This is a genomic window from Rouxiella aceris, assembly GCF_012933545.1.
Classification (GTDB): Bacteria; Pseudomonadota; Gammaproteobacteria; order Enterobacterales; family Enterobacteriaceae; genus Rouxiella; species Rouxiella aceris.
In genome coordinates, this window is the sequence record NZ_JAADJU010000017.1 from 1 (window position 1) to 91,208 (window position 91,208).

The window sequence follows — 91,208 nt, forward strand, 5'->3', positions numbered from 1 at the left end:
GTTCCAACAACATTCTGACAGCGCGCTCACGCAGTTCAGGGGGATAGCGTTTGGCGTATTGTGATTTCATTTGGGATCTCCTGTTACTGAAAGTTTAGTCTCCAAGAAACCCGGGGCGGTTCACTTGAACCTGTCGCGTTGCTGCACCGGCCAGATGCTGCCCCGTCAGGTGAACTGAGCGAGGGGATGAACATGGCCGCCTATAACGTTCCGCTCAAAGAAAATATCGTGAAAAATTTATGGCTTGCCGGACTCACTGATGAGCAGCTCGCAGAAGTGATTGGGTGCCAGAATGCACATCCTGCACAGTCTGTAGCGGACGACGCTGTCATTTCACTCGATATGTCCATGGGACATGCCGGAGCCGCAGCCCCCTGGCTGGCCATCGCTGCCGCCACTGAAATTGCCCGACAAACACAGTCACCACAGATGATTATCTGCGGTGATACCACGCAGAATGTGCTGTGGAGCACGCTCATTACCCCGATTGCTTCCCGACAGGAGATGGATCCGTGAAGCTACCCTTAGTACCGAAGACTACGGAAGGCCGCTATCTTGCTGTCGCATCGATTGTATTTTTACTGTTAGCCGTGACGACGTTCATGGTCTGGAAGCATCCGGATCTTGCCGGGCTTGAGGCCGGTAGTCAGCAGCAAATTTATTGGCTTATTGCTAGCGGCTGTATGACGGTTTGTACATTTATCGTATCGGTTGTGCTTCTGGCGGCGGTAAGCGGTGCCGGCAAACAGGAGTTTAATGCTCTCGTCGACGGGACCAGCGGTGATGACGAGAAGAAGAAAAGGGAAAATGAAAACACCCCTGTCTCTCCGGCTATTGTGATCTGTGGAAAGATACGTGCTCACCTGCGTTCGCGTATGGGTCTTTACTGGCGTGGCAAAGTCCGCCTGTTGTTGATTACGGGCGACGAAGCCGCGATTGATCAACTTCTTCCTGGCCTGCAACAACAGCAGTGGCTCGAAGGTAACCGTACTGTTCTGATTTACGGCGGGAGTCTGACCACTGAGCCGGATAAGGACAAATACACCGAGCTGCGCAAGCTACGTCGTGGACGCCCACTGGACGGTATTGTACGTGTCATGCCTCAGTCGCTTAACCTGACACCACAAATCAGTGACAACGATTTACGCGGGCTGGAAAAAATCAGCGAACTGCTGCGTTATTCTGCCCCCGTCTGGCTGTGGCAACTGTGCGACAGCCAGTGGTCGCAAGCGAAGCGCCCTGAGCAGGCGGTAGGGGCAAGCTTTCCTCTGCGCGCAAAAGAAGACGATATTATCCGTCAGCTTGAGTTGATACTGCCGACCCTGAGGACGCAGGGTGTGAACCAGGTTGCGGAGAACAACAGTCACGACTTCCTGCTGCGCCTGGGGCAGCGCCTTAAAGACGGCGGTATCGCCCGTTGGGCTCAGCAACTGTTGCCATGGCTCTCAGTTTCCCAACAACGTATTCCGCTGCGTGGCCTGATGTTCAGCTTGCCGGAGAATAAAGCCGCTGACACGTCAGAGGGAACTGTCGGTGCTGCATCTGACGACGCTAAGAAATATGTTCCGGAATCACAACGCCATGCACTGACCCTGCCGTTGACCTGGCAGGGGATCATTGACGACTGCACCCGCGTACGTGGCCACCGTGTCGGTATGGCCTGGGAGCAGACGCTGGCCTGGACGCTGATGACCATTATTGGTGTCTGGGGGGCGGGAATGCTGCTGTCGTTTATGTTTAACCGGTCACAGATCGTCTCCGTCGCCGACCAGGCGCATGCCCTGGTGGGACATCCTTCCGTCTCGGATTACCAACTGACGGCACTGCATACTCTACGCAATGATGCCGGCCGGCTGCAGCACCGTACTCAGGAAGGTGCCCCCTGGTACCAGCGCTTCGGTCTGGACCATAATCAGCAACTGCTCGATGCGATGCTGCCCTGGTATGGCGTGGCGAACAACCGCCTGATACGTGACCCGGCAAATGCCGCCCTGACGCAGAAGCTCAGCGCGCTGGCCAACTCAACCCCCAACAGCGACCAGCGTGCACAACTGGCGAAACCAGGGTATGACCAGCTGAAAGCCTGGCTGATGATGGCCCATCCGGATAAAGCCGACGGCGCGTATTACGCGCAGACCCTGAAAGCCGTACAGCCGACACGAATGGACATCTCAACCGGCCTGTGGCAAAGCCTGTCGCCGGATTTGTGGGCCTTCTACATCTCCGAACTACCAAAGCAGCCACAGTGGAAAATCACGCTGGACGCGCAGCTGGTCAGCCAGAGTCGCCAGGTGCTGTTGCAGCAGATTGGACGGCGCAATGCCGAAAGCACGCTGTATGAGAACATGCTCAAATCTGTGCGACGTAACTTTGCCGATGTGTCTCTGGAAGACATGACCAGTGGTACCGATGCGCGGCGGCTGTTTACCACCGAGGAGGTGGTGCCAGGCATGTTTACCCGCCAGGCCTGGGAAGGGGGCATTCAGCAGGCTATCGAAAAGGCCGCAAGTTCCCGCCGGGATGAAATCGACTGGGTGCTGAGCGACAGCCGTAAGGCGGTGTCTGCTGACCTGTCACCGGAAGCGCTGAAAGCCCGTCTGATCCAGCGTTATTTCACCGATTTTGCCGGCAGTTGGCTGAGCTTCCTCAACAGCCTGCGCCTTAATCCGGCCAACAATATTGCCGATGTGACGGACCAGCTGACCCTGATGAGCGACGTGCGCCAGTCACCCCTGATTGCCCTGATGAATACCCTCGCCTGGCAGGGGCAGACAGGACAGCAAAGCGAAGGCCTTTCCGATTCTATAATCAAATCAGCTAAGGACCTGGTCGGCGGAAAAAATAAATCGGTGATTGACCAGTCCGTGTCAGGCCCACAGGGGCCGCTGGATGAAACCTTTGGTCCGCTGCTTCAGCTTCTGGGGAAAAACAAAGGCAACAGCGTCATGTCGGCTGACAACTCCCTGAGCCTGCAGACCTATCTGACCCGTATCACCCGCGTACGTCTGCGCCTGCAACAGGTGGCCAGTGCCTCCGACCCGCAGGAGATGATGCAGACCCTGGCGCAGACCGTATTCCAGGGCAAAAGCGTGGACCTGACCGACACTCAACAGTACGGCAGTCTGATTTCGGCAAGCCTTGGCGAAGAGTGGAGCGGTTTTGGCAGCACGATGTTTGTTCAGCCCCTGACCCAGGCCTGGGAGACCGTGCTTCAGCCCTCGGCGGCGAGCCTGAATGACAAATGGAGTCGCTCCGTGGTGGCTAACTGGCACACCGCGTTCGACGGACGTTTTCCGTTTACCGTCAGCAAAAGTGATGCATCTTTGCCGATGCTGGCTGAATTTGTGCGCAAGGACAGCGGACGTATTGAGCGTTTCCTGACCAAAGAGCTCAGCGGAGTGTTGCACAAAGAGGGTAGCCAGTGGGTGGCGGATAAGGTCAACAGCCAGGGGCTGAGCTTTAACCCGGCCTTCCTGCAGGCGATTAACCAACTTAGCCAACTGTCGGATATTCTGTTTACCGACGGCAGTCAGGGCATCAGCTTTGAGCTGCAGGCGCGTCCTGTACCGCAAGTGGTGGAAACCCAACTGACCATTGACGGGCAGAAGCTGCACTATTTCAATCAGATGACCGACTGGCAGTCTTTCCGCTGGCCGGGAGAGACGTATAAGCCGGGAACCCTGCTGACCTGGACCACGATTAACGCCGGAGCGCGTCTGTTCGGGGACTACAGCGGGACCTGGGGCTTTATTCGCTGGCTGGATGATGGCAAGCGGCAGCAGCTTGACCGCAGTCAGTGGATGATGAGCTTCACCGCACCGGACGGTCGCACCCTGCGGTGGGTACTGCGCTCACAACTGGGCAGCGGTCCCCTGGCGTTACTGGCACTGCGCGGCTTCACGCTGCCGGACCAGATATTCAGCGTCGACAGCGCGGCCACCGCTCAGGCGCTGACGGGCAACACGGGAAACAGTGACATGGACGGAGTCGAATAATGAGCACTCTGCAGAATCTGGTTACCGCCTTTCAGGCGGACAAATAAGGCGCTCGTGAATTTGATGCATCTGAGGTTACACGACGAATAAACCCAGGTCGTGGTGGTTTTTAACAGTTAGATGGCCAGCTTTTATTCATGCTTGGCATGCAATAAATGATGAGACAAATCCGCCTGAAGACTACAGGCCAATAATGTATACTAAATATTTTGTTTTAATCATCCTTTTTATTTGTAATTTCACCATTGCAGACATTATTCCTAAAACAAACGTACCTACTAGTTTCAATAGTGATAACTATATAGTAATCGAAATTAATGAAAATTCGTCTATCGCTTACAATACGGTTGAATCCAGCGGTTGCAGTGATATAAGATTTAAAGAGCATGCGCCCACTCTTAACAATATTGGCGGAGAGGGTAGTATTTCCATTGGCAAATTCCCTGTCAACAGTTGGGTCTGTTTATCATCCGATAGTGTTTACAGTGACGGATATAACAGAAATATGAAGGAGCGGGTTATTTATTCGATAAGTAAATCCCTATGGGTCAAAGTTAATAATAAAATGGCTGACATAGTTCCTTCAGATCAAGATGGGCCTTACAAACCATTAGAGTTATACAATATTAAAGCAAAGAATGCTAAAGGATATGCTGTTTTTGATAAGAATCTGACTAAAGATGATAAGGGTACTTATAAAAATGCAGGGGAACTGATTAACTTTTGCTTAGTTCAAGATTCTACCTATAGCGCTCTTTGTGGTTATGGGAGTCTTGCCACAGATAGCGGTCAAATCCCTTATGTGCTAAAGGCTCTTGAAAGTATGGAAATAGGTCTGAATAATAAAGTGAATGATAAGTTACTAAATAACTCTGACAGGTCTACGTCTAAATGAATGCATTGATAATAGTTTTTATTAGTGCTAGCCCTTTCGCTATAGCCTCTGCTCAAGTGGCTAAAGCTGAGGATGCTTCAGTAATTAGAGCGCTGTCCTCAGACTCTAACGCAGAGATTTCTTCGTCATCAAGTTTTGATGCGTGTAATGTGCATTTTAGTGATTATAAGTTCCCTGAATTGTGCGAGGCTGAGTACTTCGAAAAAAAAACACCAATAGCAGAATGGAGTTGCTTATATTCTGGGGAAGCCTTTGAAGCGGGATATGATGCACAGCAAGTTAACAATGAAGGTATTAGTGTTAGTGGTGCTGATAATAAAATAATTTACGATTACAAGAATAAAGTATGGAAATCAGTCCCAGATGCAACGTATGTAAATGGTGGAAAAAATAATCATCTGTCACTAGTCCAGCTTAAAAGTAAAAATGCATCTGGTTTTATGGCGATTAATAGAATGACAGAACTTAAGGATGGAAGTGTAGGTGAGAGCGTTTATTTCTGTTTGATACATGATAACAATGCTCTATGTGGTTCTGGGGTTAATTCTTCGGGTGTTGAGGGTGAAGATCTACCTAAAGATGCATTGAAACTGCTTGAGAGCATTTCATTTGATGATAACTAACGAAATTAAAAAATCATCACCATTATTTACATTGCAAATGACTCTGTGCTGCAGTTGAAAACACTTACAATTGCAGGCATGAAGGATGGTAAGCCGAACGATGAGGTCATCTATTTAAGTAAGGGGAATAAGACAACTATTAAAAAATAAACATGGATTATCATAGTTACATTGAATTCACTCGTTAGCCCCTGCAGTGGAAAATCATTGCAAGTATTTTTTTGTACAAATAAAACAGCATTTTTGCTTAAAAATGCGTGAGCTATTGATCGTAAAAACTGCTTTGTGTGTTTACTTAAATTGGAGTTGGTATGAATAAAATTAGTAAAGTCGTTTGGGTTGGGCTGCTTGTCAATATTGCCTGGTTCGGCGTGGTGTGGTACGGCATGGTATCAGTACAAGATGTATATGACGAATTAAGTTATTCAGACAGGAAGTTTTTCGATATTTTTTCGTATCTGAAGATCCCATTTTGTATCAGTATTGCTATGCAGATAATCAGTCTTCCAGTGTTATTTAAATTGCCAAAAGTGAGCAAGGCACTTGCCTTTATTGGTTCATTACTTATGCTGCCTGTTAGCTTGATATTTATCATCGGTTATTTGATCAGCGCTGAAAAACATTGCAATAATGGCCTGGCGGTTTACGTTGCAGGCGAAAGTAACAAGCCCGACAGTGAACTGAATTTCGCCACCTCAAAGTTTGCGATGCAGGGAATTCTGTTCATTGTTATTGGCACAGTTTTGGTGTTTGTGGGCGTTAGCACAGGCTGGTTAGTGGCCTGCGCGGGCGTGGTGGCACTGTCAAACTCAATTCGTTTAAAAAAACACATTATGGTCGGTTTATTACAGGACAAACTTATTATTACTCCTGGAATATATTCCGATACCTGTCTGGTTCCTCTAAGCGATATCATCCTCATTAAGGAAGACAAAAAAGTCTTCAAACTGCACATTCGATCGGCTGGTGTCGACAGGAAATGCACATTCCGCAAAAATATGATTGAAGAAGAAAATTATCAGCCAGCGCTGGAAGATATCATCTCAAAACTTGCCCGGCAGAATAGCAGTGAATCAGTAAAGGAATAGCATCGCTGCTATTCATCTTCTGTGCCGGAAGACAAGGCATATGCACTTTTCTAGCAGGCCGGGTATCAGTCAGGTATTTCACAACCCGTTTTCTCTTGACCGGGAGTGGGGCACAGGTTATTGATCATTGGCTCGACCATCACATTTGCAGCGAGGCTGTATTGCTTGTGGTGTCCTGGCAGTATGCGCCCGGTAGTACACCACTGTCTGCTGAAGCGGTAAGTGGCGTGCTGCTGGGCAACAGGCTGACGCAGAATATTCTCCCACCGCTGGCTTTCCTCCATCGCCCGGAGGCAGGACAGGGAACATCACTGGGTTCCTTAGCGGCTGAGAAGGCGAAAGATCTTTGGTTGAGCTGTGTTGAGGCAGAGACCGACGAATACGTTGCGCTGATGAAAGCCATTGATGGGACGGGTCTGGACAGTGTCGACCGACGTTCAGGTTTCCACAATTTCAATGATTTTTTGGGGGATCCCAGCAATGCCGCACTCTGGGTTGAATTCCTGATTGGCGGCAGTGCGTTTTCGGTTCCGGGTATGACTCTGCATTACGCGCAGCGGAGCATCCAATTTACGTCTATTTGAAAATATGCCATTCTTTTTGCAGTAATCAATCGCATGTTTCCAGTCAAGTAGTAGCAATGGAAGAAGTGTTGGAAACTAACGAAAGAAACGAGAAGGAGGTCAGAAATTCTAACTATTGATTTATCTACGTGTGAAAGTGATAGATGAAGTAAAGGACCTTGGTAATCAATTTAACATAATATACATTATGCGCACCAATATAGAATCAGGCAGAATCCGGCGTTTTGTGGGCATCGTTGGCCTGGTCGTTAATGGCTTCATTGGTTTTCCAGGCATCACGTTGGCGGCGTGCTCGCTCCAGGTCGTACTCAATAGAGGCTAAGTACGTTGTAATGTGCGCTTTGGGCTAAGTTAAGATATCCGCCACAGAGTGTCATTTCATAGGGATTCATCGCATGGCGGCAACCGCAGCGGAGTTTTTCACGTTGGACGAAGTTAACCGACATAAAATTATTTAGAACATTATGGATCGCCACCTGGCTGACTAGACTACGCAGATGGCCAGTTGAAACGGCTACAGCATAACTGTTATCGGGATTTACAGGATAAGTTCAAGATAAAACCCCTTGCGGGACTATTTAACCTTGCAAGCCCCATTGCTCATAGAAGGATTAACCGTGTGAACGGCCGTGAGATGAGCACGACGGCGTGGGATTTCCTCTACGGGGCCACCTGATGACACAACACTAGTTCTTCCTTCATCAATGGCACGGTTTATCGCTTCGATGCGCTCAGCCTGGCGAGCACGATATTGCTCAAGCCTACTCATAGAATTTTGGCGTTCGTAAGACATTTGCCCTTCCCTCTGGTTCAAGTCCAACCTCTATGGTTGAACCTTTGTGTTTCTTCATCATGACAAATCGGCAGTAAACGCTTGATAGTTTCAGATCTGCTGGGGCAAAAGTATAAAGCCCGACATTAAAGGTAGTATAGTGGTCAATAATTATGCTTTCAACGCATTTGAGGACTCTGGTACCAGCACCAGCTGGAAGTTCTTCGACTCGTCTAAACGGCGTTCTACACAGGCGGTTCGCTTTCGTGTCAAACGTAACGTCAAAGTGCTTGGCGTATTCTGGAAGCCTGAAACCTTCAGGAAATTCGACCGCCGAATCCCACGGGTTTTCGTCAGTTATCTGAGTGAAATACACTTCATAATCAACCCCTGCCACCACAAATCTCGCGGCCTGCTGACGCGGATGGCCGTATGGAGCAAACTCATCGAAATTAGTCATGATTCAGAATGTTCAGTCCTTTTGACTTACTTCTCTGATGACATTTAAGCATGGGTCAGAAGCTGGGAAAAGACGGCCCGGCAGGAACTGCGATTTCCGTCCAGATGCGAGTATTAATGTTGCAAAACAGACAGATACTTTGCGATAGATACCCGAGTTTTTGACCAGCAAGTCAATAAAAAAGACAGGTATAATAGTGGAAGCTATACCTGTCCTGATAATTTAAAGACCTACATTTAGAGGCAGTGACTATAACTACAACGCAAGATCAACCACAATACGGCCTTCAATTTTACCGGCATGCATACGAGCAAAAATATCGTTGATATTGCTCAGCGGTTCAACGGCAATATTGGCGGCGACTTTATGCCGTCCGGCAAAATCGAGTGCTTCTTGCAGATCTTTGCGGGTACCGACAATCGAGCCGCGCACGGTAATACCATCGAGCACCATATTAAAGATCGACAGATCAAACTTGCCCGGCGGCAGACCGTTTAGCACCATGGTGCCGCCGCGCCGCAGGGTACCAATTGCCTGTTCGAAGGCTTTCGGCGATACGGCGGTGACCAATACGCCATGAGCACCGGCAAAACTTTCATGAAACACTTTTGCCGGATCGACATTTCTGGCATTGGCCACCACGCTGGCGCCCAGCCGTTTGGCAAAAGCCAGCTTGTCATCATCAATATCGACGGCCGCCACATTAAGACCCATAGCCACCGCATACTGAATGGCCAAATGTCCCAGCCCCCCTATACCAGAAACCACCACCCAGTCGCCCGGTTTGGTCTCGGTCATTTTCAGACCTTTATAAACCGTGACCCCTGCGCAGAGTATTGGCGCGATTTCATGATAACCAACGTTTTCCGGCAGAATGCCCACATAATTGGCATCAGCAAGGCAGTATTCTGCAAAAGTGCCATTAACCGAGTAACCGGCATTTTGCTGCGAATGGCATAAGGTTTCCCATTTGTCGAGACAGTGTTCGCAATGGCCACAGGCGGAGTATAACCAGGGAACGCCCACGCGATCCCCCTCCTTGATATGCTTTACGCCCTCGCCTACTGCTACCACATATCCCACTCCTTCATGACCGGGAATAAACGGCGGTTGTGGTTTTACCGGCCAGTCGCCCTCAGCCGCATGTAAATCGGTGTGGCAAATACCGGTGGCAACAATCTTTACCAACAGCTGTCCGGGTCCGACCTCGGGAATGGGTACCTGCTCAATGACCAAAGGTTTGCCAAAGGCTTTTACTACCGCGGCTTTCATCGTTTTCATCTTATCGCTCCTTAACAGATAACAGGCTTAGAACAGCCCTAACGGTGCAGTGTCGTAACTCACCAACAGGTTTTTGGTTTGCTGATACTGGTTTAACGCCATTTTATGGGTTTCACGGCCGACGCCCGACTGCTTGTAGCCGCCAAAGGCCGCATGTGCCGGGTAGATATGGTAGCAGTTGGTCCAGACGCGACCGGCTTTAATGCCGCGCCCCATGCGATAAGCCAGATTGCTGTCGCAAGTCCAGACACCGGCACCGAGGCCAAACTGTGTCTGATTGGCAATCGCCAGTGCTTCTGCCTCATTTTTAAAGGTGGTTATGCCAATCACCGGCCCAAAAATTTCTTCCTGGAAGCAGCGCATCTGGTTGTCACCCTTAATCAGCGTTGGCTGAATGTAGTAGCCAGTATCCAGTTCCGGGGTAATAACCGCACGCTCGCCACCGGTCAGGATCTGTCCCCCTTCCAGACGAGCGATATCAATATAAGAGAGGATTTTGTCAAACTGTTGACGCGAAGCCTGCGCACCGATCATGGTGTCGGTATCCAGCGGATCGCCACGGCGAATGGTGGCAACCTTGGCCATCACTCGTTCCATAAATGGCCCGTAAATAGATTCCTGGATCAGCGCTCGTGATGGACAGGTACAGACTTCGCCCTGGTTAAAGAAGCCCAGCACCAGGCCTTCAACTGCTTTCTCGATAAAATCCGACTCGGCATTCATCACATCAGCAAAATAGATATTCGGTGACTTGCCGCCCAGCTCGACGGTGCAAGGAATAATGTTCTCGGCGGCACAGGCCATAATATGGCGTCCCACCGGCGTTGAGCCGGTAAAGGCGATTTTGGCGATACGTTTGCTGGTTGCCAGCGCCTCGCCTGCTTCACGGCCAAAGCCCTGCACCACATTAAGCACGCCTGCCGGGAAGATATCGCCAATTATTTCCATTAATAAGGTGATACCCAGCGGTGTTTGCTCTGCCGGTTTCAGCACTACACAGTTACCGGCAGCCAATGCTGGTGCCAGTTTCCATGCGGCCATCAGCAGCGGGAAGTTCCAGGGAATAATTTGCCCGACAACACCCAATGGTTCGTGGAAATGATAAGCCACGGTTTTTTCATCGATCTCGGCGGCGCTGCCTTCCTGTGCCCGCAGGCAACCAGCAAAATAACGGAAGTGATCCACCGCCAGCGGCAGGTCGGCATTGAGGGTTTCGCGGATAGGTTTACCGTTATCCCAACTTTCTGCCACGGCAAGATATTCCAGGTTGGCCTCGATACGATCGGCCACCTGCAGCAGCAAGTTGGAACGATGTTGTACGCTGGTTCTTCCCCAGGCATCGGCGGCACGATGAGCCGCATCCAGGGCTGCGTCAATATCCCGGGCATCAGATCGTGGAAACTGGGCAATATCACTGCCATTGACCGGCGAAGTGTTCATAAAATATTGACCGCTTAGCGGTTCAATAAATTTACCATCAATAAAGTTACCGTAGGCGGCTTTAAAAGAGACTAAAGCGTCGGTGGTTCCGGGATGTGCGTATCGCATGGCAAACTCCTTATGTAGGGTACCGCTATCAGATGACTGACAACCGCCACAGCACCTCGTCTTGGGGGTTTTACGGTTGCAATATTGTTAATGCAGCGGTCGTGCCAAATTTTCCATTTTGATACCTATGTTTTAATAGTCATATTTATCAAATAAATAGCCAGTGGCTAATATTTTGTATCGCATTAAGCAATAGAGAATTCGCCATTTGTGTTGCAAATCGCAACATATACAAAATGTCATGGCTACAATGTTGCAACACTTCAACTATCGCCATGAGGTTACCTATGCAGGGAAATTCGTCAGCGACCAGCACATCTCCAATCACGCCTAATCCGCTACTGAGTGACTCCTGGTTTCGCAGCCAGCTCTACGGTTTAGACCGTATGGCCGACGATTTTCCACGTATTCGACAAGGTGAACTGGCCGATCTGTTGGCAAATAATGCCGCCTTACAGCAATTCGCCCAGCCAGTGGTCAAACGGCTGGCGGAGAAAATTGTCGATAAACAGTCGGTAGTGGTGCTGTCGGAGGCCAGCGGCTTGTTATTAAATACCGTCGGCGAGATGCAGGCCCTGCAAAAAGCCCAGCGCCATGCTCTGATCCCCGGTAATTTATGGAGTGAATGCGGACGCGGCACCAATGCCATAGGTACAGCATTGGCAATTGATGATGGCTGTGAGATCTACGGACAGCAACACTATCTCACCAGCAATCAGGGGCTTTACTGCGCCGCCATGCCGTTACAAGCACCGAATGGCCAGATTGCCGGCGTGCTGGATATTTCCGGACCGGCACATCACGCCCATCCTTTTACCCTGGCCTGGGTAAAAGAAGCGGCAAAACAAATCGAATATCTGTGGGTAAAGCAGAGTTTGCATGCGGATCAGTGGCTAATGAGTCTGCATCAACAAGTGCAGGGTCTCGATCACCTCGATGAGTTGCTGCTGATTTTTTCCGATAATATTTTGACGGCTGCTAACCGACAGGCAATGCGCGAGCTGGATCTCACTGCCAATCAATTGGGTACACTGACTTTCCAACAACTGTTTCCACAGAGTACGCAACAAGCCAACCGGGTGCCGCAACCTCTGGTTACCCGCGATCAACAGCGCTATTTTTTTCAATTACATGCACCCGCAAGAAGTCACTTTTCGTCAGCGACAACCAAGCACACGGCCGATCTCTCGTTTTCACTGCGCGGTGACGCAGATAAAATGGTGCGCTTGCTCGATGCCGGTGTCTCGCTGTGTATTCATGGTGAAACCGGCAGCGGTAAAGAGTATGTCAGTCGCGCGCTGCATCAACGCAGTCAGTGGCAAGCTGGCAAATTTGTGGCTATCAACTGCGCGGCTATTCCCGAATCGCTGATTGAGTCCGAGCTTTTTGGCTATCAGCCGGGCGCCTTTACCGGGGCCAGTAAAACTGGCTATATCGGTAAAATTCGCGAGGCCGATGGTGGCGTGCTGTTTCTGGATGAAATTGGCGATATGCCGTTGCCGTTGCAAACCCGTTTGCTGCGCGTGTTGCAAGAAAAAGAGGTCGCTCCGCTCGGTTCCAGCCGAAGCTGGCCGGTGAATTTTGCCGTGATTTGCGCCACCCACCGCGATCTTGCTCAGTTGGTGGCTGCCGGGCAATTCCGTGAAGATCTTCTCTATCGTTTGCAGGAGTTTTCGCTAACCATTCCGCCATTGCGTGAATGGCCTGCTCTGCCCAGTTTTATTATCCGTCTATGGCAGGAACTTGGCGGGGAACGGCGGGGGATCCAACTGGCACCCGGGCTACAGGACGCGTTAGCCAGGCATTCATGGCCAGGAAATGTGCGGCAACTGCGTAGTTTACTGAAAGTTCTGCTGGCGCTGGCAGATGATAATGAAATTCTCGACCGCGAGAAATTACCCTATCCGCTAGAAGATAGCCAACCACGCCCGGCTTTGCAGCAGCATGACCATCGGCTGATTGCCGAAACGCTGCAACATTTTAACGGTAATATCAGTAAGACCGCGCAGTCTCTGGGTGTTGCGCGCAGTACGCTTTACCGGCGTGCCGCGCGCGAAAAACGTTAATGGCTATTAACGGATAAGACGACCTTCCACCGGATAGCCGGGATCGGTGTAACCTGCTGTCGAGGCATGACCGGGGGCAACCAGTGAGTTGATAAAATCTTCGTCTTCACGAGTAAGTGTAAAGTCCAGACTCTGCATATAACTATCCCAATGGGCTTCGGTCCGCGGTCCGACAATGGCCGAGGAGATATACTGGTTGTTGAGCACCCAGGCAATGGCAAAAGCGATGGAGTTTGTGCCGCGATCGGCTGCATAGTCAGCAATCTTCTGCGCAATTGCAATAGATTCCTGGCGCCATTCGGTTTGCTGGATACGAAGGTCGCCACGCCCTGCCCGACTATCTGCCGGTGGCGGAGTTTCAGCGCGATATTTACCGGTAAGTACACCGCGAGCCAGTGGGCTATAAGGCACAATCCCCAGACCGTAATGGGCCGCTGACGGGATCTGTTCGACCTCTGATTTACGGTCGACAATATTGTATAACGGCTCGCTGACCACCGGGCGTTCAATACCCAGTTGATCGGCAATACGGCACATTTCGGCGATGCGCCAACCCGAGAAATTTGACACACCGTAGTAGCGAATTTTCCCCTGGTTAATCAGTTCTCCCATCGCGCGCACCCCCTCTTCCAGCGGTAAATCCAGCAACGCCCGGTGAAAATAGAGGATATCAATATAGTCTGTATCCAGCCTTTTGAGACTGGCTTCTACCGATTGGCGGATCCATTTTCTCGACTGGCCAAACTGATTGGGACCGCTGGCAAACGGGAAACCGAACTTAGTGGCAATCACCCAATCGTCACGATTAGCGGCCACGGCCTTGCCGACCACCTCTTCTGATTTACCGCCATAATAAACATCTGCGGTATCAATAAAATTGATACCCTGTTCCCCGGCCTTGGCAATAATGCGTTTTGAGGTTTGCAGATCGGTTTCACCGCCAAACATCATGGCACCGAGGCACAGCGGAGAGACTTTTAAGCCGCTGCGGCCCAGATTCTTGTAGTTCATATTGACTCCCATCAAAGGTTTTTTATCAGCCAGCAGGGTTGCCCCGCTTAGCGTGAATGCATCGGCATAGAGTGCAGGCCTTAGATACTCTCATTCAGGGATCAATTGATAAATAGCTAATAATGCATGCATATATGAATATAATTCACCAATAATGGTTATCTCATTGAATAACATAAATAAATGGGTTCAATACTATTAATGAGAAAACTGCATAAATTATTGCTATATTTATGTTTTTATTTGATAAATAATCATCACTAAGGGCATAGCGTTAAGACGCACTGAACAGCTAACAAAACAGGGATAAAAGAAACACAATCAGCATGGCAATGAGGATAAATCCAATTACCGACCCAATTGCCGCCAAGGCTACGCCATAAAAATAAGTAGCGATAACGATGCCCAATATTAACGCCATAACCATTGGGATATAGATCAGGAAAATATATTTAGCCTGGGTTTTTAAGCATTTTTTTATAAAATTAACCATGGTTATTGCCTCCCATTGTTAATGATATTTGCCAGCTCATTAAACCGAGGGATCCTTATCTGCTGGTATTGCCTGTTCATATTAAATCCTTTTAAATTCCTATGGTTAATTGCTTTCCCATAGTAGCAAAAACCGCTCCTAACTCAAATTAATTGCATCATATTTAGCCAGCCAGATCGTCTGTAAACCACATTCCGGATCTTCGACCTGCATATCAATGACGCTAAAACCATGCTGATGTAATAGCTGCCGGTACTCCTCCGGGGCCAGGCTGGCGTGGTAAAGCGGCTGATTTTCAAACGTGCCAATCGCTTCGCCGTCTGCCGGTCCACTGGTAAACATCAGGATGGCATTGACCCTGGCATGGCATTGAAAAATATCAAACATCCGACGCTGATCGTCGCGCTTAAGGTGGAAGAAACTGTTCCAGGCCAGCAGCCCGTCAAACTTGTCTGGCAGCGCAAGCTGTCGCATATCGGCCACTTGCCAATGGTGGTGTGGAAAGCGTTGGCGGCAAAGGTTAATCATCGATGGCGAAGCGTCAATGCCGCAGAAATCATGGTTCTGCGCAATCAGATATTCGGCGACCGGTTTACCGGCGCCACAGCCAATATCAAGAATTTTTCCGTGTGGGATCATGGCGTGACGAAATTTATCCAGCCACTTCTGCTCATAGAAATGGTGCTGCCTGACGTTATCCCAGGCAGCGGCGTGGTGTTCATAGAGATCAATAATGTTCTCGGCACTGGGATGATCCATCGGGAATTCCTGTTGAGAATAAGTGACGGTGTAACATCTATGGCAACCAGCCAGGGATCACCGTCTTCAAGGCAAACGGTTATTATTAGCCGCAAATAGATTCTTGATGCAATAAAAAACGGAGCATACCCTGCTCCGTTTTTATTAGATTCATCGACGCTAATTGACGATCAGTTCGTCTGTTTTTCTACATATTCCAGCGCGGCAGCTAAACTTTCGGCATTGGGGTGGTCAGGCAATAGATGAATTGATTCCCCGGCTTTTAGCGTGCGCTCAATCAGCCGCGAGACATGCTGCCGATCGTGAATATCCACCTGCAATTGTGCCAGAGTGACCGGCAGATCCAGGCGCTGGTACAGCGCAATAAGCTGGCTGACCACGTCAAACTGCTTAAGTAAGGCGCTTTGCACCAAAATGCCATAGGCCACTTTGGTACCGTGCAAAAACACATCCGTCTGAGGCAAGGCGGTAAGACCATTATGTACCGAGTGCGCGGCAGCAATACGGGTATAACGCTCGCCAAGGCCGCCAACCAGACCACCGCCAGCAATAATGGCGTCGATCACATTGATCAATGGTTTGCTCAATTGCCCTTCACTCTGCGCCTGCAGCGCGGCTTCGCTTTCATTGAGTAATATGTCACGAATAGTCCGTGCAGTATTCAAGCCGAGTTGTGCGGTCAGTGGCAGACTTTGCGGCTGCGGGCAGAGCACCACGGCTTCATACCATTTTGCCAGCGTGTCACCAATACCGGCTAACAGGTATTCTTTCGGTGCTTGCAAAATTATCTGCGGTTCCACCAGAACCAGGTGATTGGCATCATTAAATATTTCATAATTCAACGCGACGCCTTCATCGTTATACCAAACGGATAACGGCGTCCAGGCGGCACAGGTCGCCGCAATGGTCGGGATGGCGACCACCGGCAGGCCCAGCTTACGGGCCACGACTTTGGCGGTATCCAATACCGCGCCGCCGCCAATACCGATCACGACCTGACGATCGTCACCGGCAAGCCCGGAAATACGCTGCACTTCACTCTCACTACAGTGGGCTTTAAACAGCACGCGTGTCGCCTGCGGATCGGAAAAATCCTTGGGCAGGAACGCTTGGGCTGCATTCAGGGCGCGTTCGCCATAAATCCACAGGGCATGTTGCAGTTGTTGCGGAGAATAAAAATCCGCCAGGCGCTCAATGGCACCGGGGAAAGAAAAGTAGTTTGCGGGGCCGGTGACCACGCGAATATCGGTATCGCTCATTCAGAACCTTTAATTTTGGCGTATAAAGACAATGACCTTATCCTACATCTGGCCTTCCGGATGGCTAATATCTTTTGGGTCTAAGTTATACTATTTAATGCACTTAAGAGTTAAAAAAATCACTTAATACATTTTTAACCGCTTCAGGCTGCTCTTCCTGCAGGAAATGACCGCTATGGGGGATGGTAACCCCAGTAACCTGTTGAGCAAAAGGTCGCAGTGGTGCAGCCATATCGGCAATGGATCCCTGCCCGGCGCTGATGGCCAGCAGCGGCATAGTTAATTTTCCCTGTGATTGCAGTTGCCTGTTTTGCGCAATCGACAATTCAATGGCGCGATAATAGGCCAGTCCGGCGCGCAGTCCGCCGTTTTGGCTAAAAATTCGTAGGTATTCCGCCATATCCTCGTCAGTAAATACCTGTGGGTTGGCTGTTTTTCTTTTAAGAAACCACTGCAAATACACCGCTTCCCGCCCGCTAATAAGCGCCTCCGGCAGATCGGCAATGGCGTGGAAGGCAAAATGCCAGGTGCGCCAGGCTTTATCCGCCGCCAGGGGAAGAGTCTCAGGTAAGGTTACTCCGGGGATGCCAGCATCCAACAACGCCAGTTTTATTATCTCCTGGCCAAACAGCGCGGCATAAGTCCAGGCCACCCAGGCACCAATATCATGGCCAGCTAAATAGTAACGTTCAACGCCCAGTTGTTGTAAAACACCATGCATCCTGGTTGCCAGCGACTGAGTGTCATAGCCATCGTTGGGCAGATCCGAGTCACCCTGGCCTGGAAGATCGGCGGCAATAACCCGGTATTTCTCCCCCAGGGCAGGCATGATTTTTCGCCAGGCGTACCAGCTTTGCGGGAAACCCGCTAACAGCAGCAACACTTCTCCGTCAATTTTTCCGCCAATAACATAATGTATTCTCACTCCGTCGACGGTGGCATAGCGATGAGTAAAACCGGGCAAAGCAGTATCAGTCAATGCCAGGGGCTGTACCTGGGTCATCGCCGCTTGGCTCGTGCTCGTTATCGGCTGCATAGATCCTCTCTGGTTAGATTTATTTAGGTAATGATCGCTTCCTAAATGGATAAATTTTTACTGCAATATTTTCAAGGCCATAGCAATAGTACGTTGATGATCACCCGGGTTTGCCACTTTACCGGCCACCCGCAGGCCGTACAGCAGGCTTTGCAGCAGCGAGGTTGCTGTTTCACCATCAATCTCGGACGAGATGGAACCATCTGCCTGCCCCTCGGCAATCAAGGCCGCAAGATAACCTTGTTGGCTAGAAACCGCCTGCTCTACCTGCGCGACCAGCATTGGCGCGAAAATCTGCAACTGGACAGTACTGCCCACCACCAGGCAACCACGTCGCCCCTCAACTTCCTGTGCAGAGTCGAGATAGAAGTCAATTAACGCAGCTATTTTCTCCAGGCCGTTAGTTTTGCCTGCAATGCGATCTTTTAGCGCGGCGTGGCGCTGGGCAAGATAACGCGCAAATACTGCTGCAAACAGCCGGTTTTTGTCGCCAAAGGCTTTATAGATACTGCCCACGGTCAGACCCATCACCTGCCCCAACTCACTGATGGCTGCCGCCTGAAAGCCTTTTTCGCGAAATAGCACCATGGCTTTATCCAGAGCGCTATCCATATCAAACTCTCGCGGACGACCGCGTTCTGCGCTGTGAAGATGTTGAGTCATAGTGGCCTTGTATTGTTTGGGAAACGATCGCTTCCTAATTTAGCAGCGGATCGCTGTAAAAGCCAGAGGTCATAAGGTTGCAACCTTAGAATGTTTTAATATTCTTAATCTAAGGATTTCTCAGTTTGCCTTTGCGCCTGGTTGTTATCCTATTGTTCTTTTTTTAGATTGGGTAGAGGACGTAATATGGCAACAAGCTTGAGGTTTATGATCACCCGCTGGCGGGCACCTTTGGTATGGGGGGTAATCTGTTTTTATCTGCTCAATCATAAAATCTTCTCATCGGTCCATGCGCTGTCCACGGTTTACCAGCAGAATAAGCAGCAAGGTTTTAGCGTTGCCAGCTATTTCTTTAATGCCTTTGTGATCCCACCGATACCGGGACTGGTAGTGTTTCTTGCCTTTATCATTATTTGCTACTTTATTTTTCGCCAGGGTATGCCGCGCCCTTCCGCACAGATACTGCTCTATCTCGGTCTGATTGCGCTGAATACTCTCACCATTTTGGCTATAGGTTATCTCTCTTATACTATTAGTTTGGCGTTAAGCAACCAGCCTTCTTATGCCGTTACGCCGGAACTGATGCCGTGGATCCACGTTGTGCTACAGGGTACGACAGAGCGGGCATTGATGATTGGGGTATGCTTTTATGCACTGCTGCGCGAATTGCGTTTTTCAGCGGCACTATCGTCCTCCACGGATAAAGATTGAAAGCCACTGGCTGTTTTTTTGAGCAGTCGTTGCACCTTTCTGACAAATGGCATAGAGTAAACTATGTCATTTGACTAATCATAATCCCGGAGGGAGGTGATCTATGAGAACATTTATTCCTTCACAGAGTAGCAAACCTGACGATCTATGGCGGTTTATCGGCTTTCCGGCCAGCCGCGGCGCACACTTGACCTCAACCCTGCGTCAGGGCATTGCCATTGGCGTGGTAGATTCCATTCAGCAGTGGTCCTCGCTGCCGAAAGCGGAGATTTTGCGCATTGCCGGTATCTCACAGCGCAATTATGCCCGCCGCCGCTCCGGTGACGGCATGTTTACCGCCGATGAGAGTGAATGTATTGCCCGTTTTGTGCGGGTAATGGATGCCGCGGTGCAGCTTTTTGAAGGCCATCGCGATAAAGCCGCGCAATGGATGACCCATCCGGTTCGTGGTCTGGGAGACGTGGCACCGGTAACCCTGTTAGATACCGAAAGCGGTGCGCTGGATGTACTCGATCTGATTGGTCGTCTTGAACACGGCGTTCCCTCTTGATCTTGTATCGGCTAAGTAAATCGCATTTTGCCGATAGCGCCTGGACGGGCTATGGTGCCCAGCAGTTTGGCGGCCGCTGGAATCATAAGGGCATTGCCGCTGTCTATCTGGCCACCAGTGTTTCTCTGGCGTTACTGGAGATCCTGGTACATCTTAATGATGACGATATCCTCGCTGCCTATTCGCTGTTTAGTATTGAAGTGGACGAAAAGGAGATCCAACGCCTGGAAGCGGTGTCCTTGCCAGAAAACTGGCGGGATGTGATAACACCAACCAGCACCATGGATATTGGCAGTGAATGGTTAACGTCTCACTCATCTCTGGGGTTGATGGTACCCTCGACGCTGGTGCCGACTGAATATAACGTAATGCTAAATCCGAAACATGCGCTCTATGCCGGCAGTTTGGCCAGCGTCAAACGGCTGGATTTTGCCTTTGACCCGCGACTTAATTAGATTTTCTTTAATAACCCCCCAATTCAGCCTGATGCAGCCCGCACGGAGAGCATGCGATGAAAAATATCACCTTCTACCAGCGTTTTGAGGCCGACATTCTTGCCGGACGCAAGACCATTACCTTGCGTGATAAAAGTGACGCCGACTATGCCGCCGGGGATAAAGTCAGCGTGGCGCGTTATGAAGATAACCTGTTCTTTTGTCATATCGAGGTAAAATCCGTTACCCCTATCCGCTATGACCAGCTCACCGAGCTCCAGGCCCGCCAGGAAAATATGACCCTGGACGAATTGAAAAAGGTGATCGGCGAGATTTACCCGGGGATCACCGAGTTATATATGATTGAATTCAGCCTTTGTAAGGGTGATTAAGCCGGCCACTGCGAACCACGAATAATCGAGCAGAAATTACCGCGGACAAATGCAGGTTCTTTATCGGCGATCACATCCGCTTTGACATTGCCAAAGGTGGTCTGCGGCCGGTCTTTTATCCCCTGATAAAAGGTATTGATAATATCTTCTTTAAACTGCGGCGAACGTGGATGGACAGCAACCACGGCGTCACGCTTATCCGCGTCATAACCGTCATAGTTAATACCCAATACATCCATCTCTACGCCAGCCGTGACCAAGGCAATCACCGGATCCATAAATTCCGGAATGCCTGGTGTGGTATGTAATGCAATCGCAGTCCAGACTTTTGTGATATCCGCCTGGTCAATATGATGCTGCTGTAAAAAGTCACGTGCGGCATTGGCACCATCCACTTCAAAGCGTTTATCACAACTGCAATGATGCGCCGTCAACCCCATATCGTGAAACATACAGCCGATATACAGCAGTTCATGATCAACCTGCAACTTACGTTGTTGCCCGGCCAACGCGGCCCAGTAGTACACCCGGCTTGAGTGATGAAATAACAGATCGGATTCGCAATCGCGAACCAGTTCGGTGGCCTGGCGCGTCATCAGACTATCGGGGATGCGGATGCCATTGATATTCAGTGTCATGATTTATTCCTGTCGGTTACGAGGTAAGCTGTGATTTATAGCCTAAAGTAGCGGCATAATGTCTTCAATCGTATTAATATGACGATAAGAGACATTGTGACGCGTACAGACACAGGAGCAGGCGAATGATCAAAAAGGTGCAGATCCTGGCTATCCCCGGGGTGCAGTTACTGGATGTTTCCGGCCCGCTTGATGTCTTTGCCGAAGTCAATCAACAGCTGGGCCGCAGTATCTATCAGCTTGAGGTACTGGCCTGGCAGGATATGACGATTGTCACCTCCTCCGGCGTTGGTCTGCTGGCGACTGCACTAATGACCGATCGCCCCGATCAGCCGGTGGATACCTTTTTGGTGGCAGGTGCCCCGGATATTGCCCGTTTTACCCCGCCATCCTTGCTAGTAGACTTGATCAAACAACGTGCCTTACAGAGTCAGCGTTTTGGCTCGGTATGTACCGGGGCATTGCTGCTGGCGGCAACCGGATTGCTTGACGGTCATCGTGTTACCACCCACTGGGCAATTGCCGATACCTTATGCAAAGGGTATCCCGGCGTTCAAGTCGATGCCGACGCCATTTATATCGCTGAAGGCCCACTGCGCACTGCCGCCGGGGTCACCTCGGGTCTGGATCTGGCATTGATGATGGTTGAGGAAGATATGGGGCGCGAGGTGGCAATGAGTGTTGCGGCGCAACTGGTGATGTTCTTTAAACGGCCTGGTGGCCAGATGCAATTTAGCCGACTGGGTCGAACCTCGCTCAGTGGCCGCTCGGCGTTGCAGGATCTGCAGCGCTGGGTGACCGGGAATTTGCCCCAGGTGTTTAGCGTGCAGCTAATGGCCGAACATATGGGTATCAGTTCCCGTCATCTGTCGCGTCTGTTTACGCAGGAACTGGGCATTAGCCCGGGGGAATGGCTCGAACAGGAAAAAATCAGCCACGCGCGCTTTATGCTGGAGTCCTCCACGCTCACTCCCAAGCAAATAGCCGCGCAGTGCGGTTATTCCAGTATTGATATACTAAGACGCGCGTTTTACCGCCAGCTTAATACCAGCCCGGCGCAATATCGTAAATATTTTCAGGGTAAAACCGCCCCGCATCAGGCTGAATAGCCAGTATAGACACTGACCTTTATCCTACAGACCGTCGAAAGCAGTCCGGATGATGGCTATTAATCAGCCCCGTTGCTTCCATCCAGGCATAAACAATCACCGGGCCGACAAAACTAAAACCGCGTTGTTTTAACTCTTTGGAGATTTGTGTAGAAAGTGGGCTGGAGGTCGGGATCGGCCCGAGATGCTGGATCGGTTTGCCGCCAATTCGAGACCAAATCCATGACGAGAAATCTTCCCCCGCCGCCTGCATACGTAAAAAGGCGCGGGCATTGTTGACCACTGCGGTGATTTTGCTGCGCGAACGAATAATCTCGGGATTGACGACCAGCCGCTCAATATCTTCGGCGGTAAAAGCCGCCACTAAAGTGGGTTCAAAACCGCAAAATGCCTGGCGCAGCGCTTCACGTTTTTTAAGGATAATGCGCCAGGATAACCCCGCCTGGAAGCCGTCCAGCATCAGCTTTTCCCATAACGCCCGGCTGTCAGTCAACGGCACGCCCCATTCGCGATCATGATACTGCTGCATCAGCACATCATCCCGTGCCCAGGAGCAGCGATTAATTTCTTCCATTTCAGTCTGTTACCTCACGTCCCGGGCGATAGTCGTCAAGTTCACTGGCCGGTGTGCCGAGGATTTCCTGCGTCACCAGGCGGGCAAGCAATGGTGACAGTGTCACGCCGCTATGAGTCACCACGGTGTAATAGCCGTTAATCCCCGCAGTCGGTCCAACCAGCGGGTAACCGTCAACGGGTAAAGCACGAATACCCATGCGCGCCTGATACTGTTCTGGTTTGAGTTCACTGAGTTTGGGCCATACCTGGCTTGCATGGCGCAGAATATCCTCGGCCAGACGATTAACTTCAGCGGCAGAAGTGGTTTCATCAATGTCATAGACCCCTTCGTTGGGGCAAAGCAAGGTGACACCGTCACCATCCGGACGACAGTGAAATAGCGGCGTGGCCATAATATGGCTGACCGGAACACAGTCGGCAGGAACACGAATAAGAATACCGGTGGTAGGTGCCAGTCTCGTTGCCAGCGCCCCATGGTAAGGCGGTTTGTCTGACCAGCGTCCGCTGGCATTGATGGTGAGATCGGCAGCATGAAAGACACCATCGGCAGTGCGCACACCCGTGACAGTGTCACCTGATTGCACTATCTCCATCACCTTACTGCCGGTGACTATTTTGGCACCCGAGGCCGCACTGGCCTGCAGTAATTGCTGGATATACTGCTGAGTATCCAGCCAGCCTTCTGACGGAAACCAGCCTATCACTCCTTCGTCACCCGTCAGCCGTAGTTGCGGCTCGTACTGCTGTAATTGCTGCGCGTTGATCCGCTCTGCGGGATAGGCTAATTGTTTAAGTTGATGGAGATTATCCTCCATGGCCTGCTGCTGGTCTGCCGATCGCCATTCCAGACAACCGCACAAATTAAGCCAGGGGGCCTGACCAAAACGTCGGGCCAGCTCGCGATGCGCCTGCATCCCCGCGGCATTTAAGCGATGGTAGGCGGCTGGCGGTTTACTGTGCGAATTGACCCAGGCAAAAGAGTTGGCACTGGTGCCCTTACCCGCTTCACCTGCATCCATCACGGTGACCGCCAGTCCGGCCTGCGTCAGTTCCCAGGTCAACGACGCGCCGATCATCCCGGCGCCTATCACGATAATTTTCATCAGATCTCCAGCAAGTTACAGGTGAGTACCATCCTTAGAACCGGGTCATGGCAGCAAGTCGATTGGTAATAGCCTGCTTAATCAATAAAGTAGCCAAGCAAGCTGCAGGGTGCAACCTTTATCCAGCCAACTCGCCCATCAAGGCAACGTCATATGGGCGTCATAAACCCCCTTTAGGCTGACGGCTACATTATAAATCCCAAAGAGGATAGTTCCCATGACGCACCCAATCACTTGGTCGCTGGCGCTTGTCTGCCTGATGACACCCGCACGCGGTCCCCGGCAACAGGCGACCAGCCCATGCCACTGACTCCTCCGGCAACAGCCATTCGCGTGGAAAACGTCTGTCACCGCTTTGGTAGCAATACGGTATTAAATAACCTTAGCCTGACGGTGCCGCAAGGAACCATTATTGCCCTGCTGGGTCCTTCCGGCTGCGGTAAAAGCACTTTGCTCAAATTACTGGCGGGATTACTGCATCCCGATGCCGGTCAGGTATTTTTTGGTACGCAGAAAGTGGTGGATGGTCGTTTTAGTCTGCCGCCGGAAAAGCGCGACCTGGGCATGGTGTTTCAGGATTATGCCTTATGGCCCCATATGACAGTGGCGCAAAACGTCGCATTTCCATTGCAGATGCGCGGCATCGCCCGTCCGTTACGGCAACAGCGGGTACTGGCGGCGTTGGATCGGGTGGGCCTGGCCGACTTTGAACAGCGCCGTCCATACGAGCTCTCCGGCGGTCAGCAGCAGCGTGTAGCGTTGGCGCGTGCCATTGTCGCCGAGCCACAGATTCTGTTATTCGATGAACCCCTGTCCAATCTGGATCGTGACCTGCGCGAAACCCTGTGTACAGAGATGGCAGTGTTATTGCGCCAGCTGGGTACCACGGCAGTGTATGTCACCCACGATCAGCAGGAGGCCGAGGCACTGGCTCATGCCATTGCCCGTATGAAGCAAGGTGTTATCGAGCGCATTGATTATCTGCAAAAACCCGCTGTTTCTCCTTTTGTTGCCTAACTTTTGGTGGAATTCACATGAACATATTGCCTGCCTTTCGTCACTCTTCACTATTCAAAACAGGATCACTAACTGCTATGACGCTCTCTGTTGTTCTCGCCAGCTGCAGTGCTCAGGCACTGACGGTATATACTGCCGGACCAGGTTCGTTGGCCAAAAAACTGGCCGCCGGTTATGAAAAGCAAACCGGCGTCAAAGTGGATGTTTTTCAGGCTACTACCGGCAAAGTAATGGCCCGCCTCGATGCGGAACAGGCTAATCCCCAGGCGGATGTACTGATTTCGGCCTCCTGGGATACCGCCACCAGTCTGGAAAAACGTGGCTGGCTGCTGGCCTACCAAAGCCCGAATGCCGCCCAGGTGCCAGCCGCCTTTAAATCGCCTTACTACGTGGCACAGGGGATTTCGGCACTGGGGATTGTCTGGAATAGCAAAAGTGCCACGCCGGAACCGAAAGACTGGCGCGATCTGGCACAACCGGCATTTAAAAACCTGGTTACCACCCCCGACCCGTCCCTCTCCGGTGCCTCACTGGATTTGCTGATCGGTCTGCATAATGCCTACGGCCAACAGGCATGGCAGCTGTTTACCGACTTAAAAACCAACGGCATGATTATGGCCGGTCCCAATGCCCAGGCATTAACGCCGGTACTGCAAGGGGCAAAAGCCGCAGTGTTTGGCGCAGTAGATTATGTCGCCTATAACAGCGTTCAGGAAGGTGAAACCATCAAAGTCATTTTCCCGTCCAGTGGCACGGTGATCGCCCCGCGTCCGATGATGATCCTTAAAAGCAGCAAGCAGCCGGAACAGGCTAAAGCCTTTGTCGACTATGTATTGTCGGTTGAAGGCCAAAAGTTGGTAGCCGATGCCTGGTTAATGCCGGCGCGCGACGATGTCAATGCGCAACGTCCGCTGTTTAAATCGCTGAAACTGTTACCTCAGGAAAGCGTCGACAGCAGCGATCGCACTCAGATCCTTGCGCAATTTGCTGCGCTGTTTACCAGCAAGTAATAGCTGTCTCGCCCGGAGCCTGAAATGAACAAAAATATGCTGCTGCTGTTTACCGGCGCAGCCCTACTGTTATTGGTGGCCATGCCGATAAGCTTTGTACTGTTGCAGGCGGTATTCCCGCAGCTTAACAGCGGCAGCTTTGCGGCGCCCTTTAGCGCCTTTGCCAGACTGTTTGCCGATGCACGCTTTCCCGGGTTATTAACGGGCACGCTGCAACTGGGAACCGGTGTCGCGCTGGGCAGTGCGCTGCTCGGCATTCCGCTGGGTGCATTACGTGGCTTGTTTGCGTTGCCTTTTGCTGCCCTGTGGGATGCGTTATTTTTGATCCCCTTTCTATTCCCTCCTTATCTGGCCGCCCTTTCCTGGATGCTGGCGCTGCAGTCTCGCGGTTATGTCGAGCAACTCTCGGCCATCGATCTGAACAACTTGCTGTTTTCCCTGCCGGGCATGGTGGCAGTGATGACGCTGAATGTCTTTCCGGTAGTCTATTTTGCCGTTTCACGCAGCATGGCTGCCAGCGGCAGTAGACTGGCGGACGTCGCTCGGGTACACGGTGCTGGCCCCTGGCGTGCTTTTTGGCGTGTTAGCTTACCGCTGGCCCTGCCAGCGATAGCCTCCAGCCTGTTGCTGGCCTTTACGCTGGCAATTGAAGAGTATGGCGTCCCCGCCGCGCTGGGTACGCGCAGCGGCATTGCCGTGCTGACCACCGGCATCGAACAAAGGCTGGCGGACTGGCCGATTGATATGCCCGGTGCTGCCGGGCTTTCGGTAGTCCTGGTGGCCATTGCCTGTGTAGCCTATGCCCTGCAAGGACGTCTGACCGTCGGCAGTAACGTCGAAACCACTTCCGGCAAGCCGGTACCCGTGGTGCCAAGACCATTGGGCGCGGCCCGCTATCCGGTAATGCTATTGTTTACGCTGGTAGCGCTGCTGGCGGTAGCAATGCCTCTGGCCTCAATGCTGGTCACCGCCCTGACCCGCACGCTGTCTGGCGGGTTACAGTGGCACAATTTGTCCTTCAGCCATTTTAGCGCGCTGTTTGATCGACAGGGCGATGCGCTGGCGGCACTGGGTACCAGTCTTGGTCTGGCGCTGGCCACGGCGCTGATTGTCGGCGCGGTCGGCCTGCTGGCCGCATGGTTGGTGGTGGCACAGCGAGTGCGTTTTGCCCGGGCTATTGACGCGCTGTCATTGTTTCCCGCTGCACTACCGGGGATCGTCGTCGGGGTTGGATTGATACTCGCCTGGGATCGCCGTTTCTGGCCGCTGACGCCTTATAACACCTGGGGTATATTATTGCTGGCCTACTGTTGCCTGTTGTTGCCCTATCCCGTGCGCTACGTTAGCGCTGCGATAAAACAGATTGGCAGCAATCTCGAGGCAGCAGCGCGGGTTCACGGGGCCAGTGCGGCCCAAGGCTTGCGGCTGATCCTGCTGCCGCTGGTGTGGCCCAGTCTGCTGGCGGCAATGATGATGGTTTTTGCGGTCGCTTCGCGCGAGTTGGTCACCTCACTATTACTGGCACCTGCCGGGGTAGAAACCGTGTCGGTTTTTGTCTGGCGTCAGTTCGAGCAAGGTTCGGTGGGCGACGGTATGGCGATGGCCAGCCTGGCGGTAATATTGACGCTGGCGGTAATGTTGACGGCTATCAAGCTGCAAAACCGCCCTGCGCGGTAAATATCAGGTTATTTTTGACACCGCCAGACGTGCTGGTGCGGCGGTAGAAAGCAACTCGCGAACCACGGTTTTGTCATACTCGGTGGCCGGATTGTAGACCACCATACTCAAATGGGGGCTGCCATCGACGGCAAAGGAGGAGTAATCCAGATGAATAATGCCCCGGGTAGCATGATAGATCGCCTTACGTCCTTCGCCATGGTTGCTGACGTCCTGATCGAGCCACAGCTCACGAAACTGCGGGCTTAGCGCACTTAATTCGTCGACCAAGGCCTGGATTGAACTGCTCATGCCCGCTCGGGCGGTTTCGGTGCGGAAAGTGGCAACCACAAAACGTGCCACCTTATCCCAGTCCGGCATACTGGCCTGTTTGCGCGGATTGCTAAACAGCATGCGTAAAATATTGCGCTGCGCCACCGGCATGCTGGCATAGTCTGCCATCACCAATGCTGCCGCACGATTCCATGCCACCACCGTCCAGTCCGGCGTTTTGATAAAAGCCGGGATAGTCTCCATGGCGTCCAGCAAGCGCTGTAACTGCGGGGAGACGGTCATTTCCGGCTGATTCTGCAGTTGCGGCAGACGGTTTTGCGCCAGCAAAAACAGATAATCGCGCTCAACCTCGCTTAATACCAACGCCTGTGCCAGCCGCTCCAGCACCTCGCTTGACGGCGCGCCTTCGCGACCCTGTTCAAGCCAGGTATACCAGGTAGTGCTGACATTAGCGCGCAGCGCCACCTCTTCACGACGCAGGCCCGGCGTACGGCGGCGCGTCATGGAGTAGCCGAGACTGGCGGCATCGAGCTTGCTGCGGCGATCTTTAAGATAGTTTCCCAGCAGATTCTGATCTGACATTGTTAACCTGTTTACCCTATTAGTCATTATACCCGTATAACGTCACGTCTTTTCCGGGGGACAAACTCGTCTATAACATAGCTAACTCACCCAACCCAAGAGGATATTTCTTATGCGCGTATTTGTCACCGGAGCAACAGGTTTTATTGGTTCAGCGGTGGTACAAGAGCTGATTGGTGCCGGGCATCAGGTGGTGGGGCTTGCGCGCTCGGCCACCGCTGTTGCCGCCTTGCAAGCAGCGGGGGCCGAAGCCCTTAGCGGCAGTCTCGATGATCTGGCCAGCCTGCAGCAAGGAGCCAGAGAGGCCGATGGTGTGATCCATACGGCTTTCGTTCACGATTTTACGCAATTTGCAGCGAGCTGTCAGACGGATATTCAGGCCATTACCGCTATGGGTGATGCGCTGGCAGGCAGCAATAAGCCCCTGCTGATCACTTCCGGTATTGGTCTATTGCGACAGGGGCGTCTCGGTACAGAGCGCGATGCAGTGGATATGCAGTCAGCGGGCCAATTGCGTGCGCCATCTGAACCGCTGACTCTGGCACTGGCGGCGCGTGGCGTACGCGCGTCAATTATTCGCTTGCCGCCATCGGTCCACGGCGATGGCGATCACGGCTTTGTCCCTGCGCTGATCGCCATTGCCAGACAGCAAGGCGTGTCGGGTTATATTGGCGATGGCAACAACCATTGGCCAGCGGTACACCGGCTCGACGCAGCAAAATTGTATCGTCTGGCCCTGGAACAGGCCCCCGCCGGGTCAGTGTTCCACGGTGTGGCGGAGCAAGGTATCGCCACCCGCGAGATTGCACAAGTTATCGGTCAACAGCTTAATTTACCGGTGACTTCGGTGGCAGCCGAACGTGCTGCTGAGCATTTCACCTGGTTGGCACATTTTTTTGCCATGGACGTTCCCGCTTCCAGTTCGCTGACTCGCTCGCGCCTTGGCTGGGAAACAGCGCAGCCCACGCTATTGCAAGATCTGCAACAGGGGCATTATTTCGATTAATTCCGGCGATCCCCCCATCACAACACCGCCCCGATACGGGCGGTGCTCACCAATAAACCGACAAAATGCTGCCCGGTAATCTGTTGATAAATGACCCCGCCACGCCAATAGATAAATAATATTAAACTATTTGATTTTAATGTTATTTCCCGGTTTTTATTCGCATTGCGATTGCCGATTTTTTACCCTATCTTGGTGATTCTACAGGGTTCAGAAACTTCAGCAGCCGGAGAAGTTTTATACCGGGCATCAGGTGGGAGCGATCTTATTGCAAGCAGAATATTTTGTCGGCATCGATGCCGGAAGTTACCAGTGCCGGGTACGACTGACAGACCGTCAGGGTAATGAACTGGCCAATAGCTGCGTCAAAACAACCCCGCTGGCGCTCGATTCTTCTGCAGCCATAACAGCGGCATTAACCGCCGTGGAGCAGGCCTTTACTCATGCCGGCTTATCGCTGGATGCCCAATGTCAGGCTTCGGCAGCCTTTGGCTTTGCTGGCTGCCATATTGGCCGCATTCGCCAACAGGCACAGGCCTGGCCGATGCCTTTTATGCAACATCGCGTAGTCTCTGACCTCGAGGTAGCCTGTCTGGGCGCGCACACTGGTCAATGTGGCGGTGTGCTTATTGTCGGCACCGGCAGTCAGGGCACCGCCTTTGACGGCCAACAATTTCATTCGCTGGGTGGCTGGGGATTTGCCCTTGCCGACCAAGGGTCCGGCGCGCAACTGGGACGCACTGCATTACGACTGGCCCTCTCTTGCCATCAGGGCCTCACCACGCATACGCCGCTGACCCAGGCATTAATGGCGCAGTTTGAACAGGATGCCGAACGTATGCAGCTGTGGGCAAGTACCGCGACGCCCAGCCAATGGGCAAGCTTCTCGCCGCTAATCTTTGACTATGCCGCCAGGCAGGATAACCTTGCCCTGCAATTGATTGATCAGCTTGCCGCCGATATCGACGACCTGCTGGCTTTTTTAATCAATCGCAGCCAGCAAGGCAAAGTCAGCCTGCTCGGTGGCATTGCCAATCCTATTACGCCTTATCTGTCCCCCAATTCGCGGCGGCGACTGAGAAAACCGCTGGGGGATGTGCTGCAAGGTGCCTTGCTGCTGGCCAGGCGCGACTAATTTACAACGGATTAGGGTCTGATCCATAAGCAGCGATAAACTCACCGGCTATCGCCACGGCGATTTCGGCTGGCAGTTTACCTTTCACATCAGGCAGTCCCACCGGGCAACGCATTTTATCCAGAGTTCCTTGTGGAATACCCTTGCCCGCCAGGCGATATTCAAAGCGTTTACGCTTGGTCAGCGAGCCGATCAGGCCAAAGTAGCTGAAATCATTACGCCGTAAAATCTTTTCACTTAACAGCAGGTCCAACTGATGGTCGTGCGTTAACACCATAAAATAGCTGCCTGCGGGCATTTGCTGTACGGTGGCGGCAGGATCTTCATCGCTAATGCAACTGATCTGCGGATCAACCTGTGGAGGAAAGGCGCTGGCGCGAGAGTCAACCCAATATATGCGACAAGGCAAGGTAGCCAAAATGGCGATCAACGCCCGCCCGACATGGCCCGCGCCGTAGACAACCACCACTGGCTGTTGCTGGCACAGCGGCTCCAAAAGCACCGTGGCTACCCCACCACAGCATTGGCCGAGACGTGCGCCAAGATTAAAACGCTCAAGGCGACTTTGCTGTGCCTGCGCTTGCAGCATTTCCCGCGCAATAGCGATCGCCTGATACTCAAGATTACCGCCACCGAGCGTAAAATATTGTTGGTCGGCGGTCACCACCATTTTGCAGCCGCTGTTGCGCGGCGTCGAACCCTGATGTTCAACCAGAGTCAGCAGCACACAGGAGGTTCTTTGCTGGTGCAACTGAGCAAGTTGGCTAATCCATTCATCGTTGCGCATATGACCTCCGGCGTTAGCTCAGACTAAGGGACGTGGTGTGAGTGACAGTGTCACTCATCGCCAACCGTTGTTGCTGAATCTGCATCACGCCGCGTAGCACCCGTTCCGGGGTGGCCGGGGCATCAAGTTGTGGCTGTAGCTGATAATCCCCCAGGCTGGCAATGGCGTCTTTCAATGCGCACCAGACGGAAATCCCCAGCATAAATGGCGGTTCACCGACGGCTTTGGAGTGAAAGACGGTCTCTTCCGGGTTCTTGCGGTTTTCAACCAGCTTAACGCGCAAATCTTGCGGTACATCGCCGATAGCCGGAATTTTATAGCCAGCCGGACCACTGGTTTGTAACTTGCCATCCTCCCCCCACACCAACTCTTCCGTGGTTAACCAGCCCATACCCTGCACAAAACCGCCCTCCACCTGACCAATATCAATAGCAGGATTCAGTGAGTCTCCGACATCATGCAGAATATCGGCGCGCAGGAGTTTGTACTCTCCGGTCAGGGTATCGATCAGCACCTCGGCGCAGGCCGCACCGTAGGAAAAATAGTAAAAAGGATGGCCTGCTGCCTTGCTGCGATCGTAAAAAATTTTTGGCGTGCGATAAAAACCGGTACTCGAAAGCGGCACCTGATTTAACCAGGCCTCCTGTACCACCTGCTGAAAACTGAAATACTGTTGTTTTACCCGTACCTGACCGTTACTAAAGGCGATATCCGCCGCCTGCGCCTGATAATTGTGCATCAGCATGGCGACCAGTCGCGCTTTAATGATTTCTGCGGCGTTTTGCGCCGCCTTGCCATTAAGGTCGGCACCGGATGACGCCGCCGTGGGTGAGGTATTGGGCACTTTGCCGGTATCGGTGGCGGTGATTTGGATCTGTGACAAGGGCACCTGAAATACCTCTGCCACCACCTGCGCTACTTTGGTATTTAGTCCCTGGCCCATTTCTGTGCCGCCGTGGTTTAACTGGATACTGCCGTCGGTATAGACCAGCACCAGCGCCCCGGCCTGATTAAGAAAACTGGCCGTAAAGGAGATGCCAAATTTCACCGGCGTCAATGCCAGTCCCTTTTTCAGATAGGGGCTGAGCTGATTAAATTGCCGGATCGCCGCCCGGCGCGCCTGGTAATCGGCGCTGCGTTCAAGATCGTCGGTCATTTCATGCAGCAGATTTTGTTCAACGGTTTGATAGTAATGGGTGATATTGCGCCCCTCACCGCCGTAATAGTTTTCTTTGCGCACCGTCAGGGGATCAAGACCCAGTTGCCGGGCAATATGATCGATAATATGCTCAATGGCCACCATGCCCTGTGGGCCACCGAAACCGCGATAGGCGGTATTGGAAGCAATATGGGTTTTACAGCGATAACCGGTAATGGTCGCGTCACCGAGATAATAGGCGTTATCCGCATGAAACATGGCGCGGTCGACAATGGAACCCGAGAGATCGAGAGAATAACCGCAGTTGGCCGCCAGGGTGATCTCAATGCCCTGTAATCTGCCGCGCGCGTTATAACCCACGTCGTAGCTGACATAAAAAGGGTGGCGTTTGCCGGTGATCATCATGTCATCCTGACGCGAGAGCCGCATTTTTGCCGGTCTACCGGTAATATGCGCCGCCAGTGCTGCCAGACAGGCGGTGCCTGCCGCCTGCGTCTCTTTACCACCGAAACCGCCGCCCATGCGGCGCATATCAACCACCACTTTGTGCATCGGTAAAGCCAGTACCGAAGCCACCAGTTTTTGCACCTCGGTGGGATGCTGGGTAGAGCTATAAATCAATACCGCGCCATCCTCGCCCGGCATCGCCGAGGCGATCTGCGTTTCCAGATAAAAATGCTCCTGGCCGCCAATCTCCAACTCCCCTTGCAGACGATAAGGGGCTTGTGCCAACGCGGCGGCGGAGTCACCACGCTTATGCTGATGCGGTGCCTCGACCCAATACTGTTCGGCCAACGCCTGTTTAACGCTTAATACGGCCGCCAGCGGACGATAGCTAATCACCGCCGCCGCTGCCGCCAGTCGCGCCGCCTCCGGCGTGGTGGCGGCCACCACCAACAACACCTGGCCGTAATACTCGATGGTGTCCTGCGCCAGCAAAGGGTCGCCGCTCGTTAACGGAGCAATATCGCCATCGCCCGGCACATCGGCGGCGGTGATCACTTTCACTACCCCAGGAATGGCGTAGCAAGGAGTGATATCTATTTGTAACTGGTCGGCATGGGCAACATCACTTAAGCGCGGCACCAGATGCAGTTGATTGGGAAACTCCAGCCGATCGTCGATATACAGCGCTTCTCCGCTGACATGTTTGTCTGCGCTTTCGTGGCGCATACTTTTGCCGACGCCACTGGTTAAACCGGCGCGAAAACGCTCGGCCATCTCTTGCTGTGAGGCGATTATCTGAGATTTAGACATATTGTGTCACCCGCATTAAGGTTTCCGGGCTGGTTGTTTCAATCAGGCAACGGCGCAACAGATTGATGGCCACCTGCATACGGTAGGAATCGCTGGCGCGAAAGTCGCTGATGGGTTGATAGTCCTGCAACAATGCCTGACCGGCGCGTTCAACGCTGGATACCTGCCAGGGCTGCCCTAGCAGCAGCTGTTCACAATGTTCGGCACGCCTGGCAACTGCCGCCATGCCGCCAAAGGCAATGCGTGCATAAGTCACGTGACCGTCCTGCACTTCAATATGAAATGCGCCGCACACCGCCGAAATATCATCATCCAGGCGTTTGGAGACTTTATAGACTTTTAACACCCGCGCCGACTCGGCAGGTACGCGAGGGATGATAATCCGTTCAATAAACTCACCGGGTTGCAGGGCGGTATGTCGGTAACCGAGATAAAACTGATCAAGGGGTAACAGACGCTGCTGGTCACCGCAGCGCAAAAGTAGCGACGCGCCAAGGGCCAGCAGTACCGGTCCACTGTCACCAATGGGGGATGCGTTGGCGATATTGCCGCCAAAAGTGCCCTGATTGCGGATCTGCTGCGAGGCAAAACGCGTTAGCAGGGCTGCAAAATCGGGATACTCAGCGGCCAACGGCGACAGACAAGCACTTAGCGTCGCCGCTGCACCGATAGCAATATGTTCAGGATGCAACTCGACGGTTTTCATTTCTGCAATCTGGCTAAGGGCAATCAGCTTCGTCAGTCGATGATGACGCTGGGTCACTTCCAGCGCCAGATCTGTCCCACCGGCCAACAGTCTGGCCTGCGGATTAGCCTGATAAACCTCGGCAAGCTCGGCAATACTGGCCGGAAACAGCAGCGGATCTTCTGCCGGGGCCAGCGCTTGTAGCTGTTGTAGGGTAAAAGCCGCGCGCTGGTCAAACTGATCGTTGCCTGGCTGCTGGCAGGCTTGCAAGGCAGCATCGACAATGGGTCGGTAGCCGGTACAGCGACAAAGATTGCCTGAAAGCGCATGCAGAATATCGTCGCGTTCTGGCGCGCGAGCAGCAGCCTGCTGCTGTTTCTGCAATGCAAATACCGACATCACAAAACCAGGGGTGCAAAATCCGCATTGTGAAGCATGATTATCCACCATCGCTTGCTGCACGCTGTGCAACTGGCCCTGATGTTTCAGGTCCTCCACGGTGATGAGTTGTTTACCCTGCAGAGCGGAAATAAAGGTCAGACAGGCATTGATAGCGGTGTAACGCAGGCTCTCACCCTGCACTTCAGCCACCACTACGGTACAAGCGCCACAATCCCCGGAGGCACAGCCTTCTTTGCTACCGCAGCGTCCGGCATCGCGGCGCAAAAACTGCAATACGGTGGTATCTGCTGGAAGTGCACTTTCCCGATGTATGCGGTCATTTAATAAAAATTGGATCATAGACATACCCTGCTTAGATTTTACTGCCGTTGCCGATTGCCGACAGGCTACCTGTAGATGAATCGGTTTGCCGATACATCTCGACCAATCGATTTGTACAACTGGTCAAATTATAGTTAAAAAATAAGCAATATTGATGCCAATGATGTTTATGGAATGTTAATTGATTTAAGTGAGGCTTTGCCGGAACCTTGATCTGATACTGCGGATCAGACAACACAACCGCGCAGGATCAGGGTGGTTACTTCGGCAATGATATGTTGTTGCCTGTCCGCGTTGCTGATATCGCCGTACATCTGGTTAACCTGTACAGCAAAATCGGCATAGTATTGGGTCACCGCCCAGATATGCATGATAAATAAGCGGGCATCCAATGGACGAATTAACCCTTGCGCAACCCACTGTTTAATAAGATTTTCTTTATTTATGATTTTTTCAATGGCACCAGGCCAATACTTTTGCAAATAATGGCCGCCGCTCAGTACCTCGCTGGTGAAAATGCGCGATAACGCCGGCTGGCTAAAGGAAAAATCCAGCTTGTTACGAATATAGCGGCTCAGCACCGCCTGCGGTCCAATCAAACTATTGTCAAACTGGATAATATCCGCCCAGACCTGCAACACCTTTTGCAATAGCTCCTCATACAACTCCTCTTTACCGTTAATATAGTAATGCAGTTGCGTTTTTTTCATGCCGGCACGCTGCGCAATCGCTTGCGTCGTTGCCCCTTGAAACCCCTTCTCGCTAAATTCGGCGATGGCGGCAGCATGAATATTTTCCATGGTGCGTTCACGGGCAATACGCCCGCGGCTGCTGCTGATTTCACTGTTCATATTGGTGCACAGATTCCTTGTTTTGCCTTATTTTGGCCCCGTCCCCCTCATGTCGGCTAACGGGCCTTATTTACTATTGATTAATTATCACGCTGGTAGACCACGTTGCCATCAACCAGTGTGCGGTAAATATTGCGGTCGTCACCGAGGGTCATTAATACAAAGAGTTTCTCTGCCAGGGTTTTGCTATTAGCCGCGCGTAATTGCTGCAAGGCAGTTGCCCCGGGATCGAGCACCACAAGATCAGCTTCTTTCCCCGCATCAAAATTGCCAATTTTATCATCCAGATGCAGTGCACGGGCGCCGCCAAGGGTCGCATGATAGAAGGCCTCAAAGGCAGACAGGCGATAGTGCTGCAACTGCCCGACTTTATAGGCTTCTGCCAGGGTTTGCAGCATATTGAAGGTAGTACCTGCCCCGACATCGGTACCCATTCCGAGGCGAATTTTCTTTTGCCAGGCAGCCTTAAGATCAAAAAGACCACTGCCGAGAAATAAATTGGAGGTAGGGCAAAAAGCGATACTCGAATCGGTATCACTCAGACAGTCCCACTCTTCCTGCTCCAGGTGCAGGCAGTGAGCAAACACGCAACGTGAACCGGTTAGCTCATGGTGATGATAAACATCCAGATAACGCTCATGCTGTGGATACAGTGATTTTACCCAGGAGATCTCCTCGCGGTTTTCACTCAAATGAGTTTGCAGATAAATGTCCGGATAGTCCTGCTTGATAAGCCGTACTTTCTCCAGCAGCTCCGGGGACGAAGTGGGCACAAAACGCGGTGTCAGTGCATAACTCAAGCGCTGATGATTATGCCAGCGGGCAATCAGCGCACGGGTATCGCGGTCGCTTTGTTCTGGCGTCTCCAGCAGCGCCGCTGGCGCGTGTTTGTCCATCATGACCTTACCGGCAATCAAGCGCATATTCAGGGCGGCGGCTACGGTAAACAAGGCATCCACCGATTGCGGATGAACGGTGCCAAACACCAATGCCGTGGTAGTACCATTGGTTAGCAATTGCTGAATAAAAAACTGCGACATTTTCTGTGCATACTCAATGTCGTGATACTGCGCCTCGGTAGGAAAAGTATAATTATCCAGCCATTCCAGCAGCTGTTCACCAAAGGCGGCGATCATTTCGGTTTGCGGATAGTGAATATGGGTGTCAATAAAACCGGGAATAATCAATTTTTCGCTATAATCATCCAGCGGGATCGTACAATCGTTATCGGCAAGAATACGTTCCCCTTCTTCGCGATTGCCAAGCCAGACGATCGTGCCGCCGTTTAATAACATCATGCCATTTTCGATATAACGCGCCTTGCCCTCAATATCGGCCGCTTGTTCAGCAATACCGCAAATATCAAAGAAATTACCACAGAGAGCACGTGTTACAATTAGTGTCATAATGTTACCTATATTTATCGGGTACGATTGATCTGGTTTGGTATTTTTACAAAGTAAGATTTGCTATAGTCCCGTCCCTTCAAGCAAGGCCTATGCCAGCAGTTTGACCACTTGGTTGATTCATTTGGTCTGATTGTTTTATCTTGCTGAACATTAAGATTTTATTTATTTGCTCTCGTCGAGAGAAAAACAGAACTACACTTTAAAAATCATCAAGATATAGCTCAACATAAGATGATTGAATTTTTCTTTAAGAAAATGATTAATTGAGGTGCAGCGCTGCACTATTAAAGCGCAGCGCGTTGTTTACTCTAATGGGGAAAGAATGGGCGCACATAATAAACAGTCGCTTGCAGTAGTTACCCTCAGCGCGATTGGCGTTGTCTATGGGGATATTGGTACCAGTCCACTGTATACCTTGCGCGAATGTCTGGCAGGTGATTGGGGGATTGGTGTCAGCCAAGCGTCAGTTTTTGGTTTTTTATCGCTGATTTTTTGGTTGTTGACTACTGTCGTTTCAATAAAGTATTTAATCTTTGTGTTGCGCGCTGATGATGCCGGTGAAGGTGGCATATTGACCTTGATGTCATTGGCGGGACGTAACCTTGATTCGCGCTTTATGACGCTAGTAGTGTTAATGGGCCTGATTGGCGGCAGTTTCTTTTATGGTGATGGCGTCATTACCCCTGCCATCTCAGTGATGTCGGCGATTGAGGGGCTGGAGATTGTCGCACCATCCCTTGATACCTATATAGTTCCGCTCTCTATTGCCATTTTGACCCTGCTGTTTGTTATCCAAAGAAAGGGGACTGGCAGTATTGGTAAACTGTTCGCGCCGGTGATGATGATCTGGTTCCTGACCCTGGCGGTATTGGGTGCGCGCAGTATTATTGACTACCCGCAAGTGTTGCAGGCACTGAACCCTTACTGGGCATTTAACTTCTTTGTGAAATATAAACTTATTTCATTCTTTGCCTTGGGTGCTGCGGTGCTGTCCGTTACGGGGGCTGAAGCTCTGTATGCGGATATGGGCCATTTTAGTTGCAAAGCGATCCGTATTGCCTGGTTTGTGGTGGTGTTACCCTCTTTGTTGCTGAACTATTTTGGTCAGGGTGCTCTGTTGTTGCAACATCCCGAAACCATTAAAAACCCCTTCTTTCTGTTAGCACCTGAATGGGCGCTGATCCCGCTGTTACTGCTGTCTGCCTTTGCTACGGTCATTGCCTCCCAGGCGGTAATTTCCGGGGTGTTCTCACTGACTCGTCACGCAGTGCGACTGGGCTATTTGCCGCCGATGCGTATTATTTATACTTCAGACATGGAATCGGGCCAGATTTACATTCCGGCAATTAACTGGATGCTCTATTTCGCCGTTCTGGTGGTGATTGCCAGCTTTAAAAGTTCGAGTAATCTGGCCGCGGCCTACGGTATTGTCGTCACCGGTACCATGGCGCTAACCTCGGTATTGTTCTGTATTGTGGCGGCCAAAAACTGGCACTGGAATCGCTGGGCGGTGTCGCTGTTACTGGCGTTGTTGCTGCTTATTGATATTCCACTGTTTAGCGCCAATCTGATTAAAATCTTTGCCGGCGGCTGGCTCCCTATCTGTATTGGCGCAGCCTTCCTGATTGTGATGACCACCTGGCGCAGCGAGCGCTTTAACGTCATCCGCCGTCTCTCCGAACACGGTAACTCCTTGCAGGCAATGATCGCCTCGCTGGAAAAAAATCCGCCAGTGCGGGTACCGGGAACCGCTGTCTACTTATCGCGCGTAGTAAACGTCATCCCTACCGCGTTGTTACATAATATGAAGCATAACAAGGTGTTGCATGAACGTGTGGTATTGCTGACCATTCGCACCGAGGATGTGCCTTATGTTGCCAACGTGCAGCGTGTCACTATCGAACAGCTGTCGCCGTCTTTCTGGCAAGTGGTAGCACGCTATGGCTGGCGGGAAACACCGAATATGGAAGGTATTTTCCATCGCTGTGCCGTCGAAGGGCTAAACTGCCGCATGATGGAAACCTCATTCTTTATGTCACATGAGGCATTGATTGTCGGTCCACGTCCGTGGCTGCTACGCCTGCGCGGCAAACTGTTTTTGGCGCTGGCGCGCAACGCATTACGCTCTCCCGATTTGTTCGAGGTTCCACCTAACCGCGTGATCGAACTGGGAACACAGATGGATATCTAAGCCGTCAAAACTGGTTTAAGCCCCTGAGAATGGGGGCTTAAACCTTCTTTGCGGTTAATGTTTTGCCATACTTTTCCCTGTTCGACGTTAATAACCGCAGCCCCACTCTCAGACAGATATTCTTCTGCAATACCCACGAATAGATCAGAATGATGTCCGAATGCGCTTGATATCGCGATTCGGCGGCGCACCAAATAACCGGCTATATTCGCGACTAAACTGAGTTGCGCTTTCATACCCTACACGCAATGCCGCGCTGCCCGCATCGAGGTTCTCGTTAAGCATCAGTTGCCGGGCATCCTGCAACCGCAGATTTTTCAAATACTGTAAGGGGCTCATGCCCGTTACCACGTGAAAATGCTGGCGAAACGTGGAAGGACTCATATGAGCTTTAGCAGCAAGCTCATCCATCGGCACATCATCCGTATAATGTTGTTTCAGCAAGGTAAGCACTCTGGCAATCTGCTGACTCGGGGAGCCAACTGCAACCAGACGGCGCAGGTTAGGGCCATGTACCCCGTTCAACAGCCTGATGACGATCTCTTGTTGGATCAAGGGAGCCAAAACCGGAATGAGCTGCGGTTCAGCCAAAAGCCGTATTAATCGGGCAAGGGCATCCGTTAAGGCTTTATCCAGCGTTACGACCGACATCGCTCGCATCGTGGCAACCTGCAAGGGTGTTGAAAACTCCATCTCGGTAGCCAACTGTGCAATAACGCGAGCGTCCAGCTCTAGCCTCATACCCAGATAGGGTTCGCTGGAGCTGGCACAAGTGACATAAGACACTACCGGCAGATCCACGCTAGTGATAAGGGATTGACCCGCAGCATAGTCAAAGATCTCATCATTCAGGGTAACCCGTTTGCTGCCTTGCACCGCCAGCCCAAGACTCAGACCATAAATGCAGGGCATTGGTGCGGTCGCGCTACTGCGACGATACAGTGTCAATGAGGGAATTTGCGTGCCGTAGTCGCCATCGGTTTGTGCAATATGGTCAACCAGGCAAGCAAGTTCGCCAACGTTCTGCTGCGTTTGCAACACGAGTTTATCCTCTCCAAAAAGCGTTAGATTTCTTCCGCGACTTCAAGACTAAAGTTTAGCATCACCGGATGATGATGATCTCTGGATTGATTACGAAACGTCAGATCAGGCAAGAATAGAGGCAAATTTGGCAAACGATTTCTTCCTTCTCTGCGCCACACTTCCCTGCAGTGCAATAAGGACGATCCACAGAGGAATAAGATGAAACACCTACTGCTAATTAACGCCCACCAGTTTTATGAAAAGATTTCGACAGGCAAGTTGAACCATACCATGGCTGACATTATCAGCGAGGAGATGGCGAAGCGCGGCTACGAAGTGCGGCAAACCGATATCGAGTCAGGCTATGATATTGACAGCGAAGTACAGAATCACGTTTGGGCCGACTTAATCATCCTGCAGTCGCCAGTGTTCTGGTTCGGGGCACCCTGGATTTATAAAAAATATATTGATGAGGTTTTTACGGCGGGTATGTTCCAGGGAAGCTTTTTGACCGGCGATGGCCGGACGCGGGAAGACCCAAGTAAACAATATGGTTCTGGCGGGCTGATGCAGGGCAAGAAATATATGTTATCCCTGACGTGGAATGCCCCAAGAGAGGCATTTGGCGACAGGGATCAGGACTTGTTTGCCGGCAAGACAGTTGAAGATGTGTTCGTCGCCAATACCGCAAACTATAAATTCTGCGGTGCGGAAATCTTGCCATCATTCTGTTGCTTCAATGTCATGAAAGCACCTGAAATCGAAGAGGATATGGCAAGGCTTCGTGCGCATCTTATTGCGCTATAAGGTTATTTCAGTAGCACCTCATACTGCGGATTAAACTCATCAAAAATTGGCAGCGCGGCGGCACCCAGCGCCGGGGTATCAATTCCGGTCATCCCCATACGGACACGCATCGTATTGGGATAACGGCTGCGCACCGAGCGGTATAATGGCGTCAGTTTTTTAATCAGTTTTTCAACCAGCGGTTGCGGCATCATGCCGCCAATAATCACGGTTTGTGCATCAAAAACGCACTCCATGATATTGATTGCCTGGCAGGCTGGTTGAATCGCGCTGTCCAGCCATTGATCAAATAGTGCCTCGTCCACGTCGAGCAAATCTTCCGGCATGGCGGCATAGGGATCGAGACCGCAACCTTCGTAAGCCGCCTGCAGCGAGAGATAACGCTCCAGACAGCCATGATTGCCGCAATAACAGACGCGACCACCCGGTTGCACCACCATATGCCCTATTTCGCCCGCATTGTGTGCATGCCCGGTGTAAATTCGGCCATCGGTAAAAATTCCAGCGCCCAGGCCGGTACCGATATAGAGATAAACAAAAGAATTTAGTTGCTTGGCAACCCCGTGAAATCGCTCGCCAATGGCCGCCACCGTGGCGTCATTTTCCAGCCGAACCGGCCAACCGGTAGCCGCACTCAGACGGGCTTCGACATCAATATTATCCCAGCCATGCAAGGTCGTTGGTCCCAGGGAAGAGATCCCTTCGACGCCGAACGGACCCGGCATGACAATGCCAATCCCCAGCATCTTGTGCCAGTCGATTTTTATATCCTGGCGCATTTCTTGCAAGATTTGCAAAATCGCCTGCAGGGTTGGTTCTGGTTGTGGTTTTTGCACCAACAGCAGACGACGAAAGCGCACATTGCCGGTGAGATCAACCAACACCACCAACAGCGATTGATGGTCAAGGTGGATACCGATGGAATAGGCGCTGTCGGGGTTAAGGGTTAAGGGCGTGGCGGGTTGCCCTCTTCCACCCACGCGGCGCGGCAGGTGCGAGGAGAGAATCCCCGCCAGCTCCAGCTCGCTGGCAATATTGGAAACCGTTTGCGGTGTCAATGAAGTTAAACGGGCAAGCTCGGCGCGGGTTAACTCGCCGTTAAGACGAATCGCTTCAATAACCACGCGACGATTGTGAGCTCGAGCATGTTCGAGGTTAGTACCAGAAGTTGTCATCACTGCCTATGCACTATGGGAAGCCTGAAGTCAGTATGCTGCCAGCGATTAAGGCAATCAAATTGATTTTATTAATGCCAACGGCATCACAACGCGCAGTGTTAATAACATGTTAATTATGGAGTCGCAGTCTGTTGTCGTGACGAGAAGGTAAACGTCAGCCAGGAAGGCGTTGCAGTAAAGGGTTAAGATTTTGCCGACCATTAAAGCAATCAAATTGATTTAATAGCAAATCACTACCAAACATAAACCGGAGAGAGATGATGATCAAAAGATTACGCCCTGCCACCACCCTGTGCGTGCTGTCGGCCCTCGCCTTTGGCTATTCGGCCCATGCACTGGCAGAGACCACTCTGAGCGCGCTGTTTATGACCCAGGCCGCCTACAGCGAAAGCGATATCCGCGCCATGACCGCCGATTTCACCAAGGCCCATCCGGATATCAAGGTCAATCTGGAGTTTGTGCCCTACGAAGCTTTGCATGACAAGATCGTCGCCGCTCGCGGTGCCGGTGACAAAGGCTATGACGTGGTGCTGTTTGACGCCATTTGGCCCGCCGAGTTTACCAAGTTCGGTTTGCTGCAAGATGTTACCTCTCGCATCAGCAAAGAGCAGTCCGCGAAAATTTTTGACGGTGCTATTTCAACCGTGACTTATAAAGATAAGCGCTGGGGCATGCCGTGGATCCTCGATACCAAATATCTCTACTATAACAAAGCCATGCTGGCCAAGGCCGGGATCACCGCGCCGCCAACCACCTGGCAAGAGCTGGAAAAACAGGCAGAAATCCTCAAGCAGAAAGATATTGTCAAATATCCGCTGGTGTGGAGCTGGTCGCAATCCGAGGCGCTGATCTGCGATTACACCACCCTGGTTTCTGCCTTTAAAGGCGATTTCTATCAAAATGGCCAACTCAACTTCACCAATCCGGGCGCGATGAAGGCCATCAGCTATATGAAAGATACCCTGGATAAAGGTCTGACCAATCCCAACTCCCGCGAATATCTGGAAGAAGATGTGCGGAAATCCTTCTCCAACGGCGATGCCGCCTTTGCCCTTAACTGGACCTATATGTACAACATGGCCAACGATCCCAAGCAAAGTAAAGTGGCCGGTGATGTGGGTGTCGTCCCTGCCCCTGGTGAAGTGGCCGGTCAGGCGTCAGGCGTGAATGGTTCCATGGGACTTGGCATTGCCAAGGCCAGTACTCATGGCGATCAGGCCTGGGAATATATCTCCTATATGACCTCGCAGCCGGTGCAGAACAAATACGCCAAACTGAGCTTGCCGATCTGGAAGTCCTCTTACGACGATCCGGCGGTACAACAAGACCAGCAAGCGCTGATCGCGGCGGCGAAAACCTCACTCAATGTGATGCTGTCGCGTCCGGTCACCCCTGGCTACTCTCAGCTGTCGACCATTTTGCAGCAAAACCTGCAAAGCGTATTGCAAGGCAAGGTGGCAGCGCAGGATGCAATGGCAGAAGCCACCAAAAGTGCAGACCGTATACGCTAAGGAATGACTATGCTCAGTTTGCCACAACGTGAGCGTCGTCAGGCATGGGTGCTGTTGGCACCCATGCTGGTGATGATGTTTCTGCTGACCGCCTGGCCGCTGGCCCGCACGCTCTGGCTCAGTTTTACCGATGCCGGACTGATTGGTGACGGCTCCGCTCCGGCCTGGGTGGGCAGCGACAATTTTATCTATGCCTTAAGCGATGCGGATTTCCGCGCGGCGCTGTGGCGTACGCTCTATTTCACTTTTGTCTCGGTATTTATTGAAGGCGTGATTGGGGTACTGGTGGCATTGTTGCTCAATCAGCCCTTTTGGGGTCGCAGCGCATTGCGGGTCCTGGTGATCTTGCCCTGGGCACTGCCGACGATTGTTAATGCCACCATGTGGCGTCTTAACTTTAATCCCGATTATGGCAGTATCAACGCCCTGCTGACTCAGCTTGGGGTGATCGATCACTATCGCAGTTGGCTGGGTTCGCCGGACTCGGCGATCAATGCTGTAATGTTTGCCGATATCTGGAAAAACTACCCGCTGATCACCCTGTTGACACTGGCCGCCTTGCAAACCATTCCGGAAGATCTCTTTGAAGCTGCCCGCCTTGACGGTGCCTCGGCCTGGCGGCGCTTTCGGGTTATCACTTTCCCGGCCATTGCCGCACCGCTGGCGGTGGCGCTGATCCTGCGTACCATTGATGCCTTTAAGGTGTTTGACATTATTTATGTTATGACCCGTGGCGGTCCGCTCGACAGTACCAAAACCGTCAGTTTCTTTGTCTACCAGGAGTCCTTTAGCTATTTGCGTGCCGGCAGCGGTGCCGCCTACGCCATTTTAATGACCCTGATCTGCACGCTGCTGATCGCAATTTATATGCTGTTGCTGCTGCGCCAGCGCAAACAGGGAGCCAGTGAATGAAAAAGCAATCGCGTATTGTGCTGCGCTATCTCGCCGCGCTGGTATTGGCGGTAACCATCTTGGCGCCGATGCTGTGGCTGTTTTTAATGAGCGTCAGCAGTAGCAGCGATCTGGCCCGCGTACCGCTAAAATGGATCCCAGATCGTTGGGATTTCAGTCGTTACCTCAGTCTGTTAACCCTTGAAGCCGGGCAGCCCGGCGCGCTGTTTCTGCACGCACTGGGCAACAGTCTGCTGGTCGCCTGTGGCGCGACCCTGATCTCGCTGTTACTGGCGATCCCGGCAGCGTTTAGTTTTTCCCGCTACCCCGGGCGCGAGGGCTGGCTGTATGGCAGTCTGGCCATTTATATGGTGCCACCGGTTGCCTTTGTATTGCCGCTCTATTTTATCCTTGAACAAATCAGCCTGCTTAATACGCATCTCGGGCTGATCCTGGTCTATTGCTCAATGATCCTGCCGTTTCTCACCTGGATGTTGAAAAACCAGTTCGACGCCCTGCCGCTGGATATCGAACAAGCTGCGCGTCTGGACGGACTGCGCTACTGGCAGGTGTTGCTGCGCATCACCCTGCCGCTGGCCAAACCGGCGTTGGGTGCCTCGGCGATGTTTGGCTGGCTGCTGGCCTGGGATGAATTTTTCTATGCCTTGCTGTTTACCAACAATATCGATGCCCAGACGCTGCCGGTAACCATTGCCGGTTTTACCGCCGGACGGGCAACGGATGATGGCCTGATTGCCGCCGTGGGGATCCTCGCCGCCGTACCACCGTTATTTATTGCTTTATGGCTACAGAAAACCCTGGTCAGCGGCCTGACCAGCGGTGGTAGCAAAGGCTGATATCCCTCATGCAGAGAAATGAGAATTGTATGAATAAACCTGAAACTCAGGCCACGCTCTATGTCGTCGGTAATCTGAACGTTGATTTAATTATGAGTACGCTGCAGCAGTGGCCGCAGAAAGGGACCGAAGCCATGCTGGAAAGCAGCTCACTGCGCCCCGGCGGCTCGGCAGGTAACTGCGCGTTGGCGCTGGCCGCCCTTGGCACCCCGCATCGTCTGGTGGCCAATCAGGGAAAGGATCAGTTTACCCCCTGGCTGGCAGAACTGTTTGCCGCAAGCGCCGAACACTGGCCGCAATATGCCTGTGAGACCTCGCTGACCTTTGGCGTGACTCACCCCGACCATGAGCGAACTTTTTTCAGTAATCAGGGGCATATTGTGCGTCTGACCCGACAGGATGTGCTGCAACAATTACCCTTGACTGCCAGGCAAGACGACTGGGTCTTGCTGTGCGGCACCTTTTTATGTACGGCGTTATTTAGCGACTACCCGCTGTTACTGGCTGAACTGAAACAGCGCGGCTATCAGGTCGCCGTTGACAGTGGCTGGCCTCCGCAGGGTTGGAGCGACTCACTGCGTCAGCAGATTTACCCCTGGCTAAGGTATTGCGATGCGCTGCTGCTTAACGAAGTAGAAACCTGTGGGGTCGGCGATAGCGATAGTCTGCCCACCGCCGCTGCCCGACTGCTGGCCATGATGCCGGTCAATGCCCGCTGTGTGGTCAAATGTGGTGCTGACGGCGCGCACTGCTGGTCTGGCGAGCAGCACCTGCATCAGGCAGCCGAAACCCTGCAGGTTGTCGATACCATTGGCGCAGGCGACAGCTTTAACGCGGGCTATCTGTCGGCACTAATCTACGGACAGGACGCGGCCACCGCGCTGCAATGGGGCATTCGAGTCGCCAGCGCAGCCATCAGCAGCTCTCCGCGTCACTATGCGGACTGGCAAACACTGTTTGGCTGCGCGCAGCAGGCCGACAATCAGGAGACAAAATAAATGGCGAGTGTTGAACTGGTTCGCGTGGCCAAAAATTACGGCAAACATCAGGTATTGAAGCCCCTCGATCTGACCATCAGCGACGGCAGTTTCACTGTCCTGGTCGGCCCCTCCGGCTGTGGCAAGTCTACCTTGCTGCGCCTGCTGGCAGGGTTGGAGTCGGTTTCAGATGGCGATATCTTGCTGGATAAGCAGCAGATTAACGATCTCGATCCGGCCGATCGGGATATTGCCATGGTATTCCAAAGCTATGCGCTCTACCCCCATCTGACGGTGGAAGAAAATATGGCCTTTCATATGCAGGTCAAGCGAGTACCCAAAGCGCAGCAACAGGCCAAGGTATTGCAGGCGGCGAAAGTGCTGGCCATTGATCATCTGCTAAAACGCCTGCCGAAAGATCTCTCCGGTGGACAGCGCCAGCGCGTCGCCATGGGTCGGGCGTTAGTGCGCAGTCCAAAGGTGTTCCTGTTTGATGAGCCATTGTCCAATCTCGATGCCCAGTTGCGTATGGAACTGCGGGCGGAGATTAAATCGGTACATCAACAGTTTCGTACCACAACCGTCTATGTCACTCATGATCAAATCGAGGCCATGACGCTGGCGGACCGTATTGTGGTGATGAAAGACGGTTATATCGTGCAACAAGGGGAACCGCTGGAGATTTACGATCGGCCGGTGAATACCTTTGTTGCCCGCTTTATCGGCTCGCCACCAATGAATCTGTTTGACGGCACCTTTGGCGAACAGGATGGCGAAATTGGTGTGCAATGCGGGGATCTGTGGTTTGCCCTGCCTAAAAAATGGCAGCAGAGCGCACAACAGGCGCAGGGCAAGGCGGTCACCTTGGGCTTGCGTCCGCACGATATTTATCTGCACGAGCATAGCAAGCAACCCCCGGCCAGGCTGCGTCTGCTGGAGGTTACCGGTGAAAGCAGCCTGATGCATATCGACTGGTGTGGTTTTCCTTTGCATGTGCAGTGCGCCGGTCGGGCGCGAGTTCAACTGGAGACGCCTCTATTGTTGGCAGCACGCAGTGAAGGGATCCATCTTTTTGACGCGGCAAGCGGGGAACGTTTGCAAGAAAGTTAAGCTCACCGCCTGTGCCAGGATCACACATTCTGTCACAGGCTGGTGGTTGACCCCTCTCCCCGATGCGCTATGCTCAAAAGCTGACTTCACTTGCCGGGTAATGCCTCTGCCCGGCAAGTTTTGGCTTCTATTCAGGGAGTTATTAATAGTGATTTGCCGAGTTTCCCTTTCTGTTGCGACAGCCTGCCCATGAAAACACTTAGCCTGCCAGCGGGTTCTGCGCTGCCTTTATTGGTGGCTGGCGCATTTTTTATGGAGAACCTGGATGCTACGGTAATTGTCACCGCCTTGCCCGCTATGGCACGAGCCTTTGGTGAGCATCCGGTTGATTTGAATATTGGTGTTTCGGCCTATATTTTAACGTTGACGGTGTTTATTCCGGCCAGCGGCTGGATTGCAAATCGTTTTGGCACCCGTCAGGTTTTTTCGCTGGCGATTATTCTATTCACCCTGGCTTCAGTGCTCTGTTCCATGTGTGGCAATTTACCGACTTTCACTGCCGCACGTATGTTGCAAGGTTTTGCCGGCGCGCTGATGGTGCCGGTTGGTCGGCTGGTGGTGCTGCGTAATACCGCCAAGTCGGATCTGATCCGTGCTATCGCTACCATTACCTGGCCGGGACTGGTAGCACCGATCCTTGGGCCACCATTAGGCGGTTTTATTACTACCTATGCCTCCTGGCATTGGATTTTTATCCTCAATGTTCCTCTCGGTATTATCGCCCTGCTGTTTAGCCTTAAGCTGATCCCCGCCGAGTCAGGAGAAAAAGGGGTGCCTTTCGATCTGTTGGGCTTTTTGCTGACCGGCGCGACCTGTTTTGGGCTGATATTTGGTCTGGATCTGTTTAATAAAGGCAGCGCGACGCTATGGTTACCGTTGAGCTGGGTAGTTACCAGTCTGCTGCTTGGCGGTCTGGCCATCAGGCACTCGAAGCATTCGGCGCATCCGCTGTTGCCGACGGTAGCCATGAAAATAAAAAGTTACGCTGTCACAGTTATTGGCGGTTCTTTATTCCGCATAGCCATTGGTGCCCTGCCTTTTATGTTGCCGCTGCTGTTTCAGTTAGGCTACGGTATGAGCGCCTTTGATGCCGGTTTGCTGGTATTGGCGGTCTTTGCCGGTAACCTGGCAATGAAACCTTTTACCTCGGCAATTTTATTTCGCTTTCCGTTCAGAACTACGCTGCTGGTCAACGGTTTTTTAAATGCGCTGACGATTGTCGCCTGCGCCTTTCTTACGCCTGCGGTACCGACAGCGCTGACGCTGATTTTATTGTTTATTAGCGGCATGACCCGCTCAATGCAGTTTACTGCGCTTAATACCCTGGCCTTTTCTCAGGTGCCGGGCACGCAAATGAGCGGTGCCAATACCTTGTTTAATACTGCCCAGCAGCTATCCTCCGGTTTGGGGATTGCCATCGGAGCGTTGACATTGCGCATTGCTGAACACTTTGCCCCGGCAAACTCTGGCATCTCGCTGGGAAGTTTCAGGCTGGCTTTTATTCTTATCGCCATAATTGCTCTGCTGGGGATGCTGGATAGTCTCTCGCTGGGAGCCAGCGATGGGGATGAAATCCGGCGCAAAAGAAAAAAAAGTGCGGCCACGCACTCAGAATCTGATAGAACACCCGAAAAATCCACGCAACATTAACAGGTAAGGAGACAGAAGATGGAATATCGTCAACTTGGCCGTTCAGGACTCAAGGTCTCGGCCCTCAGTCTGGGAACCATGACCTTTGGTGGTCAAGGTAAATTTGCCAAAACCGGGCAAACCGATGTCGCCAACGCGCGTCGGCAAATTGCCCTCTGTCGCGAAGCAGGTATCAATTTATTTGATACTGCCGATGTCTATTCCGGCGGCTTATCCGAGGAGATCCTCGGTGAAGCCCTTGGCAAGCAGCGCAATGACGTGCTGATTGCCAGCAAAGCGCGCTTTCCGATGGGGGATGGTCCAAACAATCGCGGCTCGTCACGTCATCATATTTTACGTGCCTGCGAAGCCAGCCTGAAACGACTGAATAGCGATCATATCGATCTCTACCAATTGCATCAGTGGGATGGTCAGACACCGCTGGAGGAAACCCTGCGCGCGCTGGAAGATTTAGTTACCAGCGGCAAGGTTCGCTATGTCGGACTCTCTAATTTTTCGGCCTGGCATGTAATGAAAACTCTTGGCGTCAGCGAAAGCAACCACTGGGTCCGTCCGGTCAGTCAACAGATCCACTATACGCTGCAGGCCCGTGAGGCAGAGTACGAACTGCTGCCGGTAAGCCACGATCAGGGGCTGGGCGTGCTGGTTTGGAGTCCGCTGGCCGGTGGATTGTTATCCGGAAAATATCGACGTAATCAGCCACAGCCGCAAGGCACCCGCCATCTTGCCGACTGGGGAGAACCACCGGTGCGGGACGAAACCGCGCTCTATGATATTGTCGATGTGCTGGTGGAAATAGCCGATGCTCGCGGCGTGTCGGCAGCGCAGATTGCGCTGGCATGGTTGCTGTCGAAACCGCTGGTAAGCTCAGTGATCGTCGGTGCTCGCAGTGAGGCACAGCTGCAGGATAATCTGCAAGCTGCCCAGCTCACTCTTGCCAGTGATGAACTCGAAAGGCTGGATAAAGTCAGTCAGTTGCCACTACTCTACCCATACTGGCACCAGGCACAAACTGCATCCGACCGTTTGTCGGCTGCGGATTTATCACTGATTGCGCCTTATTTGAAAAAATAAAGCGGCAGCCGGCAACGCGATGCCCTAACCCTAACCTGATGTTGTAAACTTTACCCTGCCAGCAGGGCTTATTATTAAAGGAATGCAGAGATGATTATTTTTGTTACCGGCGCGACAGCCGGATTTGGTGCCGCAATTGCGCGTAAATTTGTTAATGCCGGTCATCAGGTGATTGCTACGGGACGACGTATAGAACGTCTGCAAGCGTTAAAAACCGAGCTGGGTGACGCATTACACATCGTGCAACTGGATGTGACCGAGCGTGCATCTGTCGAGCAGGCTATTGCCTCATTGCCGGCTAATCTGCAAAAAATTGATGTGCTGGTCAATAATGCCGGTCTGGCATTGGGAATGGAGACCGCCGATAAAGCCTCTCTTGATGACTGGGAAACGATGATCGATACCAATACCAAAGGCCTGGTCTATATGACACGCGCACTGTTGCCGGGAATGGTTGCCCGCAATGTTGGTCATGTGATCAATATCGGCTCCACCGCCGGCAACTGGCCGTACGCTGGCGGCAATGTGTATGGCGCGACCAAAGCCTTTGTACGTCAGTTCAGCCTTAATCTGCGCACCGATCTGTTTGGTACCAAGGTGCGGGTGACCAATATCGAACCGGGCCTGTGCGGTGGTACCGAGTTTTCCAGCGTACGCTTTAAAGGTGACGAAGAGAAAGTGGGTCAGACTTATGACAAAACCGACCCATTGACCGCCGAAGACATTGCCGAATCGGTGTTTTGGGTTGCCACACTGCCTGCCCATGTCAATATCAACACCCTGGAGATGATGCCAGTCAATCAATCTCTTGCCGGTCTGCGCGTGCATCGCGACGCATAATTCTCTGCTGACTTTCTCAGGCACTGCCCCCCGCAGTGCCTTTTTATTTTAGGGGGTACCGCCAGCAATGATTAAGATTTCCAGCCGGAAATAATAATCAACATGCCCAGCAATGCAATAGCCGCCCCCAACCAGTCGGTGGTGGCCAGTTTTACGCCATCGACATAACGTAGCCACAGCAGTGCCGTCATTACATAAACTCCGCCATAGGCGGCATAAACTCTGCCGCTGGCAGCCGGATGCAGGGTTAATAACCAGACAAATAGCGCCAGGCTGGCCGCAGCCGGAAGCAATAACCCAATACTCGCGCCTTTGCGTAACCACAGGTAGGGCAAAAAACAGCCCATAATTTCTGCCAATGCGGTGGCAAAAAAAAGCAGCGTGGTTTTAAGCATCTTTCTCTCTCATGTCTATAGTTCAATGATTAATCAACCGGCCAAACGCGAGCAGATGACGTTGTTGGCCAGGATGTTATAATTCCGCTAATCGCGCGCGCGATTTGTAAACTTATAAGGATGAACCAATGAATACAACAGTTACCTCTCGACTGCTACGTCGCATGCTACCCGTCGCTTTTCTGGTCCTTGCCGGAAGCTGGCAGGTTGCAGCCCATGCCGAAACGAACTGTGCCGGTGGCACCTGCGTATTTGGCGGGTCAAGCAACAATGCTGCTTCTAACGAAGATGCCCGCCAAAGCAAAGAGCAATGGAATGCCACTCGCACCCTGCGTGAACAGAAAATCAATCGTCAAATCAAAGACAATGCCAAGTACGATCGTACCCTCGAACTCCATGACAGATGTAATGCCAGTCCAAACGTTAATGCCTATTGGGAAGCAAAAACCGAGCGCTGTCTTGACCGCAGAACCGGTCGTGAAATGCTGGCACCTTAATAACCGCCCTGCCGGGATGGTATTTAGCTGCTAAACTTGGCGTTCAAGCTTTTCAAAAAAGGACGAAATCATGAACAAGACTCTGCTGGTCGGCTTGGCTGTTTTAACGCTGTCACCCTTGGCGGCCATCGCCTCCTGCGACAGCGTTAAAGCGGATATTACCAAGAAAATTGTGGCTAACGGCGTGCCTGAATCCGGTTTTAAATTGGATATCGTGGCCAACGATCAGGCTGATAAAGCTGGCGGTCAGGTGGTCGGTCATTGCGATAATGACACGCAAAAAATTGTCTACAGCAAATTAGCAGATGGCTCTGACGAGACGTCAGCCAGTCCTAAAACTGGCAGCAGCCAGGATGCCACAGCGCAATAAGCGGTCGTTGTCTTATATTTGAAAAGGCGTAAACCTTGCGGTTTGCGCCTTTTTCTTTGCCCCCACCCGCACCAGTTATTTACCGGCGATAGGCCGATGCCCTGCCGGAATAAGCCAGGCCGCGCCAAAGGTTAAAAAAGAGACCCCGGCGGCAAGAATAAACACCCAGTGCAACGAAAGTGATACCTGTTCGACCAGCGTTGTTAGCTGTACGGCTGATAACTGCTGTCGCTGTGACTTCTCCATCAGCATTTGTACCGGATCGCCAAAAGTCGGCAAACGGTGGTGCAAATTGGCATTAAGCATAGCGCCAAGCATCGCCGTTCCCAGGGCAGAGCCCAGCATACGGGTAAACAAGGTGGAGGCGGTGGCAATCCCGCGAACTGAGGTAGCCACCGAGTTCTGTACCGACACCAAAAAGGTGGTATTGCACAGTCCCATGCCGGCCCCAATCATAAAGGCTGCGATTCTAGCCCACCACAACCCAGAATTCGGTGTCAGCAACAAAAGCGTCAAACTGCCCAGGACCAATAATACTGCCCCTGACAGCAGGGTAAAACGGTAGGAGAACGCCTGCATCAAATTGCCACTTAGCGTACTTGCCAAAGGCCAGCCCAGCGACATTAATGCCAGCGTGGTCCCCGCCTGCAATGGGGTCCCCCCCATCACTCCCTGTACATAGGTGGGCAAGAAGGCGCTAATGCCCATCATGGTCGCGCCGATCACCAGGCCGCCGATATTACCGGCTACCACGACCTTATTTTGCCATAGTGTCAAAGGAAACAGCGGTTCAAGGGCTTTACGCTCCTGGCGAACCAATAACAGGGTGGCGACCACTGACAGCAGGATCAGCAGCACAGAGTAGTAACCCAGTGACTCCGCCTGTAGCAAAGCCAGCAACAGCGCAGCAACCGCTAATGACAGCAGCGCTGTACTGATCAAATCGAGCGAGTGGGACTTTCTGCGCTCATCGACGGGTAAATAGCGAGCCAATATGCACATGGCGATAATGCCAATCGGTACGTTAATCCAGAACACAATGTTCCAGTGAAAATGCTGAACAATAAAAGCACCCAGCAGTGGCCCAACGATAGCGGAAATTCCCCAGACACTGGCCAGGTAGCCCTGGGCTTTTCCTCGCTCATGCGGACCATAGATATTGGCGATCAGCGTGGTCGCAACGGGAGTTATTGCCCCGGCCCCCAAACCCTGTAATGCGCGGAAAGCGATCATCCATATTAGTGAGGGGGCAAAACCACAGAGCACTGACCCGCCTAAAAACAGCAGTGTGCCAATGAAAAACATGTGACGACAGCCATAGAGATCGGCGAGACGGCCATAAATAGGCACAGTGATGGCCTGGGTCAGCAGATAGATGGCAAAGACCCAGCCCAGCAGACTGAAACCACCGAGATCGGCGATAATCGTTGGCATTGCGGTGGCGACAATAGTCACTTCAACGGCCGCCATAAACATTGATAGCATGCAGGCAATCAGTATCAACGGACGATGACGATTGTCGACCGGCGTATCGGGTAAGGTATTGCTGGCGATAACTCTTCTCCTTGACGATAACGTAATGATTTGGCGGGGCAGATTTAACGTTCCACACTGAGTTGTTGTTGTGAACGGCTATGTGCTTGCACATTGATTCTATCTAACCACAACGCCTTATAGCTGAAATTCTGATAAAGGCCTAGTTGATCCTGATAATGTACCGATCGAACACCGTCGGGAGCAATAAACCCACTCTGCCCGGGAGCAACGACATCAAAGGCCCGGATTTTGCCGGGTGCCAGTGACGGCGATAACACAATGAGTGTATTGGCCGTCCCACGATTTTGATATTCTGCCTGGTGTAGCGCTTCCTTACTCCCTGCCTGAGGGATACCTAAAAAATTATTGGCTCTAAAGGTGAGATGCATGGCCGGGGATTTCCAGTCAACCACCGATGTGCCGTAACGCTCGGTCAACTGCTGATACGCCTGCTGTAGTGCCGCCCTAACCACCGCCTCTGGCGGTTGCCCCTGGAACAGATCGATCTCTTGTACCGGTGCCGAAGGCGGACCTTGCAGCGCTTCGTACAAAATTTTGCTGCCCGTGCTGATATTAAGCGAACCTGTTGGCCCATCCTGCGTAGTTTTATACCCGCTGGCGCGATACCAAAGATCAAAAGGTGCGGGCACCACGGCACCCAGAGTGCGGTCAAGCATACTCGTCAGCCAGGCATCCATAATGGCTGAACCGGGCTGGGTATAGCTGCGACCATCAGCACTTAGCTGGTTTTTCCCGTTCCAGTTTTTCAGTATTTGTGCCAACTGACGGCGTGGATCCGTTACGGGCAGTCCCTGCGTAGCCTGCACAATAAAAGGCAAAAATAAGCGCACGTTGAGATCGCTGCGGCTGGTTTCCTGCAAAATTTGCCAGGCATCGTGGCGATCGAGTGTCGGTCTGGCCGCAATACGTCGATCGATCTCATCAACCCGGTCAGCGCGACCCCACAGAAATGCAAACAGGTCGGTGGCCGGATAGCCCTGCTGTGGTGAGTTATTCCAGTTAACAATATAGTTTGAGGGTGGATTATAGATCTGCGGATTGCTTTTAAAAGGCAAGATGCCCTGCCAGTCCCACTCGCCGCTGCCCGGCACCGGCAGTCGTGGATCATGCCCTGCCCGCCGCCGCGGATAAGCGCCGGTATGCGCATAGCCAATATTTCCCTGCACATCGGCATAATACCAATTGATGGTTAATGCCTGGCGTGCAGCTTGCTGCTGCCATTGCCGCCAATTACTCGCCTGCATCTGGAAAACCCAGGCCATCAGCGAGGCGACTTCCTGCCCCTCCCAGGCCCGCGCCTTGCTATATGCGATATGCGTCGCGGGATCGTACCTGATCACATTCCCATGCAATGTGCGGTAGACCTTTAGCTGCTGTGGCAAGCTATCCTTAATATCAATGGTGTCAGTGCGACTAAGCATTTTTAGCCATCGGCCATTGTGGCGATAATAATCTGGCCGCTGCGGATCAACGGTTTCAGCAAAAATATCTACGTTGTCGCCAAATCCTGCGGTGGCACCCCAGGCAATTTTGTCATTGTGCCCGAATAAAATAGCGGGATAAGCAAAAGGCGTATTACCGACGACATTAAAGCCGGCACCATGCAGGCCAATGCCATAGGTATAAGCCGGATTAAACCAGCCAAATTGCGGACCATTTAGCAACAGAGCCTGAGCATCGCGGGCCTTTTTTTTACCGATTAGCCAGATATTACTGGTAGTCGGGAAACCCGCCAGGCCATTGCTTCCGCTATGCAAATACTGTCTGGCGATCTCCTGTCGGTTAGCATCGGCAGTCAATGCCAGCAACCGGCCATCATCTCCTCTGGCAAGACGTTCCAGCATTGGCGGCGGTGAATCAAAGCGTGGCAGACGATACACCATCGGCGCTAGCTTGCCCTTTGGCGCAACAGAATAAGCCCCGTCGGACTGGGCGATGGTGGTCCGGGCATCAGGGTGCACCCACCATTTGAGCTGATTAAACAGGCCCATCGCACGTTTTTCGCCATAACGGTCGCCAAGTGCCGTTAACAGCGCCAGATTATCAATTTCACTGTTGGCGTCAGAGAAACGATTGGCCATGGTGCCCACAAACACCATGGCGACATCAAAGGCACTCCAGGCTTGCGGCGTAAAACCCAGGTCATTAAACTGCCTGGGCATCAAATCGCGGGGATGGCGGGCAATATGCTTAATCTGGGCATTGATGCCGTCGGCATACCCCTGGAGAATATCTTTTTCTGCTGACGACAAGGCACTGATTTGTTGATGGATCGACGCTGGCCAGTAGTTGCGCCGCACCTCTTGATCGTAAACGACAAATTTCTTTCCCAGCACCTGCGAAACGGTCCCCTGCGTGCTGCGTTTGGCCATTTCCATCTGAAACAGGCGGTCCTCGGCAAGTGCATAGCCATAACCATAAAATAAACGATATGTATCACTGGCATAGATATGGGGTACACCGTACTCGTCGCGTTTGATTACAACCATTGCTCTTTTAGGTTCAGCCTGCGCGCAAATGCAGCAAGCCAAACCGGTCGCCACTAAAATAGCCTGAAATATTTTCCATAACCTTTTTATAATCATTTGATCCTCCCTGTTTTGATGGCGAGTGTAAGCACGAACTTTTATTGCGGGCCATAGGGGCCATAATCGAAATTGGCAATCATTTTGCCAAAAGACTTAAGTGATTGCGGGCAATCAAGCGGGTCGAAATTGATTTGAATAAATGAGAGTCGACGCTGTTTTTCACAGGCTTTTAGTGCGTATTCCAGTTCAACTTCATTATTGACAATAGTGGTGAACGCGGTATGTTTTTTATTAAAGCAGCCAGCAAGTTCAGTGTAGGACCAGTCGGCAACTTCATTATATTCTGCACCTGAGCCTAAAATGTGCCTCTCAATGGTGTAACCTTTGTTATTGATGAGAAAGATAATCGGGTTAAAGTCATAAAGCAGAATGGTAGATAATTCTTGCACCGTCAGTTGAAATGCGCCATCACCAATAAATAATATATGTCGCCTGCTGGCATTACTCAGTAAAGAACCCAGCAGGGCTGGCAACGTATATCCAATAGCTCCCCATACCGGCTGGCAAAGGAAACAGACATTTTCGGGCATGGGTATAGAACTTAGTGCAATATGAGATGTACCACACTCGGCGACCACAACATCGTCCTGTTGAAAAAAATGACTCATTCGCTGCCAAAAATAATGGTGCGTAATCTTTTTTTCTGCCATCGCAAGTACAAGCGCGGTATTTTGGCTTTGGGATGGGCGCGGGAATTGTGGGACATATTGAATCCCCAGTGTTTCAATGATGCAGTTAAGGAGATCGCGAGAACGTAAACCGGGAAAAGCCTGGCCTTGCCATAACACATTTTGCGGATTGACATAGATGGTATCATCGGGAAGTTTGCAGCTATATAAAGCGGAGTTAATATCAATAAATCGCGGAGAGAAAGCGATCAGGCAATCAGACTCCTCGACTCGCTCTCTTACCTGCCGGGTCGATGCGGCTCCGCTATAGGTACCATAAAAACGGGGATGGCTCTCATCAACCACGCATTTAGCCGTTGACAGGGCGATCATTGGAATATTTAGCACCTCGGCCAGATACTGAATATCGGCTTTCAGCTGATAGCGTTCAACATCAATATCCAGTAAAAACGCCGGTTTTACCGCCGCCCCGAGTCGCGGTAACAGCCGCGCTACCACATCCTGGAGCATCCTTGGCTCACTGCTGTCAGGACATATTGACCTGGCGATTGCGGCTTGCGGAATAGTTACTTGCAGATAAGCGATATCTGAGGGTATCTGGATATAAACCGGTCGCCGCTCGCGGATACAGGCGCGAAGAACACGGTCTATTTCCTCTACCGCGTTTATATAAGTCAAACAGGTCTGGGCTACGGTGAACTCTTTAAAACAGTTCAATACATTGCTGAAATTACCGTCGGCGGTACTGTGATGCGTAGACAAATGATTGGCATTCACATGGCTCGGCGGTGAACCGGTAATACACACCATTGAAACATGCTCGGCATAAGCCCCTGCCACGCCATTAATAGCGCTAAGATCGCCAACACCATAGGTCGTTAATAGCGAAGAAATGCCATTAAGGCGGGCATAACCATCGGCGGCATAAGCAGCATTGAGTTCATTACAGGTACCCACAAAAGATAATTCACTGGTTTGATTTATCTGTTCTATTAATTGTAAGTTGTAATCCCCAGGCAATCCGATAACATGCCGCACGCCTATTTTTCGTAACTGACTAAACAAATAACAACCTATGGTTATCGTTTTATTTATCGACATCACTAAACTTCCTTGCAATTAAAGGTGTTTTTAGACAAAAACTACCGCAAGCGACAAGGGCATTTACCGCTCGCGCCATTATCAACCGCACGCAATCATTACCTGTTTTATATAACAAAAATAATAATTCAATAATCCAGTTATTTTTAGATTTGTGTAATTTAAATACATTAAATTAATTTAAAAACCTTCCGGTTAAGCACCTCAACAGAGAACGCTGTAGGCTTAATGTGCAGTAATATTGTTTGGGTGGCAAGACACCTCGTCAATTTTTTATTTAAAAGGCTATTTTTACTTTCAATATGGTGGTTTTTTTTGAGGTGCATTATTTACAGCGGTATTTATTGATTAAGGCGTCAGGCTATGTTTGGCAAGCTCTCCAGGCTTGGCAAGAGGAGTCCGCAGTCGAGTGCAATAACAACAATGGTAATAACGTTATGCAAAGGAGTAATAAGAACAGGCGAGATCGCAACCCGCGTGTCTGCGGATTGCGATCCCAAGGACTAGGCTACAGAAAGTTCGTTGAGCAGTGACAGATCTAAATATTGTGCCATTTCACGGGATTCCGCCCGCGGTAAATAAGGGATTTCGCCCAATAATGGTGCTTTAATATTCTGTCTTATGGCTGAAATGGTTTCTGCATAATGCGCCAAACATGGGTTAATACGATTGGCTACCCAGCCTAACAATGGAACACCATCGGCGATAATTGCTTCGGCAGCCAATAATGCCTGACTCACGCAGCCTTCCTGAATACCGACAACCAGGATCACCGGCATATTCAGTTGCACCACCCAATCAGAAAAACGCCGTTTTGGCGTAATCAGCGTGCGCCAGCCGTCACATCCTTCAACCACCACCGTTTCAGCTTCTTGCCGCAAAAAATGCAAACCGTCGGTCATTTGTTCAAAGATGTTCTTTGGCAAATGGCTGGTGAAAATATCCTCGTCCGATAAGGCATAAGGAGTAATTCTTGATAAAGGATAGGAAACAGAAGAGGATTTCTGTAGGGTTACCGCATCTTTATTGCGTACACCATCAGCCAACTCCTGGCTACCGGTTGCGATAGGTTTGTAGCCCAGCACAACTTTTCCCTGCGCGATCATTGCCTGTAACAATGCGCGGGAAACGATGGTTTTACCTACACGGGAATCCGTACCCGTAACAAAAAAGTGCGTTAACATGTGTAATTTACTCCAGGATCTCTCCATTTAATAAATTGCCGCAGATAAAGATCCTGCGGTGTCAATGAGACTGACTTAATATTATTAAAGTCTAGGTGATAGACGGGTATAACAGTTTGCGTTAGCGCAATGTTTTGTTGACTGAACATTCAAGATTGTGTCCAGTCAGTGAGGAAAAGGTAAATTTTTACCCTTGCAAAAGTTTTACCAATAACGAACCGTTATACAGAGCGTCTTTAACCAGTGCAGCACCGGGCATGGTGCCATGATTAAAAAACTGAGTGGATTCAAGCTGAATATTCTCACTGTAAGCCGGCAAGGACTGTTGCTGAATGCAGGACATAATGGCGGGAAAAAGTATTGTTTTTGACAAATTGAGCGGCGATCCAATGAGGATTTTTTCTGGATTGAAAAGATTGACCATTATTGCCAAAATGCGGCCAACATTCTGCCCAACGCCGATAATTACGTCTCTTGCCAGGGCATCACCGCGATTGGCGGCATCACACAGGTTTTCCACTGAGATAGGCAAGGCGTTGAGCAGTGATTGATTGGCCACGCTCAGGCGCTGTTTGACCAGTTCCAGAATATTGTCGATGCTGGCCAGGGTTTCCAGACAGCCATGATTACCGCAATAGCATCGTTTTCCATAAGGATCGACCTGGGTATGGCCGATTTCAACCACACTGCTGCTACGGTTGTGTAATACTTGCCCGCCAGTGATCACCCCTGCCCCGACGTTATCGTCAATCACCACCTGAATGACATTGCGAAAACCCCGCGAAGCACCATACAGCGATTCCGCCTTGGTCCAGGCGGCAATATCATGCTGGACAAAAACCGGCAAACCACTGCGTTTCGCCAGGGTGGGACCTAAAGGTACGGCTTCAACCGGATAAAAAGGCATTTTAAGAATGATACCGCGCGCGGCGTCAATCATGCCTGGCAAGGTAATAGCCATAGCGGTTAAACGTTCCAGTTTTCGCGCATGACGGATAAAGAATTGGTCAATATGGCCAACGATACGATCGAGAAAGGGTTCTGGGTCATCGGCAGGCAATGGCAATAAGTCTTCTGCCACCAGTTTGCTGCTTAAATCACGTAAACTCAGGGTTAACGTACCCAGGTTGATGCGTGCAGAAAGATAATGCCAGGCCTGGGTATCGAGGATCAATCCTACGGCAGGACGGCCACGGCAGCCGGGATCCTGATATTCGGTTTCCTGAACCAGGTGTGCCTGTAATAGTTCACGCACAATTTTGGTAATGCTGGCTGGCGCAAGTTGCGCCCTTTTGGACAGCTCAATACGCGAAATAGGACCAAACTGGTCTATCAGTCGGTAAACTGTACCAGCGTTGATCTGCTTGATTTGATCAATATGTCCCGGTTGCCCTTCCACTATCACTCAACTGCCTCACTGTTGCCGCTATTTTTCGCGCTTCGAAATAAATAGTAGAGCTTATAGTCTGTTTTTTGTTATATATCTTCAACTATTTGATTCGATATGTGATTTAGTGCACATATTGCAATTAAACCGCACTATCTCCGCAGGACATATCGCTAATCAACTTCTTCCATCATCATTTGTGCCAGTACAGATGCCGGTGCGCTAAGCGGGCGATAACGATGGCTGACCAGCCAAACTTGGGTATCAACCTGCTCATCTTTAAAGGAAAGATACTGGACGCCGTCAACCTGAATACGCTTATAAGAAGCCGGTAAAATGGACACTCCCAGCCCTGCCGATATCAGTCCGATAATAGTCAATGCCTCTCCCACTTCCTGGGTGATAAAAGGGGTGATCCCGGCTTTGGCCAAACGCTGAAGAATGTCATCATATAGCGAGGTGCCGACATCTTTCGAGAAGAAAACAAAAGGCTGATCCGCCAAGTGAGAAAAGGTCAGTTCCCCCGCCGGCAAGTCATTAAGGGGATGCTCGGCTGGCACTACTGCCACCAAATGCTCAGAGCGAAGCACACGGTGCTGAAGTACATCAGGCAACTCGCCATTGCGCATCACGCCAAGATCCAGGGTACCGGCCACCAGGGGGGAGATCTGCTGCTGACTGTTGAGTTCGACAATACGAATATTTACCTGCGGATGTAACATTCTGAAGCGTTTGAATGCTCGGGATATTTTCTTTAAAAATGGCGAGGATGAGGTCAGTCCGATGGTGAGATTACCCTCTTCCCCCCGATGGATCCTCGCCGCTTGTTCAGAGACGTCATTTACTTTGGCAACAATGCTTTTCGCTTCTTTAAGAAACATTTCCCCCGCCTGCGTCAAACGCACACTGCGATTGTTACGGTAAAGTAATACCGCGCCAATCTGTGCCTCCAGCGCTTGTATCTGCTGGCTTAAAGGTGGCTGCGAAATATTGAGTTTTTCGGCCGCACGACCAAAATGCAGTTCCTCAGCAACGGCAATAAAATAGCGCAAATGCCGTAATTCGATATTGCTCACTTAATCTCCAATGATATCTTTAAAGTATCAAAATACACTGATTAATATATTAGATAAAAAAAAGGATCTTGCGTAAAATTTTTTAAAATTTCCATGCAAATACAACAAATATATTTTACTAAGGATTTAAAGTGAACATCACTCGTCGGCAGCGCGCGACTACCGCGGCAGGCCAATCGGTAAATGATGACGATCTGCACGTTGCTACCCCGCAAGTCTCAATACCAGCCAAGAACATTTTTATCAAACGCGGTACCCCACAGTTTATCCGTGTCACGCTAGCGCTGTTTTCCGCCGGGTTGGCCACCTTTGCTTTACTTTACTGCGTGCAGCCGATAATGCCGGTGCTATCGCAAAGTTTTGGTGTGTCTCCCGCCACCAGTAGCCTGTCGCTTTCTGCGGCCACCGGGCTGCTGGCAATTGGTCTGCTGTTCACCGGACCGATTTCCGATGCGGTGGGCCGTAAGAATGTTATGGTCGTCGGCTTGATGTTGGCGGCTATCTGTACCCTGATTTGTTCGGTAATGACCAGTTGGCATGCCATTTTGCTGATGCGTGCGCTGGTCGGCTTGTCGCTAAGTGGCGTCGCTGCCGTGGCCATGACCTATCTGAGTGAAGAGATCCATCCCAGCGTGGTGGCATTCTCGATGGGGCTTTATATCAGCGGTAATTCCATCGGCGGGATGAGTGGCCGTCTGCTGACCGGTGTCCTGACCGACTTTGTCTCCTGGCGCGTGGCTATTGCTTTTATCGGTGTCTTCGCGCTCGCTGCCGCCAGCATGTTCTGGAAGATCCTCCCGGCTTCTCGACATTTTCGCGCCAGTTCCCTGCGCCCGCACAAGCTGGTGATCAATTTTAAACTGCACTGGCGTGACAGTGGATTGCCGTTACTGTTTGCCGAAGGTTTCCTGCTGATGGGCAGTTTTGTCACCATGTTTAACTATATCGGCTACCGGTTGCTGGCTTCGCCCTATTATATGAGTCAGGCAGTGGTTGGCGTACTTTCACTCGCGTATCTGATGGGCACTTACAGTTCCCCCAAAGCCGGGGCATTGACCGCAGTCTATGGCCGAGGACCGGTGTTAATCGGTGCGTTGATATTGATGCTGACCGGTATTTTGATCACCGCCTTTAGCTCGGTTTTGCTGGTATTTATCGGAATGGCGATGGTTACTGCCGGCTTCTTTGCTGCCCACTCGGTGGCCAGTGGTTGGATAGGCCGGCGTGCAAAACGTGCCAAAGGTCAGGCTTCATCGTTATATCTGTTCTGTTACTACGCCGGTTCCAGCGTCGCCGGTACCCTTGGCGGATTGTTCTGGAAGAATTTTGCCTGGAACGGTATTACGCTGTACATCAGTGTGATGCTACTGCTGGCGATTGTTATCGGGTATCGCCTGATGCGCCTGCCGGAATCACGTATTATTCGCGGCTAATCTCTCTGTTATGATGTTTTTGCGGGCCACGTTTGTGGCTCGCCTCCTCGCCTCTTTATCGACAGCCTGTTGCCCCACCCTCTGTTTGACTGACTTAATTTCAATGCCGATGTGTGCACATTTCAGGTTTCTCTACTATAATGTATGTTGTAACTAAGAGGAGAGCTAATGGCGAGTTATGATTTGATTTTGCGCATGAACGAATGCTTTAACGAGCTGGAACTGTCGATTACGGATTTGACGCGTTTTCTTAATCAGCTGGAACTATTGCAGGCGCGGGTGTTCTCTTTACCTGAAATTGAAAAAGGCCACGAACATAATCCGGCATTACAGATAGCCGTCACCCCACATCAAGGTGATAGCGCCCACCAGCTGGCATTGCACCATTTCCAAAAACTGTTTATCCATCACAATGGCGACAATATCAGCAGTAAAGCTGCGGTGCGTCTCCCCGGGGTGCTGTGCTATGCGGTGGATCAGGCGGAATACCAGGCGGCACAGCTGTTGATTCAGGAGGTGAACAAACTCAAAAGCGAGCTGGAGCATATTGTGACCGTAGAGTCCGGCCTGCCTGCTGAACAACGCTTTGAGTTTGTCCACAGCCACTTACGCGGATTAATTACGCTTAATGCCTATCGCTCCATTAGTTATCTGTTACAGCCGGATTCGGTACGTTTTGGCTGGGCGAATAAACATATTATTAAAAACCTGCGTCGCGATGAGTTATTGTGCCAACTGGAAAAAAGCCTCAATGCCGGACGGGCGGTGCCGCCTTATAGCCGCGAGGAGTGGGCGGCCAATATCAGCCGCGAGATAATGGATGTGCAAAACCTGCCAGAACACGCCATTTTAAAAATCAAACGTCCGGTTAAAGTGCAGCCGATTGCCCGCGTTTGGTATCGCAATAGCCAAAAACAGGTGCAGCATCCGTGCCCTTCCCCGCTGATTGCACTCTACCTGCGTGATGCCGGGATGCCATTGCCCAAGCTTGGCGAATTAACCGATTACGATGCCAACAGTATTAAACATAAGTACAAACCAGACTCGCAACCGCTCAATCTGCTAATCAAACGACTGCATCTGTATACCGATCAGCCGGTGTAGAAATTAAAAGCGCTGTGACCAATCAACAGCGCCTGGTTAGCCTCGTCACTTGCAGTAACGATCGGCGCTCGCCAAGTTAATTTTTCATACTGCCCACCATCTCGTCAGGTTTAACCCATTCATCAAACTGCGCCTCGGTCAGATAACCCAGTTTTAGCGCCGAGGCTTTCAGCGTCAGCCCCTCTTTATGGGCCTTCTTGGCAATTTCTGCCGCTTTATCGTACCCGATATGGGTATTTAGCGCGGTAACCAGCATCAATGACTCATTGAGCAACTGGGCAATACGGTCGCGATTGGGCTCAATACCCACGGCGCAGTGCTGATTAAAACCGCGCATACCGTCGGCCAACAAGCGGATCGATTGCAGATAGTTATGGATCACCAACGGACGAAAGACGTTCAGCTCAAAATTACCTGAGGCACCACCAATATTCACCGCTACGTCATTACCCATGACCTGGGCGCAAAGCATGGTCATCGCCTCGCACTGAGTCGGATTGACTTTACCTGGCATGATGGAGCTACCCGGTTCATTTTCGGGGATGGCAATCTCGCCAATACCGCAACGCGGCCCGGAAGAGAGCCAGCGTACGTCATTGGCAATTTTCATCAGTGACGCCGCCAGGCCTTTAAGGGCTCCGTGACCATGCACCAGGGCATCGCAGGTGGCCAGCGCTTCGAACTTGTTTGGCGCAGTAACAAACGGCTGACCGGTCAATTCTGCCAGCGCCCTGGCAACGCGAACCGCGTATTGCGGATGAGTATTCAGGCCGGTCCCCACCGCCGTCCCTCCCAATGCCAGTTCGGTCATATGCGCAATGCTGGCTTCGAGATGCTGTCGACTATGCACCAGCATCGCCGCCCAGCCGGAGATCTCCTGTCCCAGGGTCAAGGGCGTGGCATCCTGCAAATGGGTACGTCCGATTTTTACGATATCTTTAAAGGCCACCGCCTTATCTGCCAGCGTTTGCTGCAACTGGTCCAATTCCGGCAACAGATGCTCGCGGACAGCCAGCACCGCAGCCACGTGCATGGCCGTGGGAAAAACGTCGTTTGAACTCTGACTTTTATTGACATCATCATTGGGGTGGACCAAACGGCTTTCGCCCCGCTCGCCACCGAGGATTTCGCTGGCACGATTGGCCAACACCTCATTCATATTCATATTGGTCTGAGTACCGGAACCCGTCTGCCAGATGGATAACGGGAATTCCGACGTATGCTTATCCGCCAGCACTTCATCAGCAGCGGCAATAATTGCCATTCCCCGTTCGTTAGGTAGCAGACCAAGATCGATATTAACGCTGGCAGCCGCGCGTTTCGTCAAAGCCAGGGCATGGATCAGCGCGGTAGGCATTTTTTCCTGCGAAATACGAAAATGCTCAAGGGATCGCTGCGTCTGCGCCCCCCAGAGTTTATCGGCAGGCACCTCAATCGGTCCCATTGAGTCTTTTTCGGTGCGATAAGCGGCCATGAATTGCTCCTTAGTTTAGGATTATTCAATAAAATGAGTGACTGGTTGCCGGGTTGCATTGACGCTTCCAGGCTGTTGATGGCGGTATATTTTTCCCGCTGCAAAACCTTTACCCTGGCGGCAAGCCAACGGGGTAAAGGTTTTGCCATTAACTAATGGATTATAGAAGAGACCTCGGTGATACAGACCTTACTTGCGTTAAGAATAATCAGAACCTGCCTATACCGCATTTTTTCTCCATATTGGGTTGCTTATTCCGCTTTAGTCATTGTTTACTAGTCAGCAATTTCTCTGATTAGCAGGACAAAAAAATGCAAAAGATGCATAACAACGTACAAAATTACGCATGGGGAAGTATTGACGCACTCAGTAATCTTTACGGCATTGCCAACCCGCAAGGTAAACCTATGGCAGAACTGTGGATGGGGGCGCACCCGAAAAGCAGTTCATCGGTAACCGACGAGGAAGGCCAGACTCTGGCGCTGCGCGAGGTGATTGCCGCCGATCTCGAGGGTAATCTGGGCCATAAGGTGGCACAACGCTTTGGCGAGCTGCCTTTTCTGTTTAAAGTACTTTGTGCCGAACAGCCGCTGTCTATTCAGGTCCATCCCAGCAAAAGTGCCGCGATAGTGGGTTTCGACAAAGAAAACCAGGCGGGTATCCCACTTGATGCTGCTGAGCGCAACTATAAAGATCCCAACCATAAACCCGAGTTGGTTTTTGCGCTGACACCTTTTGCTGCCATGAATGGCTTCCGTGAACTTACTGATATTCAGTCACTTTTGCAGCCGGTTGCCGGCGCCCATCCGGATATCGCCAGCTTTCTGCTGCACCCGGACGTTGAGCATTTGCAAACCCTGTTTGCCGCGTTACTCAGCATGTCAGGGGAAAGCAAATCACTGGCGCTGGATATTCTGAAAAACGCCCTGGCCAGCCAGCACGGCGAGCCATGGGACACCATTCGCAATATCGCGCAATATTATCCCGATGACAGCGGCCTCTTCTCGCCATTACTGCTCAATGTGATCACTCTCCAGCCGGGTCAGGGTATGTTCCTGTATGCCGAGACCCCGCACGCTTACCTTAACGGTGTTGCGCTGGAGGTGATGGCCAACTCCGACAACGTGCTGCGCGCCGGGCTGACCCCCAAATATATCGATATCCCCGAATTGCTGGCCAATTTGAAGTTCGAAGCCAAAGCTGCGGATACATTGTTAACCCAGCCGGTGCAGCGCGGCAACGAATTGAGCTTCCCGATCCCGGTGGAGGACTTTGCGTTCTCGCTGCATAACCTCAGTGCCGCCCCTCAGCCGATGTCCCAGGATAGCGCAGCGATTATTTTCTGCCTTGAAGGTCAGACTATTCTCGATAAAGGTCAGCAACAGGTAGTGTTGCATCCAGGGGAGTCCTGCTATATTCCAGCCAATGAGTCGCCGGTTACTGCCAGCGGAAATGGTCGTATTGCCCGCGTATTTAATCAGCTAGCCTAATCCCTCTGGGTCAATACCGGCCATAATTCAGGCATTTTCGCGAAATGTTTGCCAAATGGCCGGTTGTTCCACCACAATAAAGCAGCGTAAGCGGTTAATTTTATAACTTTAGTGATCCAACAGATCCCATTAGCCATCACTGATGGGCTGTTAGCTCATATTTAAAAGGATGAACAGAACAATGAAAAAATCGTTAGTCGCTGTGAGCGTCATTGTGGTACTTGGCGCGGCATGGACAGGCGCTTCCTGGTATACCGGCAAATTGCTCGAACAACATATGGCCGACATGGTCGCCGATGCCAACACACAATTGAAAACCCATTACCCGCATGCCGGTCTGAAACTGGTGTATCAGGATTATCATCGCGGCGTATTCAGCAGCAGCGTACGCTTTGCCGCTCAGCCGGATGGCACATCCCCTGACAACCTGTTGAGTCCGGGTGATGAAATCGCCTTCCTGGAAACAATTGACCACGGTCCTTTCCCGGCAGCACAGTTGAAGAAACTCAACCTGGTGCCAAGTATGGCTTCTGTTCATTCCGAGCTGCAAAACACCCCGACGCTGAAAGATCTGTTTGCCGTGACTCAGGGCAAACCCCTGGTCACTGCCGAAACACGCATTGGTTATAACGGTAATACCGCCTCAGCAATCGACATCATCCCGGTCAACTATCAGAAAAATACCAGCAATCTGGAATTTGCTGGCGCAACGCTGAACCTGGATGTAGCAAAAGATATGGCGGCGGTAAAACTGGACGCCAAGAGCAATAGCCTGGCATTTACCTCTCCTAACCAGTGGGGACAGGTTGAAAAAGTGACGCTATCTGGCATCAAACTCAGCACGGATACTACCCAGGGTAAATTCCAGCTTGGTATCGGTAAACAGGCACTCAGCGTGGATAACGCCATCGTCAATATTGATGGCAAAGATGCCGCACAGCTTAGCGGTTTCAGCATGAAGACCGATTTTGGTGAAGACCAGCAAAACCTCAAGGGTCAAATCGACTACCAGCTGGACTCACTGAAAATTCAGGGCACTGATTTTGGTTCCGGCAAGCTGATGGTCAAACTCGACAAGCTTGATGGTCAGGCATTGAAACAGTTTTCCGACAGCTATAACCAACAGGCCATGCAGTTGCTGCAAAAATCTGAACAAAGCGATCCCGAAGCCAATCAACAACAGGCTGCAGCCTTGCTGATGTCCAACCTGCCGCTGTTGCTGAAAGGTAACCCGAGTATCAGTATTCAGCCTTTAAGCTGGAAAAACAGTAAAGGCGAAAGTACTTTCACTTTGCAACTTGATTTAAAAGATCCGTCTAAGGCCGCCACACCGGCACAGACTGAAGATCAATTAATCTCACAATATATTGGCAGCCTCGATGCCAAGCTCAACATCCCGCTTGATATGGCCACCGAGCTGACCACGCAAACGGCGAGAGTTGAAGGCTACAATGGTGATGACGCCGAAAAACTGGCTAAACAGCAGGTACAGGGTCTGGCGGCGATGGGACAAATGTTCAAGCTCACCAGCTTGCAGAATAATGCCATCACCAGCAGCTTCCACTATGCCGACAATCAGGTCGATCTCAATGGTCAAAAAATGACGCTGCAAGAGTTCGCCGGCTTGTTTGGTGTCTTTGGCGCTCCTCAGGCACCGCAACAACCCGCCCAGTAAGCGAACAGGCGACGCACTTTGCGTCGCCTTTTGACTACCGCTCGAAAACGCTATAATGATGCACTTTTATGACAACCAAAAATGGGTGCTGCCAATGATTGACTCTCATCTCCCCCTTACTGATATTCACCGCCATCTGGATGGCAACATCCGTGCCCAGACCATCCTTGATTTAGGCCGCCAGTTCGGTCTGTCGCTGCCTGCCAATGAGCTGGAAGCACTGCGGCCACATGTTCAGGTCATGCAAACCGCCCCTGATTTGGTCAGCTTTTTGCAAAAACTGGACTGGGGTGTCGCAGTCTTAGGTTCCCTGGATGCCTGCCGTCGCGTGGCTCAGGAGAATGTCGAGGACGCCGCCAGGGCCGGACTGCACTACGCCGAACTGCGCTTCTCTCCGTATTATATGGCGATGAATCATAAGTTGCCGGTGGCCGGCGTGGTTGAAGCGGTGATCGACGGCGTCCGTCGCGGCTGTCAGGATCATGATATTGATATCAACCTGATCGGTATTTTAAGCCGGACTTTTGGTGAAGAAGCCTGTTTGCAAGAGTTAAATGGCCTGCTGGCCCATAAAGCAGGGATCACCGCACTGGATCTGGCGGGTGATGAGCTGGGTTTCCCGGGCAGTCTGTTCCTCGACCATTTTAACCGCGGCCGCGATGCTGGCTGGCATATTACTGTGCACGCCGGCGAAGCGGCAGGTCCGGAAAGCATCTGGCAGGCGATCCGTGAATTAGGTGCCGAGCGTATTGGCCATGGTGTCAAAGCGGCGGAAGATCCGGCGTTGCTGGATTTCCTGGCCAAGCACCAGATTGGTATCGAGTCTTGCCTGACCTCCAATATTCAAACCAGTACCGTCTCGTCACTGGCAAAACATCCGCTGGCGACCTTCTTGCGTCACGGCGTTTTGGCGTCGATCAATACCGACGATCCAGCGGTTCAGGGCATTGAAATTGCGCACGAATATCAGGTCGCGGCCCCGGCAGCCGGATTAACGCCGGCAGAAATTCGTCAGGCACAGCAAAACGGGCTGACCATGGCCTTTTTAAGTGAGGCGGACAAACAGCGTCTGCGAGCCAAAGTGCTGGCTTGATGGGATGATTAACCTGAACTGGCCAACTGTTTATTCTATATGTTTCAGGTTTACGACAAAGTTACCCCTTTCAATAAGTTTATTACCGCACTGAAAGAGATTAAAACCGCAGCAAAAAATATATCACCAGGAAACTGGTGATATATTTATTCCGCTTCTGAAAATAATGGTACGCCGTTACCCACTATGATTGATTGGCTGCCTCGGTCGCCTCGCGCTGTGCCTGCTCTCTGGCGGTTTTCTTGGCATAGCGTTGTGCCAGTATCGCACACACCATTAACTGCACCTGATGGAAGATCATCAATGGCAGCACCATAGCCCCCACCGCTGAAGCCGGAAACAGTACATTCGCCATGGGGATACCGTTGGCCAGACTTTTCTTGGAGCCGCAAAACACAATAGTGATCTCATCTTGCGTCTTAAAACCAAAAGCCCGGGCTACCCAGGTATTGATCAACAATACAATGGTCAATAACACCAGCGAACAGCCTAAAACCGCCAGCAACGACCAACCATTGATTTGATGCCAGATCCCCTGCACCACTGCTTCGCTGAAAGCGACATACACCACCAGCAAAATCGATGAGCGGTCAGTGATATTAACAATCTTCTTATGCCGCGCCACCCAGGCAGCAATTAGCGGGCGACAGAGATGACCGATAACAAATGGCACCATCAGTTGCAAAATAATGGCACCAATGGCATGCAGCGTATCGCTACTCCCTCCCTGCGTATGCATCAGGACGCCCACCAGCACCGGTGACAGAAACACGCCAAGAATGCTGGAGGCCGAAGCGCTGCAAATTGCCGCTGCAACATTGCCCCCAGCTACCGAGGTAAAGGCAATCGCCGACTGCACCGTCGCCGGTAAGGCACAAAGATATAAAAAACCCATATACAGGCTTGGCGTTAACACACCCGCCGGGACTAACCATTTCATGCCAAGACCAAGCAGCGGGAACAGCGCAAAGGTGCTAAGAAACACCACAATATGCAAACGCCAGTGGCTGATACCCGCCACAATATTTTCACGGGAAAGCTTGGCGCCGTGCATAAAGAATAACAAGGCAATGGCGGCGGTGGTCAGGTGTTCAAAAAACACTTTAACTATCCCCTCGCAAGGGAAAAACGAGGCAATCACCACCACCGAGACCAAAACCAATAAAAATTTATCAATGCGCAGACGCTGAAACCAAGACATGAAACTTTTTCCTTGTCCCCGAACGGGGCGTTAATTTTCTACCCGATAATTCGGAGAACTTATTTCGGTACTGCCAGCGTTTTCTGCTGTTGTGCTGACTGCATCCCCAATTCAATCAGCTCCATGACCCGGATAGCCTGTTCAGCGGTCACCGGGTTCTCACCCTGGCCGTTGATGGCGTCACGGATAGCCGTGTAGTAGGCCGGATAATTGCCAGGGATGGTCGGCAGCGTTTTCTGGGCCAGCACACCTTCATGCTCCAGGGTCACGACACCATCGCGCTGGTCAAAGCCCCAATCTGCCTTTGGCAAGCGCTCGCCGGCTTTAAGGCGCTCTTCCTGCGGGTCGAGGCCAAATTTGACAAAGCTGCCCTTTTCACCCTGAACAATATAGCGGGCACTTTCTGCTGCAGCGTACACGGTGCCGTGTAATACCACACGACGACGAGAAGAATAGGTCAGCACGGTATTAAAGTAGTCAACCGCCTGTGCACCAGGGCGCAGTAACGCCTGGTCAGATTGGATGGTGTCCGGCATGCCAAACAGTTGAACAGCCTGGTCGAGCAAATGCGCACCCAGGTCGTACCAAATACCACTGCCCAACTCGGCAGACTCGCGCCAGCGCACCTGCACTTGCGGACGATAGCGATCGAAATGCGATTCGAAATAGACAATCTCGCCCAGTGAACCTTCTGCCAACAGCGTCTTCAAGGTCAGGAAGTCCGAATCCCAGCGGCGATTCTGGAAGACTGACAATATCTTGCCTTTCTCTTTGGCCAGAATATCCAGCGCACGGGCTTCTTCCAGGGTGACGGTAAAAGGTTTATCAACGACGACATGCTTGCCCGCTTCCAGCGCCTGGCGCGCCAAAGGGAAATGCGTAGCGTTAGGCGTTGGGATCACCACCAGATCGATGCTCGGATCGGCAAAAACTTTCTCTGCCGAATCGACCACGGTAACGGAAGGCCAGTCGGCATGGACTTTTGACGCATCACTGCTCGACACCACGGCAAATTCAAATCCCGGCGTGCTGGCAAGCAGTGGCGAGTGAAAGACTTTCGCAGCAAAACCATAGCCAATAAGCCCAACGCGTAGAGGTGAAGACATGATATAGCTCCTTTTATTTAGTCAAATATTACTGATATTGACACCAGTCAGACGGAGGTCACAAGTGTTAAATAGCCAATTGGCCGCACATGGGCAGCCAATTGAGATCAGACGGGATACTTACAGCGTAGAATAGCAGTTTAGAAATGATAGGTGGCAGCGTTTTCATGCTCCGGCCAGGGATGCGAACGATAAGGTTTCGCCGGATAATTAATTTCGACACTGCGACGACGGAAATCACTGGGGCTAACGCCAACACGTTTACGAAAGACACGGGAGAAATAGAGCTGATCGTCATAACCGACCACCCGGCCGATAGTAGCAATGGACTCCTGGGTGGTCTGCAGCAGCAGCTTGGCGCGGATCACCCGCTGGTCCTCGCGCCAGCGTAAAATATTGATGCCCACTTGTTCACGAAACAGATGTGCCAGCCGCGAAGGTGACAGGCAGACATGGCGCGCCACTTCGTCAATACGCAACTCACCGGCGAGATTACCGGTAATAAACTGGCAGGCTTCAATCACCCGCGGATCCATAATCTTTTGCGGACTTTGAGGGTCTTCTTCCATCGCCCGCAGCAACAGACGCTCCAGCAGGTTCATACCCAGTTCTTCGCCAAATCGACGCCCGGATTTTTGCGTCTGTTCAATATTGGCAAACAAACGGTCAAACTCCAGCAACAGCGTGTTATTGGGTAGCGACAAGCGGCCGACATCGCGGGTTTTGGTATGCCATTCCAGCCAGTCGGCCCAGTAGGCCCGAGGACGGAAATAGACCCAGCGGTGATACCAACAGTCACTATTGGCCGAACGGGCATACAGGTGACGCGCTTTCGGAGGGAAAAGCAGTAAGTCGCCGGGATTACAGTAAAAGGTGTCATCACCGTCAAACACCTTGCCCTGCCCCTTGACGGTCAGGTTAAGAATAAAGCCTTTCATACCGCCAGGACGATCGATGGAAAAATCAAGCGGCCCATCGGCCAAAATGGGGGTCATACCGGCAACCAGATACGCATTAAAACTGTATCCGGGGAGTAAGGGATTCGACTGCTGGTCCTGAATCATGCGGTGATACATCGGGCCTCCTGAAATCATCACGCCTGGTCATTCAATTCTATCGGGCAATAAAATTACTGCCCGACTGCGTTATAGAAATGTGAAGGAAATACACTTTTCTCGGCATTTTTCGTTCTAAAGGCCCATTTAAAAAACTGGAATCGTTTACACCGACTGTTTGGCCTTTTGTTTGTAGCGGTCAAAGATTACCGCTGCCAACAGGATCAGACCACGCACCACATACTGGGCAAATGGCGAGATATTCAATAGATTCATGGCATTCTCTACAGTACCCAGGATCAGGATACCGGCAACAACATAAGAGATTTTACCAATACCGCCTTTCAGAGATACCCCACCCAGTACGCAGGCAGAGATAACGATCAGCTCATAGCCCAAAGAGGTCATCGGTTGACCACTGGTCATACGCGAAGCCAGGATAATCCCCGCCGCTGCCGATACCAGACCGGACAAAACAAAGATAATAATCTTGGTACGCACTACCGGGACACCGGCAAGACGTGCTGCCTCTTCGTTACCCCCAATGGCCAGCGTATTACGGCCGAAGGTAGTTTTGTTAAGCAGCAAGCCGAAGGCAATCAGGCAACCAATGGTGATCCAGATGGGTGCCGGTAAACCCAGCCAGTTGGCATAGCCCAGTTCAAAGAAACGTTCGTCTTCAATGCCCACCGCTTTACCGTCGGAAATGATATACGCCAGGCCACGCACAATTTGCATGGTTGCCAGGGTAGTGATCAACGCATTGATTTTCAGACGAGCAATAACAAAACCGTTGACCAGACCGGAAATAATCCCTAGTAACAGACCCGCACCGACACCGATCCACAGGCTACCGGTCATATTGATCACTACCGCGGAGGTCACCCCGGCACAGGCAATAACAGATGCCACAGAGAGGTCAAAATCGCCGGAAGCCAGGCAAAACAGCATACCGCACGCCACCATGCCAGACATGGAGATCGCTAATCCCAGTCCTTTCATATTGATAAAAGAGCTGAAATTGGGCACGAAAACGGCACAGGCTATAAACAGCGCGGCAAATACCACCAGCATGCCATAGCTGTCCCAGATACGCATCAGGCTTTGACCGCCGCGTGCAGCGACATTCGGTTGCTCAGGTTTGGTTGAATTTGTTGTCATACTGGACATCGTTAAACTCCTGCTCAGGGTCCGCCTTAGGCGGCATCCGGTGTTAATTCTGGGGTGCGCAACATGGCCATACCCAATGCTTTTTCTTCTGTCGCAAGCTCGTGAGACAGTTCGCCTGAAATTGCGCCTTCGCGCATTACGATAATTCTGTCCGCCAGGCCGAGTACTTCTGGCAGATCGCTGGAAGCAAACAGCACCGCAATACCCTGTTTAGCCAGCTGGTAGATAACATGGTAGATTTCGTGTTTGGCACCGACGTCGATGCCGCGAGTAGGTTCATCGAGTAAAATGACTTTCATGTCTTCGGATAACCAACGGCCAAGAATGGCTTTCTGTTGATTGCCCCCGGACAGATTCATAATCAACTGTTCAGGACCCGGCGTTTTAATATTCAGTGACTTGATCTGTTTGTCGGCGTTACTCACTTCCCAGCCGTTATTAATCAGGCAACCGGCTTTCACCGTTTTCCGTCGGGCGCTGATATTGATATTGTCGCGCACCGAATGTACCGGAATTATCCCGTCAGCTTTACGATCCTCAGGACAAAGCATGATGCCCTGGCGAATGGCGTCAATTGGCGTACTGATATTGATCGCCTTGCCATCGAGCAATACCTGACCCGAGGTGATCTTGGTCCCACCAAACAATCCCTTCATCAGTTCACTGCGACCAGCGCCGACCAGACCAAACAGGCCGACAATTTCCCCTTGTTTGACGCTAAGAGTGATCTCCGACTTCACGCCTGGCGCTTTTACGGCATTCAGTTGCAGACGGACATCACCGGTCGGACGCGGTTCATAGCCATAGACGTCACCGAGGTTACGCCCGACCATCGCCTGTACCAGGCTTTCGTTGTTCACTTGCTGCATATCATCAAAGGTGCGCACAAAGCGGCCGTCTTTGAAAACCGTAATGGCATCACTGAGCGCAAAGATCTCTTCCATGCGGTGAGAGACATAAAGGATCACCCGACCTTCAGCCTTCAATTCACGGATAACGCGGAAAAGCTGCTCAATTTCGCGAGCTGAAAGGGAGCTGGTCGGTTCGTCAAAGGCGATAATTTTGGCATTGCGAGCCAGCGCCTTGGCAATTTCCACCATCTGCCACTGACCGATAGAAAGATATTTAAGCGGGGTATCAGGATCAATATCCAGACCTAAGTGATCCAGCTGTATTTTGGCTTCATAGCGCAGCAGCTTGCGATTGACCCAGCCACGAATGCTTGGCAACTGACCGAGATAAATATTTTCGGCTACCGTCATTTCCGGTATCAGATGCAGTTCCTGGTAGATAATGGCCACACCGGCATCCAGTGCTTCGGTAGTGTGATTAAAGGTTACCGGCTGCCCTTTGATCAGGATTTGCCCCTGAGTCGGACTGTAGTTACCACTGAGGATTTTCAGCAGCGTCGATTTCCCGGCACCATTTTCCCCCATCAGGGCGTGGATCTGTCCGGCATAACAGTCAAAACTGATGCCATCCAGCGCCTTGACACCGGGGAAAGATTTACCAATACCGCGAAATGACAAATAAGGATCGCGGACATCAAACTCAGCAAGCGTAGGAGCCAGCGTGGCGGTCGATGTTGAAGAGAGTAAAGACATAGCAGCAACCTTTCTCAAAAATCATGCGTCAATATGTTGAGGTGTGATGACCTGTTTCCTCTTGTCTGAACCTGTTCTGCTGCGCAACAGAAAGCGGTCGTTCCTTGACTGCTTTCCGCTTCGCAGCAGGTTTAATGCTCAAACAAGGTGGTTATTCAGCGCTCAACGCTTATTTACCCAGACCTTTCTTCTGCAGTTCTACTTTGAAATTTTCACGAGTGATCAAAACAACATCGGTCACTTCGGTAAATTTAGGGGGTTCTACGCCTTTGGTTACCCAGTCATTCAGCATCTGAATACTTTTATAACCATGAACGTCCGGACTTGGCAGCAGTGAGCCAAAGAAGCCGGTTTGTTCGTTTTTAGACAGTTCACTTACCGCGTCAACGCCGTTGATACCAATACCGATCACGTTAGCCGCTTTAAAGCCCTGGCCTTCTGTTGCACGCACGCCACCTAATACGGTGTTGTCATTCATGCCGAGGATCAGCCAGTTTTTCACTTCAGGATGTTGAACTAACAGTGAGTTACCCGCATCCAGCGCACCGGGGATATCGTTGGATTTCGTTGGCACTTTATAAATCTGCGCCGCCGGGAAGCCTGCAACTTTCAGTGCATCCATTGCACCGGTAGTACGACGACGCGCCGTATCAAGTTCGTCCGCAGTGATAGCCATTACGCCGGTATCAGCCGCTTTCCAGCCGCGTTTCTGCATTTCTTTATACAGCTCTTGCCCTTGACGCTCACCGATTTTGGTTGCCGCCATCATTACCAATGGCACTTCTTCCATCGGTTTGCCTTTCGAGTTTACAAACTGATCATCGACGGCAATAACTTTCAGATCATAGCTGCGTGCCTTGGCCATAATGGCTGGCCCCAGGCGCGGGTCCGGGGTACAGATAACAAAACCTTTTGCGCCGTTCGCTGCCAGGCTATCAATCGCATTAAGCGTTTTTTCACCATCAGGGACGGCAATTTTAATTACCTGAAAACCAAGATCCTTCCCTGCTTTATCAGCAAATTTCCATTCAGTCTGGAACCATGGTTCTTCTGGCTGCTTAACCAGGAAACCCAGTTTTGGGGTATCCGCGATAGCTGAATGTGACATAACAGCAGCCAATCCGACCACTGCTAATGCCTTAGTGAATTTATGCATGATGCTCTCCGACTTTTTATTGTTGTTACCGACGGTTTTTGCCGCTGGCATGAAAACGCTATCAGTAGGGTATTTTCTTTAAAATCCACTTATAAACCTCATGATACGTGAGTTCATCAATGGATTGAGTTAAGTCGAGATCAGTTTTAGCGGGAATAGTTTCTTAATATGTAGAGCGCTATCACAATTAAAAATTACAGCCATTTCCTCCATAGATTCAGCAAATTTAACCAAGGGTTAACTTTATGACCCGCTTCACATAACCCCAATAGGGAGCAGAAAAGTACATACTTCCAGCAAATGTCTCCTCACTGCCTTGGCTCAGAGACTCCTATGGTTATCAACAGCAAAAGCCAGAGTGTTGTTTTCTGGCTTCCCCTTTAACCTCTGGAGAAATCACCATGGCACAAGGCGCAATTGCTCTTGGTCTGGACTTTGGCAGCGATTCGGTCCGCGTGTTGGCTGTGGATTGCCATAGCGGCAAAGAAATAGATACCGATGTGGTCTATTACCCACGCTGGCAGGAAGGCCTTTATTGCAATGCGGGCGATAATCAGTTTCGCCATCATCCTCTCGACTATATAGAAGCAATGGAATCGGCCATCAAGAATCTGGTGCAGCGCCTTGGCGTTGAGCAAAGCGCCCGCATCATTGGCATTGGCGTAGATTCCACTGGCTCTACCCCGGCCCCCATTGACGAATATGGACAAATTCTGGCATTGCGTCCCGAATTTGCCGAAAACCCCAATGCCATGTTTGTGTTGTGGAAAGATCACACTGCTATTAATGAAGCAGAAGAGATCAATCGACTGTGCCGCAGCGGCGACTTTCCTGATTACTCACGTTATATCGGTGGCGTTTACTCCTCCGAATGGTTCTGGGCAAAAATATTGCATGTTTCCCGTCAGGATAGCGCCGTTCGCCAGGCTGCCGCCTCGTGGATTGAACTGTGCGACTGGATCCCGGCCCTGCTGTCAAACACCACCGTGCCGAAGGATATTGCCCGTGGTCGTTGCAGCACCGGTCATAAAATGCTTTGGCATCCTTCGTGGGGTGGTTTTCCTCCTCGCGACTTCTTTGCCGCCCTCGATCCCTGCCTGGTAGAAGATCTGCCTTACCCGCTGTTTACCGATACGCAAACCGCAGAAAAACCGGTAGGCAAAATTTGTCAGGAGTGGGCGCAACGCCTTGGCTTACCTGCCAGCGTAGCTATCTCCGGCGGGGCATTTGACTGTCATATGGGTGCCGTCGGTGCCGGTGCCCAGCCTTATACCCTGGTCAAAGTGATTGGGACCTCCACCTGCGATATTTTGATTGCCGATAAAGAACGTGTAGGCGATCGCGCTATCGCCGGGATTTGCGGTCAGGTTGACGGCAGCGTCGTGCCGGGTATGGTCGGTATGGAAGCCGGACAATCCGCCTTTGGCGATATGTACGCCTGGTTCAGCCAACTGCTGAGCTGGCCATTACAACAACTGGCAGCGGCGCATCCCGAGCTGCAACCGCAAGTCAGTATGATGAAAAAAACGCTGCTCGCCGATTTAACCCGCGCCTGGGCAGACAAACCTAATCTCGACCACCTGCCGTTAGTGCTCGACTGGTTTAACGGTCGTCGTACCCCTTTTGCCAATCAGCGTCTGAAAGGTGTCATTACCGATATCAATCTCGGCACCAAGGCACCTGAACTGTTTGGCGGCTTTATTGCAGCTACCGCCTTTGGCGCACGCGCCATTATGGAATGTTTTGAACAACAGGATATTCCGGTGGAAAACGTGTTGACCCTCGGCGGTATTGCCCGCAAGTCGCCCGTGATCATGCAGGTTTGTGCTGACGTAATGAACCGTCCACTGCAAATCGTCGCTTCCGATCAGTGCTGTGCACTGGGTGCCGCGATTTTTGCCGCCTGTGCCGCCGGTGAGTTTGCCTCGGTTCCTGAAGCACAGAGCAAGATGGCCTGTGCCATCGAAAAAACGCTGCTGCCCGATCCGCAGCGCGCTGCGCAATATCAGCGCCTGTATGAACGTTATCAAAAATGGTGTCAGACCTCGGAACCGCTGTTTGCCGCCGCCAATCCGTCTTGATTTTCGCGCTGGCTTCGCGCCAGCGGCTTATCGTTATCGCTAATCGTCAGGAGTAGAAGAATGGACGTATTTAAACAACTCGAAGTCTGGTTCGCTATCGGTAGTCAACATCTTTATGGCCCGGAAACCTTACGTCAGGTAAAAGAGAACGCAGAGAAAGTGGTCAATGGTCTTAACAGCCAGGCTGGCCTGCCGATCAAACTGGTTCTGAAACCGCTGGCTACCACGCCAGACGAAATCACCGCCCTGTGTCGTGAAGCGAATTATCATAACGAATGCGTCGGGTTGATTACCTGGTTACACACCTTTTCCCCGGCCAAAATGTGGATTGCCGGACTGAGTATTCTGCATAAACCGCTGATGCAGTTTCATACCCAGTTCAATGCCGAGATCCCATGGGAAACCATGGATATGGACTTTATGAATCTCAATCAAACCGCGCACGGTGGCCGTGAGTTTGGCTTTATTGGTGCCCGTATGCGTCAGCAGCATTCAGTGGTCGCCGGCCATTGGCAAGATCAGGAAACTCATCGCCGCATTGCACAGTGGATGCGCGTTGCCGCCGCCAAAAATGAGAGTCAGCAACTGAAAGTGGCACGCTTTGGCGATAATATGCGTCAGGTAGCCGTCACCGAAGGGGATAAAGTCGCCGCACAGATGCAATTTGGCTATACCGTTAGTGCCTACGGCATTGGCGATTTGGTCAGCGTGATTGATGAAGTCAGCCGTGGTGATGTTGATACGCTGATTGAGGAGTATGAATCCAGCTACCAGCTAACCGACGCAGTAAAACTTCACGGTGACAAGCGCGAAAATCTGCTGGATGCTGCGCGTATTGAACTGGGGATGACCCGTTTTCTGGAACAGGGGCAATTCAAGGCTTTCACCACCAACTTTGAAAACCTGTATGGCATGAAACAGCTGCCAGGTCTGGCCGTGCAGCGACTGATGCAGAAAGGCTATGGTTTTGGTGGCGAAGGTGACTGGAAAACTGCTGCCCTGCTGCGCATTATGAAAGTGATGTCCACAGGTCTGAAAGGCGGCACCTCATTTATGGAGGATTACACCTATAACTTCCAGGCAGGCAACGATCTGGTGGTTGGCTCGCATATGCTGGAAGTCTGCCCTTCTATTGCCAAAGAACAAAAACCGCTGCTTGATGTCCAGCATCTTGGCATTGGTGGCAAAGCCGATCCGGCACGTCTGATTTTCTCTACCCCGGCAGGTCCGGCAGTGAACGCCAGCGTTATCGATATGGGTGACCGTTTCCGTTTGCTGGTCAACCTGGTAGATACCATTGAACAACCTAAGCCGTTACCTAAGCTGCCTGTTGCCCGCGCCATTTGGAAGGCACAACCTTCTCTGGCCACGGCAGCAGAAGCCTGGATCCTCGGCGGCGGTGCCCATCACACGGTATTTTCACAGGCGCTGGACATCGATTATCTGCGGCTGTATGCCGAGTTGCATAATATTGAACTGCTGGTCATTGATAACGCCACTACGCTGGCAGATTTTAAAAATCAGCTGCGCTGGAATGAAGTCTATTACAAATTGTGTAGTCGCTGATTCAGGTTAAATAATTTATAACTTGATGTTTTTCAATGCTATTGATTGATTTTTTTCGTCAAAATAGCTGAGATGAATGGCGATACTGCCGGTAGAATTACCGCGGGTGCTCTGGATCTTTCTGTCCGGAGCATTGGTGAAAGACAGAAAGAGAAAGGCCCCGAATCGATGTTAATCAACCCGAGGCCACTCTTATGCATAGACAACATAACGGTAGCTTCTTAACTGCTCAAAAGCAAGGACAAGGAGGCCATTATGCCGCAAAAAATTGTACTTTGGTGCTGGATCACCAGCTGTCTTACTGCGCTGGTTTTCGCCTGGATGGTGCGTGATTCACTGTGTGAATTGCATATCAAACGGGGTAACACTGAGGTTGCGGTTATTTTGGCCTACGGATCCGAAAGTTAAGGCAACCAGGCGGAGCTTGTCTCCGCCTTTCCCGCAGCTACTGTCGGTTGTAGTGCAAAATCCATGAGCACCCATTCCCTTCCTTTATACAAATCACCCGCCCATTGAATTCATTTATAACTTGATATTTTTCAATGCTATTGATTGATTTTTTTCGTCAAAACAGCTGAGGTGAGCGGCAATATTGTCGGTAGAATTACTGCGGGTGCTCTGGATCTTTCTGTCCGGAGCATTGAGTGAACGGCAGAAAGAGAAAGGCCCCGAATCGATATTAATCAACCCGAGGCCACTCTTATGCATCAACAACATAACGGTAGCTTCTTAACTGCTCAAAAGCAAGGTCAAGGAGGCCATTATGCCGCAAAAAATTGTACTTTGGTGCTGGATCACCAGCTGTCTTACTGTGCTGGTTTTCGCCTGGATGGTACGTGATTCACTGTGTGAATTGCATATCAAACGGGGTAACACTGAGGTTGCGGTTATTTTGGCCTACGGATCCGAAAGTTAAGGCAACCAGGCGGAGCTTGTCTCCGCCTTTCCCGCCGCTACTGTGGGTTGTAGTGCAAAATCCATGAGCACCCATTCCCTTCCTTTATACAAATCACCCACCCATTGAATTCATTTATAACTTGATGTTTTTCAATGCTATTGATTGATTTTTTTCGTCAAAATAGCTGAGATGAATGGCGATACTGTCGGTAGAATTACTGCGGGTGCTCTGGATCTTTCTGTCCGGAGCATTGAGTGAACGGCAGAAAGAGAAAGGCCCCGAATCGATGTTAATCAACCCGAGGCCACTCTTATGCATACACAACATAACGGTAGCTTCTTAACTGCTCAAAAGCAAGGACAAGGAGGCCATTATGCCGCAAAAAATTGTACTTTGGTGCTGGATCACCAGCTGTCTTACTGTGCTGGTTTTCGCCTGGATGGTGCGTGATTCACTGTGCGAATTGCATATCAAACGGGGTAACACTGAGGTTGCGGTTATTTTGGCCTACGGATCCGAAAGTTAAGGCAACCAGGCGGAGCTTGTCTCCGCCTTTCCCGCCGCTACTGTCGGTTGTAGTGCAAAATCCATGAGCACCCATTCCCGCTTTTAAGGCAAAAGTGTTATTTTTTACGCTGTTGCATAGCAATCACATGATCACGATAGCGACGAATCCTTTCCCGCGTTAAGCTAGCGCCCCTTGAATGTCTGAATCTCTGCCCATTGCCAGTCGGTTTACGCGGCTTTTCCATGGACGAGATTGTCATCAACATGATTGAAATAAGGTTTTTTATGTCTCAAAATCTTGGCTATCAGCGCATTGGCGGCTGGCTATTGGCTCCGATGGCCTACCTGATTGTCACCTTGATGAGTGTGGTGTTGATGCTGCTGCTTTATTCAATGGCTTTATTTAGCCCTGAATCACGCGAATATTTAATCACCAACTCCCAGGCATTTACCTTGCAATGGTATTTCTCGGTAGTGACCACATTAGCCATGGGGTTATTTACCGTTATCGTACTTTGCCAATTTTGTCGCCGGGTAACATCGCTACCGAAGATGTTTATTATTTGGTTGTTATGTAACGTTTTGCTGGCGATTAAAGCCTTTGCTTTTTCGCCAATTAATGACGAGATGGCGGTACGCAATCTGCTATTGCCTTTGTTGGCCGCCGCGCTGTTGGTGCCCTATTTTAAACGTTCTCGTCGGGTTAAAGAGACATTTACTCAATAATCTTCTCCCCCTGGAGCTCAAGTTTTGCCCGGCAATCAACGCCGTGGGAATTTGAAAAACAAGGGAAAAGACGGTTTACTCTATTATCGCGCTAGGCATTATCATGACTTCATACCTATTACTGTTTATTGGCACCATGCTGGTAAACAATTTTGTTCTGGTTAAGTTTCTTGGCCTTTGTCCTTTTATGGGCGTGTCCAAAAAACTGGAATCGGCCATCGGCATGGGGCTGGCGACCACCTTTGTGATCACGCTGTCCAATATTTGCTCGTGGATGGTGAACACCTTTATTTTAATGCCGCTAAGCCTGGTCTATTTACGTACCATGGCTTTTATTCTGGTGATTGCGGTGGTAGTGCAGTTCACTGAAATGGTGGTGCGTAAAACCAGCCCTTCGCTGTATCGTCTGTTAGGGATCTTCTTGCCGTTGATCACCACCAACTGCGCCGTGCTGGGCGTTGCCTTGTTAAATATCAATCAACAACTCAACTTTATGCAATCGGCGCTGTACGGCTTTGCTGCATCCCTTGGTTTCTCCTTGGTGATGGTGCTGTTTGCTGCCATTCGTGAGCGCCTGGTGGTTGCTGATGTTCCCGCCCCCTTCCGCGGTTCGTCCATTGCGTTGGTGACCGCTGGTCTAATGTCTCTGGCCTTTATGGGCTTTACCGGGCTGGTGAAATTCTAATGTTTGAATTATGGGTTGCGATTGCTGCACTCAGTGCCCTGGCACTGGTGTTCGGATTATTGCTGGGTTATGCCTCACGCCGCTTCGCGGTGGAAGGTAATCCGGTGATCGATCAGATTGACGATATTCTGCCGCAAAGCCAGTGTGCACAATGTGGTTTTCCAGGCTGTAAGCCGTATGCCGAGGCCGTCGCCAACGGTGAGAAAATCAATCTATGCGTGCCCGGAGGCGAGCCGGTAATGCTAAAACTGGCCACCTTGCTTAACGTAGAGCCACAGCCGCTTGACGGCGATGAAGCAGAAGCTGTGCCAGTACGCAAAGTCGCCTATATCGATGAAAGTAACTGTATTGGCTGCACCAAATGTATTCAGGCCTGCCCGGTCGACGCCATTGTCGGTGCGACGCGCGCGGTTCATACCGTAGTGTCTGACTTGTGTACCGGCTGTGACCTTTGCGTTGCCCCCTGTCCAACCGACTGCATAGAAATGCTGCCGATTAAAACCACCACCGCGAACTGGAAATGGGATATGAAGACCATTCCGGTGCAAATTATTCATGCGGAGTAACATGTTCAATCTGTTTGCTGCGCTCAAAAAAGACAAACTCTGGGACTTTGACGGCGGGATCCATCCTCCGGAAATGAAAACCCAGTCAAGCCGGGTGCCACTGCGCCGCTTGCCTCTTGCTGAGCGCTTTATTATCCCATTGCAACAACATCTGGGTCCGGAAGGCGAACTTTGCGTCAAAGCCGGTGATCGGGTAACCAAAGGCCAGCCATTGACCTGCGGACGCGGTCGCACTTTGCCTGTTCATGCCCCTACTTCCGGGGTGATCACCGCCATTGAGCCGCATATTACCGCCCATCCTTCTGGATTGAAGGAGCTGTGTGTATTGATTACTGCCGACGGTGAAGACCGTTGGGGTGAGCGTGTATTGATTAACGATTATCACCAGCTTTCTGCCAGTGAACTTAATCAGGTGATCCACCAGGCCGGTATTGCCGGTCTGGGTGGCGCGGGATTTCCCACCGCCAGCAAAATTCAGGGCAGCCTCGATACAACCCGTACCTTGATCCTTAATGCAGCAGAATGCGAACCCTATATCACCGCCGACGATCGTTTAATGCAGGAGCATGCCGACGAGATCCTGCAGGGTACGCGTATTCTCTGCCATATGCTGGCTCCACAGCAGGTACTGATTGGCATTGAAGATAACAAGCCAGAGGCCATTGCCGCATTAAAAACCGCTATTGCCAACGAAAATCATCCGGGCGTCACCATTGAGTTGCGGGTAGTGCCGACCAAATATCCGTCCGGCGGTGCCAAACAGCTGACACGCATTCTTACCGGAAAAGAAGTGCCCAAAGGCAAACACTCATCGGCCATTGGCGTATTAATGCAAAACGTCGGTACGGTATACGCTATCAAGCGTGCGGTGATCGATGGCGAGCCGTTAATTGAACGTGTGGTTACCCTTACCGGTGAGTCGATGAAAAAACCGGGTAACGTCTGGGCACGACTGGGCACACCGGTGGCAGATCTTATGCGGGAAGGCGAATTTTCGCCACAGGATAATCATAAAATGGTGATTATGGGTGGCCCGTTGATGGGCTTTACCCTGCCATCACTGAATGTTCCAGTGGTAAAAATCAGTAACTGTCTGCTGGCCCCGTCAGTGAGCGAAATGGGTCAGCCCACTGCCGAAGAAGCCTGTATTCGTTGCAGTCTATGCGCTGAAGCCTGTCCTGCCGGGCTGTTACCGCAGCAGTTATATTGGTTTAGCCGCGGTCAGGAACATGAAAAAGCCCGCAATCACCATCTGTTTGATTGTATTGAGTGCGGTGCTTGTGCCTATGTCTGCCCCAGTAATATTCCACTGGTTCAATACTACCGTCAGGAAAAAGCCGAGATCCGCGCGCTGGATCTGGAAGCCGCCCGCGCAACTGAAGCCAAGGCACGCTTTGAAGCCAGGCAACAACGCCTGGAACGTGACAAGCTGGCGCGCGAAGAACGCCATAAGAAAGCCGAAGTCAAACTTGCCGATAGCCCGCAACCTGCGACCAAAGGGCGTTTTACTGCTCTGACGCAAACAGCGGCTACAGCCGGTAAAGCCGCGCTGGCAGCCCCGGGCAAACCGGCCCGCTCAGTGAAGGTAGAGGTCGATCCTCGCCAGGCGGCATTAGCGGCTGCCATAGCCCGTGCCAAAGCGAAAAAAGCGGCAGCACAGGTCGAGATGCCGGTGGCCAGTGAAGCTATCTCATCCCCAACGGAGATGCCTGTTGAGGGCGACAGTCGCAAGGCGGCAGTTGCCGCAGCCATAGCCCGGGCCAAAGCCAGAAAAGTGGGTCTTGAAACCCCAGAGGCATCCGCTCAGGCGGCGCCAGCGGGAGAAAACCTCTCCGCCGATGACAAGCGCAAAGCCGCGGTGGCTGCAGCTATTGCCCGGGCAAAAGCTAAAAAACAGCTGCCAGCGAGCGAACAGCCTGCGGTGCCTGTTTCGGCACCCACATCTGTGACGGCGTCACAAAAAACCGCACCAGATGCAGACCCCCAGGCGGAGATATCTGCGGTGGAAAACGATGCCAGAAAAGCTGCCGTAGCCGCAGCAATCGCCCGAGTCAAGGCCCGTAAAACCGCTCAAGCTCAGACATTGTCGAGCGAAATGTCCAACGAGGAATAGATGGCCTTTAGAATCGCAAGTTCCCCTTTTACCCATAATCGGCAGAGTACCAGCGCCATTATGCTAATGGTTGTTATGGCCTGCATCCCCGGCATTATCGCCCAGGTGTGGTTCTTTGGCTTTGGCAGTCTGATCCAGGTGGCGCTGGCCATTGTGATTGCCCTCTTGACCGAAGGCGCCATTCTGCAATTACGTAAAATGCCGGTAGCTAAACGTCTCGGTGACAATACGGCGCTGCTGACTGCGGTATTACTGGGTATTAGCTTGCCACCTCTGGCGCCCTGGTGGCTGATCGTTATCGGTACTTTCTTTGCTATTGTAATTGCCAAGCAACTTTACGGCGGTTTGGGACAAAATCCCTTTAACCCGGCCATGGTTGGCTATGTGGTGCTGTTGATCTCATTCCCGGTGCAGATGACTACCTGGTTGCCACCGGACAGTATGCAGGCTCATCCAGTGGGATTTATCGACAGTCTGTTGACCATTTTTAGCGGCCATGACGCACAACATATGACTGCCTATCAATTGCAAATGAGCGTTGACGGGATCACTCAGGCAACGCCGCTGGACAGTTTTAAAACCGGATTGCGCTCGGGCCATAGCGTGCAGCAGGTGCTGCAACAGCCGATATTTAGCGGCACCCTGGCAGGTCTGGGCTGGCAATGGATCAACCTTGGCTTTTTGGCCGGAGGCGTGTTTTTGCTGTGGCGGCGGATTATCAGCTGGCATATTCCCGCCAGCATGCTGTTGATGCTGACTTTTTGCGGCGGTCTGGCCTGGCTATTGGCCCCCGGCAGTTATGCATCGCCGGTGATTGGCCTGTTCTCCGGAGCAACCATGCTTGGCGCTTTCTTTATCGCCACTGATCCGGTAACGGCGTCAACCACACCCAAAGGCCGACTGCTGTTTGGTGCCTTGATTGGTCTGCTGGTGTGGTTAATTCGCACCTATGGCGGCTATCCGGATGGCGTCGCCTTTGCTGTATTGCTGGCCAATATTACCGTGCCGCTGATTGACCACTATACCCAGCCCCGCGTCTATGGCCATCGCTAAGGAAAGAGTATGTTAGAAACAATGCGTCGCCATGGTCTGATCCTGGCCTTTTTTGGCGCCCTGATGACCGGCATGACGGCTGTGGTCAATCTGCTGACCAAACCCACCATTGAGCATCAGGCGCTATTACAGCAAAAAACACTGTTTGATCAGGTTATCCCTGCCAGCGTCTATGACAACAATATGCAGCAAGAATGTTACAACGTCACAGACAACGCTCTCGGTAATAACGCGCCACATCGCCTGTATCTGGCGCGAAAAAATGGCCAGCCTGTGGCCGCGGCAGTTGAAACCACGGCACCGGACGGTTACTCGGGGGCAATCCAACTATTGGTAGCGGCTGATTTTCATGGCAAGGTATATGGCACCCGGGTGCTGGAGCAGCATGAAACACCAGGGCTGGGTGATAAAATTGAGGCCAGGGTTTCCGACTGGATCATGCATTTTGCCAACACTATGGTGGATGGCAGCAATGACAGCCGCTGGGCGGTGAAGAAGGATGGCGGTATGTTTGACCAGTTTACCGGTGCCACCATTACCCCCCGCGCGGTAGTACGCTCTGTTAAACGGACCACCTTGTTTATTGAAACTGTGCCTGCGCAGCTTTCCCACCTGACACCTTGTGGAGCACGCGATGAGTGAAGCCAAAAAGATAATTGTTCAGGGGTTATGGACCAATAACTCCGCGCTGGTGCAACTGCTTGGCCTGTGCCCACTGTTGGCGGTGACCTCTACCGCGACCAACGCCTTGGGGCTGGGGCTGGCAACCACCCTGGTACTGACCTGTACCAACGCGATGATCTCGGCATTCCGTCGTTGGGTGCCGAATGAAATTCGTATTCCGATCTATGTATTGATCATTGCCTCAGTAGTCAGCACCGTGCAGATGTTGATTAATGCTTACGCCTTTGGTTTATATCAGGCGCTGGGTATTTTTATTCCACTGATTGTCACCAACTGTATAGTGGTTGGTCGCGCCGAAGCGGTGGCGGCCAACAGTCCGGTGCCTTTGGCTGCGCTGGATGGCATGATGACCGGTTTGGGTGCAACAGCAGCGATGTTTGTGCTTGGCTCGCTGCGCGAAATACTTGGTTCAGGGGTACTGTTTAACGGTGCCGATCTGCTGCTGGGCAGTTGGGCAAAAGTACTACGTGTCGAAGTGATCCATCTTGATAACCCCTTCCTGCTGGCTATGTTACCGCCGGGCGCTTTTATTGGCCTGGGTATGCTTCTGGCGGGAAAATACCTGATCGATCAACGGATGAAAACGCGCAAAGCGGTACGTGCGGCCAATAAATTACCACAGGGAAACACCGGGGAAGCCTGATGAACAAGGAAAAACGCCGCACTATTCTTGAGCGTCTGCGGGATAACAATCCGCATCCCACCACGGAGCTGGTGTATAGCACCCCTTTTGAGCTGTTGATTGCCGTGTTGCTTTCAGCACAAGCTACCGATGTCAGCGTTAACAAAGCCACCGCCCGGCTCTACCCGGTAGCCAATACGCCGCAAAAAATGTGGGATTTGGGGGTTGATGGCGTACGGGAATATATCAAGACCATTGGTCTGTTTAATGCCAAGGCTGAAAACGTCATTAAAACCTGTCGTCTATTGCTGGATAAGCATAACGGCCAGGTGCCTGAAGATCGCGCTGCACTGGAAGCCCTGCCCGGTGTCGGTCGCAAGACTGCTAACGTGGTATTAAATACCGCCTTTGGCTGGCCAACCATCGCCGTTGACACGCATATCTTTCGGGTCTGCAATCGTACCGGCTTTGCACCGGGTGACACCGTCGAGCAGGTAGAAGAGAAGCTTATCAAAGTCGTTCCTGCCGAATTTAAGCTCGATTGTCACCACTGGTTTATTCTACACGGGCGTTATACCTGTATTGCGAGGAAGCCACGGTGTGGATCTTGTTTGATTGAGGATTTATGCGAGAGCAAGGAAAAAATATATCCTGAGGCGTAAGGGTTAGGGCTTAAATGGCAATTTTCTTTTTTAAAGTCAATAGGCTATGAGGTGCTGTTTAGACTTGAGCTTAAATATCAATTTTTGCTTTAAAGGGCTATTGGCTTTAGAGGAGCTGTTTCGGGTTGGGCTTAAATGGCAATTTGTGCCTTTAAAATCAATTAACTCCGAGGAGCTGTTTCGGTTTTATAATAGCGGTGGCTACTTAACCCGCTGTGCCGAACCGAGTTAAGGAGCGCTGGCCCGCTCCTTAACAATCCTGGGCCTTTTGGTGTCTTTGATTCGTCTGCTGCCTATTACCGGCTATGTTTCAGTCACTCCGAGCGTGGCACGAGCCGCGCTGCTGCGCAGTCCCCTTGCTCGGTCGGGAGCCAAAAACGTCTCCCTCCGCTTCGCGCGGCGCCGTCTCTGAATGTGCCAACTAGCTATGTACGTCGTACCGGTTTGGTTTAAATGGCAATTTTTGGTTTTAACGTCAATTGGCATTAGAGGAGCTGTATCGGTTTGGGCTTAAATGGTAATTGTTGTTTTAAAACCAATGGGCTATGAGGAGTTGTTTCGGTTTTATAATAGCAGTGGCCACCTAACCCGCTGTGCCGAACCGAGTTAAGGAGCGCTGGCCCGCTCCTTAACAATCCTTGGCCTTTTGGTGTCTTTGATTCGTCTGCTGCCTATTACCGACTATGTTTCAGTTACCCCCAGCGTGGCACGAGCCGCGCTGCTACGCAGTCCCCTTGCTCGGTCGGGAGCCAAAAGCGTCTCCCTCCTCTTCGCGCGGCGCCGTCTCTGAATGTGCCAACTAGCTATGTACACCATACGGTTTCAGAAACTACTGTTTCGTCTTTTTGTCTTTTTGTCTTTTTGTCTTTTTGTCTTTTTGTCTTTGCAGTTGACCTTTAATGTTGCCGGTTTTGCTTTAAATGTTTCCTGGCCGATTCAAAACCTACGCTGAGCGACGTGGAGCGAGACGCTTT

General features: G+C 51.5%; 80 protein-coding genes and 1 pseudogene. 48 read left to right on the forward strand and 33 right to left on the reverse strand.

Going from position 1 to position 91,208, the window contains the following annotated elements; translation table 11 throughout:
• Window positions 1-120: 120 nt before the first annotated feature.
• From GW590_RS23055 to GW590_RS23085, 6 genes and pseudogenes are all read left to right on the forward strand, one after another.
• Window positions 121-516 (forward strand): annotated as a pseudogene (locus GW590_RS23055) (hypothetical protein); the annotation flags it as partial.
• Window positions 513-3,995: an ImcF-related family protein gene (locus GW590_RS23060; protein ID WP_169405429.1), complete on the forward strand. Its 3,483-nt coding sequence runs from the start codon at window positions 513-515 to the stop codon at window positions 3,993-3,995. The pseudogene GW590_RS23055 and the gene GW590_RS23060, both read left to right, overlap by 4 nt.
• 193 nt (window positions 3,996-4,188) lie before the next feature.
• Complete coding sequence (locus tag GW590_RS23065) at window positions 4,189-4,890, forward strand: hypothetical protein (RefSeq protein WP_169405430.1); 702 nt, start codon at window positions 4,189-4,191, stop codon at window positions 4,888-4,890.
• Window positions 4,887-5,513, forward strand: a complete 627-nt coding sequence (locus GW590_RS23070) for a hypothetical protein (protein WP_235956019.1) — start codon at window positions 4,887-4,889, stop codon at window positions 5,511-5,513. Before GW590_RS23065 ends, GW590_RS23070 begins: the two co-directional genes overlap by 4 nt.
• A gap of 311 nt (window positions 5,514-5,824) precedes the next feature.
• Complete coding sequence (locus GW590_RS23080) at window positions 5,825-6,601, forward strand: hypothetical protein (protein ID WP_169405432.1); 777 nt, start codon at window positions 5,825-5,827, stop codon at window positions 6,599-6,601.
• A 167-nt stretch (window positions 6,602-6,768) separates the two neighbouring features.
• Window positions 6,769-7,185, forward strand: coding sequence for a hypothetical protein (locus GW590_RS23085; protein ID WP_169405428.1), 417 nt, complete (start codon window positions 6,769-6,771; stop codon window positions 7,183-7,185).
• A 761-nt stretch (window positions 7,186-7,946) separates the two neighbouring features.
• On the opposite strand, the gene GW590_RS23090 is transcribed toward GW590_RS23085, so the two are convergent.
• From GW590_RS23090 to exaC, 3 genes are all read right to left on the reverse strand, one after another.
• Window positions 7,947-8,417, reverse strand: a complete 471-nt coding sequence (locus GW590_RS23090; protein WP_169405433.1) for a hypothetical protein — start codon at window positions 8,415-8,417, stop codon at window positions 7,947-7,949.
• 255 nt (window positions 8,418-8,672) lie between these two features.
• A complete protein-coding gene (adhP, locus tag GW590_RS23095; RefSeq protein WP_169405434.1) occupies window positions 8,673-9,698 on the reverse strand; it encodes an alcohol dehydrogenase AdhP in 1,026 nt (341 codons plus the stop codon).
• Between the two features lie 27 nt (window positions 9,699-9,725).
• Window positions 9,726-11,246: an acetaldehyde dehydrogenase ExaC gene (gene exaC / locus GW590_RS23100; RefSeq protein ID WP_169405435.1), complete on the reverse strand. Its 1,521-nt coding sequence runs from the start codon at window positions 11,244-11,246 to the stop codon at window positions 9,726-9,728.
• A gap of 287 nt (window positions 11,247-11,533) precedes the next feature.
• On the opposite strand from exaC, the gene GW590_RS23105 reads away from it, so the two are divergent.
• Window positions 11,534-13,312 carry a sigma-54-dependent Fis family transcriptional regulator gene (locus tag GW590_RS23105; protein ID WP_169405436.1) on the forward strand — a complete coding sequence of 593 codons (1,779 nt, stop codon included), beginning with the start codon at window positions 11,534-11,536 and terminating at the stop codon, window positions 13,310-13,312.
• A 6-nt stretch (window positions 13,313-13,318) separates the two neighbouring features.
• Here GW590_RS23105 and GW590_RS23110 read toward each other — a convergent pair whose 3' ends face one another.
• The 5 genes from GW590_RS23110 to GW590_RS23130 all read right to left on the reverse strand — a co-directional run bounded on the left by GW590_RS23110 (window position 13,319) and on the right by GW590_RS23130 (window position 18,533).
• Complete coding sequence (locus GW590_RS23110; protein ID WP_169405437.1) at window positions 13,319-14,323, reverse strand: aldo/keto reductase; 1,005 nt, start codon at window positions 14,321-14,323, stop codon at window positions 13,319-13,321.
• A gap of 631 nt (window positions 14,324-14,954) precedes the next feature.
• Window positions 14,955-15,575, reverse strand: a complete 621-nt coding sequence (locus GW590_RS23115; RefSeq protein ID WP_169405438.1) for a class I SAM-dependent DNA methyltransferase — start codon at window positions 15,573-15,575, stop codon at window positions 14,955-14,957.
• 170 nt (window positions 15,576-15,745) lie between these two features.
• Window positions 15,746-16,834, reverse strand: coding sequence for an oxidoreductase (locus tag GW590_RS23120; RefSeq protein WP_169405439.1), 1,089 nt, complete (start codon window positions 16,832-16,834; stop codon window positions 15,746-15,748).
• 103 nt (window positions 16,835-16,937) lie between these two features.
• Window positions 16,938-17,870 carry an alpha/beta fold hydrolase gene (locus GW590_RS23125; RefSeq protein WP_235956020.1) on the reverse strand — a complete coding sequence of 311 codons (933 nt, stop codon included), beginning with the start codon at window positions 17,868-17,870 and terminating at the stop codon, window positions 16,938-16,940.
• A 57-nt stretch (window positions 17,871-17,927) separates the two neighbouring features.
• Window positions 17,928-18,533: a TetR/AcrR family transcriptional regulator gene (locus GW590_RS23130; protein WP_169405440.1), complete on the reverse strand. Its 606-nt coding sequence runs from the start codon at window positions 18,531-18,533 to the stop codon at window positions 17,928-17,930.
• Between the two features lie 186 nt (window positions 18,534-18,719).
• Here GW590_RS23130 and GW590_RS23135 point away from each other — a divergent pair, with 186 nt between their 5' ends.
• The 4 genes from GW590_RS23135 to yqfB all read left to right on the forward strand — a co-directional run bounded on the left by GW590_RS23135 (window position 18,720) and on the right by yqfB (window position 20,620).
• Window positions 18,720-19,244 (forward strand): hypothetical protein, encoded by a 525-nt coding sequence (locus tag GW590_RS23135; RefSeq protein WP_169405441.1) that lies wholly within the window; start codon window positions 18,720-18,722, stop codon window positions 19,242-19,244.
• Between the two features lie 103 nt (window positions 19,245-19,347).
• Window positions 19,348-19,794, forward strand: coding sequence for a type II RES/Xre toxin-antitoxin system antitoxin (parS, locus tag GW590_RS23140; RefSeq protein WP_169405442.1), 447 nt, complete (start codon window positions 19,348-19,350; stop codon window positions 19,792-19,794).
• On the forward strand, window positions 19,791-20,249 hold the full coding sequence (locus GW590_RS23145) for an RES family NAD+ phosphorylase (RefSeq protein WP_169405443.1): 459 nt from the start codon (window positions 19,791-19,793) through the stop codon (window positions 20,247-20,249). Before parS ends, GW590_RS23145 begins: the two co-directional genes overlap by 4 nt.
• A 56-nt stretch (window positions 20,250-20,305) precedes the next feature.
• Window positions 20,306-20,620, forward strand: a complete 315-nt coding sequence (yqfB, locus tag GW590_RS23150) for a N(4)-acetylcytidine aminohydrolase (protein WP_169405444.1) — start codon at window positions 20,306-20,308, stop codon at window positions 20,618-20,620.
• Here yqfB and GW590_RS23155 read toward each other — a convergent pair.
• Window positions 20,617-21,258 (reverse strand): HD domain-containing protein, encoded by a 642-nt coding sequence (locus GW590_RS23155; RefSeq protein ID WP_169405445.1) that lies wholly within the window; start codon window positions 21,256-21,258, stop codon window positions 20,617-20,619. The two genes, yqfB and GW590_RS23155, sit on opposite strands and share 4 nt — an antisense overlap.
• Before the next feature lie 125 nt (window positions 21,259-21,383).
• Between GW590_RS23155 and GW590_RS23160 the strand changes: the two genes are divergently transcribed.
• Entirely contained in the window at window positions 21,384-22,367 is a 984-nt protein-coding gene (locus GW590_RS23160; protein WP_169405446.1) for a GlxA family transcriptional regulator, read from the forward strand.
• A gap of 19 nt (window positions 22,368-22,386) precedes the next feature.
• Here GW590_RS23160 and GW590_RS23165 read toward each other — a convergent pair whose 3' ends face one another.
• A complete protein-coding gene (locus GW590_RS23165; RefSeq protein WP_169405447.1) occupies window positions 22,387-22,941 on the reverse strand; it encodes a DNA-3-methyladenine glycosylase I in 555 nt (184 codons plus the stop codon).
• 1 nt (window position 22,942) lies between these two features.
• Window positions 22,943-24,046 (reverse strand): NAD(P)/FAD-dependent oxidoreductase, encoded by a 1,104-nt coding sequence (locus GW590_RS23170; RefSeq protein ID WP_169405448.1) that lies wholly within the window; start codon window positions 24,044-24,046, stop codon window positions 22,943-22,945.
• Between the two features lie 300 nt (window positions 24,047-24,346).
• On the opposite strand from GW590_RS23170, the gene GW590_RS23175 reads away from it, so the two are divergent.
• The 3 genes from GW590_RS23175 to GW590_RS23185 all read left to right on the forward strand — a co-directional run bounded on the left by GW590_RS23175 (window position 24,347) and on the right by GW590_RS23185 (window position 27,750).
• A complete protein-coding gene (locus tag GW590_RS23175) occupies window positions 24,347-25,063 on the forward strand; it encodes an ABC transporter ATP-binding protein (RefSeq protein ID WP_169405449.1) in 717 nt (238 codons plus the stop codon).
• A 77-nt stretch (window positions 25,064-25,140) separates the two neighbouring features.
• Window positions 25,141-26,073, forward strand: coding sequence for an ABC transporter substrate-binding protein (locus GW590_RS23180; protein ID WP_235956021.1), 933 nt, complete (start codon window positions 25,141-25,143; stop codon window positions 26,071-26,073).
• A gap of 24 nt (window positions 26,074-26,097) precedes the next feature.
• A complete protein-coding gene (locus GW590_RS23185) occupies window positions 26,098-27,750 on the forward strand; it encodes an ABC transporter permease (RefSeq protein WP_169405451.1) in 1,653 nt (550 codons plus the stop codon).
• A gap of 3 nt (window positions 27,751-27,753) precedes the next feature.
• Here GW590_RS23185 and GW590_RS23190 read toward each other — a convergent pair whose 3' ends face one another.
• Entirely contained in the window at window positions 27,754-28,605 is an 852-nt protein-coding gene (locus GW590_RS23190) for a helix-turn-helix transcriptional regulator (protein WP_169405452.1), read from the reverse strand.
• A 112-nt stretch (window positions 28,606-28,717) separates the two neighbouring features.
• Between GW590_RS23190 and GW590_RS23195 the strand changes: the two genes are divergently transcribed.
• Complete coding sequence (locus tag GW590_RS23195) at window positions 28,718-29,611, forward strand: SDR family oxidoreductase (protein ID WP_169405453.1); 894 nt, start codon at window positions 28,718-28,720, stop codon at window positions 29,609-29,611.
• Between the two features lie 268 nt (window positions 29,612-29,879).
• Window positions 29,880-30,746: a BadF/BadG/BcrA/BcrD ATPase family protein gene (locus GW590_RS23200; protein WP_169405454.1), complete on the forward strand. Its 867-nt coding sequence runs from the start codon at window positions 29,880-29,882 to the stop codon at window positions 30,744-30,746.
• A 1-nt stretch (window position 30,747) separates the two neighbouring features.
• On the opposite strand, the gene xdhC is transcribed toward GW590_RS23200, so the two are convergent.
• The 5 genes from xdhC to guaD form a co-directional block, all read right to left on the reverse strand.
• A complete protein-coding gene (xdhC, locus tag GW590_RS23205; RefSeq protein WP_169405455.1) occupies window positions 30,748-31,533 on the reverse strand; it encodes a xanthine dehydrogenase accessory protein XdhC in 786 nt (261 codons plus the stop codon).
• Between the two features lie 13 nt (window positions 31,534-31,546).
• Window positions 31,547-33,949 (reverse strand): xanthine dehydrogenase molybdopterin binding subunit, encoded by a 2,403-nt coding sequence (gene xdhB, locus GW590_RS23210; protein WP_169405456.1) that lies wholly within the window; start codon window positions 33,947-33,949, stop codon window positions 31,547-31,549.
• Window positions 33,942-35,375 carry a xanthine dehydrogenase small subunit gene (xdhA, locus tag GW590_RS23215; protein ID WP_169405457.1) on the reverse strand — a complete coding sequence of 478 codons (1,434 nt, stop codon included), beginning with the start codon at window positions 35,373-35,375 and terminating at the stop codon, window positions 33,942-33,944. Before xdhA ends, xdhB begins: the two co-directional genes overlap by 8 nt.
• A gap of 209 nt (window positions 35,376-35,584) precedes the next feature.
• Window positions 35,585-36,208 (reverse strand): TetR family transcriptional regulator C-terminal domain-containing protein, encoded by a 624-nt coding sequence (locus GW590_RS23220; protein WP_169405458.1) that lies wholly within the window; start codon window positions 36,206-36,208, stop codon window positions 35,585-35,587.
• Window positions 36,209-36,288: 80 nt separating this feature from the next.
• Window positions 36,289-37,614, reverse strand: a complete 1,326-nt coding sequence (guaD, locus tag GW590_RS23225; RefSeq protein WP_169405459.1) for a guanine deaminase — start codon at window positions 37,612-37,614, stop codon at window positions 36,289-36,291.
• A gap of 325 nt (window positions 37,615-37,939) precedes the next feature.
• On the opposite strand from guaD, the gene kup reads away from it, so the two are divergent.
• Complete coding sequence (kup, locus tag GW590_RS23230) at window positions 37,940-39,808, forward strand: low affinity potassium transporter Kup (protein WP_169405460.1); 1,869 nt, start codon at window positions 37,940-37,942, stop codon at window positions 39,806-39,808.
• A 144-nt stretch (window positions 39,809-39,952) separates the two neighbouring features.
• On the opposite strand, the gene GW590_RS23235 is transcribed toward kup, so the two are convergent.
• Window positions 39,953-40,846: an AraC family transcriptional regulator gene (locus GW590_RS23235; protein WP_211186891.1), complete on the reverse strand. Its 894-nt coding sequence runs from the start codon at window positions 40,844-40,846 to the stop codon at window positions 39,953-39,955.
• A 204-nt stretch (window positions 40,847-41,050) separates the two neighbouring features.
• Between GW590_RS23235 and GW590_RS23240 the strand changes: the two genes are divergently transcribed.
• Window positions 41,051-41,638: an NAD(P)H-dependent oxidoreductase gene (locus tag GW590_RS23240; protein ID WP_169405462.1), complete on the forward strand. Its 588-nt coding sequence runs from the start codon at window positions 41,051-41,053 to the stop codon at window positions 41,636-41,638.
• 2 nt (window positions 41,639-41,640) lie between these two features.
• Here GW590_RS23240 and GW590_RS23245 read toward each other — a convergent pair whose 3' ends face one another.
• Window positions 41,641-42,813 carry an ROK family transcriptional regulator gene (locus GW590_RS23245; RefSeq protein ID WP_169405463.1) on the reverse strand — a complete coding sequence of 391 codons (1,173 nt, stop codon included), beginning with the start codon at window positions 42,811-42,813 and terminating at the stop codon, window positions 41,641-41,643.
• Window positions 42,814-43,076: 263 nt separating this feature from the next.
• On the opposite strand from GW590_RS23245, the gene GW590_RS23250 reads away from it, so the two are divergent.
• From GW590_RS23250 to ydfG, 8 genes are all read left to right on the forward strand, one after another.
• On the forward strand, window positions 43,077-44,327 hold the full coding sequence (locus GW590_RS23250) for an extracellular solute-binding protein (protein WP_169405504.1): 1,251 nt from the start codon (window positions 43,077-43,079) through the stop codon (window positions 44,325-44,327).
• Between the two features lie 9 nt (window positions 44,328-44,336).
• Window positions 44,337-45,239, forward strand: a complete 903-nt coding sequence (locus GW590_RS23255; protein WP_169405464.1) for a carbohydrate ABC transporter permease — start codon at window positions 44,337-44,339, stop codon at window positions 45,237-45,239.
• Window positions 45,236-46,075 carry a carbohydrate ABC transporter permease gene (locus tag GW590_RS23260; RefSeq protein ID WP_169405465.1) on the forward strand — a complete coding sequence of 280 codons (840 nt, stop codon included), beginning with the start codon at window positions 45,236-45,238 and terminating at the stop codon, window positions 46,073-46,075. The genes GW590_RS23255 and GW590_RS23260 overlap by 4 nt, the downstream gene beginning before the upstream one ends.
• Before the next feature lie 29 nt (window positions 46,076-46,104).
• Window positions 46,105-47,073: a carbohydrate kinase family protein gene (locus GW590_RS23265; protein WP_169405466.1), complete on the forward strand. Its 969-nt coding sequence runs from the start codon at window positions 46,105-46,107 to the stop codon at window positions 47,071-47,073.
• Window positions 47,074-48,162 (forward strand): ABC transporter ATP-binding protein, encoded by a 1,089-nt coding sequence (locus GW590_RS23270; protein WP_169405467.1) that lies wholly within the window; start codon window positions 47,074-47,076, stop codon window positions 48,160-48,162. It begins immediately after the preceding gene.
• Window positions 48,163-48,351: 189 nt separating this feature from the next.
• Window positions 48,352-49,812, forward strand: coding sequence for an MFS transporter (locus tag GW590_RS23275; protein ID WP_169405468.1), 1,461 nt, complete (start codon window positions 48,352-48,354; stop codon window positions 49,810-49,812).
• 18 nt (window positions 49,813-49,830) lie between these two features.
• Window positions 49,831-50,886, forward strand: a complete 1,056-nt coding sequence (locus GW590_RS23280; protein ID WP_169405469.1) for an aldo/keto reductase — start codon at window positions 49,831-49,833, stop codon at window positions 50,884-50,886.
• 90 nt (window positions 50,887-50,976) lie between these two features.
• The gene (gene ydfG / locus GW590_RS23285) at window positions 50,977-51,726 is read left to right on the forward strand and encodes a bifunctional NADP-dependent 3-hydroxy acid dehydrogenase/3-hydroxypropionate dehydrogenase YdfG (RefSeq protein ID WP_169405470.1); all 750 of its coding nucleotides are present in this window, start codon (window positions 50,977-50,979) and stop codon (window positions 51,724-51,726) included.
• A gap of 71 nt (window positions 51,727-51,797) precedes the next feature.
• On the opposite strand, the gene GW590_RS23290 is transcribed toward ydfG, so the two are convergent.
• Window positions 51,798-52,121 carry a YnfA family protein gene (locus tag GW590_RS23290; protein WP_169405471.1) on the reverse strand — a complete coding sequence of 108 codons (324 nt, stop codon included), beginning with the start codon at window positions 52,119-52,121 and terminating at the stop codon, window positions 51,798-51,800.
• Window positions 52,122-52,249: 128 nt separating this feature from the next.
• Here GW590_RS23290 and GW590_RS23295 point away from each other — a divergent pair, with 128 nt between their 5' ends.
• Together GW590_RS23295 and GW590_RS23300 are read left to right on the forward strand one after the other, a co-directional pair.
• A complete protein-coding gene (locus GW590_RS23295) occupies window positions 52,250-52,618 on the forward strand; it encodes a DUF1283 domain-containing protein (RefSeq protein WP_169405472.1) in 369 nt (122 codons plus the stop codon).
• 70 nt (window positions 52,619-52,688) lie between these two features.
• On the forward strand, window positions 52,689-52,988 hold the full coding sequence (locus tag GW590_RS23300; protein ID WP_169405473.1) for a DUF1161 domain-containing protein: 300 nt from the start codon (window positions 52,689-52,691) through the stop codon (window positions 52,986-52,988).
• Between the two features lie 75 nt (window positions 52,989-53,063).
• Here GW590_RS23300 and GW590_RS23305 read toward each other — a convergent pair whose 3' ends face one another.
• The 6 genes from GW590_RS23305 to GW590_RS23330 form a co-directional block, all read right to left on the reverse strand.
• A complete protein-coding gene (locus tag GW590_RS23305; RefSeq protein ID WP_328803097.1) occupies window positions 53,064-54,542 on the reverse strand; it encodes an MDR family MFS transporter in 1,479 nt (492 codons plus the stop codon).
• A 44-nt stretch (window positions 54,543-54,586) separates the two neighbouring features.
• Window positions 54,587-57,130, reverse strand: a complete 2,544-nt coding sequence (locus GW590_RS23310) for a penicillin acylase family protein (RefSeq protein WP_235956022.1) — start codon at window positions 57,128-57,130, stop codon at window positions 54,587-54,589.
• A 41-nt stretch (window positions 57,131-57,171) separates the two neighbouring features.
• Window positions 57,172-58,863 (reverse strand): alpha-keto acid decarboxylase family protein, encoded by a 1,692-nt coding sequence (locus GW590_RS23315; RefSeq protein WP_169405475.1) that lies wholly within the window; start codon window positions 58,861-58,863, stop codon window positions 57,172-57,174.
• A gap of 503 nt (window positions 58,864-59,366) precedes the next feature.
• Complete coding sequence (bioD, locus tag GW590_RS23320) at window positions 59,367-60,047, reverse strand: dethiobiotin synthase (RefSeq protein ID WP_169405476.1); 681 nt, start codon at window positions 60,045-60,047, stop codon at window positions 59,367-59,369.
• Between the two features lie 187 nt (window positions 60,048-60,234).
• A complete protein-coding gene (mlc, locus tag GW590_RS23325) occupies window positions 60,235-61,452 on the reverse strand; it encodes a sugar metabolism global transcriptional regulator Mlc (RefSeq protein ID WP_169405477.1) in 1,218 nt (405 codons plus the stop codon).
• A gap of 155 nt (window positions 61,453-61,607) precedes the next feature.
• The gene (locus GW590_RS23330; RefSeq protein ID WP_169405478.1) at window positions 61,608-62,510 is read right to left on the reverse strand and encodes a LysR substrate-binding domain-containing protein; all 903 of its coding nucleotides are present in this window, start codon (window positions 62,508-62,510) and stop codon (window positions 61,608-61,610) included.
• Between the two features lie 131 nt (window positions 62,511-62,641).
• On the opposite strand from GW590_RS23330, the gene GW590_RS23335 reads away from it, so the two are divergent.
• Together GW590_RS23335 and tus are read left to right on the forward strand one after the other, a co-directional pair.
• Window positions 62,642-63,943, forward strand: coding sequence for an MFS transporter (locus GW590_RS23335; RefSeq protein ID WP_169405479.1), 1,302 nt, complete (start codon window positions 62,642-62,644; stop codon window positions 63,941-63,943).
• Window positions 63,944-64,111: 168 nt separating this feature from the next.
• On the forward strand, window positions 64,112-65,047 hold the full coding sequence (gene tus, locus GW590_RS23340) for a DNA replication terminus site-binding protein (protein WP_169405480.1): 936 nt from the start codon (window positions 64,112-64,114) through the stop codon (window positions 65,045-65,047).
• Between the two features lie 76 nt (window positions 65,048-65,123).
• Here the strand turns inward: tus and fumC are convergent, their stop codons facing one another.
• A complete protein-coding gene (fumC, locus tag GW590_RS23345; RefSeq protein ID WP_169405481.1) occupies window positions 65,124-66,521 on the reverse strand; it encodes a class II fumarate hydratase in 1,398 nt (465 codons plus the stop codon).
• Window positions 66,522-66,554: 33 nt separating this feature from the next.
• Between fumC and GW590_RS24490 the strand changes: the two genes are divergently transcribed.
• From GW590_RS24490 to add, 4 genes are all read left to right on the forward strand, one after another.
• Window positions 66,555-66,677, forward strand: coding sequence for a hypothetical protein (locus GW590_RS24490; protein ID WP_268952827.1), 123 nt, complete (start codon window positions 66,555-66,557; stop codon window positions 66,675-66,677).
• 155 nt (window positions 66,678-66,832) lie between these two features.
• Window positions 66,833-68,011 carry a mannose-6-phosphate isomerase gene (gene manA / locus GW590_RS23350; RefSeq protein ID WP_169405482.1) on the forward strand — a complete coding sequence of 393 codons (1,179 nt, stop codon included), beginning with the start codon at window positions 66,833-66,835 and terminating at the stop codon, window positions 68,009-68,011.
• A gap of 181 nt (window positions 68,012-68,192) precedes the next feature.
• On the forward strand, window positions 68,193-69,686 hold the full coding sequence (locus GW590_RS23355; protein WP_169405483.1) for a YdgA family protein: 1,494 nt from the start codon (window positions 68,193-68,195) through the stop codon (window positions 69,684-69,686).
• A 94-nt stretch (window positions 69,687-69,780) separates the two neighbouring features.
• On the forward strand, window positions 69,781-70,779 hold the full coding sequence (gene add, locus GW590_RS23360) for an adenosine deaminase (protein ID WP_169405484.1): 999 nt from the start codon (window positions 69,781-69,783) through the stop codon (window positions 70,777-70,779).
• Window positions 70,780-70,963: 184 nt separating this feature from the next.
• Here add and GW590_RS23365 read toward each other — a convergent pair whose 3' ends face one another.
• From GW590_RS23365 to GW590_RS23390, 6 genes are all read right to left on the reverse strand, one after another.
• The gene (locus GW590_RS23365) at window positions 70,964-71,980 is read right to left on the reverse strand and encodes a bile acid:sodium symporter family protein (RefSeq protein ID WP_169405485.1); all 1,017 of its coding nucleotides are present in this window, start codon (window positions 71,978-71,980) and stop codon (window positions 70,964-70,966) included.
• Window positions 71,981-72,039: 59 nt separating this feature from the next.
• Window positions 72,040-73,086, reverse strand: coding sequence for an oxidoreductase (locus GW590_RS23370; RefSeq protein WP_169405486.1), 1,047 nt, complete (start codon window positions 73,084-73,086; stop codon window positions 72,040-72,042).
• 140 nt (window positions 73,087-73,226) lie between these two features.
• Entirely contained in the window at window positions 73,227-74,162 is a 936-nt protein-coding gene (araC, locus tag GW590_RS23375; protein WP_169405487.1) for an arabinose operon transcriptional regulator AraC, read from the reverse strand.
• Between the two features lie 144 nt (window positions 74,163-74,306).
• The gene (gene araH / locus GW590_RS23380; protein WP_169405488.1) at window positions 74,307-75,311 is read right to left on the reverse strand and encodes an L-arabinose ABC transporter permease AraH; all 1,005 of its coding nucleotides are present in this window, start codon (window positions 75,309-75,311) and stop codon (window positions 74,307-74,309) included.
• 26 nt (window positions 75,312-75,337) lie between these two features.
• Complete coding sequence (araG, locus tag GW590_RS23385) at window positions 75,338-76,915, reverse strand: L-arabinose ABC transporter ATP-binding protein AraG (RefSeq protein WP_169405489.1); 1,578 nt, start codon at window positions 76,913-76,915, stop codon at window positions 75,338-75,340.
• A gap of 169 nt (window positions 76,916-77,084) precedes the next feature.
• On the reverse strand, window positions 77,085-78,071 hold the full coding sequence (locus GW590_RS23390; protein ID WP_169405490.1) for an arabinose ABC transporter substrate-binding protein: 987 nt from the start codon (window positions 78,069-78,071) through the stop codon (window positions 77,085-77,087).
• A gap of 401 nt (window positions 78,072-78,472) precedes the next feature.
• Here GW590_RS23390 and GW590_RS23395 point away from each other — a divergent pair, with 401 nt between their 5' ends.
• The 13 genes from GW590_RS23395 to nth all read left to right on the forward strand — a co-directional run bounded on the left by GW590_RS23395 (window position 78,473) and on the right by nth (window position 90,234).
• Entirely contained in the window at window positions 78,473-80,152 is a 1,680-nt protein-coding gene (locus tag GW590_RS23395; protein ID WP_169405491.1) for a ribulokinase, read from the forward strand.
• A gap of 60 nt (window positions 80,153-80,212) precedes the next feature.
• Complete coding sequence (araA, locus tag GW590_RS23400; protein ID WP_169405492.1) at window positions 80,213-81,718, forward strand: L-arabinose isomerase; 1,506 nt, start codon at window positions 80,213-80,215, stop codon at window positions 81,716-81,718.
• 255 nt (window positions 81,719-81,973) lie between these two features.
• A complete protein-coding gene (locus GW590_RS23405; RefSeq protein WP_169405493.1) occupies window positions 81,974-82,126 on the forward strand; it encodes a Hok/Gef family protein in 153 nt (50 codons plus the stop codon).
• A 355-nt stretch (window positions 82,127-82,481) separates the two neighbouring features.
• The gene (locus GW590_RS23410; RefSeq protein WP_169405494.1) at window positions 82,482-82,634 is read left to right on the forward strand and encodes a Hok/Gef family protein; all 153 of its coding nucleotides are present in this window, start codon (window positions 82,482-82,484) and stop codon (window positions 82,632-82,634) included.
• Between the two features lie 355 nt (window positions 82,635-82,989).
• Window positions 82,990-83,142 carry a Hok/Gef family protein gene (locus GW590_RS23415; RefSeq protein ID WP_169405494.1) on the forward strand — a complete coding sequence of 51 codons (153 nt, stop codon included), beginning with the start codon at window positions 82,990-82,992 and terminating at the stop codon, window positions 83,140-83,142.
• A gap of 266 nt (window positions 83,143-83,408) precedes the next feature.
• The gene (locus GW590_RS23420) at window positions 83,409-83,849 is read left to right on the forward strand and encodes a DUF2569 domain-containing protein (RefSeq protein ID WP_169405495.1); all 441 of its coding nucleotides are present in this window, start codon (window positions 83,409-83,411) and stop codon (window positions 83,847-83,849) included.
• 103 nt (window positions 83,850-83,952) lie between these two features.
• Window positions 83,953-84,534 (forward strand): electron transport complex subunit RsxA, encoded by a 582-nt coding sequence (gene rsxA / locus GW590_RS23425; protein ID WP_169405496.1) that lies wholly within the window; start codon window positions 83,953-83,955, stop codon window positions 84,532-84,534.
• A complete protein-coding gene (gene rsxB, locus GW590_RS23430; RefSeq protein ID WP_169405497.1) occupies window positions 84,534-85,100 on the forward strand; it encodes an electron transport complex subunit RsxB in 567 nt (188 codons plus the stop codon). Before rsxA ends, rsxB begins: the two co-directional genes overlap by 1 nt.
• 1 nt (window position 85,101) lies before the next feature.
• On the forward strand, window positions 85,102-87,213 hold the full coding sequence (gene rsxC / locus GW590_RS23435) for an electron transport complex subunit RsxC (protein WP_169405498.1): 2,112 nt from the start codon (window positions 85,102-85,104) through the stop codon (window positions 87,211-87,213).
• Window positions 87,214-88,266, forward strand: coding sequence for an electron transport complex subunit RsxD (rsxD, locus tag GW590_RS23440; protein ID WP_169405499.1), 1,053 nt, complete (start codon window positions 87,214-87,216; stop codon window positions 88,264-88,266).
• A gap of 9 nt (window positions 88,267-88,275) precedes the next feature.
• Window positions 88,276-88,908 (forward strand): electron transport complex subunit RsxG, encoded by a 633-nt coding sequence (gene rsxG / locus GW590_RS23445; protein WP_169405500.1) that lies wholly within the window; start codon window positions 88,276-88,278, stop codon window positions 88,906-88,908.
• Window positions 88,901-89,593: an electron transport complex subunit E gene (locus GW590_RS23450; RefSeq protein WP_169405501.1), complete on the forward strand. Its 693-nt coding sequence runs from the start codon at window positions 88,901-88,903 to the stop codon at window positions 89,591-89,593. Before rsxG ends, GW590_RS23450 begins: the two co-directional genes overlap by 8 nt.
• Entirely contained in the window at window positions 89,593-90,234 is a 642-nt protein-coding gene (nth, locus tag GW590_RS23455; RefSeq protein WP_169405502.1) for an endonuclease III, read from the forward strand. The genes GW590_RS23450 and nth overlap by 1 nt, the downstream gene beginning before the upstream one ends.
• Window positions 90,235-91,208: the final 974 nt, after the last annotated feature.

Bases quoted from the DNA above. Each gene is read 5' to 3' on its own strand.
- GW590_RS23410 (WP_169405494.1), top strand. From the start codon at position 82,482: ATGCCGCAAAAAATTGTACTTTGGTGCTGGATCACCAGCTGTCTTACT.
- GW590_RS23155 (WP_169405445.1), bottom strand. From the start codon at position 21,258: ATGACACTGAATATCAATGGCATCCGCATCCCCGATAGTCTGATGACG.
- GW590_RS23090 (WP_169405433.1), bottom strand. From the start codon at position 8,417: ATGACTAATTTCGATGAGTTTGCTCCATACGGCCATCCGCGTCAGCAG.
- GW590_RS23065 (WP_169405430.1), top strand. From the start codon at position 4,189: ATGTATACTAAATATTTTGTTTTAATCATCCTTTTTATTTGTAATTTC.
- nth (WP_169405502.1), top strand. From the start codon at position 89,593: ATGAACAAGGAAAAACGCCGCACTATTCTTGAGCGTCTGCGGGATAAC.
- ydfG (WP_169405470.1), top strand. From the start codon at position 50,977: ATGATTATTTTTGTTACCGGCGCGACAGCCGGATTTGGTGCCGCAATT.
- araA (WP_169405492.1), top strand. From the start codon at position 80,213: ATGGACGTATTTAAACAACTCGAAGTCTGGTTCGCTATCGGTAGTCAA.
- rsxD (WP_169405499.1), top strand. From the start codon at position 87,214: ATGGCCTTTAGAATCGCAAGTTCCCCTTTTACCCATAATCGGCAGAGT.
- GW590_RS23390 (WP_169405490.1), bottom strand. From the start codon at position 78,071: ATGCATAAATTCACTAAGGCATTAGCAGTGGTCGGATTGGCTGCTGTT.
- parS (WP_169405442.1), top strand. From the start codon at position 19,348: ATGAGAACATTTATTCCTTCACAGAGTAGCAAACCTGACGATCTATGG.
- GW590_RS23220 (WP_169405458.1), bottom strand. From the start codon at position 36,208: ATGAACAGTGAAATCAGCAGCAGCCGCGGGCGTATTGCCCGTGAACGC.
- adhP (WP_169405434.1), bottom strand. From the start codon at position 9,698: ATGAAAACGATGAAAGCCGCGGTAGTAAAAGCCTTTGGCAAACCTTTG.
- xdhB (WP_169405456.1), bottom strand. From the start codon at position 33,949: ATGTCTAAATCTCAGATAATCGCCTCACAGCAAGAGATGGCCGAGCGT.
- GW590_RS23280 (WP_169405469.1), top strand. From the start codon at position 49,831: ATGGAATATCGTCAACTTGGCCGTTCAGGACTCAAGGTCTCGGCCCTC.
- exaC (WP_169405435.1), bottom strand. From the start codon at position 11,246: ATGCGATACGCACATCCCGGAACCACCGACGCTTTAGTCTCTTTTAAA.
- araC (WP_169405487.1), bottom strand. From the start codon at position 74,162: ATGTATCACCGCATGATTCAGGACCAGCAGTCGAATCCCTTACTCCCC.
- rsxC (WP_169405498.1), top strand. From the start codon at position 85,102: ATGTTCAATCTGTTTGCTGCGCTCAAAAAAGACAAACTCTGGGACTTT.
- GW590_RS23270 (WP_169405467.1), top strand. From the start codon at position 47,074: ATGGCGAGTGTTGAACTGGTTCGCGTGGCCAAAAATTACGGCAAACAT.
- GW590_RS23420 (WP_169405495.1), top strand. From the start codon at position 83,409: ATGTCTCAAAATCTTGGCTATCAGCGCATTGGCGGCTGGCTATTGGCT.
- manA (WP_169405482.1), top strand. From the start codon at position 66,833: ATGCAAAAGATGCATAACAACGTACAAAATTACGCATGGGGAAGTATT.
- GW590_RS23125 (WP_235956020.1), bottom strand. From the start codon at position 17,870: ATGCAGCCGATAACGAGCACGAGCCAAGCGGCGATGACCCAGGTACAG.
- GW590_RS23240 (WP_169405462.1), top strand. From the start codon at position 41,051: ATGAAACACCTACTGCTAATTAACGCCCACCAGTTTTATGAAAAGATT.
- GW590_RS23295 (WP_169405472.1), top strand. From the start codon at position 52,250: ATGAATACAACAGTTACCTCTCGACTGCTACGTCGCATGCTACCCGTC.
- araH (WP_169405488.1), bottom strand. From the start codon at position 75,311: ATGTCCAGTATGACAACAAATTCAACCAAACCTGAGCAACCGAATGTC.
- GW590_RS23395 (WP_169405491.1), top strand. From the start codon at position 78,473: ATGGCACAAGGCGCAATTGCTCTTGGTCTGGACTTTGGCAGCGATTCG.
- GW590_RS23290 (WP_169405471.1), bottom strand. From the start codon at position 52,121: ATGCTTAAAACCACGCTGCTTTTTTTTGCCACCGCATTGGCAGAAATT.
- GW590_RS23275 (WP_169405468.1), top strand. From the start codon at position 48,352: ATGAAAACACTTAGCCTGCCAGCGGGTTCTGCGCTGCCTTTATTGGTG.
- xdhA (WP_169405457.1), bottom strand. From the start codon at position 35,375: ATGATCCAATTTTTATTAAATGACCGCATACATCGGGAAAGTGCACTT.
- GW590_RS23165 (WP_169405447.1), bottom strand. From the start codon at position 22,941: ATGGAAGAAATTAATCGCTGCTCCTGGGCACGGGATGATGTGCTGATG.
- GW590_RS23450 (WP_169405501.1), top strand. From the start codon at position 88,901: ATGAGTGAAGCCAAAAAGATAATTGTTCAGGGGTTATGGACCAATAAC.
- rsxG (WP_169405500.1), top strand. From the start codon at position 88,276: ATGTTAGAAACAATGCGTCGCCATGGTCTGATCCTGGCCTTTTTTGGC.
- GW590_RS23170 (WP_169405448.1), bottom strand. From the start codon at position 24,046: ATGAAAATTATCGTGATAGGCGCCGGGATGATCGGCGCGTCGTTGACC.
- GW590_RS24490 (WP_268952827.1), top strand. From the start codon at position 66,555: ATGAGTGACTGGTTGCCGGGTTGCATTGACGCTTCCAGGCTGTTGATG.
- GW590_RS23370 (WP_169405486.1), bottom strand. From the start codon at position 73,086: ATGTCTTCACCTCTACGCGTTGGGCTTATTGGCTATGGTTTTGCTGCG.
- GW590_RS23365 (WP_169405485.1), bottom strand. From the start codon at position 71,980: ATGTCTTGGTTTCAGCGTCTGCGCATTGATAAATTTTTATTGGTTTTG.
- GW590_RS23190 (WP_169405452.1), bottom strand. From the start codon at position 28,605: ATGTCAGATCAGAATCTGCTGGGAAACTATCTTAAAGATCGCCGCAGC.
- GW590_RS23260 (WP_169405465.1), top strand. From the start codon at position 45,236: ATGAAAAAGCAATCGCGTATTGTGCTGCGCTATCTCGCCGCGCTGGTA.
- GW590_RS23250 (WP_169405504.1), top strand. From the start codon at position 43,077: ATGATCAAAAGATTACGCCCTGCCACCACCCTGTGCGTGCTGTCGGCC.
- add (WP_169405484.1), top strand. From the start codon at position 69,781: ATGATTGACTCTCATCTCCCCCTTACTGATATTCACCGCCATCTGGAT.
- guaD (WP_169405459.1), bottom strand. From the start codon at position 37,614: ATGACACTAATTGTAACACGTGCTCTCTGTGGTAATTTCTTTGATATT.
- bioD (WP_169405476.1), bottom strand. From the start codon at position 60,047: ATGTTAACGCACTTTTTTGTTACGGGTACGGATTCCCGTGTAGGTAAA.
- GW590_RS23300 (WP_169405473.1), top strand. From the start codon at position 52,689: ATGAACAAGACTCTGCTGGTCGGCTTGGCTGTTTTAACGCTGTCACCC.
- GW590_RS23180 (WP_235956021.1), top strand. From the start codon at position 25,141: ATGACGCTCTCTGTTGTTCTCGCCAGCTGCAGTGCTCAGGCACTGACG.
- fumC (WP_169405481.1), bottom strand. From the start codon at position 66,521: ATGGCCGCTTATCGCACCGAAAAAGACTCAATGGGACCGATTGAGGTG.
- GW590_RS23105 (WP_169405436.1), top strand. From the start codon at position 11,534: ATGCAGGGAAATTCGTCAGCGACCAGCACATCTCCAATCACGCCTAAT.
- GW590_RS23355 (WP_169405483.1), top strand. From the start codon at position 68,193: ATGAAAAAATCGTTAGTCGCTGTGAGCGTCATTGTGGTACTTGGCGCG.
- GW590_RS23160 (WP_169405446.1), top strand. From the start codon at position 21,384: ATGATCAAAAAGGTGCAGATCCTGGCTATCCCCGGGGTGCAGTTACTG.
- GW590_RS23120 (WP_169405439.1), bottom strand. From the start codon at position 16,834: ATGAGCGATACCGATATTCGCGTGGTCACCGGCCCCGCAAACTACTTT.
- rsxA (WP_169405496.1), top strand. From the start codon at position 83,953: ATGACTTCATACCTATTACTGTTTATTGGCACCATGCTGGTAAACAAT.
- araG (WP_169405489.1), bottom strand. From the start codon at position 76,915: ATGTCTTTACTCTCTTCAACATCGACCGCCACGCTGGCTCCTACGCTT.
- GW590_RS23185 (WP_169405451.1), top strand. From the start codon at position 26,098: ATGAACAAAAATATGCTGCTGCTGTTTACCGGCGCAGCCCTACTGTTA.
- GW590_RS23115 (WP_169405438.1), bottom strand. From the start codon at position 15,575: ATGGATCATCCCAGTGCCGAGAACATTATTGATCTCTATGAACACCAC.
- GW590_RS23080 (WP_169405432.1), top strand. From the start codon at position 5,825: ATGAATAAAATTAGTAAAGTCGTTTGGGTTGGGCTGCTTGTCAATATT.
- GW590_RS23310 (WP_235956022.1), bottom strand. From the start codon at position 57,130: ATGATTATAAAAAGGTTATGGAAAATATTTCAGGCTATTTTAGTGGCG.
- GW590_RS23255 (WP_169405464.1), top strand. From the start codon at position 44,337: ATGCTCAGTTTGCCACAACGTGAGCGTCGTCAGGCATGGGTGCTGTTG.
- GW590_RS23070 (WP_235956019.1), top strand. From the start codon at position 4,887: ATGAATGCATTGATAATAGTTTTTATTAGTGCTAGCCCTTTCGCTATA.
- GW590_RS23415 (WP_169405494.1), top strand. From the start codon at position 82,990: ATGCCGCAAAAAATTGTACTTTGGTGCTGGATCACCAGCTGTCTTACT.
- GW590_RS23110 (WP_169405437.1), bottom strand. From the start codon at position 14,323: ATGAACTACAAGAATCTGGGCCGCAGCGGCTTAAAAGTCTCTCCGCTG.
- xdhC (WP_169405455.1), bottom strand. From the start codon at position 31,533: ATGCGCAACGATGAATGGATTAGCCAACTTGCTCAGTTGCACCAGCAA.
- kup (WP_169405460.1), top strand. From the start codon at position 37,940: ATGGGCGCACATAATAAACAGTCGCTTGCAGTAGTTACCCTCAGCGCG.
- GW590_RS23135 (WP_169405441.1), top strand. From the start codon at position 18,720: ATGGCAACAAGCTTGAGGTTTATGATCACCCGCTGGCGGGCACCTTTG.
- rsxB (WP_169405497.1), top strand. From the start codon at position 84,534: ATGTTTGAATTATGGGTTGCGATTGCTGCACTCAGTGCCCTGGCACTG.
- GW590_RS23245 (WP_169405463.1), bottom strand. From the start codon at position 42,813: ATGACAACTTCTGGTACTAACCTCGAACATGCTCGAGCTCACAATCGT.
- GW590_RS23265 (WP_169405466.1), top strand. From the start codon at position 46,105: ATGAATAAACCTGAAACTCAGGCCACGCTCTATGTCGTCGGTAATCTG.
- yqfB (WP_169405444.1), top strand. From the start codon at position 20,306: ATGAAAAATATCACCTTCTACCAGCGTTTTGAGGCCGACATTCTTGCC.
- GW590_RS23195 (WP_169405453.1), top strand. From the start codon at position 28,718: ATGCGCGTATTTGTCACCGGAGCAACAGGTTTTATTGGTTCAGCGGTG.
- tus (WP_169405480.1), top strand. From the start codon at position 64,112: ATGGCGAGTTATGATTTGATTTTGCGCATGAACGAATGCTTTAACGAG.
- GW590_RS23130 (WP_169405440.1), bottom strand. From the start codon at position 18,533: ATGACTCAACATCTTCACAGCGCAGAACGCGGTCGTCCGCGAGAGTTT.
- GW590_RS23405 (WP_169405493.1), top strand. From the start codon at position 81,974: ATGCCGCAAAAAATTGTACTTTGGTGCTGGATCACCAGCTGTCTTACT.
- GW590_RS23315 (WP_169405475.1), bottom strand. From the start codon at position 58,863: ATGTCGATAAATAAAACGATAACCATAGGTTGTTATTTGTTTAGTCAG.
- GW590_RS23175 (WP_169405449.1), top strand. From the start codon at position 24,347: ATGCCACTGACTCCTCCGGCAACAGCCATTCGCGTGGAAAACGTCTGT.